We start from the raw sequence: 112,198 nt of genomic DNA, 5'->3' as shown, positions 1-112,198 counted from the left end.
GGCCGGTCAGCTGGTCCTTGTCGGAGAACGCGACGGCATGGACGACGAAATCCAGGCTGCCCCACATCTCCTTCACCCGATCGAACACCGCGTCGATCGACCCCGGATCGGTGACGTCGCAGTGGCCGACCACCGTGGCGCCGAGTTCCGCGGCCAGCGGCTCGACCCGCTTGCGCAGCGCGTCGCCCTGGTAGGTGAAGGCGAGCTCGCCACCATGGTCACTGACGGATTTCGCTATTCCCCAGGCCACCGACCGGTTGTTCGCGACACCCAGAATCAGGCCCCGTTTTCCCGCCATGATGCCGTGTGCGTCGACCATGATGTACGTACTGATCCAACTGTTGGAGATGCGGCCCGAGGGGCCGCATCGATATGGCACACGCTTTTCGGGGCATCAAGCCGCCTCGCCCCGCCCGCATCTTGTCCGGCCATCTCGACGGGCGCCCGAAGCCGTGGCAAGTGAGAGTCCATGTCCTCCAGAGCGCTTCCCACAGACGACCTCCTGCGCCGGTTCACCGACATCGTCGGCGACCGCTACGCGTTGTCCAGCCCCGCCGACCAGGAGCCGTACCTGAAGGAATGGCGGCACCTCTATCACGGCCGCACGCCGCTGGTGCTGCGGCCGGGCTCGGTGGAGGAAGTCAGCCGGATCCTGGCGCTCGCCAGCGAATCGGGCACCGCGATCATTCCCCAGAGCGGCAACACCGGCCTCGTCGGCGGCCAGGTGCCGGACGACAGCGGCGCCGAGATCGTGGTGTCGGTGTCGCGGCTCGACCGCATCCGCGACGTCGATCCGGAGGGCTTCACCATGACCGTGGAGGCCGGCGTCATCCTGGAGCGCATCCAGCAGGCGGCGGAAGCGGTCGACCGGCTGTTTCCGCTGACGCTCGCCTCCGAGGGCTCCTGCCAGATCGGCGGCAACATCTCGTCGAACGCCGGCGGCACCGGGGTGCTCGCCTACGGCAACACGCGCGACCTGGTGCTGGGGCTGGAGGTGGTGCTGCCGACCGGCGAGATCTGGAACGGCCTGCGCCGGCTGCGCAAGGACAACACCGGCTACGACCTGAAGCACCTGTTCATCGGCGCCGAAGGCACGCTGGGCATCGTCACCGCGGCGGTGCTGAAGCTGGTGCCGCGGCCGGTGGCGAGCGAGGTGGCGATCGCCGCCCTCGCCTCGCCCGAGGCCGCCGTCACGCTGTTCGAGCGCGTCCGCAAGGCGGCCGGATCGTCGGTCGTCGCCTTCGAGCTGATGGGCCGGCAGGGGCTGGAGTTCGTGCTCGCCCATGCCGAGGGGGTGCGCGAGCCGTTCACCGAGCCGCACCCCTGGTACGTGCTGACGGAGATCGCCTCAGGCCACGGCCGCGAGGAAGCCCGCGCGCTGCTGGAGGAGACGCTGGGCGCGGCGCTGGAGGCGGAGATCGTCGTCGACGCGGTGGTGGCGGAAAGCCTCGACCAGGCGGCCGGCTTCTGGCGGCTGCGCCACATGATGTCGGAGGTGCAGCTCTACGAGGGCGGCTCGATCAAGCACGACATCGCGGTGCCGATCGCGGCGATCCCGGCGTTCATCGCCGAAGCGACGCGGGCGGTCGCCGAGCTGATCCCGGGCATCCGGCCGGTGCCGTTCGGCCATCTGGGCGACGGCAACCTGCACTTCAACTTCAGCCAGCCGGTCGGCGCCGACAAGCAGGCGTACCTGGACCGCTGGAAAGAGGTGAACGCCGCCGTCCACGCGGTGGTGGTCGCCCATCACGGGTCGATCTCGGCCGAGCACGGCATCGGCCGGCTGAAGCGCGACCTCGTCGCGAGCGTGCGCAGCCCGCTGGAAATCGACATGATGCAGCGGATCAAGGCGTCCTTCGACCCGAAGGGCATCATGAATCCGGGGCGGGTTCTCTAACGCATACCGAAGCCGCTCCGGGACCGGGACGCCGCGCGCGCCCGGCCCAGGACGGCACTGGCCATTTTCCGGCCCGGGGGGCCGCTTGAGAGAGTGAAGACATGTCGAAGATCTGGGGCCGGAACACCTCCGCCAACGTGCAGAAGGTGATGTGGGCGCTGTTCGAGCTCGGGCTCCATTTCGAGCGGGTGGACGTCGGCGGGCCGTTCGGGCTGAACCGCGAGCCCGCCTACCTGGCGCTGAACCCGAACGGGCTGGTGCCGACGCTGGAGGAGGAGGACGACGGCTTCGTGCTGTGGGAATCGAACGCCATCGTCCGCTACCTGGCCGAGCGCTACCCCGGCCCGCTCGACCCGGGCGACGCCCGCGCCCGCGGCATCGCCGGGCAGTGGATGGACTGGGAGCTGTCGATCCTGTCGCCGACGATCCGGCCGCTGTTCTGGGGCCTGGTGCGCACCGCGCCGGAGGACCGCGACATGGCGGCCATCGACACCGCCCGCGCCAAGACCACCGACGCGTTCGCCATGGTCGACCGCTGGCTGGGGAGCTCGCGCTTCATCGCCGGCGAGGCGTTCAGCTACGGCGACATCCCGGTCGGCGTGATGGCGCGGCGGTTCCTGGAGCTGGTCGACGAGAGGCCGGACATGCCGCACCTGGAGCGCTGGTTCGCCGAGATCGCGGCGCGCGACGGCTTCCAGAGCCGGGTGGCGGCGGTGCCGCTGCAGTAGCGGAAGATTTTTCTTTAGCGCTCACGCCGCGCGCAAGGGCGCGGGGCTGCGCGGGCGCGGCCTGCGGCCGGCGCGCGGTCGCGCGCTGGGGAGATCTGTCTCCAAGGCCGTTCGAGGGAGAGACCGGGGTACCGGCCACCCGGTTCGTCCTCTAGCCGAACAGGTCGAACTGGGCCTTGTCCTTGGCTGGCTTGGCGGGCGCTTCCTCCGCCGGGGCGGGATCGATTTCGGCCGCCTCGCGCACGCCGGCGTCGTCGTTCTTCACCGCGTTGACGCGTTCCCCGACCGGCACCGCCTCGAAGGTGGCATCGGGCGCCGGCCGCAGCAGCTTCGCCGCATCGGCGGCGGTGACGGTGCGGGCGTCCAGCCACGCGGCGAAATCCTCCGGCGCGATGACGGCCGGCATCCGGTCGTGGATCGGCGCCAGCGCGGCGTTGGCGGCGGTGGTCAGGATCGTCGCCGTCTCGATGACGCCGCCGTCGGGGGCGGACCAGTCCTCCCACAGCCCGGCGAAGGCGACGAGCCCGCCGCCGGGCGGCTGCAGCAGGAACGGCTGCGACTTGCCGCCCTTGCGCTTCTGCCACTCGTAGAAACCGCTCGCCGGGATCAGGCAGCGCTTGTGGCGCATGGAGCCGCGGAAGGACGGCTTGACGACGGCGGTCTCCGAGCGCGCGTTGAACATCAGCGACACGGTCGCCGGATCCTTCACCCAGCCGGGGATCAGCCCCCAGCGCGCCAGCACCAGGCGGCGGACGCCCGGCTGGTCCTCGCGGGCGATCAGGATCGGCTGGGTGGGCGCGATGTTGTGGCGCGGCGGCGCCTCGTGGGCCTCACCGGCCCCGAAGAAGGCTTTGACCGCCTCGGGCGGGGCGGTCAGAGTGAAGCGTCCGCACATGGGCTGCCGGTGTCCGTCGGTGAAACGAGGGCCGCTGGCGGCGGCCGGGATGACCCCAATATCGGCATCGACCCGCCGCGTGTCCATGCGCCCCCTGCCCTTCCCGCCGATGGACCGCCATGCCCGAGCCGATCTTGCCCGCCGTCGACCTGCCCCGCCTGGGCGCCAGCATCGCCTGTTGGAAGGACGGCCGCGTGCTCCTGGTGCTGCGGGCCAAGGAGCCGCTGCCGAGGCTGTGGAGCCTGCCGGGCGGCAGCGTCGAGCACGGCGAGACGGTCCGCGAGACCGCGCTCCGGGAGCTCGCCGAGGAGACCGGCGTGCGCGCCGAGATCCGCGGGCTCGTCGACGTGCTCGACGTCATCCGGCGCGGCGAGGACGGGCGCGTGGCGCTGCATTTCCTGCTGACGATCTTCGCCGGGCGCTACCTGTCCGGCACGGCGGTGGCCGGCGACGACGCGGCGGCGGTGCGCTGGTGCACGCCGGACGAGATCGACGGGCTTGCCACCACCGACGGGCTGGCCGACATCGTCGCCCGCAGCCGGGCGCTGGTGGACTGAGGCGGCCGCGCCGCGGGCTTCGGCGAAGGGCCGGTCGCTAGAGAAGCCCGCCGTAGATCAGCCCGAGCCGGATCAGGATCACCAGCCCGAAGGTGATCAGCAGGCCGCCGGCGAACCAGTTCACCCGTTCCAGCCAGTGGTCGTCGAGATGGTCGCGCAGCTTGGCCACGAGCGAGGCGATCATCAGCCACCACAGGAAGCTGCCGCCGATGACGCCGAGGACGAGCTCGCCGGCGCCCAGCCAGTCGCCCGATTCCGGCGCCCAGTCGCCGAGCGCGCTGAACAGCGCGAGGAAGCCGAGCAGCGTGCCCGGATTGGTGATGGTGAGCGCGAAGGCGCCCGCCACGCCGGACAGGATGCCGCCCTTGCGCTCGGGATATTCCGGATTGAAGTGCGGGTGGCTGAGGACGATGCGCACCCCGAACAGGATCAGGAAGCAGCCGCCGACGATCTGGATGATCCGGGCGTGGCCCTCGAAGAAGTCGCCCACGGCGGAGAGGCCGAAGGCGGCCGCGGCGGCGAACATGGCGTCGGCGACCACCGACCCGAGCGCGGCGATGAGGCCGGCCAGGAAGCCGTGGCGGAACACCCGCTGCATGGTCATGACGTTGACCGGGCCGACGGGGGCCGCCGCGATGAACCCGATCGCGACGCCCAACAGAACCATGCCGAGCTCGCTCACGATGTCAGAAGCCCCTGCGGTCTGGGAGGGAGTTGCAGATTCATCACCGTGGCATAACGACCGGGGCGCGCCCGGGTTGCAATCGTGTTTGGGAGTAGCGGCTCATGACCTGCTACGCTAGCAGAAACCGGAACAGCGAAACGGGAGACGGACGGTGACCGGCAGTCGGATGGCAGGGCTAGCGATCATGGTCCTCACACTTTCCATCGCGGCGGCCTCCGCATTGCCGCTTGCGGATGCCACAGCATCCCCCAGCCAGGCGCCGGACGCAGTGCGTCCCGTCGCCGCCCCCATGCTCGAGCCGGAGGAGCCGGGAAAGCCGCTCCCCTCGCTCGAACCCTTCGCCCCGTTCAAGCAAGGTCCGGACCAGAACGGCGATTCCGAACCGTTTCCCGAGACCCCCGACGCGACCGCCCCGCCGCCCGAGCCGGGCCCGGACGTCCACTACGGATCGGCCGACCTGCCGCCGGCCGTGGCGCGGATGCGCGACGCGCTGATGGCCGCCGCCAGGTCCGGCGACATCGAGGAACTGCGGCCGGTCTTGGAGCAGAACGAGATGCCGCCGAGCCTCGGCGGCGACTTCGGCGGCGATCCGATCACCTTCCTGCGCGGCCAGTCGGGCGACCCGGAGGGGCGCGAGATCCTGGCGCTGCTGCTGGAGATCCTGGAGGCCGGCTGGGTGCACGTCGACGCAGGCGGCGCCCAGGAGATGTACATCTGGCCCTATTTCGACCAGTGGCCGCTGGACGGCCTGTCGCCGGCCCAGGAGGTGGAGCTCTACCGCATCCTCACCGCCGTCGACGTCGAGGAGATGCGCCGCTACGGCAAGTACATCTTCTACCGCGTCGGCATCGGCCCCGACGGCACCCTCCACTACTTCATGCCGAGCCCGTAGGGGGCGGGGGCGGACCGTTGGGGCGTGGGCTGATCATTGGGGAATGGCGCTACCGGGTGGATAGCGGTGGTGGGAGGATACGCCGGGAATGGCAGCAATGCGCCCATGTCGGTCGTTGATCTTGCAACGACCGCAGCCCGACAGCGGACATTAGCGAGGCACGCACTTCGGCACCTCTGCGCCAAGAGCGGATACTGGCTTTGTCCGGATAGCGAACGCTCCCTTCGCGCGAAAGCAGTCGCTTTTGGCCACCAATTGACACTCCGAAGCGGGCACATCGGTCTGGAACGCGAACGCCCGACCGCTCTGGCATCCGGAACAACGATCTGGCTGCAAAGCACCCTGTAATAGCTATCCTCGCTGTGCCCGGCATGAGGCGCCGCCAGCATCTCAGCGATCAGGGAACGCCGCTTGTCAGGTTTTGGGAGACCAAGCGCGCTCCGACAGCAGGTTCCCCGCGATCTCCATGGCCTCCTCGCGAGACGCGGCGAGCTTCAGCGGATAGCCCCAGAATTTGGCAAAGGCCACGCCAAAAGACTTGAATGCCAGACGCTTGGTGGCGCTCGCCTCAATCACGATCATCGCCAGCACGAGTGCCCGCAGTTCGGCCTTGTGCTTCTTCATCCACAGCGCGGTGCGCTTCTTTTCTTCGTGGCTGTGCTCGTGGTCTTCCGTCGGAGCGCTGTCGGTCAGAATCACGAACGGCGTGCCACGCTTAAAGCTCGCCTCCAATGCCGCGAAATCCTCGTCGTGGTCGTGATCGGGCGCTTCGTCATAGCTCATCCAGACGAAGGGGAAGTTCGTGTTGTCCAAAGGCATGGTCCGTCTCCTCGGAGTCTTTGCGGAATTCCGGACGATGAACGGGTGTCCACTTGGCCGGGAATTGCTCTAGCCGGGATTGGATGCGGTCAGTTCGCGCGGATATGCCGCCACGACATGATCAGCGCGACCGCGCCCGGGAGCGTGACGGCCAACAATTCCAGGCCAACGAGATGGCCCCCGTCGCGCACGCCATCCGCTCCGCCGGCGAGAGTGCTCATCAGGACGAGAAGACCGCCGAGGACGAGCATGGCCCAGTCGGTCGCGCGCGTTGCGGCGAGCGCAAGTAACGGCGGGACGACCCAGGCACCGTAGAAAAGAGAAACGCCCCACAACGCGCCGGCGTCGAGCGTCATGGCCTGCATGGTCCCGCCGCTCGCGACGTAGCCGTTCAGATAGGAGAAGCACTGGATCGTGACGAAGAGTGTGGCGCCGACCGCCGGGACGAGCCATGCGAGTGCGAGCTTGGTTGGGTTCTTGTCGATCACGTCACCACTCCTATCCGAATGAGCTCGATGGGGCAGTCGACGCCGCCCCTCTCGAAGAGGAGAGCGATCATGATCGGCCGCGTGTCCCTTCTGCCTGAAAGCACTAAGTCAGACGGCGAATGGCGTCATTGCGCAATCCTGCCATCATATGTTTCAATCCGGCCGAAATGGGAAATGCCGAGGCCTTTGATGTATCTGGACGTCCGCAGCGATTGGCTTTCCCACGTCGATGAGATTCCGCGCGCGCTCGTGGCGGCTAACGCCGTGGCCAGTCTGGAGACCCTGGAGCTATCGCCGCGGCACCAGCATCGGAAGGCACAGCTGCTTTTCACGGTCCGTGGCATCATCAACTGCGAAGTGGAAGATGCCGTCTGGATCGTGCCGCCGAAATGCGCCGTGTGGATTCCCGGCGGGCTGCCCCATACCGTTTTTGGCTCGGGCGAGGTGGAGTGCATCTCCCTCTTTATCGACCCTCCTGAAACGCCGGACCTGCCGAGCGGCTGCTGTACGGTCACCGTGTCGGGCTTTCTCCGTCACTTGCTGATGCGGGCCAACGCGATACCGGAGCTTTATGACGTCGACGGTCCGGACGGCCGCATCGTGTCCGTCATCTTCGACGAGCTGGCTGTGGCACCGGTCGAGGACCTCCGCCTCCCGATCCCCGGCGATCCGCGTCTGAAGAAGCTCACGGACCTGCTGATCGCGGCGCCCGCGGATCATGCGACCGTCGCGGAGTGGGCCTCCCGAATCGCGCTCAGCGAGCGCAGCCTGAGCCGTCTGCTGGCCGAAGAGCTGGGCATGAGTTTCGGCCGCTGGCGCCGGCAGTTGCATGTCGTGCTCGCCTTGCGGTACCTGAGCGCCGGCCAGACGGTCCAGGCCGTCGCGATGGATCTCGGCTATGAAAGCGCCAGCAGCTTCGTGACCATGTTTCGAAAGATGGTCGGCAAGCCGCCAAGCCGCTATCTGCTCGAGCGCCTCAGACCTATGGCTCGCCATGACGGCGAGGCATAGGAGAAGCGCGGCTTCAACTTCGTCGCGGCCGTCGGCATCGCAGCAACCTTCAGCGACCGGTTATCAGTCCACGCCCTGGGGCGTCGCGTCGGCGTGTGCATCGTGCTCCGCGCGGAGACGAACAAAGGTTCGAGCGGTATTCCCGCGCCGTCTGCAGTTTGGGGCGGATTACGCCCCGCCATTCCGCCCTACGCTTGCTGAAAGCGCCCGCCTGGAATGCTACTGCCGGGTCAGACGGGCGCACTTGGCCGAGGCGTCCTCGCCCATCTCGGTGTAGCAGAGGTCGAGCACGTCGGAGCCGACGAGCGAGCCGGTGAAGACGCCGTCGACGTCGACAACCACGACCACGCGCCCGTCCGGGGTCATGCTGCCGTATATGTCGTCGGTTTCGTAGGCGCCGGCGGTGCCATAGGACTTCTTGCCCGTGAACGCGGTCTCGCGCTGCTCGCCGACCTCCAGGATGAAGTCGTGCCGGTCCCACCCGTCCTGGGCGCCGACGCCGACCTCTTCGCCCTTCCAGGTGCCGATGAGCGAAACCGGATCGGCGGCGAGCACGGGGGCGGCGATGAAGAGGCCGATCGTCGCGATGGCTACTGTCTTCATGTCATGGACCTTGGATTTGAGCGGGGGATTTGCCGCCTTGGACGTGAGCTTCGAAGGCGCCGTCACAAAGCACGCCGCACGGGGCCCGCGCGTACCCGCACTATCCGCTTAAACGTCGATGTTGCCCAGTGGCCCGGCGACGCCGGCGAGGGCGAGAAGGGCTGCCCGCTCCTGCGGATCGGCGGCGATGACCTCGAGCGGCCAGCAGGTGCAGGTGAGCTACTGTCCGATCCCTGGACAGATTTGCGGGTGGTTCAAGCTGCTCTCCGTGCCCGAGACCGATGCCTGCCTTGGCCTGCGACCCGGTCTCCCATGCGTGCAGTCAGACGCATTCATACGGCATGGCCCAGCCACTCAGGCGGCCCACTGCGCGGGTCGCCCCGATCAGGCCGGGCGTTTCGGTTTGCGGGGCTTGTGTTTCGGCGGTTTGCCGCGATCGGCGGGCGGGGCCTGGTGCTTGTGGCCTGGCTTGTGGCTGGGCTTGCCGGCCGGCCTGAATTTCGGTTTCGCGGTCTTCGGCCTTGCGCCCGCCTCGCCCGCCGGCGCGATCAGGATGCCGCGCTCGAGGCCGCCGGGCTGCCTGAGCTTTTCCGCGAAAGCGGCGGCCTTGTCGGCGGAGATCTCGAACCGGGTTTCGGTGTCGTCGATCCGGATCGCGCCGACGTCGCGTTTCGTCACGCCGCCGGCGTTGCAGATCATCGGCAGCAGGAATTTCGGATCGGCGCGGTGCTTGCGCCCGAGCGAGATGGTGAACCAGACGCCGTTCTGCATGTCGGGCCCGCGCGGCTCGCGAGCCGACGCGGGGTTGTCGGCGAACCGGTTGTCGCGACCGGACGACCTATCCACGAGCGCTTCAGTGGGAAGCGGCAGCAGGTCCTCGGGCACGGGGTGGGCGGCCAGCTGCTGGCGCAGGAACGCCGCCGCGATACGCCGCGGCCCCACCCGGTCGAGGAGTTCGGCGACGAATTCCGCCTCGGCCTCGTCGGGCTCGGCGGCAGAGGCGGCGGCATCGGTGATCTGCCGGCGGTAGCGCGCCTCGATCTCGGCGATGCCGGGCGCGGCGCGGACGGTCGCCGTCAGCTTCGCCAGCGCAAGCACCTTGCGAACCGCGCCCCGCCGGTTTTCCGGAACGATGAGCACGCAGACGCCCTTTCGGCCGGCGCGGCCGGTCCGGCCAGACCGGTGCAGCAGCGTCTCCGGGTTGGTCGGCACGTCGGCGTGGACCACGAGGTCGAGGTTCGGGAGGTCGATGCCGCGCGCCGCGACATCGGTCGCCACGCAGACGCGCGATCGTCCGTCGCGCATGGACTGCAGCGCATTCGACCGCTCCGACTGGGCCATCTCGCCCGACAGCGACACCACCGCGAAGCCGCGATTGGCCAGCCGCGCGGTCAGATGGCGCACCGCTTCGCGCGTGTGGCAGAACACCAGGGCGCCCGAGCTGTCGGTATCGAGCAGCGTGTTGATGATGGCGTGTTCGCGCTCGTCGCGCCTGACCAGCATCAGCTGGTATTCGATGTCGGCATGCTGGTCGGTGGACGCGGTCGTCTCGATGCGCACCGCGTTCTTCTGGACGGTCCTGGCGAGCTCGGCGATGCCGCGCCGCACGGTCGCGGAGAACAGCAGCGTCCGGCGCTCCTCAGGCGCGGCGCCGAGGATGAATTCCAGGTCGTCGCGAAAGCCGAGGTCCAGCATCTCGTCGGCCTCGTCGAGAACCACCGCGCGCACGGCGCCGAGGTCCAGCGCGCCCCGCGTGATGTGATCGCGCAGGCGTCCGGGGGTGCCGACGACGAGATGGGCGCCCCGCTCGAGCGCGCGGCGTTCGGTGCGCATGTCCATGCCGCCCACGCAGGTCGCGATCCGGACCCCGGCTTCCGCGTAGAGCCAGTCGAGTTCCCGCTGGACCTGAATGGCAAGCTCGCGCGTCGGCGCGATGACCAGACCGAGCGGCGCGGCGGCATCGTCGAAACGCGCGGCGCCGCCAAGCAGCGTCGACGCGATCGCGATGCCGAAGGCGACCGTCTTTCCCGAGCCCGTCTGCGCCGAGACGAGCAGATCGGCCTCGCCGTGACCTCCGGTCGTCATCGCCAGCTGAACCGGCGTCAGCTCGCTGTAGCCTTTCGCCGCGAGGGCGGAGGCGAGCGCCGGATGGATGGCGGCGAGCGGGGATGCGGCGTTGGAATCGGGATTCGGCGTCATGATCACTACCTTTGCGAACCGCCAGATACCATCATGTGCGCGCTGTGGGCAGCGATAGTTCGCCGGAGTGCCCGCTCCTGGGATGCCGGGCCGACGACGACACCCGGCGAAACGCACCGGCGGGCGGAGCCGGGAGGCGATACGGTGAGCGATCCTTTTTGCGGCTATACCCGACGGCGGACCGCCAGCAGGCCGGCGCAGACGATGAGGGCGATGCCGACGGCGGCCTGGGCATCCGGCAGTTCGCCGAAGAAGATGGCGCCCCAGACGGCTGCGAAGCCGACATAGGCGAAGTCGTAGGAGGCGATGACCGACGGGCGGCCGAGCTGGTAGGCGATCGCCGCGCCGACGCTGCCGATGATGATCGCCGCCGTCAGGATCGCCATGGCGCCCCACTCCATGCCGCCCATGGGCGTCCAGGCGCCGGCGAGGTAGCCGTCGCCCTCCCCGCCCAGATATCCCCACAGGGTGCCCGCGACGCCGACGAGCACGAAGGTGACGTTGAGGGTCACCGACAGCGCGAGCGGATGCTCGTAGCGGCACTTCGTCCGCGTGAGGATCATCGCCAGCGCGTAGAGGATCGCCGAGACGAGCGGCAGCAGCACCCAGGCGTTGAAGTCGCCGGCGCTCGGGTCGAGGATCAGCACGACGCCGACGAAGCCGAGCGCGATGGCCGCCCAGCCGAGGCGGCCGACCCGTTCGCCGAGCAGCAGCGCCGAGAACAGGCAGATGAAGATCGGCAGTGTGTAGTACGCGGAAGCGGCGATCGACAGCTTCAGGTGCGGCAGGGCGGCGTAGTAGAGCACCCACATGGCCACCAGCAGCAGGCTGCGGACCACCGACCAGGCGGGGCTGCGCAGCCTGAGCGCCTTGAGGCCGGCGCGGCCGCGGCGGAGCGCGATCAGGACCAGCAGCGGGATCGCCAGCAGCGAGCGCAGCACGAAGATCTGCCAGAGCAGGAAATCCGTGCTGACCCGCTTGATGACCGCATCGCCGAACGACAGCGCCGCGACGGTGAACAGGATCGTCGCGATCGCGACCGCCGTGTTGTCGGCGGCCGGGGACCGCCGCCCGGCTGCCGTCATCCTGCCGGCTGCAGGGCTTCCACGAAGCCGATCGGCGCCCCCTGCCCCGGGCTCACCAGTTCGCCCTGCCACATCACCCGGATGCCGCGCACGATGGTGCCGACCGGCCAGCCGGTGACGGTGCGGCCGTCATAGGGCGTCCAGCCCGCCTTGGTGGCGATCCACTCGTTGGTGATGGTCTCGCGCCGCTTCAGGTCGACGACGGTGAAGTCGGCGTCGTAGCCGAGCGCGATGCGGCCCTTGCGGGAAATGCCGAAGATGCGCTGGGGCCCGGCGCTGGTGAGGTCCACGAACCGCTCCAGCGTCAGCCGGCCATTGGCGACGTGATCGAGCATGACCGGCACCAGCGTCTGCACGCCCGGCATGCCCGACGGCGAGGCCGGGTAGGACGCGGCCTTCTCCTCCAGCGTGTGGGGGGCGTGGTCGGAGCCGAGCACGTCCACCAGGCCGTCGCGGATGGCGGCCCAGATCCGCTCGCGGTGGGAGGCGTCGCGCACCGGCGGGTTCATCTGCATGAGCGAGCCGAGCCGGGCGCTGTCCTCGTCGACGGCGAGCGTCAGGTGGTTCGGGGTCACCTCGAGCGTCGCCACGTCCTTGTGGTCGACCAGGAAGTCCATCTCCTCCGCGGTGGAGATGTGGAGGACGTGCACGCGCCGGCCCGCCTTGCGCGCCGCGCCGACGAGGCGACGGGTGGCCATCAGGGCCGCCTCCGGATCGCGCCACACCGGGTGCGAGGTGGGATCGCCCTCGACGCGCAGGCCCTTCCGGTCGCGCAGGCGCGGCTCGTCCTCGGCGTGGACGGCACAGCGGCGCGAGATCGCGCGCATCACCTTGTCCAGCGTCGCATCGTCCTCGACCAGCAGCGTGCCGGTCGAGGAACCCATGAAGATCTTGATGCCGGCCGACCCGGGCAGCCGCTCGAGCGCCGGCAGCGCATCGATGTTCTCCGCCGTCGCGCCCACCCAGAACGCGAAGTCGCACGACATGCGGCCCGTGCCGCGACGGACCTTGTCGGCGAGCGTTTCGGCGGTGGTGGTGTTCGGCGCGGTGTTGGGCATCTCGAAGACGCCGGTGACGCCGCCGAGCACGGCCGCGCGAGCGCCGGATTCCAGGTCTTCCTTGTGCTCCAGGCCGGGCTCGCGGAAATGGACCTGGCTGTCGATGACGCCCGGCAGGATGTGGAGGCCCCGGCAGTCGATGGTTTCCGCCGCGACCGCGCCCGACAGCGCGCCGATGGCGGCGATGCGGCCGTCGATGACGCCGATGTCGGCTTCCTCGCGTCCGCTGGGGGTCACCACGATTCCGCCGCTGAAGACGGTGTCGAATGATCCGCTCATGGGGATGCCTGCCTTGCTCCGGTTCCGATTCCGCCGGGCTTATAGCATGATGGGGGGAAGGTTCACGTCCCGACGCATCGATTCGCTCACGGCGGCGTTTGCTTGCCATTCCCGGATGGCGGCCCAACTTACGCCCTTCGGGAAACCGGCCGCTCGCCGCGAAGAGATCTGGTCGAACGTGCCGCAACCGAGTTTGCGCCGCCTTGCCGGGCGGTGGTGTAAGTCGACCGCCGTCTGGCGCGACGGTCACGAGGGAGCATCCGATGTCGGGTCAATACATCTCGGAGCTCGACGATCGGGCGATCATCCGCGTCGCGGGACCTGACGCGCGCCAGTTTCTCCACAACCTTCTGACCAGCGATCTGGAAACGCTCGCCGACGGGCACGCGCGCTACGGCGCGCTGCTGACCCCGCAGGGCAAGGTGCTGGTCGACGGGTTCATCATGGCCCACCACGACGGCTTCCTGATCGACCTGCCGCGCGCCTCGGCCCCCGACTTCCTGAAGCGCCTGCAGGTCTACAAGCTGCGCTCCAAGGTGGAGCTGAGCGACGCGACGGCGGACTTCCGCGTCTACGTGCTGTGGGGGGTCGAAAGCGCCCCGATGCTGCCCGGCGCGGTGGTGCGCGATCCGCGGCTCGCGGCGCTGGGCTGGCGGGCGCTGGTGCCGCGCGCCACCACCATGGCCGGCGCCCACGTGTCCGGCTTCACCCGCACCAACGCGGGCGCCTATCACGCCCACCGCATCGCGCTCGGCATCCCGGAATCGGGGCGCGACTTCGTGCTCGGCGACACCTTCCCCCACGACGCCGACATGGACCAGCTTTCCGGCGTCGACTTCACCAAGGGCTGCTACGTCGGCCAGGAGGTCGTCTCGCGGATGCACCACCGCGGCACGGCGCGGCGCCGCATCGTCAAGGTGCAGGGCGTCGAGACGCTGCCGCCGCCCGGCGCGCAGATCATCGCCGGCGACCGGCCCATCGGCACGCTCGGGTCCACCGCCGGCCAGACCGGCCTGGCGCTGGTGCGGCTCGACCGGGCCAAGGCCGCCATGGATGCCGGCCAGGTGATTTCCGCCGATGGCCACCCGATCACCCTGTCGCTGCCCGACTGGGCCAGGTTCGGCTGGCCGGAAGCCGAGCCCAGCTCGGCGTGAGGCGGACCGCCCGACATGGTTGACGTGCCCGGCGCCCCGCCCCGGGCCTGGCAGCGGATGCTGTCCGGCCGGCGGCTCGACCTGCTCGATCCCTCGCCGCTCGACATCGAGATCGAGGACATCGCCCACGGGCTGGCCCGCGTCGCCCGGTGGAACGGCCAGACGGTGGGCGACCACCCCTACTCCGTCGCCCAGCACTCGCTGCTGGTGGAGCATCTCGCCGGCAAGCTCGATCCCCGCATCGGCGCCGAGGCGTGCATGTCGGTGCTGCTGCACGACGCGCCGGAATACGTGGTGGGCGACCTGATCTCGCCGTTCAAGGCGGTGCTGGGCGGCAACTACAAGGAGGTGGAGCACCGGCTGCTCGCCGCCATCCGGCTGCGCTACGCGCTGCCGCCGGTGCCGAGCGCGGCGGTGGCCGACCTCACCAAGCAGGCGGACCGGGTCGCGGCGCGCTACGAGGCGACGCGGCTGGCCGGGTTCGAGGAAACCGAGGCGCGGCGCTATTTCGGGCCGCTCGGCAAGCTGAAGCCGACGCGCGAGATCGAGGCGTTCCTGGTGCCCTGGCCGACGGGCGAGGCGCAGGCACGCTTCCGCGACCGCTTCCTGATGTACGAGCGGGCACGCCCGGCGCGGACCGGGTGACATATTGATTTCCCAATCGGCGTGTAGCTGTTTTCCACCGGAGCCCTGCCGGAAAGGTCGACCCGACCCGAACGGCAATCGCTCCCCGCGGGCCGGTTCCCCGACGGGCGGCCGGGTCGCCGGAGGGAGGCCAGCCCGCCGCCCGAACCAAGGACCGATCGACCGATGATCTACGTCACCTCGCTGGCGCGCCTGCATGAAACCGTCGAGCGGACCGGTGCCCGGCACGTCGTGACGCTGATCAACGACGGCACCGCGGTGGTGCGTCCGGACAGCGTGCCGGAGGAGAACCACCTGTTCCTCGGCTTCAACGACATCACCCAGGCGATGGACGGCATGACGCCGCCGGCGGCGCACCACATCGACCAGTACATCACCTTCCTGGAGAGCTGGGACCGCACGACGCCGCTGGTGGTGCACTGCTTCGCCGGCATCAGCCGGTCGACGGCGGCGGGCTTCATCGCGGCCTGCGCGCTGCAGCCGGAGCGCGACGAGCAGGAGATCGCCTGGGAGATCCGCAAGGCCTCGCCAAGCGCGACGCCGAACGCGCTGCTGGTGGCGCTGGCCGACGAACGGCTGGGGCGCGACGGCCGCATGAGCGCCGCCGCCAAGGCCATCGGCCGGGGCGCCGACGCCTACGCCGGCGAGCCCTTCCTGATCGCCATCGGCTGAGCGGCGGCCGGCTTCGCCTCGCACGGGCGTTCGGCGGCCTCGGCAAGGCCCGTCTCCAGCTCCTGCAGCAGCTCCCAGAGCTGGTTGCGGCGCTCGGTGCCGAGCGTCCGGCCGATGGCGCACTCCACCCGCTGCCAGGCCGGGATGGCGCGCTGGTAGGCGGTCTCGCCCGCCTCGGTCAGCACCAGGCGGCGCTCGCGCCGGTCGGCGGAATCGCAGTCGGACACCCAGCCGAGCGCCTGCATCCGGTCGATGGTGCGCGACAGCGTGGTGCGGTCGGTGGCCAGCAGATCGGCCAGCGTCGACAGGGTGCGGGCCGAGGAGCGGCTGAGCTCGGCCAGCACGGAGAACTGCACGATGGAGACGCCGCTCGCGTCGAGCGCCGTCTCGTAGGCCTGGGTCGCACGCCGCGCGGCCTTGCGCAGGCGGAACGCCGTGCACGCCAGTTGTCGATTGCCCTCGCTCAACGCTGCGAACTCCTCTGAGGCGGTCGATCGGGGCGGCGCACGACGCCATTGCGCGCGCCCGCCACTCCGTCAATATAGGTGCCGTAACAACTAATGTCCGGCTAACGCGATGACATCCAGGTATCCTGCGCCGTTCGCCACAGGCGGGGTCGGCGTCCTTCCCCTGGCCGAACTGCCGGCGCTGACCGGGCTGGAGCAGCTCCAGCGCATCGTCGACGGACGGTTTCCGGCGCCACCGATGGCCGCGCACCTGGACTTCCGGCTGGTCGAGGTGGCCGAGGGCCGGGCCCGGTTCGAGGGGACGCCGCGGGCCGACTTCTACAATCCCCTCGGCACCATCCATGGCGGCTGGGCGGCGACGCTCCTGGATTCCGCGCTCGCCTGCGCCGTGCACACGACGCTTGCCGCCGGCGAGGCCTACACGACGCTGGAGATCAAGGTGAACATGGTCCGGCCGATCTTCGACACGTCCGGGCCGCTGACCGCCGAGGGCACCGTCGTGCATCGCGGCCAGCGCACCGCCACGTCGGAGGCCCGCCTCGTCGACGCCTCCGGCCGCATCCACGCCCACGGCAGCACGACCTGCCTGATCGTGCCGATTGGGTGACGCGGACGGCTCAGCCGACCTCGACGATCAGCCGGCCGCGCACCCGCCCGGCGAGGATCTCCTCGGCGTTGGGGATGATCTCCTCGAAGCCGATGGTCGACGACAGGCGGGTCAGCCGGTCGCGGTCGAGGTCGCGCACCAGCCGCTCGTAGGCCTCGATGCGGAGGCGCTTCGGGGCCATCACGGAATCGATGCCGAGCAGCGACACGCCGCGCAGGATGAACGGCGCCACCGAGGCCGGCAGATCCATGCCGCCGGCAAGCCCGCAGGCGGCCACCGCGCCGCCGTAGCGGATCATCGACAGGGCGTTGGCGAGCGTCTCGGAGCCGACGGTGTCGACCGCGCCGGCCCAGCGCTCCTTGGCGATCGGCTTGCCCGGACCCTGCAGCTCGGCGCGGTCGATCACCTCGACGGCGCCGAGGTCCTTGAGGTAGCCCTCCTCCTCGCGGCGGCCGGTGGCGGCAACCACGTCGTAGCCGAGGCGCGCGAGCAGCGAGACGGCGACCGAGCCGACGCCGCCGGCGGCGCCGGTGACCAGTACCGGGCCGCGCTCCGGCACGATCCCGTGGCGCTCCAGCGCGATGACGCACAGCATGGCGGTGTAGCCGGCGGTGCCGATCGCCATCGCCTCGTGGCCGGTGAGATCGGCCGGGCGGTGGATCAGCCACTCGGAGCGCACGCGGGCCATGCCTGCGTAGCCGCCCATGTGGGTCTCGCCGACGCCGAAGCCGTTGAGCAGCACCTTGTCGCCGAGTTCGAAGTCGGCGCTGTCGGAGGCCGCCACCGTGCCGGTGAAGTCGATGCCGGGGATCATCGGGAAGCGCCGCACCACCGGGCTCTTGCCGGTGACGGCGAGGCCGTCCTTGTAGTTGACGGTGGTCTGCTCGACGCGGACGGTGACGTCGCCCTCCATGAGGTCGTCGACGCCGATCTCGCGGATCTCCGGCGGGTTCTGCCGCTTGGCGTCGGCGTCCTTGGTGATCCAGATCGCCTTGAAGCGTTCCATGCGCGTCTCCTCCAGGGGGCGTTTCGCTCTCCCCCGGTTTAGCGGCCCGGCACGACGACGCAAGGGGCGCCGCCCGACGGGCGACGCGGTTGCCTTCGGGGCAGCCGTCGCTCCGTGGAGGAGAGACGCGCTAGGCGGCCGGCTGGAGCCGGGGCGCCGGGGCGTCGCGGATCGGCAGGTGGACGAGGCCGGCGAACAGGCCGAGCGCGATCGAGATCCACCAGATGATGTCGTAGGAGCCGGTGCGGTCGTAGACCACGCCGCCGAGCCAGACGCCGAGGAACGAGCCCACCTGGTGGGAGAAGAACACGAAGCCGAACAGCGTCGCCATGTAGCGCGAGCCGAACATCACTGCCACGAGGCCGGAGGTGAGCGGCACCGTCGACAGCCAGAGCAGCCCCATTCCGGCGGCGAACAGCAGCACGCTCACGGGCGACACCGGGAACGAGATGAACGCCAGGATGACGGCCGCGCGGGCGACGTAGAGGATCGACAGCGCGTAGGCCTTGGAATAGCGCGCGCCGATGGCGCCGGCGCCGAGCGAGCCGACGATGTTGAACAGGCCGATCAGCGCCAGCGCCCAGCCGCCGAGCATCGGGCTCATGCCGAGGTCGGTCAGGTAGGCCGGCAGGTGGACGGCGATGAAGGTGACGTGGAAGCCGCAGACGAAGAAGCCGAACACCAGGAACACGTAGCTGCGGTAGCCGAACGCCTCGCCGAGCGCCTCGCGGAAGGTCTGCGGCGGGGCGCTGAGATCGACCGGCGCGCGGCCGCGCATGGCGTAGGCGAGCGGGATCATGCCGAGCACGATGACGGCGAGCACGACCAGTGCCTGCTGCCAGCCGACGCCGTCGATCAGCGCCTGGCTGAGCGGCCCGAAGAAGAACTGGCCGAACGAGCCGGCGGCGGTGCCGAGGCCGAAGGCGATCGAGCGCTTCGCCGGCGACACGGAGCGGCCGAAGGCGGCGAGCACGATGGTGAACGAGCCGGCGGCGAGACCGACGCCGATGAGGAGGCCCATGCCGAGCTGCAGCATCAGCGGCGACGCCGCGATGCTGGCGACGTAGAGGCCGGCCGCGTAGAATATGCCGCCCACCACCAGCACCCGGCCGGTGCCGTATCGGTCGGCGATGCCGCCCATGATCGGCTGCGCGATGCCCCAGACGAGCTGCTGCAGCGCCACCGACAGCGCGAACGTCTCGCGCGTCCAGCCGCGCGCCTCGGTCATCGGTCCGAGGAACAGGCCGAAGCCCGAGCGTTCGCCGAGCGACAGGGCGGCGATCAGGCAGCCGCTCACGATGATCAGGGGAAGCGGGACGGCCAGCTTCGGTGCGGTCGACGACGCGGTACTCACTGGCGGTTCCCCCGGCTTCTGCCCCGACACGCGCCCGTCCGGATCGTCCGATCCGAGCGGGACAGCGCCCGGCGCTCTTATTAGGCGCTATGACACCTATCTATACGCCCGATCGGGGGAACCGAGTCACGAAACTTTGTCATGGGTTTCATCGGAAACGTGCATGGGTCGGCGCCCGGCATCGGCCCCGCCCGTCGCTTCCCGAAGGCGGGACCTCAGGTCCAGTCGCCGCCGTAGGTCAGGTAGAAGACGTGCTGACCGATCCGCTCAACCCGCTTCATGGTCGGCGCCCAGGCCGGCCGCACGTAGGTCGCGTGGTAGTGGGTGGAGGCACCGATGTCCGGCAGCCACATCTTGCCGCTGGAGTAGCCCTCGGCGATTTCCATGGCCTGGGTCCACGAGGCCTGATCGGTGACGACATCGCGGATCCGGTCGCAGGCGAAGGAGAACTGGCAGCGGTTGAGCCAGCCCTTGTTCTGGTAGACGACGCCGCAGACGGTGTCCGGATAGGCCGGGTTCTTCACCCGGTTGACCACCACCTGCGCGACGGCCATCTGGCCCTCGCGCAGTTCGCTGCGCGCTTCGAAATAGACGGCCTCCGCAAGGCACTTCACCTGGCGGGCGTCGGTCATGTCCTTGGGCAGCGGCCGGTCGGACCACCAGTGGTCGAGCGGACCGGTCTGCCGGGCGGTGCCGGCGCTGCCGCCGAGCAGCGCCTCGAACGGGGCGTTGAGGTCGCCGCCGCCTTCCGGGGCATAGGCCGACGCCAGCGAGGCGCTGGTCGCGGCGGTCGCGGCGGCGAGAATGCGGGCGTCCTGGATTGCCTGATCGGCCTTGCCGGTGCCCGAGGCGAGCAGGCTGGTGGCGCCCGGCGCCTGGTCGAACGGCATCGGCCGCACGAAGGCGACGCGCGGGAAATCCTGGACGGTGCCGGGGGTGATCAGGTTGACGGCGGTCGCGACCGCGCCGGAGCCAAGGGCCCGCAGGTCGACGGAGGCGGTCATGGTGGTGAGGAGATTGCCCTTGGTGTCGGCGCGGCTGCGCACCGGCAGGTCGCCGGCCGCCACGGCCCCGCCCCCGTCGGCGAGCGCCAGCGTCTCGAAGCCGTCGATGCCGGCGACCGCCACCTGCGTTCCGCCACCGGGCCGCTCCTCGCCGCGCGCGAACGGCCGCGCATAGACGAAGGTCGGTTCGATCTGGGAGCCGTAGGGCGCCGCGACGACGCGCGCCAGATAGCGCGGCGCGTCCTGCTGGGCGAGCATGTAGGCGAGGATGTCGGCCTGTCCGACCTGCCCGCCGAGGGCGACGACGAGACCTGCGGCAAGACCGAAACGGCGGAGCGCAGGCCGGACCGACGCCCGACGGCGCCGCTTCTTCGCTGGGAAACGCAAAACGGATTCTCCCGCAGATACGGCCGGATAGTCACGGGAAACGGCACCTGCCGACCCGCGAATGACACACACATGGTGTGGTGTCAGGGTTGCCATCTGGTTAAGCGGAACCGTAATTTTTGATGGACCGTCCGGGAGCCGCGCCCGGAAACGGCCAATTCCCCGATCAGCCCCGACCGGAGAGCCGTGCCGACAGCATCAGGCTGGCGGCGGCGATCTGCGCGAACGGCGTGTCCGCAGCGTCCGCCCCGGCATTTGCCCGCCACGCCATCAGACCCTCCCGGCCGAAGCGATCGCGCAACACGTCGCGCACCCAGGCCTGCTCCTGGGCGTCCCGGCGCAGCACCAGCCGCCCGCCCTCGCCGAGCCAGGCCCGGTGCTCCTGAAGCGCGGCGGCGAGATCGTCGAAGCCCGACCGGTCGGCCGAGGAGATCATCAGCACCCGGGGGCGCCAGCCGTCGGTTTCGGCGGCCAGCGACAGCGCGCCTTCCACGTCGGCCCGCGCCCGGCGGGCGGCGACGCCGAGGTCCGACTTGGTCACCGCGATGACGTCGGGCAACTCCATCACCCCGGCCTTCATGAACTGGAGCGAATCGCCGGAGCCGGGCTGCACGCAGAGGAGCACGCTGTCGGCGACGAGCGCGATGTCGGCCTCCGACTGGCCGATGCCGACCGTCTCGACGATGGTGAGGTCGTAGACCGCGCGCATGACGACGGTCGCGGCGATCGCCGCGTCGGAGAGGCCGCCCAGCCGGTCGCGGGCGGCGAAGGAGCGGATGAAGATCCCCGCGTCCTCGGGATCGGTGCGCAGGCGCGTGCGGTCGCCCAGCAGCGCGCCTTGGGTCCGCCGCGAGGACGGATCGACGGCGATCACCGCGACGCTTTCGCCGCGGCCGCGCGCCTCTGAGATCAGGACGTTGGTGAGGGTCGACTTGCCGACGCCCGGCGGACCGGTGAGGCCGAGGACCCGGCCGCGCGGATCGGCCCGCGCGGCGTCGAGAAAGGCGGCATGGCGGACCGTGCCGTCTTTCGTCTCGATGGCGGCGAGCGCCCGGGCCACCGCCGGCTTGCCGCCGGTCCGGATTGCCTCGAGCGTCGGCGCGGGCGCCATCACCCTGCCCCGGCGGTCACGCCCGGAGGGAGCGACGACGCCATTCCGTCACCCCTTCTTGGCCGCCAGCGCCGCCTGGGCCGCCGCGAGCCGCGCGATCGGCACGCGGAACGGCGAACAGGAGACGTAGTCGAGCCCGACCGTCTCGCAGAACCGGATGGAGGCCGGGTCGCCGCCATGCTCGCCGCAGATGCCGAGCTTGATGTCCGGACGCGTCTGGCGGCCGCGCTCGACGCCGATCTTCATCAGCGCGCCGACGCCCTCCACGTCGATGGAGACGAAGGGATCGACCTCGAAGATGTTCTGCTGCTGGTAGGTGGGCAGGAAGGAGGCCGCGTCGTCACGCGAGATGCCGAACGTGGTCTGGGTCAGGTCGTTGGTGCCGAACGAGAAGAAGTGCGCCGTTTCGGCGATCTTATCGGCCGTCAGGCAGGCCCGCGGCAGTTCCACCATGGTGCCGACGTCGTAGGTCAGCTCGGCGCCGGTTTCCTCCGCCACGGTCTTGGCGACCGCATCGATCCGCGCCTTCACGATGTCGAGCTCGGCCTTCAGGCCGACCAGCGGCACCATGATCTCCGGACGCACCGGCGCGCCGGTGCGCTTGGCGGCTTCCACGGCCGCCTCGAAGATGGCGCGCGCCTGCATTTCCGCGATCTCCGGATAGGAGACGGCGAGACGGCAGCCGCGATGGCCGAGCATCGGGTTGAACTCGGCGAGCAGTTCCAGCCGGCGGCGCAGCTTCGTCGGCGACACGCCGATCGCCTGCGCGACCTCGCCGATTTCCTCCTCGGTCTTCGGCAGGAACTCGTGCAGCGGCGGGTCGAGCAGCCGGATCGTGACCGGCAGGCCGGCCATGATCTCGAACAGCTCGATGAAGTCGCTGCGCTGCATCGGCAGGATCTTGGCGAGCGCGGCGCGGCGCCCCTCCTCGGTGTCGGCCACGATCATCTCGCGCACGGCGGTGATGCGGTCGGCATCGAAGAACATGTGCTCGGTGCGGCAGAGACCGATGCCTTCGGCGGCGAACTCGCGGGCCGCGCGGGCGTCGGCCGGCGTTTCGGCGTTGGTGCGCACCTTCATGCGGCGCGCCTTGTCGGCCCACACCATGATCTGCGCGAAGTCGCCGGAGAGCTCGGGCTTCAGCATCGGAACCGAGCCGACCAGCACCTGGCCGTTGCCGCCGTCGATGGTGATCACGTCGCCGGCCTTGAGGGTCTGGCCCGCCGCCGTGAAGGTGCCGGCCTGGTAGTCGACGCGGATGGAGCCGGCGCCGGAGACGCACGGCTTGCCCATGCCGCGGGCCACCACCGCCGCGTGGCTGGTCATGCCGCCGCGGGTGGTGAGGATGCCCTGGGAGGCATGCATGCCGTGGATGTCCTCGGGGCTGGTCTCGATCCGAACCAGGATGACCGCCTTGCCCTGCCCGGCGAGGCGTTCGGCCTCGTCGGAGGAGAACACGACCTCGCCGCAGGCGGCGCCGGGCGAGGCCGGCAGGCCGGTGGCGAAGACGTTGCGCTCGGCCTTCGGATCGATGGTCGGGTGCAGGAGCTGGTCGAGCGAGGCGGGATCGACGCGCATCACCGCCTCGTCCGGCTTGATCAGCCCTTCCTCGACCATGTCGACGGCGATCTTCAGGGCGGCCTTGGCCGTCCGCTTGCCGCCGCGCGTCTGCAGCATCCACAGCTTGCCGCGCTCGATGGTGAACTCGACGTCCTGCATCTCGCGGTAGTGCTGTTCGAGGCGCTGACAGATGTCGCGGAACTCAGCGAAGGCCTCCGGAAGCGCGGTCTCCAGCGACGGCTTCTCCGGCGCGCTGGACTCCAGGCGCGCCTCCTCGGTGATCGCCTGGGGGGTGCGGATGCCGGCGACGACGTCCTCGCCCTGGGCGTTGACCAGGAACTCGCCGTAGAGCTTCTTTTCGCCGGTCGACGGGTTGCGGGTGAAGGCGACGCCGGTGGCGGAGGTGTCGCCCATGTTGCCGAACACCATCGCCTGGATGTTGACGGCGGTGCCCCAGCTCTCGGGGATCTGCTGCAGGCGGCGATAGGTGATCGCGCGGGCGTTCATCCACGAACCGAACACGGCGCCGATCGCGCCCCACAGCTGGTCGCGCGGGTCCTGCGGGAACGGCTTGCCGAGCTTCTCCTTCACCAGCGCCTTGTAGCGCTCGATGACCACCTGCCAGTCCTCGGCGGAGAGGTCGGTGTCGAGCTCGACGTTCTTGTCGTCCTTGAAGCCCTCAAGGATGCCCTCGAAGTCGTGGTGCTCGAGCCCCATCACCACGTCGCCGTACATCTGGATGAAGCGGCGGTACGAATCGTAGGCGAAGCGGGCGTCGCCCGCGTCCTCGGCGAGCGCGCCGACGGTTTCGTCGTTGAGGCCGAGGTTGAGGACGGTGTCCATCATGCCCGGCATCGAGACGCGCGCGCCGGAGCGCACCGACACGAGCAGCGGCTTGGCCATGTCGCCGAACACGCGGCCGGTGGCCTGACCGACCTTCTCCAGCGCGGCCTCGACCTGGGCGGCGAGTTCGTCCGGGTAGGTGCCGTTGGTCTTGGTGAAGTGGGTGCAGACCTCGGTGGTGATCGTGAAGCCTGGCGGAACGGGAACGCCGATGTTGGACATCTCGGCCAGGTTGGCGCCCTTGCCGCCGAGGAGATCGCGCATGCCGGCCTGGCCTTCTGCGGTGCCGTCCCCGAACGTGTAGACCCACTTGTTCATCATTCGTCCTTCTTACGACCGTTTGATCGTCGTGTGCGAAGCGGAGGATTGAGAGCGGCTTCGCATGGCAGTGCGGCATGGCCACACCAAATTCGCTAGAGAGCGAAAGCATGGAGCCCGATGCAAAGGCAAGTCCCGCGCACATGGTTCCTGCACGATCTGCCCGTTTTTGGCCGCTGCGACGCCGGCTCGCCTTGCACGGGCCATTGAAAAGCCCCATCGTCCGGTCACGCTCATCCCATGAGAACGAACGAGTCGACCGCGATGAATCTGCTGTCTTTCGCCAGCCGCGACACTTTGCCGGCCACGTTTCTGCGCTCCGCGCGAGTGCTCGCCGTGGCGCTCCTCGCCGTCGGGGCAGCCGGCGTCGACGCACGGGCCGAGGTCGCCGACAAGATCGACAGCTCGGGGCTGAACACGCTCGCCGGCAGCTATCTCGCGGCGCGGCATGCCGGCAACCTGAAGGACCTCGCCTCGGCCGCCGCCTTCTACAAGCGCGCGCTGGCCGCCGACCCGGAAAACGAGCTGCTGCTCGACCGCACGGTGATGCTGCTGGTGGCAAGCGGCGCGCTGCCGGAGGCGGTGGAGTTCGCCGACGACCTGGCCGCGAGCGACCCGACGAACCAGCTCGCCGCCCTCACCCTGTCCGTCGACGCGCTGTCGAACGGCGATCCCGAGGCCGCCCGCGCGGCGCTGGCGCCGCTTTCGACCGGCTCGCCGCTGCCGGAGCTGACCGCGGCGCTGCTCGCCGCCTGGAGCTACGCGGCGGAGGAGAACTCGGACAAGGCGCTCGCCACCCTCGACGACCTCGAGGGGCCGGACTGGTTCCGGACCTTCACCACGCTGCACGCCGGCCTGATCGCCGACATGGCGGGCATGCACGACGAGGCCGTGAAGCGGCTGAAGACCTCGCTCGACAACGATCCGCGCGCGCTGCGCGTCCTCGACGCCTACGCCCGGGCGCTCGCCCGCGACGGCCGCACCGCCGAGGCCGAGAAGGTCGTCGACGATTACATCGCGGCCGGCGGGGACCATCCGCTCGTGCAGGCGCTGAAGGCCGAGCTCGCGGCCGGCGACGTGGCGCCGCAGATCGAGAGCGCCGCCAGCGGCGCCTCCGAGGCGCTCTACGGCCTCGGCGTCGCGGTCGGCCAGGAAGGCGGCCAGGAATACGCCGCCGGCTACCTGCAGCTGGCGATCCACCTGGGGCCCGACACCGACCTGCCGGCGTTCTCGCTCGCCTCGCTCTACGAGAGCATGCAGCAGTACGACAACGCGGTCGGCATCTACCGCACCATTCCCGCCTCGTCGCCGCTCGCCGACGCCGCCGCGATCCAGATCGGCCTGAACCTGAACGCCGACGACGACTTCGACGGCGCCAAGGCGCAGCTCGAGCCGATCGTCGATGCCGATCCGAGCGACCTGAGCGCCGTCGTGGCGCTCGGCAACGTGCTGCGCAGCCACGAGGACTTCGCCGGCGCGCGGGAGGTCTACAGCCAGGGCATCGCCTCCATCGACGAGCCGACCCGCGACCACTGGACGCTCTATTATTTCCGCGGGATCTCCAACGAGCGCACCGACCACTGGGACGAGGCCGAGGCCGACTTCAAGCAGGCGCTGGAGCTCTACCCGGACCAGCCGCTGGTGCTGAACTACCTGGGCTACTCCTGGGTCGACAAGCACATGAACATCGACGAGGCGGTGGACATGATCCAGAAGGCGGTCAGCCAGCGCCCCGACGACGGCTACATCGTCGACAGCCTCGGCTGGGCCTACTACCGGCTCGGCCGCTACGACGAGGCGGTGGAGGAACTCGAGCGCGCCGTCGAGCTGCGCTCCGGCGACCCGGTCATCAACGACCATCTGGGCGACGCCTACTGGCAGGTCGGGCGGAAGCTCGAGGCGATGTTCCAGTGGAACCACGCGCTGGACCTGGATCCGACCGACAAGGACCGGCTGGCCATCGAGGCGAAGCTGAAGGACGGCCTGAGCGAGCCGAAGACCGACGCGGCCGCAGCGACCCCGGCCAAGACCGAGGAGTAGGCGCCGCGCGATGGATCCCTCCGGACCCGTCCGCGAGGCCGCCAGGGCGAAGGTGAACCTGGCGCTCCACATCGTGGGGCGCCGCGCCGACGGCTACCACCTGCTCGACAGCCTGGTCGTCTTTCCCACGATTTCCGATCACATCGAGATTGCCGCGCGCCCGGACGGGCACGTGACACTGAGCCTGTCCGGACCGTTCTCCGACGCCCTCACCGCCGGGCCGGACAACCTGGTCCTGAAGGCGGCGCAGGCACTTGCGGCCATCTGTTCACCTCACACACCCCGCGGCGCGATCATCGCGCTGGACAAGCACCTGCCGGTCGCCTCCGGGATCGGCGGCGGGTCGGCCGATGCGGCGGCGACGCTGCGCGCGCTCTGCCGCCTGTGGGGCCTGTCCCCCGGCACCGAGGCGCTGCGGCGCATCGCCGGGACGCTGGGCGCCGACGTGCCCATGTGCCTCGACCAGACGCCGGTGCGCGCGGAAGGGATCGGCGAGCGGCTCACGCCGCTGCCGGCGCTGCCCGCGGCCGGCCTGCTGCTGGTGAACCCCGGCGTCCCCGTCTCCACCCCCGCCGTGTTCGCCGCGCTCGCCGCGCGCGACAACGCCCCGCTGCCGCCGCTGCCCAATCGCTTCCAGGATCTGGAGGCGCTGGCGGGCTACCTCGGGACGACGCGCAACGACCTGCAGGCGCCCGCCACGGAGCTTGCGCCGCAGGTGGCCGAGGTGCTGGCTGCGCTCGGCGCCAGCGACGGCTGCCGGCTCGCCCGGATGTCGGGGTCGGGGGCGACGTGCTTCGGGCTCTATCCGGATGCGGCGCGGGCGCGCCATGCCGGGGCGGCGATCGCCCGCGCCCGGCCGGGTTGGTGGACGGCCGCCGGCGCGATCTGACGGCGGGTGCGCCGACCGGGAGCAGATCCCCGCCGGACGGGTTCGATGCGCCCTGCCCGGCTAAAAGAAACTCCTCAAGGCATTGATTGCGCGGCTATTTCCGGGCCCTCAGACGGGCGGAGAGGCCGCGTGCGGCGCTAGCGCGGCGGCCAGGCGATCGCTTCGCCGGCGCGCAGGACGGCGCGCGCGGCGGCGCTGTAGGCGCCGTCGCCGTCGTGCATGACGATCCCCGGCACGATCCGCATGGCGGCGCGCGACGCCTTCACCCCGCGCACCAGCACCCGGTCGGCAGCCATGCCGGCGCGCGGATGCACCGGCAGCACGTCGAGCGCGCCGAAGCGGCCGTCGACGCCGGCGATGACGTGCGGCAGCAGCTCGGTGGGCAGGATGAGGTTGAGGGTTCCGCCGGTGCGCAGCAGCGACGCGGCGCGCCGCAGCCACGGCGCCAGCCCGTCGGCGCCGAGCATGCGGGCGCGCGCCCGGTCGGGCGACGGGGCGGCCCGGTGCAGCCCGGGCCGGAAAAAGGGCGGGTTCGCGATAACGTGATCGACGCCGCCGGCGACCATCCCGGCCGCCTCGAACGCCGCGACCGGCCCGGCCACGTCGGCGAGGCAGAGCGCGATGCGATCCGCGAAGCCGGCGTTCTCCGGCAGCGCCAGGCTGTCGCGCGCGAACGCCAGCGCCTGGGCGTCCACATCGACGAGGCTGACGCGCGCCCCGGTGCGGCAGGCGACCGAGAAGCCGGCGGCGCCCGGCCCGGCACCGAGGTCGACCACATGGCCATGGCTGTCGGACGGCAGCATGGCCGCCAGCAGGATGGCATCGGAGCCGCACCGGTGGGCGCCGCGCGCCGCCTGGATGAGGGAGAACGCGCCGGAGAGGAAGCGGTCGACGGTCCGCTCCGCCGCCGTTTCAGCCGGTGCGGCCCCGCTCACGGCGTCAGCGCGCGGACGCTTCGGGCGGCAGGTCGTCGCCCGCGCCGGCGTCCTTCAGGAGCGTCCGCGCCTCGGCCAGCCGGTCCGAGGCGACCAGGACCCGGCGCGGCAGGATGCCGATCGAGCCTTCGATGACGCTCATGTTCTGGTCGAACACCTGATACGGGATCGCGGCCTCCTTCAGCAGCGATTCCACGAAGGCGATCAGCGTCATGTCGTTGGTTCTCAGAAGTTCGTCCAAAACGTCCTCGCCTGTCCTGTGCGTCCTGATGCCGGCACCCTCGGGAGAGCGAACCGGCCCGTATGAAATGGCTTCGCGCCAGAATCGTTGCCGCGTCCTTCCGCTTTTGCCGAAACCGGCCAGGCGGACAGCCTTTGCCCCGACCTCCCGCGCCCCGGGATGCGGGGAATCGGAGACGGCCCCGCGGGTCCGCCCTCTCCCGCACGATGCCCGCCACCGCAAGATGTGACAATCGGTATGGCTGCCTGCCGGCCCCGCGGGGTTGCGGGAGCTTTCGCGCCCTGCTTAATGTCCCGGCAGAGGCAATCAGAAGGATGGTGCCGCGTGTCGATTGGCAACGTTGCCGCTGACCTACGATCAGGCGAGAGCAGTGTAGAGCGCCTCGTGCAAGCCGTGTCGAGCGACATGGGACAGGTCAACGGCCTGATTCTGGATATGGCCGGCTCCAATGTCGAGCTCATTCCGGAAGTGGCGAACCATCTGGTGTCGTCGGGGGGCAAGCGGCTGCGGCCGATGCTGACGCTCGCGAGCGCCAAGCTGTTCGGCTACGACGGCGCGGACCACGTGAAGCTGGCGGCGAGCGTGGAGTTCATGCACACCGCGACGCTGCTGCACGACGACGTGGTCGACGACAGCGCGGTGCGCCGGGGCAAGCCGGCGGCGCGGGTGATCTGGGGCAACCAGGCGAGCGTGCTGGTCGGCGACTACCTGCTCGGCCAGGCCTTCAAGATGATGGTCGAGGCGGGCTCGCTGGAATGCCTGCGCATCCTCGCCAGCGCCTCCGCGGTCATCGCCGAGGGCGAGGTGCTGCAGCTTTCCGGCGCCAAGAGCCTCGCCAACGGCGAAGCCCACTACATGGCGGTGATCGAGGCGAAGACGGCAGCGCTGTTTTCCGCCGCGACCGAAGTGGGCCCGGTGATTGCCGGCCAGCCGGCTGCGATCCAGGAGGCGATGCGCCAGTACGGCCTCAACCTCGGCCTCGCCTTCCAGCTCGTCGACGACGTGCTCGACTATTCCGGCAACGCCGCCCTGCTCGGCAAGGACACCGGCGACGATTTCCGCGAAGGCAAGGCGACGCTTCCGGTGCTCTACGCCTACCAGCGCGGCAACGAGGCCGACCGGGCGTTCTGGAGCCGCTGCATCGAGGCGGGCGAGATCCGCGACGGCGACCTGGAGACGGCGATCGAGAAGGTCAACGCGTCCGGCGCGATCGACGACAGCATCAAGCAGGCCCGCGCCTTCGGGGCCAAGGCGATCGAGGCGGTGAAGCAGGTACCGCCCTCGCCGCTGCGCGACATCCTCGCCGACGTGGTGGAATTCTCGATCTCCCGCACCTACTGAGGCGACCCGCCGATCGGCCGGCGGCCGTCAGGCCCCGGAAATCCCCTCGATGCCCTGGAGCAGCGGCGCCGTCGCCCGGGCGGCCTCTTCCTCGAGTTCGCGGTAGTGAGCCACTACATTGCGGCCGGCGTCGGTCACGGCCGCCCCGCCGCCGCGCTTGCCGCCGAGCTGGGTCGTGACGAGCGGGCCGGCGAACATACCGTTGAGCTCCTCCACCAGCAGCCAGGCCCGCCGGTAGGACATCTCCATCGCCCGCGCCGCGGCCGAGATCGAGCCAACCTCGTCGATGGTCTCGAGCAGACGGATCTTGCCCGGACCGAGCGACGGCCGGTCGGGAAAGTCGATCCTGATCCGCAGCACGGCCTTCGCCGCCTCACCCCTTGGCACGGCTGATCACTCCGGTGGGCCCCCGCCCCGTTCCCGCGCAGCCGGTCACGGGCCGCATTGGATGACGCCCTCGATCTCCTCCTGCCCGCCGGCGCACCAGCGCTCGAGCGAGACGACGTAGGCGTCCGCGTTCACCCGGTCGCGCAGCGAGGCAAGGTCCTGCATGGCGGCGGCGTGGGTCGGATACTGCATGACGCCGCGGATGAAGCCGTTGCGCTTGTAGAGCCGCGCCACGTCGTTCTGATGGTCCCGCGTCGCCCGCTCCACCAGGCGCTCGGCGGCCGGCTGGGTGAGTTCCGCGCCGAAGACAATGCCCCAGCGCGGGGTCATCGCGGCGGCGCCGGCATCGCTCTCCGCGCCGCCATCCGTCTGCCCGGCCATCAGCGCCGCGACCGCTACCTCGTCGTCGGTGCCCGCCGCGCGCACGGCGACGTCCGCCTGGGACGCCGCGGCAAGCGCGGTGGCCTTCACGGCCTTCTGCACCTCCGCCGAGGCGGCGATCAGCGCGTCGTTCTCGCCGGTGACGGCCATCGCGCTGGCGGCCTCATCCTCTGACAGTCCGGCGGCCGCAATCACGTCCTCCATCTTCTCGTTGGTGGCGGCGAGCTGGCGCGTCAGCGCCTCGATGGCGGCATTGGCGTCGCGCAGGACGTCGTGGCTCGACTGCACCGTCTCCAGCACCTGCGTCTCCACCCGCGAGAAGCTGCGGTCGGGCGCCGGCGCCTCCATCTTCGGCTGCGGGAAATAGGACTGGAACACGACCGGCCGATAGACGGCGAACCACGCGGCCACCAGCACGACGATCGCCGCCGCGAGCTGAACCGCCCTGACCAAGATGCCCATGTTCGTGTTTCCCCGTCGCCGACCTGCCCGCCGCGATTAATAACACGGCCGGCGCGAGACGCATCAACCGCCTGTTGCGAATGCCGAATTGGTTCTCCGGTCGCGGCGGCGCGTCGCCACGAAAAAACCCCGCCGGCGCGGGGCCGGCGGGGCGTTTCAGGCGGTCGGTCGGGCGCCTGCCCGACCGGCGGGACGTCAGACGTGGATGACGCGATCGAAGGCGTCGAGGACGCTCTCGTGCATCGTCTCCGACAGGGTCGGGTGCGGGAACACGGTTTCGATCAGCTCTTCCTCGGTCGTCTCGCAGTTCATCGCGACCACGAAGCCCTGGATCAGCTCGGTCACCTCCGCGCCGACCAGATGGGCACCCAGCAGCTCTCCGGTCTTGGCGTCGAAGATGGTCTTCACCAGGCCCTCCGGCTCGCCGAGCGCGATCGCCTTGCCGTTGCCGATGAACGGGAAGCGGCCGACCTTGATCTCGCGGCCGGTCTCCTTGGCCTTCGCCTCGGTCAGGCCGACGGAGGCGACCTGCGGCTGGCAGTAGGTGCAGCCCGGGATCTTCAGCTTGTCCATGGCATGGGCGTCATGGCCGGCGATCTTCTCGACGCAGATGACGCCCTCGTGCTCGGCCTTGTGGGCGAGCATCGGCGGTCCGGCCACGTCGCCGATGGCGTAGACGCCCTTCACGTTGGTGCGCCCGAACTCGTCGATGACGACGCAGCCGCGCTCGGTCTTCACGCCGAGCTTCTCAAGGCCGAGATTCTCGATGTTGCCGACGACGCCGACGGCCGAGATCAGACGGTCGGCCTTGATGGTCTCGGTCTTGCCGCCCTTCATCTCCACCGTCGCGGTGACGCCGTCAGAGCCCTTGTCGACCTTGGTCACCTTGGCTTCGGTGTGGATCTTCATGCCCTGCTTCTCGAGACGCTTGCGCACGTGGGCGGCGATCTCGGCGTCCTCGACCGGCAGGATCTGTGGCAGCACCTCCACCACGGTGACCTCGGCGCCCATCTGGCGGTAGAACGACGCGAACTCGATGCCGATCGCGCCGGAGCCGACGACGATCAGCGACTTCGGCATGGTCGGCGGCACCATCGCCTCGAAGTAGGTCCAGATCAGCTTGCCGTCCGGCTCCAGGCCCGGCAGCACGCGCGGGCGGGCCCCGGTCGCGACGATGACGTGCTTGGCCGTGTAGGTGCCCTTGCCCAGCGTGCCCTTCGGCACCGGGGGCTGCGGCTCCATCGGCTTCTTCTTGATCTCCGACACCACGACCTCGCCGGGCTTGGAGATGGTCGCCTCGCCCCAGATCACGTCGATCTTGTTCTTCTTCATCAGGAAGCCGACGCCCTGGGCGAGCTGCACGGAGACGCCGCGCGAGCGCTTCACCACGGCGCCGATGTCGAAGCCGACCTTTTCGGCGGACAGGCCGAATTCCTTGGCGTGGTTGAAGTTGGTAAAGACCTCGGCGCTGCGCAGGAGCGCCTTCGTCGGAATGCAGCCCCAGTTGAGGCAGATCCCGCCGAGGTGCTCGCGCTCGACGATGGCCGTCTTCAGGCCGAGCTGTGCCGCCCGGATCGCGGTCACATAGCCGCCCGGCCCGCTTCCGATCACGATCACGTCATACCCGTCGGCCATCGAGCTCTCCTTGCTGCTTCGTCCCCGCCGGTCGTTCCGGCACCGGTTGCCTACCCTTTCAGCACCGTTCGGACCGGCTTGTCGAGCCCGTTGCGGCGATTTGGACCCGGCGCGGCGGCGGACCTGCCATGCACCGTGCAATCGATTCCAGCGGCGATCGCCCCTTGCCGCGCGACATCGCCGACCAAATAGCCCTACTCTCGGCTCCGGCTCAGGAAAGGCGCTCGCCCAGTGTCCCGTTCGCAGATCTACGAGGCCTATTCCGACCTGCCGCTGTTCTCCGACTTCGCCGCGGTGGCCGACACCGAGCGCTACGTGCCGCTGCCCGACGACTGGTTCGTGGCGGTGACCGACGTGGTGAAGTCGACCGATGCGATCCGCGACGGGCGCTACAAGGCCGTCAACATGGCGGGCGCGGCGGCGATCGCCGCCGTCATCAACGCGCTCGACGGGGACGCCTCCTTTCCCTTCATCTTCGGCGGCGACGGAACGGCGCTGGCGCTGCCGGAGGCCGCCCGCGCGACCGCCGAGGCCGCGCTCGCCGCCACGGCGCGCTGGGTGGAGGAGGACCTGGACCTGACGCTGCGGACCGCCACCGTCTCGATCGCCGAGATCCGCCGGGCCGGCCACGACGTGCGCGTCGCGCGGTTCGCCGCGTCGGACGCGATGACCTATGCGCTGTTTTCCGGCGGCGGCGTCTCCTGGGCGGAACGGGAGATGAAGGCGGGCCGCCTGCCCGCCCACCTGGCGCCCCCCGGGACGCGGCCGGACCTGGAGGGGCTCTCTTGCCGCTGGAAGGCGCTGGAGCCCCAACACGGCACCATCCTGACGATCCTGGCGGTGCCGCCGAGCGACGACGACAACGACCCGGCCTTCCGGGAGGTCGTCCACCGCCTCATCGAGGTGATCGAGGCGTCGGAGCGCGGCGGCAGGCCGGTCGCCGACGATGGCCCATCCTTCGCCTGGCCGCCGGAGGGGCTGGAGCTGGAGGCCCGGGCGACCCGCGGCACCCGCTCGCTGGCGCTGCAGAAGCTGAAGATCAGCGCCATCGCGCTGCTGGCGTTCGTGCTCGACCGGACGCGGCGCACACTCGGCCAGTTCGATCCGGCGGTCTACCGCAAGTACACGGCGCTAAACGCCGATTTCCGCAAGTACCAGGACGGCGTGCGGATGACCGTGGACTGCGCCCCGGAAACGGTCGAGCGCATCGAGGCGATCCTGAAGAGCGCCCGCGCGGCCGGCGTTCTCGATTACGGCCTGCTGCGGCAGCAGTCGGCGGTGATGACCTGCTTCGTGCCGTCGGTGATGACCAACACCCATTTCCACTTCGTAGACGGCGCAGAGGGCGGCTACGCGGCGGCCGCCGCCAGCCTCAAGGCCGACGCCTGAAGCGCGCCGCCAGACGATCGGTCAAGACCACATAAAGGCCCGTCTTGTCAGGGACTTGGATGGCTTCGTTCAGGCGGCCGGCACGGCGGCGCCGACGCGGCGCGCCATCAGCACCCAATCTCCGTCGCTCGGGCGCCGGCCCGGCATCGCCACCACCTTGCGCCGCTCGCGCTCGACGAACCCGTGGCGGGCATAGAGGCGCCAGGCGGCGGCGTTGACGCTGTTGACGACGAGGGTGACCGTGTCCGCGCCGACCCTGCCGGCCAGCCGGTTGGCAAGCGGCAGCAGCCGGCCGGCGAATCCCCTGCCGCGCGCCTCGGGCAGCGTCGCCAGCGCGTTGAGGTACCAGGTACCGACCGTGCGCGCCTCCAGCTCCAGCAGCGGCCGCACGAACGGCGGCAGCTCGTCCACCGGCACCCGCTCGTCGTGTTCGCTCTGCAGGTAGCCGAGCAGCATTGCGACGGGGGCGCCGTCGACGTCCACCACATGGGCGTTGCGGTAGGAGAAGCCGCCGGTCGGGCGCGCCGCCCGGGTCGCGCCCACGTCGAGCGGGGTCAGGCCGCCGGTGGCCGAGAACGTCCAGAAATAGCTGGGGATGCCCTCGCCAGCGATGTCGATCAGGCGGGCGAGCGCTGCGGCATCGGATGTCCGGGCGGGGCGGATGGACGGCATGGCCGCATCGGACCGATCGGCGAGCGGCGCGGAGGGTCCGCGCCGGCCGTCAGACGAGCATCGCCATCGGGTTTTCGATCAGCGGCTTGAACGCGGCGAGCAGTTCCGCGCCGAGCGCACCGTCGACGGCCCGGTGATCGACCGAGAGCGTCGCGCTCATGACGGTGGCGATGGCCAGCGCGCCGTCCTTCACCACCGGGCGCTTCTCGCCCTGCCCGACCGCCAGGATGGTGCTCTGGGGCGGGTTGATGACGGCGGCGAACTCGCGGATGCCGTACATGCCGAGGTTGGACACCGCGGTGGTGCCGCCCTGGTATTCCTCCGGCTTCAGCTTCTTGTCGCGGGCGCGCTTGGCGAAGTCCTTCATCTCGTTGGAGATGACCGACAGCGGCTTCACGTCGGCCTGGCGGATCACCGGGGTGATCAGGCCGTCCGGGATCGACACCGCGACGCCGACATCGGCGTGGGTGTGCAGCAGCCGCGCAGTGGAGGTGTAGGTGGCGTTCGCCATCGGCACAGCGACCAGCGCCTTGGCCAGCGCCTTGATGACGAAGTCGTTGACCGACAGCTTGTAGGCCGGGTTGCCGTCCTTGTCCTTCGGCGCGGCAGCGTTGAGCTCGCTCCGAAGCTTCAGGAGCGCGTCGAGCTCGACGTCGACGGTCAGGTAGAAGTGCGGAACGGTCTGCTTGGCCTCGGTCAGGCGGCGCGCGATGGTCTTGCGCATGCCGTCGTGGGGAAGCTCGGTGTAGCTGCCCTCCTCGTACATGGCGCGGACCTGGTCGTCGGTCATGCCGGCGCTCGGCGCCGGCGCGGCGGGCGCCTTCGCCCCATCTGCTGCCGGAGCGGCGCCGGCGGCCTTTTCCGGGGCCGACTTGGCGGCGGCGGCCGGAACGCCCTTCTCGATGGCTTCCTCCACGTCGCGCTTGACGATCCGGCCGTGCGGGCCGGAGCCGGAGAGCTGCGCGAGGTCGATCTTGTTCTCGTCAGCCAGCCGGCGGGCGAGCGGCGAGGAGAACACCCGGCCGTCGCCGTTGGCCTTCGGCGCGGCCGGCGGGATGGAGGGAGTGACGCCCTCGCCGGCGGCCGGCGCCTGGGCCTTGGCGGGAGCGTCGGGCGCGGCGGCCTTGGCCGGCGGCGCCGCTTCGGCGGGCTTCTCGGCCTTCGGCTCGTCGGCCTTCTTCTCGGCCTTCGGCGCGGAGGCGTCGGCGCCGTCGAGCGCGCTGGCGTCCTCGCCCTCTTCGAGCAGCATGGCGATCGGCTGGTTCACCGGCACGTCGGCGGTGCCCTCGGCGACGAGGAGCTTGCCGACGGTGCCTTCATCCACCGCCTCGACTTCCATGGTGGCCTTGTCGGTCTCGATCTCGGCGACGATGTCGCCGGCCGAGACGGTGTCGCCCTCCTTCACGTGCCACTTGGCAAGCGTCCCCGTCTCCATCGTCGGCGACAGGGCGGGCATCAGGATCGGTGTCGGCATGGCGCGTCGTCTCCCGGAACCTGGACTCAGGCCGTGTAGGTCACAGCTTTCACTGCCTCGATCACTTCCGCGACCGTCGGCAAGGCAAGCTTTTCGAGGTTGGCGGCGTAGGGCATCGGCACGTCCTTGCCGGTGATCCGGAGCACCGGCGCGTCGAGATGGTCGAAGGCCATCTCCATCAGCCGCGCCGAGATCTCAGACCCGATCGAGCAGACCGGCCAGCCCTCTTCCACCGTGACGCAGCGGTTGGTCTTCTTGACCGATTCCACCACCGTCTCGATGTCCATGGGACGGATCGTGCGCAGGTTCACCACCTCCGCCTCGATGCCTTCCTTGGCCAGTTCCTCGGCCGCCTGCATGGCGTAGGTCATGCCGATGCCGAACGACACGATGGTGACGTCGCTACCCTTGCGCTCGATCTTCGCCTTGCCGATCGGCACGACGAAGTCGTCCATGTCCGGCACCTCGAAGGTGTGGCCGTAGAGGATCTCGTTCTCCAGGAACACCACCGGGTTCGGATCGCGGATGGCGGCCTTCAGCAGGCCCTTCGCGTCCGCCGCCGAATAGGGCTGGATCACCCGGAGGCCGGGAACGTGGGCGTACCAGGAGGCGTAGTCCTGGGAATGCTGGGCGGCGACGCGGGCGGCCGCGCCGTTGGGCCCGCGGAACACGATCGAGCAGCCGATCAGGCCGCCGGACATGTAGTGGGTCTTGGCGGCGGAGTTGATGATCTGGTCCATCGCCTGCATGGCGAAGTTGAAGGTCATGAACTCGACGATCGGCTTCAGGCCGCCGAAGCCGGCGCCGACGCCGAGGCCGGCGAAGCCGTGCTCGGTGATCGGCGTGTCGACGACGCGGCGCGCGCCGAACTCTGCCAGCAGGCCCTGGGTGATCTTGTAGGCGCCCTGGTACTCGGCAACCTCCTCGCCCATGACGTAGACGGCCTCGTCGCGGCGCATTTCCTCGGCCATGGCGTCGCGGAGCGCCTCGCGCACCGTGATCGACACCATCTTGGTGCCTTCCGGGATCTCCGGATCGCCACCGGTCCAGGTCTTTTCGGCGGGCGCGGGCCCGACCGACGGAGCCGGCGGCACCTTGGTCGCCTTGGCGCCGAGGGCGCCTTCGCCGTCGTCCTTGTCGTCATCTTCTTTCTCGTCGGCCTCGGCCGCGGGAGCCGGCGCTTCGGCCTTCTCACCGTCGTCCGACTTCGACGCGGCACCGCCCTCGAGCGCGCTCTCGTCCTCGCCCTCGGCGAGCAGCAGCGCGATCGGCGTGTTGACCTTCACGCCCTCGGCCCCTTCCTCGACGAGGATCTTGCCGAGGGTGCCCTCGTCGACCGCCTCGACTTCCATCGTGGCCTTGTCGGTCTCGATCTCCGCGATCACGTCGCCAGCCGCAACGCTGTCGCCTTCCTTTTTCACCCACTTGGCGAGCTTGCCCTCTTCCATCGTGGGCGAGAGCGCCGGCATCAGGATTTCGGTCGGCATTAGAGGCTCCCGTCAGCAGGAATCGTCTGGGGTCGTGCGCTGTGGTCAGCGAAGGTACGGCGCGTGGTGCTCATCGGACGATGTCGGTCCACAGCTCCGACGGATCCGGCTCGGGATCCGACTGGGCGAACTCGGCGGCCTCGTTGACGATGTCGCGGACCTCCTTGTCGATCTTCTTGACGTCGTCCTCGGAGATCCCGTGTTCCTCGATGAGGCGCGCCCGCAGATGCTCGATCGGATCGTGCTCCGTCCGCATCTTGTTGACCTCGTCGCGGGTCCGGTACTTCGCCGGGTCCGACATCGAGTGGCCGCGATAGCGGTAGGTCAGCATTTCCAGGATGTACGGACCCTTGCCGTCACGGGCATGCGCGATGGCGCGCGCACCGGCGGCACGGACCGCATGAACCTCCATTCCGTCGACCTGCTCTCCGGGAATGTCGAAGGAGGCGCCGCGATGGGACAGGTTCGTCGTCGACGAGGCGCGCTCGATGGAGGTGCCCATGCCGTACTTGTTGTTCTCGATGACGTAGACCACCGGCAGGCTCCAGAGCTTCGCCATGTTGAAGCTCTCGTAGACCTGGCCCTGGTTGGCCGCGCCGTCGCCGAAATAGGTGATCGAGACGGCGCCGTTCTCGCGGTACTTGTTGGAGAAGGCGAGGCCGGTGCCGAGCGGCACCTGCGCGCCGACGATGCCGTGGCCGCCGTAGAAGTTCTTCTCCACGGAGAACATATGCATCGAACCGCCCTTGCCCTTGGAATAGCCCGAGCGGCGTCCGGTCAGCTCCGCCATCACGCCCTTGGCTTCCATGCCGCAGGCGATCATGTGGCCGTGGTCGCGGTAGCCGGTGATGATCTGGTCACCTTCCTTCAGCGCCATCTGCATGCCCACCACGACGGCCTCCTGGCCGATGTAGAGGTGGCAGAAGCCGCCGATCAGGCCCATGCCGTAGAGCTGGCCGGCCTTTTCCTCGAAGCGACGTACGAGGAGCATCTCCCGGTAGGCGTAGAGATCGTCGTCCTTGGTGAACCGCACCGTCTCGCCGGTGGCCGACTTGGCGGTGGCGGTCTTGGCACCGCCGGACTTGGCGGCGCTGGAGCGGGACGGCGTGGATTTCGTCGCGCGGGAGGTGGAGGATTTGGCGGCGCGAGACGCGGCCGGCTTGCGCGCGTCGTCGCTGCTGCCCGTCGATGCGCTCGTTCGCGAGGATCGCTTGCGGCTCGTGGTCGGTTTCTTCTCGGCCATCAGGGCTCTCTCCGGCGTTCGTTCGCGGCGGGTCGGACGGACATTAGCGAAGGGGCGGCTCGTGCGAAAGGCCGCACCGGTGGCGGGGATTCAATATTGCAGTGCAGCGTAAGCCAGAGCGACCAAATCCAACCCCGTCAAAGGGTTGGCGGCAACTCATGGCGCACACTAGCCACACGGGCGCGCGGATTTGGACTGCAGATTTCGGGAGGCTGCCCTGCCCGGTCCGCGGAGCGGTCTACTGGAGGGACAGACTTCCAGCCTGAGCGAGCGTCTCGGGGAGGCCCTGGCCGTACGAACCGCCGGAGCTGAGCGCCGGGGACGTGTAGATAATGATCTCGTCGGGCTGGGCGAGATTGAGATTGGCGCGGGCACGCTCGTCGAGCATGTCGGCATCGATCGCGGCGGATTGAAGCAGCGCCACCCGGCTCTCGAGTTCCTTGCGCCGCGCAACGATCGCGTCGCGCTGCTCGATGAGCCGCGCGATCTCGGTATCGAACTTCAGACGGGCCCGGATTCCGTATTCGCCGTGCACCCCGTGCCAGCCGAAATAGACGATCATCGCGATCATCAGGACGGGTGCCGGGAGACGGGACAGGAAGGTGGGGCGACGGTGGCGGGTAGCCATGTGGGGCCAATACTCGAAACGCAGGAACAGGAACCCGCGTCCTTTATGCCAGCTCCCTCTTAACGAGGGGTTGCTCTCGGGCCGCCCCTGTGGACAGCCGACGCTTTTCCGCCGCGCCCCGACCTTCCGACGCCGTCGCGCCCGGCCCTGAATCAACGGGGGCTTCGGGCCGAACCGACCCGAAGCCCCCTTGAAGATCACCCGTTCCGGGATCGCGCGGAGCGGACCGGCGCCCGCTCCCCGATTCCATCTCGGCGCCGGCCGGGATCGACCGTGGCGCCGCGCGACGGCGCGTTCTCAGCCGGCCTTCAGCGCCGAACGTCCCGGATAGACCGCCTGCGGACCAAGCTCCTCCTCGATGCGCAGGAGCTCGTTGTACTTGGCCAGCCGGTCGGAGCGGGCGAGCGACCCGGTCTTGATCTGGCCGCAGGACGTCGCCACCGCCAGATGGGCGATGGTGGTGTCCTCGGTTTCGCCGGAGCGGTGGGACATGACGGCCCGGTAGGCGGCCTTGTGGGCCATGGTGACCGCGTCGAGGGTCTCCGTCAGCGTGCCGATCTGGTTCACCTTGATGAGGATCGCGTTGGCGATGCCCTTCTCGATGCCGCTCGCCAGCCGCTCGGTGTTGGTGACGAACAGGTCGTCGCCGACGAGCTGGCAGCGATCGCCGAGGCGCTCGGTCAGCGCGGCCCAGCCCTCCCAGTCGTCCTCGCCCATGCCGTCCTCGATGGAGACGATCGGATAGGCGTCGGCGAGCTCGGCCAGGTAGTCGGCCAGGCCCGCGCCGTCGAGGCTGCGGTTCTCACCCTCGAGCGCGTACTTGCCGTCCTTGAAAAACTCGGTCGCCGCGCAGTCGAGCGCGAGGCAGATGTCCTCGCCCGGCTTGTAGCCGGCAGTCTCGATGGCCGACATGATGAAGTCCAGGGCTGCCTTGGCGGACGGCAGGTTCGGGGCGAAGCCGCCCTCGTCGCCGACGTTGGTGGAGTGACCGGCCTTCTTGAGCTGGCCCTTCAGCGTGTGGAACACCTCCGCGCCCGCCCGCAGCGCCTCCGAGAAGCTCGGCGCGCCGACCGGCATGATCATGAATTCCTGGAAGTCGATCGGATTGTCGGCGTGGGCGCCGCCGTTCATGATGTTCATCATCGGCACCGGCAGCTCGCGCGCAGACACCCCGCCGACGTAGCGGTAGAGCGGCAGGTTGGCGGCGATCGCGGCGGCCTTGGCGGTGGCCAGCGACACGCCGAGAATGGCGTTGGCGCCGAGGCGGCCCTTGTTGTCGGTGCCGTCGAGGGCGATCAGCATTTCGTCGATGTGGACCTGGTCCTCGGCCTCCAGGCCGCCGATCGCATCGAAGATCTCGCCGTTCACCGAGGCGACCGCCTCCTGCACGCCCTTGCCCTGGTAGCGGGACCCGCCGTCGCGCAGCTCGGCCGCCTCGTGGGCGCCGGTGGACGCGCCGGACGGAACCGCCGCACGGCCCATCGTGCCGTCTTCGAGATGGACATCGACTTCGACGGTCGGGTTGCCACGACTGTCGAGGATCTCGCGGCCGATGATGTCGATGATCGCGGTCATTGGGATCTCCGGAAACTGGGACGAAGGGGACGTGCGCGCGCCGCGAGCCCGCCCTGGGCAGCGGCAGCGTCGGCCCCGTCCATAGCCCAACCTTTGAGCGGCTTGAACCCTTAGATGACGATGTCACCGGGGCGAACGCACGAAATGTGATCGGAATGAGCGGGTTGGGCGCCGATGGGCCGCACCGAGCCAACGGTGAAGAAGTGGGCGGGAAGCAACCGAAACGGGCATCTGCCCGCGTCCTGGGCGCGAATTCCATGACAGGCGGCCCCTCCGTTTGCTAACACAACCGAACGAAAGGCGCCCGGTCGCATTTTCCGAACCCATGCCCGTTCATCGACCGATTACAGCGAGAGACGCAAAAATGGCCCCTGCCCCGATCCGCACCGCCGTGTTTCCCGTCGCCGGCCTCGGAACCCGGTTTCTGCCGGCGACGAAGGCCATGCCGAAGGAAATGCTCACCGTCGTGGACCGGCCGCTGATCCAGTACGTCTACGACGAGGCGAAGGCGGCGGGGATCGAGAAATTCATCTTCGTCACCGGGCGCGGCAAGGCGATCCTGGAGGACCACTTCGACATCGCCTACGAGCTCGAGCAGACGCTGCGCGAGCGCGACAAGCTCGACCGGCTGGAAGAGGTGAAGAGCGCCCAGCCGGAGGCCGGCACGGTGTCGTTCACCCGCCAGCAGGCGCCGCTGGGACTCGGCCATGCCGTCTGGTGCGCCCGCGATCTCGTCGGCGACGAGCCGTTCGCGCTGCTGCTTCCCGACGTGCTGGTGCACTCCGATCCGGGCTGCCTCGCCCAGATGATCGACGTCTACAACGACAAGGGCGGCGGCAACGTCATCGCCGTGGAAGAGGTCCCGGCCGAGCAGACCCACCAGTACGGCGTCGTCGAGATCGAGGGCAGCGGCGACGTGTTCAAGGTCACCGGCATGGTGGAGAAGCCGCCGAAGGGCACCGCGCCGTCGAACCTGATCATCACCGGCCGCTACATCCTGCAGCCGGAGATCTTCAAGCTGCTGGAGACCACGGAAAAGGGTGCCGGCGGCGAGATCCAGATCACCGACGCGATGCTGACGCTGATGGCCGAGCAGGCCTTCTACGGCCTGCGCTTCAAGGGCCACACCTACGACTGCGGCTCCAAGGTCGGCTTCCTCGCCGCCAACGTCGCCTACGCGCTCGACCGCGACGACCTGGCCGCCCCGTTCCACGCCGAGCTGAAGCGGCTTTTGGGGATCTGATTCCCGGCGCCGGCAGGCGATCCGGAGCCTCGACGGACCGATCGGTCGCATCGCCCGATCGGCAGAGGCTCTAGCGGGTGTAGAGCTCCTGGCTGCGCGCGACGCCGCGCAGCGGATGCGATCCGACCGAGGTGAGCGGCACGCCGCAGGCGGCGGCGAAGCTCTCGGAGACCAGCAGCTGGCGGCCGAGCGGCGTGCAAAGCGCCTCGATGCGGCTCGCCTCGTTGACCGCCGGCCCGATGACGGTGAAATCCAGGCGCCGCGACGAGCCGATGTTGCCGTACATCAGCTCGCCCAGATGCAGCGCGATGTCGACGACCAGCGGCGGCAGGCCCTGTTCGGCGCGCAGCCCGTTCAGCGCCGCGTTCGCGGCGATCATCGCCTCGGCGGCGGCCAGCGCCTCGGCGCAGACGCTCTCAGGGTCGCGGTCCTCCAGGCTGAAGATCGCCAGGAAGCCGTCGCCCATGAACTTCATCACCTCGCCCTGATGCGCCTCGACGAGGTCGCAGAGCTCGCCGAGCGCGGTGTTGAGCGAGGCCAGCACCTCCTCCCCGTCCGTCTCGTCTGCGAAACGGGTGAAGCCGCGCAGGTCGGCGACCATCACCACCGAATAGAGCCGCGTCGCCGCACCCCGCTCGATCTGGCCCGACAGCACTCGATGGCCGGCGTCGGTCCCGACGTAGGCGTCGAGAAGGTCTTCCGCCGCACGCTTCAGGGCGATCCGGTAGCAGGCGAGGCCGAGCCGCGGCACCAGCCGGTCCAGCGTCGCCACATCGGCGTCGCTGAAGCCGCCGGGCCGGTCCGACAGCCAGGACAGCAGCATACCGGGCAGGCCGGTGTCCGCCTCCTCCGCGCCGAAGCGGACCATGCGGCCGATCCAGTCGGTGCCGCCCTCCTCGCGAAAGTCTTCCAGGACGGGGAAGTCCAGCGTGCCGTTGCCGTCGAGCCGGAAGCGCATTTCCCGCACGCCGTCCTCCAGCATCACGCGCAGCGGGCTGGACCGCCACCCGATGCGCGGCAGCGAGGAGCGCTCGTATTCCTCCGCGACGAAGCCCCGGCCGCGCCACCAGTAGCCGCCATAGCCCTTCACGGTCGGATGGAGGGCGGCGATGGAGACGTGCATGCGCACGAGCGGGATCTCCAGCGCGGCGACGCCCTCGCAGAAGCCCTGGATGAGCACGTCGAGATTGTTGCGCGACAGGCCCTCCTCGACGATCCAGTCGCTGAGGTCCTGGATCGCCCGCGTCTCCGCGGCGCCCTCGGCCGGCGCGTCGGCAAATCGGCTGTGCTGCATGGTTATCGCCCCGTCCCCTCGTCTCATCGAAGATGGGGTCGGCGACGGCAATCGCCACCCCCCGCGGGCGCGGGCGGACCGGCTCAGGCGGCCGGCGCGTCGCCCCGCGCCCAGCCGGCCCGGATCTCGGCCGCCTCGTCCTCGAACCGGCCGGCTTCGATGGCCGTCCGGAGGCTCCGCATCACCTCCTGATAGTAGGCGATGTTGTTCCAGGTCAGCAGGATCGCGCCCAGCGCCTCGCCGGCGCGGATCAGGTGGTGCAGGTAGGCGCGGCTGTAGATGCGCGAGATCTCGGTCGGGCCATCGGGATCCAGCGGCGCCGGATCCTCTGCGTGGCGGGCGTTCTTGAGGTTCAGCTTGCCGAAGCGGGTGTAGGCGACGCCGTGGCGGCCGGCGCGAGTCGGCATCACGCAGTCGAACATGTCGACGCCGCGCGCCACCGAGCCGATGAGGTCGTCGGGAGTGCCCACCCCCATCAGGTAGCGCGGCTTGTCGGCCGGCAGGAAGGCGGTCGTCGCGGCGGTGATGTCGAACATCACCTCCTGGGGCTCGCCGACCGCCAGCCCGCCGATGGAGTAGCCCTCGAACGGCATCGCCGCGAGCGCGGTCGCCGACTGCTCGCGCAACCGCTTGTCGTCGCCGCCCTGGACGATGCCGAACAGCGCCTGGCCCTTGCCCGGTCCGCCGAGCCGCTCGAACTCGGCCCGCGAACGCGCCGCCCAGTCGAGGCTGAGGCGCATGCCGCGCTCGATCTCGTCGCGGGTCGCCGGCAGCCGCACGCACTCGTCGAGCTGCATCTGGATGTCGGAGCCGAGCAGCCCCTGGATTTCCACCGAGCGCTCGGGCGTCAGCCTGTGGGTGGATCCGTCGATGTGGCTCTTGAAGGTGACCCCGTCGGCGTCGAGCTTGCGGAGCGCGGCCAGCGACATGACCTGGAAGCCGCCGGAATCGGTGAGGATTGTGTGCGGCCAGTTCATGAACCGGTGCAGGCCGCCAAGCCGCGCCACCCGCTCCGCGCCGGGGCGCAGCATCAGGTGATAGACGTTGCCCAGAACCACGTCGGCGCCGGTCTCGCGCACGTGTTCCGGCAGCATCGTCTTGACGGTCGCCTGGGTGCCGACGGGCATGAAGGCGGGCGTCTCGACGAGGCCGTGGGCCGTGGCGATGCGGCCGCGCCGGGCCTTGCCGTCGGTGGCGAGTAGGGAGAAGGCGAAAGGGTCTGTCACCGGGTCCTGTCGGGAAAGAGAAGGCTGGCATCGCCGTAGGAATAGAAGCGGTAGCCGGTTTCCACCGCGTGGGCATAGGCCGCGCGCATCGCCTCCCGCCCCGCAAACGCCGAGACGAGCATGAACAGCGTCGACTTCGGCAGATGGAAGTTGGTCATGATCGCGTCCACCGCCCGGAAGCGATAGCCGGGGCGGATGAAGATCGACGTCTCGTCGGAGAACGCGCCGATCCGGCCATCCGGATCGGTCGCCGATTCCAGCAGCCGCAGGCTGGTGGTGCCTACCGACACGAGCCGGCCGCCGGCCGCTCGCGCCGCATTCAGCCGCTCCGCCGCCTTGGCCGTCACGGTGCCGAACTCGGCGTGCATCTTGTGGGCGGTCAGGTCCTCCGCCTTGACCGGCAGGAACGTCCCCGCCCCCACGTGCAGCGTCACGAATTCCGTGCCGATGCCGCGCGCGGCGAGCCGGGCCAGCAGGTCGTCGGTGAAATGCAGCCCCGCCGTGGGCGCCGCGACCGATCCCGGCAGGCGCGCATAGACGGTCTGGTAGTCCTCGCGGTCGGCATCGTCGTCGGGGCGGCGGCGCGCGATGTAGGGCGGCAGCGGCATGTGGCCGACGGCGGCCAGCCCCGCGTCGAGCCCGGCCGGGCCGGTGGCGAAGGCGAGCGTCGCCTCGCCCCCGTCGAGCGCCGTCACGGTCGCCTCGAGGGCGCCCGGCTGCGGCTCCGCGTCGGGTCCCGCGGCGAATTGAATGGTCTCGCCGACGGAAAGCCGCTTCGCCGGGCGCACGAACGCCCGCCAGCGGCCGTCGCCGAGGTCCTTGTGCAGCGTCGCGGAGATGCGCGCCGTCGCCTCGCCGCGCGTGCGCACGCCGAACAGCTGGGCGGGAATCACCCGGGTGTCGTTGAAGACGAGGACATCGCCGGGCGCCAGAAGGTCCGGCAGGTCGGAGACGATCCGGTCGCCGAGCAGCGGGTCTTCGCCGGGGCGGACCGTCAGCAGCCGCGCGGCGTCGCGCGGGCGGACCGGCCTGAGCGCGATCCGGTCGGCGGGCAGGTCGAAATCGTAGTCCGCCAGCGTGTCGCCGGCGGCGGAGGCGGCGCCGGGCGCCACCTCCTCCTCGGTGTGCGTCGCGGAGCTCACGCGGCGTCGGCGGCGATCCAGGCCTTCTCGATCCGGTCCGGATCGACGACCGGCTCGCCGCGCTTGATCTGGTCAACGGCGTCCATGCCGTCGGTCACCTGACCCCACACGGTGTACTGCTTGTCGAGGAACGGCGCCCGCTCGAAGCAGATGAAGAACTGGCTGTCACCGGAGTTCGGGTCCTGGGTGCGCGCCATCGACACGGTGCCGCGCTCATGCGGGGCATCGTTGAACTCCTGGTTCAGCTTCTTGCCCGAACCGCCGGTGCCGTTGCCCTTCGGGCAGCCGGTCTGGGCCATGAAGCCGTCGATCACCCGGTGGAAGACGATGCCGTTGTAGAAGCCCTCGCGGACGAGCTCCTTGATGCGGGCGACGTGGTTCGGCGCGACGTCGGGACGAAGCGCGATCGTCACCTGTCCGCGGGTGGTGTCCAGCACCAGGGTGTTCTCGGGATCGGTTGCCACAGGCTCTACTCCTTTTTCAGTATCGGTTCTGCGGTCGGACGGTGCGTCCGGCCTACTTGTCGCCCTTGATATAGGCTTTCACGATCTTGTCCGGGTTCGAGACCTGGCCATTGGCGCTCTGCGAGCCCTTCTTGATCGTATCGACCACGTCCATGCCGTCGATGACTTCGCCAAAGACGGTGTACTTGCCGTCGAGGCTGGGCACGCGGTTGAACATGATGAAGAACTGCGAGTTGGCGCTGTCGGGGCTCTGGGCCCGCGCCATGCCGACGGTGCCGCGCTGATACGGGGTCGAGGTGAACTCCGCCTTCAGGTCGGGCAGCTTCGAGCCGCCGCTTCCGGTGCCGGTCGGATCGCCGGTCTGGGCCATGAAGCCTTCGATGACGCGGTGGAAGACGACGCCATCATAGAAGCCTTCGCGCGCGAGGGTCTTGATGCGCTCGACATGCTCGGGCGCCAGATCCGGACGCAGCGCGATCTCGACGGCGCCCTTGTTGGTCTCGAGCACGAGGATGTTGTCGGGGCTGGCGGTGGTCTGCGCGGCTGCGGGCAGGACGGCCGCAATCGCGAAGGCAATCAGGACGGCAAGACGTGCGATCATGTGAGACCTCTTCGGCACTCCGCGCTACCGGCGCACGAGGCGCGGGTCGGGATGCGGTGGATCGGATGGGGGTCTGGCCCACGTCCCGTCGGTGGCAAGCCACCGGCCGGCAGCGGGCGTCAGTCTTTCTTGTCGGCCTTTTCGGCGAGGCGCCGGGCGACGTCGGCGGGCACGAACTCCGCGGTGCGCCCACCCATGCGGGCGATCTGACGCACAAGCGTGGCTGTGATGTGACGCACTTCGGGCGAGGCCGGCAGAAAAACGGTCTGCACCTGCGGGCGCAGGGTGCGGTTCATGCCCGCCATCTGCATCTCGTAGTCGAGGTCGGTGCCGTCGCGGAGGCCGCGGATCAGCAGCGTCGCGCCGTGGTCGACGGCGGCATCGATGACGAGATTGGTGAACGAGACGACCTGCAGCCGGTCCTGCTCGCCGGCGGGGAGGATCTCGCGCGCCACGTCGCGGAGCATCTCGACGCGCTCCTCGAAGCTGAACATCGGCGCCTTGCCCGGATGCACGCCGATGGCGACGACGACGCGGTCGGCGATGCCCAGCGCGTGGGAGAGAACGTCGAGGTGGCCGTTGGTCACCGGATCGAACGAGCCGGGATAAAGCGCAATTCGCATGGGTCCGCCGTCGTCCAGGAGCCGCATCCCGCCGGATGGGATCATCCGGCCTTTCAAGAGCGGTTCGATATCCGAGCTTCGGAGCCTTTTCTTTTCTGCCGCCCGATCGAGCCGATCGGAGCGAAACGGGAAGGCCCTGAAGCGACCGCACACCACCGGATACTGCGGCGTTTGCGCGATGGTCGGTTGGTCTAGCCGCCCGGCCGGACGACTGCAACCCCACCCTCTTTCTTCACTCTTTCTTCACACCCGTGGAACCGCCCCGCCAGATGTCGCGTTGTGTTGCCAGGAGGACAGCAACGATGCGCCACACGATGAAGTTCAACACCCGGATCGACGCTAACAGCTCTGCTTCGGCGGATGCGACGGACGCCCGGACTTCCCGGTCGAAAGTAAACAATGCGATGAACCGTGACGAGCATCACTCGCGTGCCGCTCAGTTCTCACCATCTCATCATCATCGAGGACGATTTGCTCACTCGACGTGGAACAAGGGGTCAGGGATGATGTTCGCCAAACGCTTTTCCGCTCGCATGATCGCCGCTTCCGGCATCGTTGCCTTCACCGCCATCGCCGTCACGGCGGGCGTGAACACCGTCGGATTTTCGTCGACGCCCAAGGCCGATCGGTTCGACACCGTCGCCGAGCGCCTGTGCGCCGACCAGAACTGGCCGAATATCTCGAACGCCTGCATCACCTGGGAATCGGCGTCCGCCGCGCCCAAGAAGGTGCGCTTCGTGACCGAGTCCCGGACGGATGAGGCCAACGCCGTGACCATCCTGGCGCGCAGCCCGGCCACTGTCGTGGCCCAGCGCTAAGTCCTACCAGGACCCAGGTTTCACTGACTGACCGAGACTGACTGGCCTGACTGACCACTGGCGCCTTCGGGCGTCCTCCAAGCCAACTTTTCGTCGGATCGGCTTACCCCCCTAAGCCGGTTCGACGTCAGCCCCGCAGCGGTCTCCGCTGCGGGGCTTTTTTCTGCGCGCAGCACGCAGAGGGCGACCCTGTGCTTGCCCTCCCCGTGGTGAACGGACGCCCGCAAGTCCTTGCAACAGAGATGAAAACGGACTCCGCAGGCAGTCGCGCGCGTCAGCGCCGGCTCGGAAGGTTCAGCCCGAGATCCACGGCGACGTCCGCAAGCCCCCTGCATTCCGTTTCGCGCTTGGCCGCGGCCATGAAATAGAGCTTGTCGACGGAGTCCCCCAGAAGCTCGCCGGCGTCATTCCAGGCGCGCTGACGATCGGCCACCGAGACATCCGCGAAGCGGGCCTGGAGGAATCCCTCCATCATAGCGACATCGGCTTCGCTGAAGATCGCCCCGAGGCTCTGACAGCCCCTCATGCCCCGATAGATCATCATAAAGCCCTGCAGTTCCCGCAATTCGTCGGCGGTTGCGTCCGCGATGGTGTGCACCGTCGCCTCGCCTGGCGAAAGCGCCGGCCCGGCGGCAACCGCGGGTATCGCAGTGGCCAGGACCCCGAACACGCCGGCCAGCACGCGCGCCATCCGCGCGAACCCGCCCGGTCGGCGTGACGCGTCGGGTCGCGACGGCGGACGGCAATCCTGTTCTCCCCTCACCTGGAAGGGCCCGAGGAAGGCGGCAGGGCTGCAAAAACGGGGCAAGGTGGCGATCTCCGACTGCGGCCGCGGTTCGGGGCGGCGCCTGTCGGGACGCGATGCCAGCGGAACGGCGGAGCTACGGAGCAAGTCTGCCGCGATCGCGTGGCGGACGGCATCCCCCGGATGGGGAATGCCCGTCAGGCGAGCACCGGCCGGCGCTGACGCCGGCCGGCACCGTGCCTACTCTTCGGGCTCGACGTCCGGGGCATCGCCCGCACCGTCGTCGGCCGGGCCTTCGCCAGCGCCGCCGTCCGTGCCGGCTACGCCGCCCCCGGCGCCGATTTCGCCGTCCTCGAACTCCTCCTCGTCATCGACTTCGGAGACGCGTTCGACCGAGACGACCTTCTCGCCTTCGGCCGTCGAGAACACGATGACGCCCTGGGTGTTGCGGCCAGCCTGACGGATGCCGTCGACGGGGCAGCGGATCAACTGGCCGCCGTTGGTGACCAGCATGATCTGGTCGGCGTCCTCGACCGGGAAGGTGGCGACGAGCTGGCCGTTGCGGTCGTTGACCGTCATGGCGACGATGCCTTTGCCGCCACGCCCGGTGACCCGGTACTCGTAGGCGGAGGTCCGCTTGCCGTAGCCGTTCTCGGAGATGGCGAGGATGACCTGCTCGGCCGCGCTCAGCTCCGCGTAGCGCTCCGAGCCCAGCTCGACGGCCATGCCTTCGTCGGCCTCGGCCTCGATCGGCGCATCGCCCTCGCCCGCCACCGCGCGCCGCATCTTGAGGTACGCGGTGCGTTCGGCCGGCGACGCATCCACATGGCGCAGGATCGACATGGAGATGATGCGGTCGTCTTCCGGCAGGGTGATGCCGCGCACGCCGGTCGAGTTGCGCCCGGCGAAGACGCGCACGTCGGTGACCGGGAAGCGGATCGCCTGCCCCGTCGCCGTGGTCAGCAGAACGTCGTCGTCCGGCGAGCAGATCTGCACGCCGACGATGCCGTCGCCCTCGTCGAGCTTCATGGCGATCTTGCCGGCGCGGTTCACCTGCACGAAGTCGGAGAGCTTGTTGCGCCGGACGGTGCCCTTGGTGGTCGCGAACATCACGTCCAGCTCGGCCCAGCTCGCCTCGTCGTCGGTGAGCGGCAGGATCGAGGTGATCGCCTCGCCCTGTTCCAGCGGAAGGATGTTGATCAGCGCCTTGCCGCGCGCCTGGGGAGCCGCCAGCGGCAGCCGCCAGACCTTCTCCTTGTAGACGATGCCGCGCGAGGAGAAGAACAGCACGGGAGTGTGGGTGTTGGCGACGAACAGCCGGGTGACGAAGTCCGCCTCGCGGGTCGACATGCCGGAGCGGCCCTTGCCGCCGCGGCGCTGGGCCCGGTAGGTGACCAGCGGCACGCGCTTCACGTAGCCGGCGTGGCTGACCGTGACGACCATGTCCTCGCGCTGGATGAGGTCCTCGTCCTCGAGATCGGCACCGCCCTCGACGATCTCGGTCTTGCGCGGCGTGGCGAACTCGTCGCGCACCGAGGTGAGCTCGTCCTTGATGATCTCGAACACCCGCTGTCGCGAGCGCAGGATCTCCAGGTAGTCCTTGATCTCGTCGGCGAGCTTGTTGAGCTCGTCGCCGATCTCGTCGCGGCCGAGCGCGGTGAGGCGCTGCAGGCGCAGGTCGAGGATGGCGCGGGCCTGTTCCTCGGAGAGCCGGCAGGTGCCGTCCTCGGCGACCGCGTGGCGCGGATCGTCGATCAGCTTGACCAGCGGGACCATGTCGCGCGCCGGCCAGTCGCGGCTCATGAGCTCGGCCCGCGCCGTCGCCGGATCGGGCGAGGTGCGGATCAGGCGGATGACTTCGTCGATGTTGGCGACCGCGATCGCCAGGCCGACAAGCACGTGGGCCCGGTCGCGGGCCTTGTTCAGCAGGAACTTGGTGCGGCGGTTGATGACCTCCTCGCGGAAGCCGATGAAGGCGGTCAGGAAGTCGCGAAGCTGCATCAGCTCCGGACGTCCGTAGTTGAGCGCCACCAGGTTGCAGCCGAACGTCGATTGCAGCGGCGAGAAGCGGTAGAGCTGGTTCAGCACCACCTCGGCCACTGCATCGCGCTTCAGCTCGATCACCACCCGCATGCCGTCGCGATCGGATTCGTCGCGCAGGTCCGAGATGCCCTCGACGCGCTTGTCGCGGACGAGTTCCGCGATCTTCTCGACCATCGAGGCCTTGTTCACCTGGTACGGGATTTCCTTGATGACCAAGGCTTCCCGGTCCTTGCCGGCGGCTTCGATGTCGACGCGGCCGCGCATCGTCACCGAGCCGCGGCCGGTGGAATAGGCCGAACGGATGCCGCCGCGGCCGAGGATGATGCCGCCGGTCGGGAAGTCGGGACCGGGGATGTACTCCCACAGGGCTTCGACCGACAGCGTCGGGTCGTCGATCATCGCGATGGTGGCGTCGATCACTTCGCCGAGGTTGTGCGGCGGGATGTTCGTCGCCATGCCGACCGCGATGCCGCCGGCACCGTTGACGAGCAGGTTCGGGAAGCGCGCCGGCAGCACGATCGGCTCGCGCTCGGAATTGTCGTAGTTGTCCTGGAAATCGACGGTCGCCTTGTCGATGTCCTCGAGCAGCGGGTTGGCGACCTTCTCCAGCCGCACCTCGGTGTAACGCATGGCGGCCGGGGGATCGCCGTCGACCGAGCCGAAGTTGCCCTGGCCGTCGATCAGCGGCAGGCGCATGGAGAAGTCCTGCGCCATGCGCACCAGCGCGTCGTAGATCGCCTGGTCGCCGTGCGGATGGTACTTACCCATCACGTCGCCGACGATGCGCGAGGACTTCTTGTACGGCTTGTTCCACTCGTAGCCGTTCTCGTGCATCGTGTAGAGGATGCGCCGATGAACCGGCTTCAGGCCATCCCTGACGTCGGGAAGCGCCCGGCTCACGATCACGCTCATGGCGTAATCGAGATAGGACCGCTCCATTTCGTCGGTGATGGAAATGCCGCGCACGCCCTTCGGCTCTTCGCCCGGCGGCGGAACTTGCTCGTCACTCACAGGGAATCACACTCGCGTCTTAGGTCGGTTGGATTGTCTATAGCCGATTCCCGTGCGCAGGGCCACTTCGCGGGGCGCGGCAACGAACCAGGTTTGCAAGAAAAATCAACCGCTTAGGTTTGAATATTCGAAGCTGAAAATTTGCGTGGGCCGTCGCCACGCCGATTCCGTCAAAATGGGGTGCCGCGGCCCCGGTATCAATGCGCTGCGTGCCCGCACACGGGGCGCCACGATCGGGGAACGCCGGCATGACCAACTATCTTCTGAATGCACTGACGACGCTGTTCGTGACGGTCGATCCGATCGGGCTGGCGCCGATCTTCCTGGCGCTGACGCCGGGGTGGTCGCGGGCGGCGCGGCGGGTGGTGGCGATCAAGGCGAGCGCGGTGGCGTTCGGCATCCTGCTGGCCTTCGCGCTGGTCGGCAACTCGCTGCTGGGCTTCCTCGGCATCTCGCTGTCGGCGTTCCGCGTGGCAGGCGGGCTGCTGCTGTTCTGGATCGCCGCGGAAATGGTGTTCGGCAAGCGCACCGAGCGCAAGGCGACGCTGGCCCAGGAGGCCACCCGCGAGGAGGCCGCCGACAGCGAGGGCGGCGGCGACCATGCGGCCGGATCCGGGGCCGCGGCGAGCGCGGCGGAGGACGAGCACGCCGACATCGCGGCGTTTCCGCTGGCGATCCCGCTGATCGCCGGTCCCGGCGCCATCTCCGCCGTCATCCTGCTGGCCGACCACGCGCCGTCGAACGCCGCCTTCGGCGCGATGATCGCGACGATCGCCCTGGTCCTCGCCAGCACGCTGGTGGTGTTCCTGGCCGCCCCGACGGTCGACCGCTTCCTGGGCGCCACCGGCCGCGCGGTGCTGACCCGGCTGCTCGGCGTGATCCTCGCCGCCCTCGCCGTCCAGTTCGTGGCCGACGGCATCATCACGCTGGCAAAGACGGTGTAGGCCGCGCGTCCTGCCCGGCACCTGGGCGCGCGTGACAGCCTAGCCGCGATCCATACGCACCAGCACCGCGGTCGCGTCGTCCGACTGTTTGAAGCGCGGAAAACTGCGGCATTCGGGATCCTCGACCTGCTCGAGCGCGCGCAGCTCCTCCGCCAGGAAGGCCAGCCCTTCGGCGCCGGCCGCCGCCAGCAGGCCCGGCGCGTCATAGAGGCGGTAGTCCTCCACCAGCGCCGCGAAGCCGTCGGTGGCGAGCAGCGCCTCGACCGGAGCATCGATCTCGAGCCGGCGCAGCCGCGCCCGGGCCGCCGCCTCGCGATCGAGACCCAGCACCCAGTAGCCCTCGGGCGTGTTGTGGCGGGAGCGTCCCTCGCGCATGCGCCGGCGCACCTCCGGCGTCTCGATGGTCGCGTTGTGGGCGATCATCCGGCGCGCCGCGTCCTGTTCGGCTGCCCGGCCCGCCCGGTCGCTGCCCACCGTGAGGACGGCGCCGTTGCCGGCGCGCGCGAACAGGCAGCAGTCGCCGAGTTCCGCGACATCGATGCCGCGCGGGTCGAAGCGGGCGATCAGTATGGAGGCCGTGGGGCGCTGGTAGCGGCCCTCCGGCGGGCGCACCTGTTCGGCCTCGAAGCGTCGGGCCAGGTCGTCGATGGTGGCCTCGAGCAGCGCCAGCAGATCGGTTTCGCCGCCGTCGATGCGTTCGGCCAGCAGCGCGCTCGCCGTCGCCGAGAGCCAGGCCGCATCGCTCGGCCCGCCGAGGCACTCGAAATCGCCGAGCCCGGTGGCCCCGTCAATCACCCAGGCGAACGCGCCGGCGGTGCCGAAGGCGTCCTCGTTGGGCCGCCGCGGGCTCCCGGGAAGCGAGATCCGATCGACGATGTCGACGCCAGTCATCGCCATCTCGTCTCCAGGGAATTCTTCGGTCCGGCGCGTCGACCGGACTTCGGCGACAGGCGGGTCAGACGGACGCGGTCGACCCCAGGCGATCGGCATCGGCCATCGACCGGTGCAGGCGTTCGGACTGGATCAGAACGGGATCTCGTCGTCGAGGTCGCGGCCATATCCGCCGCCACCCCCGCCACTGCTGCCGCCGCCGGTGTCCATCGGACCCGACTGGCCGAAGCCGCCCGAGCTGGCGCCACCGCCGCCGCCACCACCGTAGGAGCCGCCGCCGCCACCGCCGCCTTCGCTGCGGCCATCGAGCATCGTCAGCGCGGAGTTGAAGCCCTGCAGCACCACCTCGGTCGTGTAGCGCTTCTGGCCGGACTGGTCTTCCCACTCGCGGGTCTGCAGCTGGCCCTCGATATAGACCTTCGAGCCCTTGCGCAGATACTGCTCGGCGATCTTGCACAGGCCTTCGTTGAAGATCACGACCCGGTGCCACTCGGTGCGCTCGCGCCGCTCGCCGCTCGCCTTGTCGCGCCAGCTGTCGGAGGTCGCGATGCGCAGATTGCCGACCGGGCGGCCATCCTGGGTGCGGCGGATTTCCGGATCCGCGCCGAGATTTCCGACGAGGATCACTTTGTTGACGCTGCCGGCCATCTCGTTCTCCATTCCCAGACGTTCTTGATCCCCGCACCCATAGCGCGGCACGGGCGGCGCGTCTCCCCATCCGCCTCCCCCGTCCACAGATGCGGGGCCGGGATGGCTGCGAGGAACCCGACACAATCGTTCACGTTCGCATTGCATCGGGGCGTGCGCCGCAATATGATGTTCCTATATTGTTCTTTTCCGCTTATCAAGGCAACGATGATCGAGCTCGTCACCGAGAGGCTGTCCCTTCGGCCCTTTCGCGCCGCGGACCGGGCACAGCTGGCGGCCCTCGTGCGCGATCCGGACGTGTTCTTCTGGGAGAAGCAGCCGGTGTCCGACGCGGCCATCGACAGGATTCTGGATCTCACCCGGCGGCTGCAGGCGCGCGGCATGGGCTGGTTCGCGGCCTTCCGGCGCCAGCACCCGGGGGACTTCGTCGGCACGGTCGCGCTCAAGCCAACGATCCCCGGCGACCGCTCGGCCGAGCCCCGGGACCCGCCGGATCCCGGACCGGACGACGCGGAGATCAGCTGGCACCTGATGCCCCGCTACTGGGGCCACGGGTTTGCGACCGAGGGCGCCCGCGCCGTGCTGGACCACGCCATGCGCATCGTCCAGCCGGACAGGGTCGTGGCCTTCGCCCTCCCCGACAATATCCGCTCCCTCCGGGTTATCCGGCGGGTCGGCCTACCCTATATTGGCGATCGGCACCACGCCGGCAGCCCGCACGCCTTCTTCGCTCTCTCCCGGAAGGCCTACCTGACGGCCGCGCCGGCGACCCCTCCCAAGACCGGACGATCCAGCCCCCATGCATAAGACGATCTCCATCAAAGGTGCGCGCGAGCACAACCTGAAGAACGTGGATCTGGAGATCCCGCGGGATTCGCTCGTGGTGTTCACCGGCCTGTCGGGCTCCGGCAAGTCGTCGCTGGCCTTCGACACCATCTATGCCGAGGGACAGCGCCGCTACGTGGAGAGCCTTTCGGCCTACGCGCGCCAGTTCCTGGAGATGATGCAGAAGCCCGACGTCGACCAGATCGACGGGCTCTCGCCGGCGATCTCGATCGAGCAGAAGACGACGTCGCGCAATCCGCGCTCGACCGTCGGCACCGTGACCGAGATCTACGACTACATGCGCCTCCTGTGGGCGCGGGTGGGCGTGCCCTACTCGCCCGCCACGGGCCTTCCCATCGAGAGCCAGACCGTCAGCCAGATGGTGGACCGGGTGCTGGCGCTGCCGGAGAAGACGCGGCTCTACCTGCTGGCGCCGATCGTGCGCGGCCGCAAGGGCGAGTACCGCAAGGAGCTGGCCGAGCTGCAGAAGAAGGGCTTCCAGCGGGTCAAGATCGACGGCACCTTCCACGAGATCACCGAGGCTCCGGCCCTCGACAAGAAGATCAAGCACGACATCGAGGTGGTGGTCGACCGCCTGGTGGTGCGCGACGACATCGGTACGCGGCTGGCGGATTCGCTGGAGACCGCGCTGGGGCTGGCCGACGGCATTGCCTTCGCCGAGTTCGCCGACGAGACGGACGAGGCCGGCGCGCCGAAGCGCATGGTGTTTTCGGAGAAGTTCGCCTGCCCGGTCTCCGGGTTCACGATTCCCGAGATCGAACCGCGGCTGTTCTCGTTCAACAACCCGTTCGGCGCCTGCCCGACCTGCGACGGTCTCGGCACCATGCTGAGCTTCGAGGCCGACCTGGTCGTGCCCGACGACGGGCTTTCGCTGCGCAACGGCGCCATCCTGCCGTGGTCGCGCACCGGCAACACCTCGCCCTATTACACCCAGACGCTCGACGCGATCGCGGCGCACTACGACGTCGCCATGACGACGCCGTGGCGCGACCTGCCGGAGGTGGTGCGCAACACCATCCTGTTCGGCACGAAGGAGAAGATCGCCTTCCGCTACGACGACGGCCTTCGCAGCTACGAGACGAAGAAGACCTTCGAGGGCGTCGTCACCAACATCGAGCGGCGCTGGCGCGAGACGGATTCCCAGTGGGTCCGCGAGGAGCTGTCGCGCTACCAGTCCGACAAGCCTTGCGAGGCGTGCGGCGGCTACCGCCTGAAGCCCGAGGCGCTGGCGGTGAAGATCGCCGGCTTCCACGTGGGCCAGGCCTCGCAGCTGTCGATCCGCGAGGCCCATGCCTGGTTCGACGCCCTCGGCGCCCAGCTCACCGACAAGCAGAACGAGATCGCCTCCCGGATCCTCAAGGAGATCCGCGAGCGCCTGCGCTTCCTGGTCGACGTCGGCCTCGATTACCTGCAGCTGTCGCGCAACTCCGGGACCCTTTCGGGCGGCGAGAGCCAGCGGATCCGGCTTGCCTCGCAGATCGGCTCGGGCCTGACCGGCGTGCTCTACGTGCTCGACGAACCGTCGATCGGCCTGCACCAGCGCGACAACGCCCGCCTGCTGGAAACCCTCAAGCGGCTGCGCGACCTCGGCAACACCGTGATCGTCGTGGAGCACGACGAGGACGCCATCCTGGCGGCCGACTACGTCGTCGACGTGGGCCCCGGCGCCGGCGTCCACGGCGGCCAGATCGTGTCGCAGGGAACGCCGGACCAGATCGTCGCCGACCCGGCCTCGCTCACCGGCCAGTACCTTTCCGGCGTCCGCGAGATCCCGGTGCCGGCCCAGCGGCGCAAGGCGAAGAAGGGCCGCAGCATCAAGCTCACCGGCGCGCGCGGCAACAACCTCAAGAACGTCTCGTTCGAGCTGCCGCTTGGCACCTTCACCGCGGTCACCGGCGTTTCCGGCGGCGGCAAGTCGACGCTGCTCATCGACACCTTCTACAAGGCCGTCGCCCGGCGCCTGAACGGCGCGCGCGACGTGCCGGCGCCCCACGATTCCATCGAGGGGCTGGAGCAGATCGACAAGATCATCGACATCGACCAGTCGCCGATCGGACGGACCCCGCGCTCCAACCCGGCCACCTACACCGGCGCCTTCACGCCGATCCGCGAATGGTTCACCGGCCTGCCGGAATCCAAGGCGCGCGGCTACGGCCCGGGCCGCTTCTCCTTCAACGTGAAGGGCGGCCGCTGCGAGGCGTGCCAGGGCGACGGCGTCATCAAGATCGAAATGCACTTCCTGCCGGACGTCTACGTCACCTGCGACGTCTGCGACGGCAAGCGCTACAACCGCGAGACGCTGGAGATCACCTTCCGCGACAAGTCGATCTCCGACGTGCTGGACATGACCGTCGACGAAGGCTGCACCTTCTTCGAGGCCGTGCCGCAGGTGCGCGACAAGCTGGAGACGCTGAAGCAGGTCGGGCTCAGCTACATCAAGATCGGCCAGCAGGCGACGACGCTGTCCGGCGGCGAGGCCCAGCGCGTCAAGCTCGCCAAGGAGCTGTCGAAGCGCGCCACCGGCCGCACCCTCTACATCCTCGACGAGCCGACGACGGGCCTGCACTTCCACGACGTCGCCAAGCTGCTGGAGGTGCTCCAGCGACTGGTGGAGACCGGCAACACGGTGGTGGTGATCGAGCACAACCTGGAGGTCATCAAGACCGCCGACTGGGTCATCGATCTCGGCCCCGAGGGCGGCGACGGCGGCGGCAGGGTCGTGGCCATGGGCCGGCCGGAGGACATCGCGGCCGCGCCGGAGAGCCACACGGGGCAGTTCCTCGCGGAGCTGCTCTCGCGCCGGCCCAAGCAAAAGGCAGCTACTGCCGCCGAATGAGGCGGCCCGATTCGGCGCCGCACCATCGGCGGCGCGCGAGGCGGCAGAAGCACGCCGCGAAAGTCCGCCGCTGGCGTGCCCTGAAGCTGCCGCGAAGCTGCCTTTGTGCAATGCAGCTTACGCAGGCCTGACATGCTTTTTTATCTGATTACAAAGCAGTCACATTCGCCCATATACGGGGCAGTCGACGGACACGGCACGACCGCCCGCCGCTTTTTAAGCTCATCACCCCGGCGTGTTGGTTTGGCAACCTTCATTGCGTTTCTTGGAGTGCCGCCATGTTCGACATTTTCGTTCGGACGTTTCAGTCCTGGAAGGACAACCGCAATCTCGCTGAGATCCGTCGGCTTTCGCCGCGTCAGCAGCTTGATCTCGGGCTTACCTCGCTGGATATCGAGAAGCTCGTCGGCCGCTCCAGGGACTTCTCTCGCCCGTGAGTTTCCGGGCCGCACCGCCTCATAAAGGCGCCGGCCCCACCGACTGACCAGATCAGGCACTGCCGCGCAGCGCGGCCGATGCCAAGAGATACGAGCCGGGATGTGCCCCTCACATCCGTCCGGCTCGGTAGCCGCGGCCACCCCCTCCCCTTGGGCCGCGGTGATATGGAACGCCCGCCGGCTCCTCCCTCCGGCGGGCGTTTTCCGTTTCTGCGGCCGTTCCGGCACGCCCGTGTCGCGCCAAGGCGACATCGCTTCGCCCCCCGACATGATCGACGGCAAATTTCCGACGCGTGCGAGGCTCCCATCGGGCCGAAAATGATCTATGCAGGGCGCCAAGAAGTTTGAGAGTCCGCCCTTTGACACCCGACACGACCGCCAAGCCAGCATCCTTCGAAGCGGAGACCGTCCTGAAGAGCGACGTCTTCAGCCGGGTCACCCTCGGGCGCCTCGGCGGAACGGTCGTGGTGGAGCGCGACGTGGGGCCGACGCCGGTCTGGTCGAAGCCGCTGGCCTACGTGCTGTTCTGGCGCGAGCGCCGGGCGCTGCGCCGGCTTTCCGGCGTCCCGGGCGTCTCCGAGCTGGTCGCCACCGACCGCCGCCGCCTCTACCGCTCGTGGCTCTCCGGCGTGCCGCTGCACATCGCCGAGCCGCACGGCGACGAGGCGTTCTTCCGCGCCGCCAAGCAGAGCCTCTACGCGCTGCACCGGCGCGGCGTCGTCCACAACGATCTCGCCAAGCAGCAGAACTGGCTGCGGCTGACCGACGGCGGCCCGGCCCTCATCGATTTCCAGCTGGCGAGCGTGCATCCGCGCAAGGGCAAGCTCTACCGGATCCTCGCCTACGAGGACCTGCGCCATCTGCTGAAGCACAAGAAGCGCTACTGCGCGCACGCACTGACGGCGCGCGAGCGCAAGATCCTCGCCACCAAGAGCCTGCCGACGCGCCTGTGGATGGCGAGCGGCAAGCGCGTCTACAACACGGTGACGCGCGGCATCTTCTCCTGGTCCGACGGCGAAGGCGGCCACGACCGGCTGAAGCATTTCGGCGCCAAGGTGGAGGAGCGACTCGAAGCCCATCCGCAGGTGCGCCGCGCCGCGGTCGCGAGCTACCCCTATCCGCGCCACGGCGCCGGGCTCTACGCCTTCGTGGAGGCCGATGGACCGGTCGAGCCGGCGGCGCTGCAGGCCTGGTGCCGCGAGACGCTGGAGGGACCCGGCACGCCGGACCTGGTGCAGATCGTCGAGGCACTGCCCGCCGACCCCGCCGGCAAACCGCGCCGCGACCTGCTGACGCTGATTGCCCGCAACCTGCTCGACGATCTCGACGCGGCCGACAAGGATCCCGTCGCCGCCGACGCGGCCCGCACGATCGCCGCGCGCCGGCTCAACCTGTCGGACCGGACCTTCTCCGCGGGCTAGCTTGCGTCTCCGCAGGTCAGGATCTCTCGAACAGCGGATAGACGGCGAACCACTCGTCCAGGGGCATGACGTCCGGTCGCACGCCGTTGGCGTGCGGCCAGGAATCGATCGCGTACGGACGGCCGGTCTCAGTCTCGTTGACCACCGCGGTCGCGTGCGGGTAGCGCCCGTCGAGGAAGAAGCCGCGCGCCACCGGCCGCACCACGGTGTGGTGGGTCAGGAAGCCCTGCTTCTCGGCGAGCAAAAGGTAGCTCGTCGTGTTGGTCGATTCGTCGATGCAGTCCATCTGGCCGACGATGCCGGCGTTGCGCAGGTCGAGGCCGGCGACATCGTTGGCGGAGCCAACGGTCGGCGCGACGGTCTTTTCCATCCACGCGATCGCCTCGGCGATGGCCTTGCGCTCGGCCGCCGGCGAGGCCCGCCCGCGCGCCAGGATCGTCTTGTAGGTTCGCAGGTTCTTCGGGCTGAGGGTGACCGGCGTGCGGCGGACGCAGCCGAAGCCATGGCACACCACGACCCGGGTCGCCGTCGGCGGCACCGCCTGGTTGGCGGCGTACCACAGGCCCGGTTGCCCGACCTGCTGCTGCATGCACCCGGCCAGCATCAGGGCCGCGGCCAACACACCTGCAACGCGACTGACCACGCGGCTGATTCCTCGTTCCGTCATCGGTATCCGGTATCCTGTCACCGCGAGGATGACCAGCCCGTTTACGTGCTGCGCCGCGGGAGCGCCCGGCGATGCCGCTTCCCATCGCCGGCGGATCCGCCATACTCGATGCGTCCGCTGCCGCCGCACGGCCGCGCCGCATCGGACCGCTTTCGAGATACCGGCCCGGCGGCCCCGTTTCCGGCCCCTGCCCCGTCGGGACGGTTGACCGACGGGCCGCCCGCCCTTCATAGGATGCGCATGGAACCCGTACATGTCGTCGGAGCCGGCCTCGCGGGTAGCGAGGCCGCCTGGCAGCTTGCCGAGGCCGGTGTCCCGGTCATTCTTCACGAGATGCGCCCGGAGCGCGGCACGCCCGTCCACAAGACGGACGGCTTCGCCGAGCTCGTCTGCTCCAACTCGTTCCGCTCCGACGACGCGGAAACGAACGCCGTCGGGCTGCTCCACCACGAGATGCGGCGCGCCGGATCCCTCGTCATCGGCTCGGCCGACCGCCACCAGGTGCCGGCCGGCAGCGCGCTCGCCGTCGACCGCGACGGCTTCTCCGAGACCGTGACGAAGGCGCTGCATGACCACCCGCTCGTCACCATCGCGCGCGGTGAGATCGCCGGGCTGCCCCCGGAGGACTGGAGCTCGGTGATCGTCGCCACCGGTCCGCTCACCTCGCCGGCGCTCGCCAATGCCGTCCTGGAGCTCACCGGCGAGACGTCGCTCGCCTTCTTCGACGCCATCGCGCCGATCGTCCATCTCGACTCCGTCGACATGGACAAGGCGTGGTTCCAGTCGCGCTACGACAAGCCGGGCCCCGGCGGCACCGGCGCCGACTATCTCAACTGCGCGATGTCGAAGGAGGAATACGACGGCTTCATCGACGCCCTGATCGCGGCGGAGAAGACCGTCTTCCGCGAGTGGGAGCTCGACACCCCCTATTTCGACGGCTGCCTGCCCATCGAGGTGATGGCCGAGCGCGGCCGGGAAACCCTGCGCCACGGCCCGATGAAGCCGGTCGGCCTGACCAATGCCCACAACCCCACGGTCAAGGCCTACGCCATCGTCCAGCTCCGCCAGGACAATGCCCTGGGCACGCTGTTCAACATGGTCGGCTTCCAGACCAAGCTCACCTACGGCGAGCAGGTGCGCGTGTTCCGGATGATCCCGGGTCTGGAGAACGCCCAGTTCGCGCGGCTCGGCGGCCTTCACCGCAACACCTACCTGAACTCGCCGAAGCTTCTGGACGGCACGCTGCGCCTCAAGGCGGCGCCGCGCATGCGCTTCGCCGGCCAGATCACCGGCTGCGAGGGCTATGTGGAATCGGCCTCCATCGGGCTGCTCGCCGGCCGGTTCGCCGCCGCCGAACGGCTGGGCCGCCCGCTGGCGAGCCCGCCGGTGACGACCGCCATGGGCGCCCTGCTCGGCCACATCACCGGGGGCCACCTGGAGGGTGAGGACGTGGGCGGCGCGCGGTCGTTCCAGCCGATGAACGTGAACTTCGGCCTGTTCCCGCCGATGGAGGCGCCGAAGCACGACGCCGACGGCAAGCGCATCACCGGGTCGGCCAGGGGCATGGCGAAGAAGCGGGTGATGACGGCCCGCGGCCGCGCAGACTTCGAGGCCTGGCTGGCCGAGGCGCCGGCCGCCGCGGCCGAATAGACCCGGCAACCGCGACCTTGGGAGGTCAGCCCTTCAGCCAGGCCGACACGGGCACCATGCCGCGATCGCTCGCGGCGCGCATGCGACGCGCGGCGCGCCACAGCCGCCAGAGGCTGCGCAGCCGGGATCCCGACAGATCGCTCGCCGACGGTTCGTACCCGGCCGCCGCGGTGCCCTCCAGGACCGGCGGCACCAGCGCCAGCGTCAGGAACGCCGGGGATGTGGCCGCCGGCACCGTGTCGCCGTAGAGGCGGCAACGCCCGAGGTGATGAAGCCCGTGTTCGGCGAATTCGCGCACCGCGGCCCGCGTTGCCGGATCCCCCGGATTGGCGATCATCCGCTCGGCCGACGTGCCGTGACGCTCCAGCAGGTCGGCCGGCAGGAACACCTGCCCGCGCCGCAGGTGATGCGGCAGCGCCCTGAGCACGGCGGCGATCGTCTCCGCCACCCCGGCATGGCCGGCAAGGGTACCGGTTGCGGGATCGCGCCCGTCCGACAGCACCAGAGCCGCCAGCTGGAACAGCGCGCCATGGGTCTCGCCGGCGTAGCCCTCGAAGGTGTCCTGGTCCGGCATCGGGTCGTCGTAGAGATCAAAGATCCGCGCCTCGGTCATGGCGACCAGCGGCGCCCGCGGCAGACGGTAGCGATCGATGGTCTGCAGCAGCGCATCGGCCACCGGATGACCGCGCACGTCGCCATGGCCGGAGCCTTCCAGGAGATCGCGCCACCACTGCAGGCGGATCTCGCCGGGCAGCGGATCGCGGATGAGTTCGCGCACCCGGGCAAGCTCCAGGTGGAAGGCGTAGAGCGCCATGAGGCCCGGCCGATGCGCCTCGTCGGCGTAGAGCGCCGCCGCGAAGCGGTCCGGGTCGCCCTGGCGCAGGATCGCCTGACACTCTGAAAAGGAATCGTTCATGGCGAAAGGAGAGATAGGGCCTGGTTGGGATCCGTGCAGGGCAAGCGGCAGCGCCGACCCTATTCCTTGATGACGTGGGCCGGCGCAAGCGCGGCTCGGGTCACGCGACGACGATGAACCCGGCGGCCACCGGCCGCGACTCGCCCAGCAGGACGTTGAACGTCCTGACCGCGGGTCCGGTCGCCATCACCTCGAAGCGGATGCCGGCCTCGCGCAGCATGTCCTTCAGCGAGGCGGCCAGCGGCATGGGCAGCGTGCCCATGCCGAGAAGGAGCAGCTCGATGCCCTCCGCCTCGGCCACCACCCGCTCCAGTGCCGCGGCGTCGATCTCGCCGGGCGCTTCCGGCGCCCACGCATAGATCCCCGACGGCACGCACAGGATGGAGCCCTTGTGGGACATCTCGGCAAAGCGGAAGCCGCCGTTGCCATAGGCGTCCACCGGCGCCCGGCCGGGATAGTGGGCCTCTTTCAGGACGATGCCCCGAGGCGCGGCATCGCCGTCCCCGGGTTCCGTCATGTCAGGAGGCCGCCCCTTCGGCGACAGCCTTGTCGTCGGTGTCGGTGCCGGTCCCGTCGGCCGGACGCAGGTTGAACCAGATGAGCAGCGGCGCGGCCACGAAGATCGACGAGTACGTGCCGATCGCCACGCCCCAGATCATCGCGAAAGTGAACGACCGGATCACTTCGCCGCCGAAGATGAACAGCGCGATGAGCGCGATCAGCGTGGTGAGCGAGGTCATGACGGTGCGCGACAGCATCTGGTTGATCGACAGGTCGATCAGCTCCGACATCGGCATCTTCTTGTAGCGGCGCAGGTTCTCGCGCAGCCGGTCGTAGACCACGACGGTGTCGTTCAGCGAGTAGCCGACGATGGTCAGCACCGCCGCGATACTGGTCAGGTTGAACTCCATCTGCACCACCGCGAATATCCCGATGGTGAGCAGCACGTCGTGGACCGTGGTGATCACCGCGCCGAGGGCAAAGTGCCATTCGAAGCGGAGCCAGATGTAGACCATGATCGCCAGCAGCGCGGCGATGACCGCGAGGACGCCGGCCTGGGCCAGCTCGGCGGACACGCGCGGGCCGACCACCTCGACGCGGCGGAAGTCCACCGTGTCACCGAACATGTCGCGGATCAGCTGCACGGCGCGCTGCTGAGCCTCTTCACCACCCGGCTGGCGCACGACGCGGATCAGCACGTCGTCCGGCGCACCGAACTGCTGGATCTGCACATCGCCCAGATTGAGCTCGCCGATATCCGAGCGGATGGCCGCCATGTCGGCCGGCCCGTCCTTGGTCTGGATCTCGACGAGCGTGCCGCCCTGGAAGTCGATGCCGTAATTCATGCCCACGGAGAAGAACAGGATCACCGAGACGACCGACAGCACGGTCGAGATGGTGAATCCCAGCTTCCAGTATTTCATGAAGCTGAAGTTCGTGTCGCTGGGCAGTCTGATAAGTCGCATGAACGAGGCTCCGCCGTTCCCGCCCTAGAGCGGGACGGCTGATGGCCGCTTCCACTTCACCCACTGGGCGACGAGGAAACGGGTGAAGAGGAAGGCCGAGAACACCGTGGTGATGATACCGATGGCCAGCGTGACGGCGAACCCGCGAACGGGGCCGGAGCCAAGCTGGAACAGGATCACCGCGGCGATCAGGGTCGTGATGTTGGCGTCCAGGATCGTGCCGAGGGCGCGCGAGAAGCCGGCGTCGATCGCCGTGATCGCCGATCGGCCGGCACGGGCTTCCTCGCGTATGCGCTCGTAGATCAGCACGTTCGCGTCGACCGCCATGCCCATCGTCAGCACGATGCCCGCGATGCCGGGCAGCGTGAGCGTTGCCTGGAGCAGCGACAGCAGCGCCAGGATGAGCACGATGTTCACGACCAGCGCGATGTTGGCGAAGATGCCGAACAGCCCGTAGACCAGCAGCATCGACAGCGCGACGCCGATGGCCGCGATGATCGCCGCCGTCTCGCCGGCCTTGATGGAGTCCTCTCCGAGGCCCGGTCCGACCGTCCGCTCCTCGACGATGGTGAGCTTCGCCGGCAGCGCGCCGGCCCGGAGCAGGATCGCGAGATCGTTGGCGGTCTGGACGCTGAAGTTTCCGGAGATCTGCCCCCGTCCGCCGGTGATCGGCTCGCGGATGACCGGCGCCGAGATCACCTCGTCGTCGAGCACGATGGCGAACGGCTTGCCGACGTTCTGGGTGGTCACGTTGGCGAACTTGCGCGCGCCGCCCGTCGACAGGGTGAACGTCACCACCGGTTCGTTGGTCTGCTGCTGGAAGCTTGCCCGCGCGTCGACGAGATCCTCGCCCGACAGGAGCGGCGCCTCCTCCACCACGTAGGGCTGCGGCGGATCGTCCATCGAGTAGAGGATCATCTCGCCGGGCGGCGCGCGCGTCTCGAGCGCCTGCTGCGGATTGATGGTGGTGTTGACCAGATGGAAGGTGAGCTGCGCGGTCTGGCCGACGAGGCCCTTCAGGCGCTCCGGATCGTCGAGACCCGGCGCTTCGACCAGGATGCGGTCCTCGCCTTCGCGCTGGATGTTCGGCTCCGTCGTACCGAGTTCGTCGACGCGGCGACGGATCACCTCGATCGACTGCTGGACGATCGAGCGGACGCGCTGGGCGAGCCCGGCCTCGGTGAAGGTGAAGCGGATGAGACCGTCGTCGCCGGCGGCCATCTGGAACTCGTTGACCTCGCCCTGCCCGAACACGGTCGACTGCAGCGGATTGACGAGATCGCCCAGCCGCTCCTGCGCCATCTCGAAGTCGGCCTGGTCGCGGATGCGGACCTGGGCGCCGTTGTCGGACACGCCGAGGCCGGTGTAGCCGATCCGCGGCTCCTCGCGGAGCGCGCCCCGGATCTCGCCGACCAGGCTGGTCAGCCGCTTGTTGACGTAGTCCTCGCGGTCGACCTGATACAGCAGGTACGCGCCGCCCTGGAGATCGAGGCCGAGGACGATCTGGCGATGCGGAAGCCACGACGGCCAGGCATCGACGGTGGCCTTGGGAAACAGGTTCGGCAAGACCGCCAGAAACCCGAGCAGCACGGCTCCGAGTATCAGCGTGATCTTCCAGCGGGCGAAATACAGCATCTAGAGCCTATCGATCTTCACCGCGGCCGGGACGCGCCGAGCGTCCGGCTCGCGGTGATCATGCGGGCCGGGTCCGGCGCGGGACCGCCGCGAATGCCTCAGGCGTTGTCGTTGACCGGTTCGCCCTTGGAACGGACTTCGGTGATGGTCGTCCGCAGGAGACGGACCCTGACGCCATCGGCGATCTCGACCTGGACCTCGGTTTCGTCGATCACCTTGGTGATCTTGCCGATGAGGCCGCCCGCGGTCACCACGGTGTCGCCGCGACGCAGGGAAGAGACCATTTCCTGATGCGCCTTCATCCGCTGGCGCTGCGGACGCAGGACCAGAAAATACATGATGACGAAGATCAGGATGAACGGAAGTAGCGAAACGATAAGCTCGCTGCCGCCGCCGCCGCCAAATCCCTGGGCGTAGGCTGGTGTGACCAACATGAACCGCTCTTAGCTCCGTTTGTACGGTCCGCGACGGAGGAAATCTCCCCTCACCCCGGTCATCCGCTTTGATCCTGGAAAACGGCGCGGACTATAGCTGTCATGCGGGCCATTGCAAATGAAACCCGTGGCGGGTCCGGGCGGGGCCGGTCCGGCACCCGCGGCTGGCCCGAATCCACGGCTGGGCGCGAATCCGCCGCCGCCGCGCGGGTTCGCGCGACGTCGACCATTTGCCACGCCGCACCCGATCGCGGATCGCGGCCGCAACCCGGCGCGGTTCTGCCGCAGGCAAGCCGCGATCGCCAACGGAATCGGGCGCGCTTCCTCCAATCGGTGCGACATCGGATCGACAAGCGGGGGCTCGCGGGTCAATAGATCGGGACCAACAGATCGAACCAACCCCCGTGCCGGATCGACGCCATCCGGCCGGGACATGCGCCAGCAGGAGTCCGTCCTTGTCCAATCCGGAGTTCGCCGCCCTCGCCGCCCGGCTCGACAGCCTCATCGCCCTCGTCGAGCGCGCCGTGCCGCCGGTGGCGCAGGCGCCCGACTTCGAGGCCGCCGACGCCTTCGTCTGGCACCCGAGGCCGGGCCGGCTGGAGCCGGTGCCGCGCGTCAACCGCATCGAGATCGACCTGCTCAAGGGCGTCGACCGGATGCGCGACCAGCTCGTCGACAACACCGAGCGCTTCGCCAAGGGCCTGCCGGCCAACAACGTTCTCCTGTGGGGCGCGCGGGGCATGGGCAAATCGTCGCTGGTGAAGGCGGCGCACGCCGCCGTCAGCGCCGGCCGCGACATGCCGCTGAAGCTGATCGAGATCCACCGCGAGGACATCGAATCGCTGCCCGGCCTGATGTCGCTGCTGCGCGCCTCCGCGCACCGCTTCCTGGTGTTCTGCGACGACCTCTCCTTCGATGGCGGGGACGCGTCCTACAAGTCGCTGAAGGCGGTGCTGGAAGGCGGCATCGAGGGCCGGCCGGCCAACGTCCTGTTCTACGCGACCTCGAACCGCCGCCACCTCCTGCCGCGCGACATGATGGAGAACGAGCGGGCAACGGCCATCAATCCCGGCGAGGCGATCGAGGAAAAGGTGTCGCTGTCGGACCGTTTCGGCCTCTGGCTCGGCTTCCACAAATGCAGCCAGGACGAGTATCTCGCGATGGTCTCGGGCTACGCGGAGCACTTCGGGCTGGGAGTGTCGACCGACCAGCTGCGCGCCGAATCGCTGGAATGGGCGACCACCCGCGGCGCGCGCTCGGGCCGCGTCGCCTGGCAGTACATCCAGGATCTCGCCGGCCGCCTCGGCACGCCGCTCGACGTCTGAGCGAACCGCCGCTTCCAAGCGGTTCCAGCTCGAAGTCCGTGGCGAGCGTGCGGGTCCCCTGACCCGTGCATCTGCTGCGGCGCGCCCCGACCACGCCGGAAAGCGCCGTTCGCACCGCGGGACTCGAGCCGGACATGAAATGCTTCGGAGTGGGGTCGTTGCCGTCCGGGGTTCGCGCTCGACCGGAGCGGCCCTAGAGCAGCGCGTCGATCTCGCTGGCAGGCTGCGGATAGAAGAAATAGTGGCCCTGGGCGAGATCGCATCCGGCATCGCGGAGCCAGTCCAGCTGTGCCTCGGTCTCGATGCCTTCGGCCACCGTGGTCAGGCCGAAATCGGCGGCGAGGGTCACGATCGACCGGATGATCTTGCAGTTTTCCTGGCGCCCCGGCACGGCGGAGACGAACGAGCGGTCGATCTTCAGGCAGTCGAACGTGAGCTCCCGCAGGTGGCTCAGGTTGGCATAGCCGGTGCCGAAGTCGTCGAGGGCGAACCGGACCCCCTCCGCCTTCAGATGGCGGAGCGTGTTCGCCGTCCGCGCCCAGTCGAGCAGCGGCATCCCCTCGGTCACCTCGATTTCCAGCCGGTTGGCCGGAAAGCCGGTGCCGCGCAGCACCGAGAGGATCTTCGAGGCGAGGAACGGGTCGTGGAACTGCTGCGGCGAGACGTTGACCGCCACCTTCAGCCCGACCCAGCGGCGCGCGTCGATGCAGACCCGGCGCAGGATCTGGAAGAACAGGTCGCCGATGAAGCCGCCGGTCTCCGCCGTGCGGATGAACCGGTCGGGCCCGATGGCGCCGTCCGACGGATGGATCCAGCGCGCCAGCGCCTCGACGCCGACGATGTCGCCGGTGGTGATGTTCACGATGGGCTGGTAGTGCGGGATGAGCTTGTCGCGACGAACGGCCTCGCGGACCTGCCCGCTCCAGTCGAGCGGCAGATCGGGGGGAAGCACCTTTGAGGCCTGTGCCTGCGGGTTCTGCCCGTGCAGCGCACTATGCTTCGTCGAAGCCATGTTGCGTCGTCCGCCCTAGTTTTATGTTCTTACGGCAGGAAAGCGCATCCGGATCACGTCCTGGAAGCGAGGCAGCCGATGCCTGCGCGATTCCCGGCGGATCTTTCGAGCTGCTGCCCATCTTTCAGAAAGCCGGATTACCGCCCCCACGGCAAGTCCGGCCGATTACCTATTACCTGTCGTATCGACGGCGCGAACGACGCGTCGACGAGACGAACGGCAAGAAGTCACCCACTCGTCACAGTAGGATACTTCCAGACAACATGGCAACGCAGATGTTGGCCAGCGAAAAGCAGGCTGCCGCGAGAGGTCATCGGCGCAAGGGCCGATCTCGGGCGGGCGGTCACCGAACCGACACGCACGGACGGCCGGCGCCATCAACGGGTCGGCGCCCGAATCCATTCGAGCGCCCACCTGTCACAGGTGTCTTCGAAGGCGGTTCGCCGCGTCGGCGACCCGACGGGTGCACGCTTGATGGCGTGCGGACCGCGATCGTCGGAACGGGAAGTGAAAACAATGACGGAGAGGGGCAAACCCGGTTTCGAAGCGACCCGGGAAACGCTGTGCCCGCCGAGGGCGGGTTGGCTGGGGGACCAGGATTCGAACCTGGACCAACGGAGTCAGAGTCCGTTGTTCTACCGTTAAACTATCCCCCACCGGGAACACCCGCTGGTCCGAAGCACCGCCTCGGACGTTCGCGTCGCACGCCGGATGTAACGAGAGCGCGTTCCTAAAACAAGACCGGCCGGATGGAAACCGCCTGAGGCAAAAAATTTGTTCCGCGGTGTGGATCGATCTCCCTCACGCCTGGCCGGGCCGGTCGCGCGACAGGCCCTTTTGCTCGAGCTCGGCCAGGTAGGCGGCCCAGATCCGCTCGCGATCGGCGGCGAGCGTCTTCAGGTAGCGGTAGGTGAAGATGCCGGTCGAATGGCCGTCGTCGAAGGTCAGGCGCACCGCGTAGTTGCCCACAGGCTCCGCGCCGGAGAGCTTCACGTTGCGCTTGCCGCCGACCGTCTTGCGGTCGGCCTCGCCGTGGCCCTTCACCTCGGCCGAGGGCGATTCGACCCGCAGATACTCCGCCTCGAGTTCGCTCTCGGTGCCGTCGTCCCAGCTGATGGCGAGGACCTGCCGCCCGCTTTTCACGCGGATCTCGCGCGGCCATGGGGTCGTTGCTGTCGTGTCCGTGGTCATGCCTCGTCCATCTCTGCTGTCCCGTGCGCCGACGGCTTCGGGCTGGAGACCGCGCGCGAGCGTACCGTCGCGGGCGGTTCGCCACCGCCTGGGTTTGGAGGTCGCGGACCGCGGCTCAGTCCCGGCCCACGCGTCCATAGGTATGGGTCCCCTTGTCGGCGGCAACCCGGACCGTCATATTCGCTTGTATATGGCGGTGTCGACGGCGATCCGCGGCGCGGGCCCCTGACGGGCCGGGCGACGGGCATGTCCGGGACGCCGCTGAACCGAAATCGAGTGAGGAACGATCCCTGACATGGGCGATCTGAACATCCAGCACCCGACCGGCACGGCCCGCCCGCAGCTCGTCGACCCGTTCGGCCGCGAAATCACCTATCTGCGGATTTCGGTGACCGACCGCTGCGATTTCCGCTGCGTCTACTGCATGGCGGAGAACATGACGTTCCTGCCGAAGCGCGACCTGCTGACGCTCGAGGAACTCGACCGCCTGTGCTCGGCGTTCGTCTCGCGCGGCGTGCGCAAGCTGCGGCTGACCGGTGGCGAGCCGCTGGTCCGGCGCAACGTCCTCGACCTCTTCCGCTCGCTGTCGCGTCATCTCGACGATGGCAGCCTGGAGGAGGTGACGCTCACCACCAACGGTTCCCAGCTGTCGCGCTTCGCCGACGAACTGCGCGCCGCCGGCGTGCGCCGGGTCAACATCTCCCTCGACACGCTTGACCCGGCCCGCTTCAAGGCGATCACCCGCTGGGGCGATCTCGGCAAGGTGATGGACGGGCTGCGCGCGGCGGAGGAAGCCGGCCTGCACGTCAAGATCAACATGGTGGCGCTGCGCGACGTGAACGCCGACGAGATCGAGCCGATGATGCGCTTCTGCCACGAGCGCGGCCACGACCTCACGCTCATCGAGACGATGCCGCTGGGCGACATCGACGGCGACCGCACCGACCAGTTCCTGGCGCTCTCTGAGGTACGCAGGCGGCTGGAAGAGCGTTATACGCTGGAGCCCCTGCCCGACCGCACCGGCGGCCCGGCGCGCTACGTCCGTGTCCGCGAGACCGGTGGGCGCCTCGGCTTCATCACCCCGATGACCCACAATTTCTGCGAATCGTGCAATCGCGTCCGCCTCACCTGCACCGGCACGCTCTACATGTGCCTGGGCCAGGAAGACGCGGCCGATCTGCGCGGCCCGCTCAGGGCGTCGGAGGGCGACGAGCTTCTCCACGCCGAGATCGAGCGCGCCATCGCCCGCAAGCCGAAGGGCCACGATTTCGTGATCGACAGGCGCGGCCAAGCCCCGGCCCTCACCCGCCACATGTCGGTCACCGGCGGCTGACCACCCGCCTCACCGCCTGCTCCCCTCACCGGAACGACCGCGTCGCGCGCAACCCGTGCGGCTGCGTCAGGCACGGGTGGGCCCAGGCGGCCTGACGAACGACGTGCTACCGACAATTGTGCTTGCCTTAGCGGTCGTCGCGCTGCCAAAGCGATAGGATGATCCTTCGCAAGACAGCTTCCCTGAGATCGCGTCCGCCTGTTCTGATGGTGCTGGTTGCGGTGTCGATGCTGCAGCCCGTGGCCATCAACATGTACGTGCCGTCCCTGCCGGGGATGGAACGCGCCCTGTCGACCGACGCGACCAGCATCCAGCTCACCATCACGGTCTATCTGATCGCGACGGCGGTGGGTCAGATCATCATGGGGCCCCTCTCCGACAAGTTCGGGCGCCGTCCGGTCCTCCTGAGCGGGCTGTGCCTGTTCGTGCTCGGCAGCATCGCCTGCGCGGTCGCCACCTCGATCGGCACGCTGCTCTTGGCCCGCGTGCTGCAGGCTTTCGGCGCCTGCGCCGGGCTGTCGCTTGCCCGCGCCATCGTGCGCGACACCTCGGGCTCCCAGGCCTCCGCCGGTCGCATCGGCTACCTCAACATGGGAATGGCCATCGCGCCGGTCTTCGCGCCCGCCATCGGCGGCCTGCTCGACCAGGCCTACGGCTGGCGCGCGAGCTTCAACTTCATGACGGCCATGGGCTGCATCGTGCTCACCTACGCCTTCGTGGCGCTGGGGGAGACGCGCCCGGTCTCCGGCGTCGCGTCGTCGTTCCGCACGTGGCTGGCCAGCAGCGGGCGGCTCCTGAGCCTCCGCACGTTCTGGATCTTCGCAGGAACGCTGATGCTCCTGTCCACGATGTTCTTCGCGCTGATCTCCGGCGCGCCCTACGTCGCCATCAAGATCCTCGGCGTCAGCCCCGGGGCGTTCGGCTTCTATCTGATGCCGATGGTGCTCGGCTACATCTGCGGAAACTTCGTCACCGGCCGGTTCGGCGCCTCCATCGGCATCGGCCGGATGATCACCATCGGAAACACGCTGACGCTGCTCGGTCTGTTCGTCTCCATCGGCCTCTATCTGGCCGGGCTGGTCCATCCGCTGGCGCTGTTCGGACCGATGATCCTGACCGGTGTGGGCAACGGCTTCTCGCTGCCGAACGCCATCGCCGGCGCGGTCAGCGTCGAACCGGACCTGGCCGGCGCCGCCTCGGGCGTCGCCGGGGCGCTCCAGGTGGGCGGCGGCGCCATCGCCACCCTGATGGTCGGGCGGCTATTCGACACCGCGGCGCTGGCCGGCACCCCGTGGCCCATGTTCATCCCGATGATCATCGGCGGCGTGTCCGCCCTGGCGCTCGGCTTCTTCGCCAAAAGCCGGCTGCTCCAGTAGCCGGCCAGCCGGCGGTGCGCGCCGCCGCGCGATCTCAGTCCTCGATGACGATCTTCGGCTGCGGCCGGGCGCCCGCGGCCGCCTGACCGAGACCATCGATCACGCCCGCCGCCACGCGCAGGAAGGCCTGCGCCTGCGGGCTGTCGGGCTCGGCGACGACGATCGGCGTGCCGCCATCGGAATGCTCGCGGATCGACATGTGCAGGGGGATCTCACCCAGGAAGCGCACGCCAACGCGCTCCGCCTCGTGGCGCGCCCCGCCGGTGCCGAAGATGTCGGACCGCTCGCCGCAGTGCGGGCAGACGAAATGGCTCATGTTCTCCACGATGCCGAGGATCGGCACGTCCACCTTCTGGAACATGGCGAGCCCCTTGCGGGCATCGATCAGCGCCAAGTCCTGGGGCGTCGACACGATCACCGCTCCCGCCAGCGGCACGTTCTGGGCGAGCGTCAGCTGGGTGTCGCCGGTGCCGGGGGGCATGTCGACGATCAGCACGTCGAGCGCGCCCCATTCCACGTCGCGCAGCATCTGGGTGAGCGCCGAGACGACCATCGGGCCGCGCCAGATCATCGGCGCTTCCGGATCCACCAGGAAGCCGATGGACATCACCTTCACGCCGTGGGTCTCCAGCGGCTTCAGCTTGTTGCCGCCGACGGTCTCCGGCTTCTGGGTCAGTCCCAGCAGGCGCGGCATCGACGGCCCGTAGATGTCGGCGTCGAGGATGCCAACCGACATCCCCTGGGCGGAAAGCGCGAAGGCGAGGTTCGCCGCCGTGGTCGACTTGCCCACCCCCCCCTTGCCGGATGCGACCGCGACCACCGACCTGATGCCGGGAAGCGCGCCCGAGCGGGCAGTCTGGGGCGCAGCGGCCTTCGGACCACCCATGGTCGGCGCGGGGCGGCCGGGTGCCGGAGCCGGAGCGGCGGCCTGCCCCTGCCCCGCGGCCTTCTCGGCCGTAAGCGCGACCATCACCCGCTCCACGCCGGGCATCGCCCGCACGACCTCCTCCGCGCGCTTGCGCATCGGCTCCAGCGTGTGGGCCCGGTCGGCCGGTACGGTGATGGAAAAGGCCACCCGCCCATCCGACACGTAGATATCCGAGACGAGGTTCAGCGAAACGAGATCGCCCTGTCCGTCCGGGCCCGGTACGTGGGTGAGCTGCTCGCGCACCATCTCCTTCGTCGGCGTTGCCATTGTCGATGTCCTGATCTTGTCTGTGGCGTGGGTGCCGGTCTCGCCTGTCCGGGACACCCTTAGAGCATTTCCCGGCCGGATCGAACTGGTCTAAACAGGGCGCGCGGCCCCAAGCCATTGAAACTGATTATTCTTCGTGTGGCGCCTTGTTCCGCCCTGCCTGGAGACGTCAGTGGATGCGGCGGCCGCGGTCAATCCCAGCGGGTGGGGCATGGTGTCCCGGAACACGAATTGGATCCCCATGTCCCGATCCGACCGAAGCGCAATCCCGGCCGTCGTTCTCTGCGGAGGACGTGGGAGCCGGATTGGCGGAGACAAGGCCTTCCGGACGCTTTCCGGCCGCCCGCTGCTGGCCGTCGTGCTGGACCGGCTGACGCCTCAGGTCGGAGCGATCGCCATCAACGCGCCCGACGGCGACCGGCGGCTGTCGCGATTCCGGCTGCCGATCATCCCCGACAGCCGAATCGGCTGGCCCGGTCCGCTGGCCGGCATCGCCGCAGGTCTCGCCTGGGCGCGCGGACAGGGCGCCGCCCACGTCATCGTCGTGCCCGTCGACGTCCCCTTCCTGCCGGCGGATTTCACCGCCCGCCTCTCAGCCGAGCCCGATGCCCGGATCGCGGTGGCAAGCTCCGGCGACCGCGTGCATCCGGTGGCCGGCCGCTTTTCGGTCGAATTGCTGGAGGATGCGGCCGCCTTTCTTTCCGGCGAAGGCCCCCGCTCGATGATGGCCTGGATCGACCGCCACAAGGCGCGGATGGTGCCGTTCGGCCCCCAGTCCGTCGGCGGAAACCGCGTCGATCCGTTCTTCAACGTCAACACGCCGGAAGACCTCGCCGAAGCCGAGCGAATCATCGGCCCGCCCGCCGAAGGCTAATCGGAGCCTCACCGCGGCGCGCCGGCGGTCTCCGCCCGGATCCAGTCGAGAAACGGCCCCGAGCCGCCGCTGACGGGGACCGCCACCACGGCCGGCGTCTCGTAGGGATGCTCGGCGACGATGGCCGCGGTCACCGCCTCCACGAGGTCGGCTCGGGTCTTGGCGATCATCGACACCTCGCCGTCCTGCTCGATGCCGCCCTTCCACCGGTAGATGGAGATCATGCCAGGCAGGATGTTCACGCAGGCGACCAGCTCCTGGCGCACCAGCGAGGCGCCGATCGCCTCGGCGACGCCGATGTCCGGACAGGTCGCGTAGATCAGGGTGAGATCGCCGTCGCGCATGGCCGCATTCCCTCCGGGTTGTGGTGACGCCGGCATGGAAACCGGAACGGGCCGCGATTCCAACCCCCGGCACGGCCGGTGTCGCGGGGTGTGGCCCCCATGCACTGCCGTTGGCAGGCCGGATGGGGCATGCTAGATCAGTCACCCGCATCGCAGCGCTTGCTGCGGGGTGGAAAAGCTTCGATCTTTCAATCTGCTAGCGTGATCCTTTGAAACCACGCCGATGATCAGGTCGCCCATGCGGCCGGCGGCGCGCGGCCGGACCCAGCCCATGATCCCTTCCGCCCAGACCGCGATCGCGTTCGTCGCGAGCCCGTCCGACGAGGCCGAGGGGGCGCGCGACGAACTCGTTCGGCTGTACGGCGACATCGCGCCCGAAGAAGCCGACGTCATCGTCGCGCTCGGCGGCGACGGGCTGATGCTGGCGACGCTGCACCGCTTCATGAACACCGGCAAGCCGATCTACGGCATGAACCGGGGCTCGGTCGGCTTCCTGATGAACGAGTACGGCGTCGACGACCTGCCCGCGCGCATCGACCGGGCCGTCACCACCGCCATCCGGCCGCTGCTGATGACCGTCACCGACGCCCACGGCAGCGAGCACACGGCCCGCGCCATCAACGAGGTGTCGCTGCTGCGCCAGACGCACCAGGCCGCCAAGCTGAAGATCTCCATCGACAAGCGCGTGCGCCTGGACGAACTGATCTGCGACGGCGTGCTGGTCTCCACGCCGGCCGGCTCGACCGCCTACAACCTTTCGGCCCACGGCCCGATCCTGCCGATCTACGCGCCGCTGCTGGCGCTGACGCCGATCAGCGCGTTCCGGCCGCGCAACTGGCGTGGCGCGCTGCTGCCGAACCACGTCACCGTCCGCATCGACGTCTGCGACCACGCCAAGCGGCCGGTCGCGGCGGCCGCGGACCACGTCGAGATCCGCTCGGTCGTGCGGGTCGATGTGGCCGAGGACAAGCACTCGCGCAGCCTCGTGATGTTCGATCCGGACCACAGCTGGGACGAGCGGATCCTGACCGAGCAGTTCCGCTACTGACCGGCCGCCAGGGGGGACGACCGCCATGCGCTCCTGGTTGTTCGTACCCGGCGACAGCGAGCGGAAACTCGCGCGGGCGCTGATCGCCGGCGCCGACGCGCTGATCCTCGACCTGGAGGATTCGGTCGCCCCCGAGGCCAAGGACGCTGCGCGCGCGCGCGTCTGCGCGTTCCTGGACTCCAACTGCGCGAATTTGCGCGATTCGTGCGTTTTCGTGCGCGTTCGCGACCTGCGCGCGGACGGTGCGCGCGCGGATCTGGAGGCGGTGATGCGCGCGGCGCCCGACGGCATCGTCCTGCCGAAATCCGTCGACGGCCGCGACGTCGCCCGCCTCGATGCGATGCTCACCGTCTGCGAGGCCGAGCACGGCCTGCCGGACCTCGCCACCCGGATCGTCGCCATCGCCACCGAGAGCGCCGAGGCGCTGTTCGGGCTGGCGAGCTACCGGGGCGCCAGCCGGCGGCTGGCGGGCCTCGCCTGGGGCGGCGAGGACCTGTCGGCCGATCTCGGCTCGACGGCGACCCGCGACGCCGACGGCGCCCTCACCGATCCCTTCCGGATGGCCCGCTCGCTCTGCCTGGCGGGCGCGGTGGCGGCCGGGGTGCAGCCGATCGACACGGTCTTCACGGATTTCCGGGATCTTGATGGCCTCAGGCGGGAGGCGGAGATGGCCGCCCGGGACGGGTTCACCGGCAAGCTGGCGATCCACCCGGACCAGGTGCCGGTGATCAACGCCGCCTTCACGCCGTCCGACGCGGCGGTCGCCGAGGCGCGGCGGGTGGTGGAGGCGTTTGCCGCCGCGCCCGGCGCCGGCGTGGTCTCGCTGGACGGCCGGATGGTGGACCGGCCGCATCTCATCCGGGCAAGGCGGCTTCTGGAGCGGGCACGCCGCGCGGGGCTCGCGATCGACTAGGGCCCGATCTCCGGTCAGGCGCAAACGCCTGACCGCGATGTGATGGCATCGGCCGGCCCTGCGCCGGGCGTCAGCCCTTGGGCTTCCAGTGGTGCATGATGCCCTGCAGCGCCGGCCGCGGCCGGTCGATGGGGGCGCCGTCGGCGCGGCCGATGTGGATGAACCCGGCCACCTGCTCGGTCGTCTCCAGCCCGAGCAGCTTCAGCGCCTCGGGGTCGTAGGCGTACCATTCGGAAATCCACTGGGCGGCGAAGCCGTGGCCGTAGGCGGCGTGCACGAGGTTCATGCAGGCGGCGCCGGCCGACAGGATCTGCTCCCATTCCGGAATCTTCGGATGCGAGCCGGCGCAGCTGATCACGGCGACCACCAGCGGCGCGCGGTCGAAGCGGCGGCGCTCCAGTTCGAGCCGGTCCTCGCCCGCCTCCGGATCGCGGGCCTTCACCAGATCGGCCAGGAGCTCGCCGAATCGGGTGCGCGAATCGCCCTCGAAGACGATGAACCGCCAGGGCGCGAGCTTGCCGTGATCGGGAACGCGGGCGGCGATGGTGAGAATGTCGTGCAGCGTCGCCTCGTCCGGCCCGGGACCGGCCAGGCTGGCGGCGGGCACGGAACGACGGGTGCGCAGATGCTCGAGAAGATCCGTCATCGACTGCAAAATCCCTTGGAAATCGAAAGTAAGAGAGCGAGCCCCTTGGGCCGCGAAGGGGGCGAATGCGGGGCGAGAAAGCCTTGTGGCCACGATATCGACATCGTATTCAGCATCTAAAGGTATCCGGACGACGCGAAAAGGACCGGCGGCGCGAGCCGCGGACGGTCGTGACCAGCGAAGAGGATCAGGCGGGATGACGTTGACGGCGACCGGACGACTGATGGCGGTCGCGTCCCTGCTCATGGCGCTGGCCGCCCCGGCGATCGCGGCGGACGTGCCCGTGCCGCGCGCCAAGCCCGATCCGAACGCCGTCTCCGATCGCCAGATCCCGGACTTCTCCACCGTCTCGAATTTTCCGATCCTCAACAGCCCGGCGTTCACCTCGACGCTCTCCAATTACGCGTCTCCGTCGGAGATCGACACCGGCACGCCGTCGGACGTCGAGACCGCGCTCTACCTGGTCGCCAAGCTGACCGAGGACGGCCGGCCGCTCGACGCGGGCGTGCACTGGCGCGTGTTCGCGGTGATCCCCGAGCAGGACGGACGTCTGCCGCTGGTCGCCGAGCGCGAGGGCGGCGACGCGGAGTTCCGGCTCAAGCCGGGCCGCTATCTGGTGCACGCCTCGTTCGGACGGGCGACGTCCGCCAAGCGCATCGATCTCTTCCGCGACGTCCAGACGGAATCGTTCGTGCTGAACGCCGGCGGGCTGAAGCTCAACGCGGTCATCGGCGCCAACGACCAGGTGCCCAAGGAACCGCTGTCGTTCTCCATCTACGAATCCAACGACGGCTTCCCCGACGGCCGGCGGCTGATCGCCGACGCCTCGCCCAACGAGGTGGTGCCGCTGCCGGTGGGCACCTATCACGTGGTCAGCCACTACGGCTCGGTGAACGCCGTGCGGCGGGCCGACCTGGAGGTGAAGCCCGGCAAGGTGGTCGAGGCGACCATGCGCCACCGGGCGGCCACCGTGACGCTGAAGCTCGTCGGCGAAGCCGGCGGCGAGGCGCTGGCCGACACGGCGTGGACCGTCTACACGCCCGGCGGCGACATCGTGGTGGAAAGCGTCGGCGCCTTCCCGACCTTCGTGCTCGCCGACGGCGACTACTCGGTCGTGGCGAAGAACCGCGACCAGATCTACAGCCGGAACTTCAAGGTCGATGCGGGCGAGGACCGCGAGGTCGAGGTCGTCGCCAAGAACGCGGTCAACTAGCGCGCCCCGCGTCCCACTCGACGCGACCTGGCCGAACGAGCCGCCTCAAGCCCGTGATGCCGTAGATGGTCCGCACGCACAGGGCGGACGACGGACGCGCCTGCTTCGCTCAGCCGTTCCTGAGCTTCGCCACGTGAAGGGCGAGTTTCCCCAGCGTCTGCCCTCCGTACTCCACCGCGCCGAAGCCGATCGCCCATTCGCGCCGCTCCCGCGACGGATGCATCTGACGGAGCGTCAGAACGGTCTTGCCGTCGCTCTGCTCGTCGAAGGTGACGAGCATCCGGAAACGACCGGGGTCGTTGTCCTCATCGGAGCCATGCTCGACCTCGATGAGCGCGGGAGCCTCCATGCGGAGGAACACCATTCGGTTGGTGTACCGGGTGCCGTCCGCGGCGACCATGTCGAACCGCCAGACCCCGCCCGGTCGGAGGTCGATCTCCCGGGTTTCGATCGTCATGCCTTCGGGTCCGAACCACGCGCCGATCTGGTCCGGATCGGCCCAGGCCGCGTAGACGACGCTCCGGGGGGCATCGATCACACGGGCGAGGACGATTTCGCGGTCGAGAGGCCAGTCTCGCCAGGGGGAGCCGGAGGCGTTGGTCGGGTCATTCATGGTCCGGTTTCTTTCTCGTCATGCGCGCGATGTGGGCTTCCATGCGGTCGAGGCGGTCCTCCCAGGCAGAAACATGCTGGTGGATCCACGCCTCGGTCGCCCGCAGGGCGTGCGGCTCGATCCGGCAGGTGCGCACGCGCCCGGTCTTTTCAGAGGTGATCAGCCCGCTCTCCTCGAGCACACGCACGTGCTTGAGGAGCGACGGAAGCGCCAGCTCGAACGGCTCGGAAAGCTCGCTGACGGATTTCGGGCCATCGCACAAACGGCTGACGATCGCCCGCCTCGTCGGATCCCCGAGCGCGGAAAAAGCCCTGTCCAGATCAGTTGAAAACTTAGCCATATGGGAAGGTATCAGCGTCGGCATCGCGCGGGTCAAGGAAAACTTTCACGACTGGCTAAGTTTCAGATCCGGGGCGAACGTCCGCGCGCCGTCTGACGGTCGCGACGGCATCCGCCGATGCGCTCCGCTTCTGGCCCTTGCGGCCGGCGCTATTGCGGCTTGATCCGGTAGTGGTAGCGATAGGCCTCGGAGAAGCCCAGGCGGTCGTAGAGGCGCAGCGCGCCCTCGTTGGCCACCGCGACCTGCAGATAGGCGCTCGTGGCACCGAGGCCCCTGCCCCAGGCCAGCAGCGCCGTGATGAGGGCGCGGCCGAGCCCTCGCCGCCGGGCGCCTTCGGAGATCACCAGGTCGAACAGGCCCACGGCGCCCCGCTCGTGCACCGCGAGCCCGTAGCCGACGGGGCGGCCGTCCAGGAGCACCGTCGCGAAGCCCGCCGGCACGGCAATCGCCCGGACGATGGCCGCGTGGGCGGACGCGCTCGACGCCGAAAGCCCGGCCAGACCCGCGAAGCCCTCCATCCAGTCGTCGGACGGATGCGCAACGACCCGCACGGAGCAGGCCTCAGGCAGATCACAGACCGCATGGCCGGTGACCGGAGCCGTCAGAACCACCGTCGGGCTGGCGAACGCATAGCCGGCCTCGTGGAGCACCGCGTCGGCCTCCGGCGGCGCCAGCGGCGAGAGGCGGAAGACCGGCTGAAGGCCGCATGCCGGATAGAGCGTCTCCGCCGTCTCCAGCACCCCGGCAAAGGGCGGGTGCGCCACGCAGGCGTTCACCGAATTGGCGCGGTTGGTGTAGCCGTCGCCGAGGCGGTAGAGCCAGCCGTCGGCCATCACGGTCCGCCGCGACGGCCATGCATTGAAAGCCCGCTCCTCGAGCGCCTGGATGTCGGTGAGACTGATCATCCAATCGATCTATCCCGCGGCGCGGTCGGGCCGCAACGCCGTTGCGGACCCTCAGAACGCAGAAAGGCCGCGCCCCTCGCGAGGCGCGGCCTTTCCCGGATTACAGGTCGGCTGCTGATCAGGCGGCTTCGACAGCCGCCAGCGCCCGCTTCAGGTCCGGCGGGGTCGCCTCGGCCACCAGGCTGGTCACCGCCTCCTCGAGGCTCATGGAGGTCTGGTCGCGCGAGCCGAGGCGGCGGACGTTGACCGTGCCGCCCTCGGCCTCGCGCTGGCCCACCACGATGATGACCGGCACCTTGGCGTGGCTGTGCTCGCGGACCTTGTAGTTGATCTTCTCGTTGCGCAGGTCGGCGTTCACCTGCAGGCCGGCCGCCTTCAGCTTGCGCGTGACCTCGTTGGCATAGGCATCGGCATCGGAGGTGATGGTGGCGACCACCACCTGCACCGGTGCCAGCCACAGCGGCATGTGGCCGGAGTAGTTCTCGATCAGGATGCCGAGGAAGCGCTCCATCGAGCCGCAGATGGCGCGGTGGATCATCACCGGCTGGGTCTTCTCCGAGTTGCTGTCGATGTAGAAGGCCCCGAAGCGCTCCGGCAGGTTGAAGTCCACCTGGGTGGTGCCGCACTGCCACTCGCGGCCGATGGCGTCGCGTAGCGTGTACTCGAACTTCGGACCGTAGAAGGCGCCCTCGCCCGGCAGGATGCCGGTCTTGATGCGCCCGCCGGACTGGGCCTCGATCTGCTCCAGCACCCGCGCCATGATCTCCTCGGCGTGGTCCCAGTTCTCGTCGGAGCCGACGCGCTTTTCCGGCCGGGTCGACAGCTTCACCGTGATCTCGTCGAAGCCGAAGTCGGCGTAGGTCGACAGGATCAGGTCGTTGATCCGGAGACACTCGGCGGCGAGCTGCTCCTCGGTGCAGAAAACGTGGGCATCGTCCTGGGTGAAGCCGCGCACGCGCATCAGCCCGTGCAGCCCGCCCGAGGGCTCGTAGCGGTGCACGGTGCCGAACTCGGCGTAGCGGATCGGCAGGTCGCGGTAGCTCTTCAGGCCGTGCTTGAAGATCTGCACGTGGCCCGGACAGTTCATCGGCTTGATCGCGAACACGCGATGGTCGGCCTCTTCCTCGTCCGGGTGGGTGAAGGCGTAGGCCGACTTCACCGCGAACATGTTCTCCTGGTACCAGCCCCAGTGTCCCGAGGTCTCCCAGAGCGCCTTGTCGAGGATCTGCGGCGCGTTGACCTCGTCGTAGGTCCCCTCCAGGCGGCGGCGCATGTAGGAGACCACCGACTGGAACATGCGCCAGCCCTTGGCGTGCCAGAACACGACGCCGGGCCCCTCCTCCTGGAAATGGAACAGGTCCATCTCCCGGCCGAGGCGCCGGTGGTCACGCTTCTCCGCCTCCTCCAGCATGTGGAGATAGTCGGCGAGCTGCTGCTTGGAGGCCCACGCGGTGCCGTAGATGCGCGTCAGCATCGGGTTGTTGGAATCGCCGCGCCAGTAGGCGCCGGCCACCTTCATCAGCTTGAAGGCCTCGCCGACCTTGCCCGTCGACGGCATGTGCGGGCCGCGGCAGAGGTCGAACCAGTCGCCCTGTTTGTAGATCTTGACGTCCTGGTCTTCCGGGATCGCGTCGACGAGCTCGACCTTGTAGGCCTCGCCCTTCTCCGAGAAGACGCGCTTCGCCTCGTCGCGGCTCCACACTTCCTTGGTGAAGGCGGCGTCGCGGGCGATGATCTGGCGCATCTTCGCCTCGATGCCCTCCAGGTCGTCCGGCGTGAACGGCTCGTTGCGCGCGAAATCGTAATAGAAGCCGTTCTCGATCACCGGGCCGATGGTCACCTGGGTCCCGGGATAGAGCTCCTGCACCGCCTCGGCCATGACGTGCGCCGCGTCATGCCGGATGAGCTCCAGCGCGCGGTCGTCGTCACGGGTGACGATCTCGATCGCCGCATTGGCCCGGATCGGCTCGGAAAGGTCGGCGAGCTCGCCGTCGAGCGTGACGGCCACGGCCTTCTTGGAGAGCGACTTGGAGATCGAGGCGGCGACATCGAAGCCGGTCGTACCGTCCTCGAACGCGCGCACGGATCCATCGGGGAATGTCAGGTCGACCATAATGTTCTCCTTGCTCACTCACTGCCAACGATCGCAGGTAAGCTTGTTGGTTCAGGCGTTGGTCGCGCAGCCGGTCCCGGCGGGGATCGGCGGCGGCGACAGTCGGACGTCGAGCTTTTGGCGCCGCAGGGCCGCCCGGTCAACCTCGACGATCGGCCTTGCGCGAGCCTGCGGCAGATCGGCTCAGCGGTCGAGGCGGGTGTTCGGATCGATGTGGCGGCCGGTCCAGCGGCCGTAGGCCCAGGGCCGGTACCAGCGGCCGCCCGAATGCGCCGCGCGGTCCGGAACCGGATCGAATCCCGAGGCGCCGAACGGCTGGCAGCGGGCCATCCGCGCGAGCGTCATCCAGCCTCCCGCCCAGAAGCCGTAGCGGGCGATCGCCTCGTCGGCATACTGGGAGCACGTCGGCAGATAGCGGCAATGGCGACCCACGAACGGCGACAGCGTCAGCTGGTAGAGGCGGATCGCGCCGCGTCCGAGGAGGACGCCAGGGCCGCGGCGACGGCCGTGCGATGCGGGTGCAGACGCATGGTGGTGGCCGCAGCCGGCATGGTCGTGCACCGCGACCGGTTGGGCTGTCGGCGGCGCCGGATCGGCGGACATCGGCGTCCCCCTCAGGCGCTCGCGGCCTCTTCGGCGCGCGCCTCGATCTGGTCGAGCGCGTCGACCACCGCATCGAAGGTCAGCAGCGTCGAGGCGTGGCGCGCCTTGTGGGCGCGCACCGGCTCCAGGTAGCGCACGTCGGCCCAGCGGCCCTCCGGCGGCGGGCCGTTTTCCTTCAGCATCTTGCGGACGGTCTCGCGCACGGTGCGCAGCTCCTCCGGCGTCGAGCCGACGACGGTGCGGGCCATGATCGACGACGACGCCTGGCCCAGCGCGCAGGCCTTCACGTCGTGGGCGAAGTCGCTGACCACGCCGTCCTTCAGCTTGAGGTCGACGGTGACGGTCGATCCGCACAGGCGGGAATGGGCGGTGGCGGTGGCGTCGGGATGATCGAGACGGCCGAGGCGCGGGATGTTGCCGGCGAAGTCGAGGATCCTGGCGTTGTAGAGGTCGTCGAGCATGGCGGTGTCCATGAGTGCAGCGGGGGCGTGCCATGTCGCGGGGGAGCATGGCGAAGCGCGCGTTTTCCCTTATATGGCCCCTTGGGCGGATTCTCCAATGAAGGGGGTCGCGCTCCGGGCGCCGCCGGTCTACCTCTGGCGGTCCGGCCCTGCCCCCGGGCAGGCTCCGGCGCCGACGCATGCGAGAAGGTCTCGAGATGGATGCCATAGCCGACACGCCCGCCCGCACCGAGGACGCCAGCCGTCCCTCGCGCGCCGAGGCGGAGGCCGCCGTGAAGACGCTGATCGCCTGGGCCGGCGACGATCCGTCGCGCGAAGGCCTGCTGGAGACCCCCGCGCGGGTCGCCAAGGCGTACGCCGAGCTGTTTTCCGGCTACGACGCCGATCCGGCGCTGGTCCTCGACCGGGTGTTCGAGGACGTCGCAGGCTACGACGACCTGGTGCTGGTCAAGGACATCGCCTTCCACTCCCACTGCGAGCACCACATGCTGCCCTTCTTCGGCAAGGTGCACGTCGCCTACTATCCGGCGAACGGCGTCGTCGGGCTGTCCAAGATCGCCCGGCTGGTGGACATCTACGCCCGCCGCCTGCAGACCCAGGAGACGATGACCGCGCAGATCGTCGCCGCCATGGACGCGGCGCTGGAGACGCGCGGCGTCGCCGTGATGATCGAGGCGGAGCACCTGTGCATGTCGATGCGCGGCGTCGCCAAGGCGGGCGCGCTCACCATCACCACCCGGTTCTCCGGGCTGCTGCGCGACGATGCCGCCGAACAGGCGCGGTTCCTCCAGCTGGTGCGGGGCTGAGCATGTCGGGTACGGCCACGCCGTTCCAGCCGCCGCTCGCCAAGGCCGCTCAGGACGAGGCCGGCGAGCTGAGGCCGAAATTCGACGCCAGCGGGCTGGTGACCTGCGTCGTCACCGACGCCGACACCGGCCTGCCGCTGATGGTCGCCCACATGAACGCCGAGGCGCTGGAAAAGACCATCGAGACCGGCATCGCCCACTACTGGAGCCGCTCGCGCGGAAGCCTCTGGCGCAAGGGCGACACCTCCGGCTCGGTGCAGAGCGTCGCGGAGATGCGGGTGGACTGCGACCAGGACGCCGTGTGGATCCGGGTGCGCGTCGCCGGCGACGGCTCCAGCTGCCACACCGGCCGCACCTCGTGCTTCTATCGCCGCGTGCCGCTGGGCGAAGGCGGCGGCGGCGCGCTGGACTTCGTCGAAGACTGAGCGGGCGTGGCCCGCCGGCGCTCCCGCGCAGGGTTGCGCTTGCGGCCGGGCGCCGTCAGGGTCACTCGTCCCGCCCGAACCCGCCACGTGTGACCGCCGCCTCATGACCCTTCCCGCCCCCATCCCCGACCGCACCGTGGCTGCCGGCAACGAACCGGTCTGGTCGAAGGGCTTCAAGCCGCGCATCGGCCTGGCGCTCGGCGGCGGTGCGGCGCGCGGCTGGGCCCACATCGGCGCGATCCGCGTGCTGGAGGAAGCCGGCATCCGGCCGGACATCGTCACCGGCACCTCGATCGGCGCGGTGATCGGCGCCGCGTCGATCGCCGGCAAGCTCGACGCGCTGGAGGCGTTCGCGCGTTCCCTCACCCGCCGCAACGTGGTCGGGCTGATCGATCCGGTGTTCGGCAGCGGCGGGCTGATCGGCGGGCGGCGGCTGGTGCGGCTGCTCCAGCGCGACCTCGGCGACATCAGGATCGAGGAGCTGGAGCGGGCGTTCCTGTGCGTTTCCACCGAACTCGGCACCGGGCACGAGATCTGGCTGCGCTCGGGCGCGCTGGTGCCGGCGCTGAGGGCGTCGTTCGCGCTGCCCGGCGTGTTCCAGCCGGTTCAGCTGGGCGGCCGCTGGCTGGTCGACGGCGCGCTGGTCAACCCGGTGCCGGTGTCGGCCTGCCGGGCGCTGGGCGCGCGGGTGGTGATCGCCATCAACCTGCACTCCGACATCTTCGGGCGCGGCACCACGGTGGTGCACGCGATGCCGCCGGGGCCGGTCGACGCGCTGCCAGAAGCGGCGGAGGCGGCGGCCGCCGCCAAGGCGGCCGAGGACGAGGAGCACGGGCTGTTCCACTCCCTGCGCGAGCGCCTGCGGATGCGGCTGTTCGGCGACGACGACGCCCACCTGCCGGGCCTGATGGGCGTGATGATGGAGTCCTACAACATCATGCAGGACCGGCTGACCCGCTCGCGCATGGCCGGCGATCCGCCCGACTACGCGATCGGGCCGCGGCTGGGCGACATCGGGCTGTTCGATTTCCACCGGGCCGACGAGGCGATCGAGGTGGGCGCCGAGGCGACCCGGCGCGGCCTCGACGACATCCGCCACCTGATCGACACGCTGCAATAGGCCGGAGCCTTTGGCCGCGCTTGCGAGGCCAGCGCGCGACCGCGCGCCGGCCGGACAGGCCGCCCCCGCGGAGCTGTGCACGAAGCGCAGCAGCGTGAGCGGAAACACCGCAAATCCCGGACGGAAGCCCGCAAGAGCGCTTTTCCCGGGATTTGCAGGGGTCTTCAGGCCGTGGCGATGTAGCTGCGCATTTCCTCGGCCTCGCGCTCGGCCTGGGCGATCCGGTGCTTGACCACGTCGCCGATGGAGATGACGCCGGCGATGCGGCCGTTCTTCAGCACGGGCATGTGACGGAAGCGGCCGGCGGTCATGCGCTCCATCACCGTCGCGATGGTGTCGTCCGGGGTCACGGTGACCACCGAGCGCGTCATCAGGTCGGCGGCGGACCGCTCCAGCGCGGCCGGGCCGTGGCCGGCGCAGGCCTTCACGATGTCGCGCTCCGACAGGATGCCGACGATCGAGCCGTCGGGGCTGGTGATGAGGATCGCACCGATCTTGTGCTGGGTGAGCCGCCGGCAGATGTCGGCGATCGTCTCGGCTTCGGTCGCGGTGACGATGTCATGGCCCTTGTCGGCCAGAATGGATGCCACGGTCATAGTCGCCTCCCTGTTCGACGCGCCTTTTCGAATGCCGGCCCCGAGGAGGCCTGCCGCGATCGGACAGGGCTCGGGATCGGCAGCGACGCTGGCCTGAGTCGGCAGCAGCTGCCGATCAGAACCTGGAATGATGGCACGAAGATCACCGCGAACAAGACGGAAATGATCACAACGGCGAAACCGGCTCACCGGCCGGCCCGTAACGGCGATTGCCGGCAGACGCCGCCCGAGCGGATCGCGGCCCGACCGGGCGTCAGGCCCGCCAGCCGTCGTCGGCGCGGCGGAGCGGCAGCGGGCCGACGGGATCGAAGAAGCGGAACAGCAGCAGGCCGGCGAGGAAGCCGCCGATGTGGGCCTCCCAGGCGATCACCTCGCCGCCGCCGATGATCGACGCCGAGCCGAGCCCGACCAGCAGGTTGATGCCGAACCAGACGCCGACGAACATCATCGGCCGGGCGCTGCGCAGCGTCTGGACGAGCGTCAGCGCCGGAACCCTGTAGGCCCGGTCGTCGGGCACCCGGAAGGCGCCGAGCGGCGCGCCGCTCTGGAACACGAAGCGCGCGGCGGCTGCCATCTGCGCCGAGATCGCCGCCGACGCGCCGATCACCGGCACCATGTCGCCGAAGTGCAGCGCCAGGTGGATGGCGGCCCCCGCAACCGCGCCAACGGCGGAGAACGCCAGGAAGCGCACCGCCCCGAAGCGCCGCGCCAGCGCGCTGCCGAAGGCCACCAGCCACAGGCAGTTGACCAGCAGGTGGGTCACGTTGCCGTGCAGGAAGGCGTAGGTGAGGAACGACCAGATGGCGGCGCCCTGGTTCATCAGACCCCACCAGGACACGGGCCCCGTCGGCATGTAGGCGGAGAGGATGTCGCCAGCGTAGCGCGCCGGGATGAAGGCGAACAGCAGCAGCACGCCGACGTCCGCCTCGTAGGAGAGCAGCATCGTGCGGACCAGGTGGATGACCACCAGCACCGCCGTCAGCCAGACGACCGTCGACGGGATGGTGAACATGGGTTCGCCGCGCGGGCGGTCGGACAGGCTCATGAAACGATACGCTTTGCGAGCATGGTGGAAGGCCGGTCCTTCAGTCACGGGCGGCGCGGGCGCGCCGATGGCCAGTCCCGGTCAGGGCAAACACCGCTGCGTGGGACGGGATGGAACAAGGGGTCTGGAGCGATGTCCAGGAAAGCTGGCCCGACCATCTGATCGGAAATGGCGGGGATGACAACTCCGCCGGGGCGGCTCCCTCGGCCCGCGTCCGATCCGCCGCTCCCGAGGTGATAGGGCCGAGGTCGCATCCCGGCAAGATGAGCCACGGCGCGCAGCATCCTGACATCGTTACTTATTCGTGGACCGGCTCGTGTCGGTTCAATTCAATTGCAAGGCGTCCGTTTCATCGGGCGGCAAGTCGTGGCGTGGCAAGACTGTTTCCACAGTCGGTCGGTTGTCGCGGTTGCGACCTCCATAAAACTACTGCGGCGACCGACCGACTAACTCCGTCACCGGCATTCGAGCCGCGCGTCCAGTGGTCCAGGGTTCCAGCTTCATGAAGCCAATCAAACGGAATGCGCTGACCTGGCTCGCCGCCCCCTATCTGGCGTGCGCCCTCGCCGCCCCGACCCCGTCGCTCGCCGAAGCCAACCGGTTCATGCCGCTGGCCACCGAGACCGAAGCCCCGGACGGCTTCGTCGACTTCTGCACCCGCTTCCCCGTCGACTGCCAGGAAAGCGGCGAACCCGCCCGCGCCGTGGTGCTGACCAGGGATCGCTGGGTCGAGCTCGTTGAAACCAACCGCAGCGTCAACCGGACCGTCAGCCCCACCACCGACCAGGAATTCTACGGCCGCGAGGAATTCTGGACGTTCCCGCAGACGGCCGGCGACTGCGAGGACTACGTGCTCCTGAAGCGCCACAAGCTGATCGGCAAGGGCTGGCCCTCCAGCGTGCTGCTGATCACCGTCGTCCGCGACGAGAACGGCGAAGGCCATGCCGTGCTGACCGTCGGCACCGATCGCGGCGACCTGATCCTCGACAACCGGACCGACGTGATCCTGCCCTGGAACAACCGGCCGTACACCTACGTGAAGCGGCAGCGCATCCGCAATCCGCGGGCCTGGGTCCGGGTGCTGGATCCGCGTGCCACGCAGGCCGTCGGTTCGCTGCGCCCGCCCGCCGACGCGGTCCCCCACGCCCGGGACTGACGCCCCCGCGCGTTCGAGCGTCCCGGGAACGGCTTAGAATTCAATCCCTTGAGTCGATATCTTCAAACCGCGCCAGCCGCGATCCGGGCGCCGCGCGCCCGGGACCGCTGAGCCATCGCGTGCGGACGCATCAAAGCGGCTGGAGGCCCGCCGCGTAGCGCTTCCAGTTGGCCACGTAGTGGGCGGCGCTGGCGGTGAGCGCTTCGGCCGACGCCTCGTCGAGGGTCCGCACCACCTTGCCCGGCATGCCGACCACCAGCGAGTTGTCGGGGATCTCCTTGCCCTCGGCGATCAGGGCATTCGCCCCGATGATGCAGTTGCGGCCGATCCGGGCATGATTGAGCACGGTGGCGCCCATCCCGATCAGGGAATTGTCGCCGATGGTGCAGCCGTGCAGGATCGCCTTGTGGCCGACGGTGCAGTCCTTCCCGATGGTGAGCGGCGCGTCGAGATCGGTGTGGAAGACCGAGCCGTCCTGAACGTTGGAGCGTTCGCCGATCTCGATCCACTCGTTGTCGCCGCGCAGGACGGCGCCCCACCAGACGCTGGCATCGACGTGCAGCCGCACCTTGCCGATCAGCACCGCCGTCGGCGCGACCCAGAACGCCCCGTCGCCGGGAAGATCGGGGCCGACCCCGTCCAGCGCGTACAACGACATGGGTGCCTACTCCTCCAGGTCGAGTTCGAGGATCGCCATGGTGAAGTTCCAGGACAGGTCCTCGTCCTCGTCGTCACGGAACAGCACGCCGATGAACTCGTCGCCGAGATAGACCTCGGCGGAATCGGACTTCTTTGGCCGCGCACGCAGCGTCAGCGTCGGATTGCTGAATTTCCGCTGCATGTAGTTCTGAAGTTTAGCGATTTCCGCCTTGTCCAAGAAATCCTCCGGTCAGGGTACGAGGGTGATGGGTCGCACGACGGCAGCGATGCCGCCCCACATGAAAGACTGAATGCGCTCAGACGCGCGTGTCGAAATCGGCCAGAATCTGGTCCATCGACCGCGCCGGCTCGGCACACCCCGCCGTTCCAACCACACGAGCGGGCACACCCGCAACCGTGGAGTTCGGCGGAACCGCCTTCAGCACCACCGAACCGGCGGCGACGCGGGCGCAGCGGCCGACCTCGATGTTGCCAAGGATCGCCGCATGGGCCCCGATCAGCACGCCCTTGCGAATCTTCGGGTGCCGATCGCCGTCTTCCTTGCCGGTGCCGCCAAGCGTGACGCCCTGCAGGATGGAGACCTCGTCCTCGATGACGACCGTCTCGCCGACGACGACGCCGGTGGCGTGATCGATGAAGATGCCCCGCCCCATCGGCACGGCCGGATGGATATCGACCTGGAACTCCGCCGAGGCACGGCTCTGGACGTAGTAGGCGAAGTCGCGCCGTCCCTCGTGCCACAGCCAGTTGGCGAGCCGGTGGGTCTGGATCGCCTGGAAGCCCTTGAAGAAGAGCACCGGGTCGATCAGCCGGTGGCAGGCCGGATCGCGCTCGTAGACCGAGACGATGTCGACCCGCAGGATGTCGGCAAGGTCCGGACGCGCGGCGAAAGCCTGGTTGAAAGCGTGCCGGATATGGGTCGGGCCGACCGCCGCATCCCCGAGGCGATCGGCGATGCGCTGGCTGATGACGTCTTCCAGGCTCGGCTGGTCGAGAATGGTGGCGTGCATGAAGCCGGCAAGCGCCGGCTCGTTCTGGGCGATGCGCAGGGCATCCTCGCGAATCCGTTCCCAGACAGGATCGTGACTGGCCAGCGGCGCGACGTTGTCGCGCCCGGAGCTGTCGCGCTCGGAAATGGAAGCCATGGCCGCGTGTCCTTTCCTGGTGGGTCGCGATCCGAACACTCAAGATAGTGCTTCGGAGGTCCGAGGCAAAGCCACGCCCCGAACCGCGCCCCCCGATGCGGGGACATTGCCGAATTGGCGGCCAAGGTCAAACGCGGCGCGCCGGACGGCCGAGACCGCCGGCATCGCACCCGGCCCCGTCAGGGACGCTCGGCGAGGAACGCCAGGACGCCGTCCTTGTAGACCTTGTCGCCGACGGCGAGCATGTGGTCGCGGTCGGGAATGGCGCAGACCTTCGATCCCGGGATCAGCGCGGCGAGTTCCTCCGCGGAGCCCGCGATGTCGTCGGTGGTGCCCACGGCGATGAGCGCCGGCGGCTTCAGCCCGCCGATGTCGTCGGCCGAGATCTTGTTGTTGGAGGCGCTCATGCAGGCGGCGAGCGCCTTCAGGTCGCTTCCGGTCTGCTGGGCGAACTGGCGAAACTTGCGGCCGAGGGGCGTGGTGACCTCGGCGAGCGACGGCGCCTCGAGGGCCGAGACAATGATATCCTGGCCGCCGACGCCGCGGATCATGCCGATGCCGAGACCGCCGAAGACGACGCTGCGCACCTTCTCCGGGTGGGCGAGCGACAGGAACGCCGAGATCCGCGCGCCCATGGAGTAGCCCATGACGTCGACGCGCTCGAGGCCGAGGTGGTCGATCAGCCGGGCCGCATCGCCCGCCATCACGTTGGCCGGATAGGCGGCGCTGTCGTAGAGCTTCTCGCTCTCGCCGTGGCCGCGGTTGTCGAGGGCGATGACGCGGCGGCCGTCCTTGAGCAGCGTGTCGACCCAGCCGGGGGTCACCCAGTTCATGCTCTTCGACGACGCGAAGCCGTGGATCAGGAGAATCGGGTCGCCCTCGCCCACATCGAAATAGGCGATGGAGATGCCGTCGGACGAGAAGGTCTGGGTCGGATACGGAGAGGCCACGGTCACTCGCTGGGTCTTTTTCCGGGGACGCCGCGGACCTTAGATCCTTTTCAGCCCGGCTGGAAACACCCGGCCGCCGCGGACCGGCCGCGGCCCCGACATGCCTGATGCGCGGGGAAATGGTCTGGACCCCGGCTTCCGACCATGACAGAGCATGGAACACACGGCCCCGCCGCTTTGCATCGGGGCACGCGCGCGCTAACGTCCGCGCGAGATCACCGACGAGATTTGCGGAGCGCCGGCCATGTCGGACCATGTCATTCCCCATTTCCAGAACGATCCGGGCATCGACCGGATCAACATCGGCGCGAAGGAATTCATGTGCGTGGGGGCTCGGCCGCCCTTCGACCATCCCCACGTCTTCCTCGACATGGGCGATGAGGGCGAGATCGTCTGCCCCTATTGCTCGACCCATTATATCCTCGATGCCGGACTCGCACCCCACGACGCCAAGCCGTCGGAATGCGAGTTCAAGGACGAGGCGGCCTGAACGCACCTGAGGATTGATGAATGAGGACGCAGGCAGGATCGCCGTCGCGGGAGCGGGCATTGCCGGACTGACATGCGCGCTTCAGCTGGCGCGGCTCGGCCACGGCGTCGACCTGTACGAGCGGACTGCACGACTGAGCGAGGTGGGCGCGGGCATCCAGCTGTCGCCCAACGTCGCCGGGCCGCTGTCGATGCTCGGCCTGGACGAGGCCCTCGACGCGCGCGCCGTGCGACCCGAGGCCGTGCAGATGTGGTCGGGCCGCAACGGGCGGCCGATCGCGCGCGTTCCCCTCGGCGACGCCGCCCTTGAGCGCTACGGGTTTCCCTACCGCGTCATCCACCGCGCCGACCTGCAGCGGGTGCTGCTGGACGCCGCCATCGCGTCGCCGTCCATCCGGCTGCACCTGGGCGAGACGATCCTGAAGGCCTGGGAGCGGTCGAGCAGCGTGACCCTCGAGCTCGCGTCCGGCCAGCGCCAAGCCTGCCTGCTCGTCGCCGCCGACGGCGTCTGGTCCGCGCTGCGCGCCGTCGTCAACGGCGTGAAGGCCTGGAAGACCGGACAGACCGCCTGGCGGGCCGTGGTCGACCGGACACCGGCCGACGCGGCCATGCCGCCGGTAACCGACCTTTGGCTCGCCCCCGACGTGCACGTGGTCCGCTACCCGGTCGCCGGCGGCCGGCTCTCCAACCTCGTCGTGGTGATGGCCGACCAGGCCTGCGACGAGGCAAGCTGGCGGCTGACCGACGAGATGGCCCTGCCGGAGGCGCCGCTGGCCAGCCTGGATCCCGCCCTGAGCGGCCAGCTCCGCTCGGTGCCGGCGTGGACCCGCTGGCCGCTCTTCTCGGTGGACCCGAGCACCGAATGGACCCGCGGCCGCATCGCGCTGGTGGGCGACGCCGCCCATTCCATGCTGCCGTTCCTGGCCCAGGGCGGCGCCATGGCGATCGAGGATGCGACCGAGCTTGCCGCCAACGTGGGCTTCCACGGCGCCACCCAGGTGGCGCTGGCCGCCTACGAGCGCAGCCGCAGGCCCCGCGTCGTCCGGATCTGGCGGGAGGCCCAGCGGCTCGCCCGCGTCTACCATCTGCCCTATCCTGTCTCGATCGGCCGCGACATGACCCTGGCGGCGCTGGGGCCGCGGCGGCTGCTGGAGCGCATGGACCGCATCTACGGCTGGCGTCCCCCGACCCTGCCGTCTTGAGGTCCGCCCCGCCCCGGGGTAGACGAGCAGACCGAATTTCCTCCAGCCTGACAGCGACATCCGCCCATGACCGACGCCGACCTCCCCGAAGCCTCCTCAACCTGGTCGGTGACGGCCGGCATCGTCGTCATCGGTGACGAGATCCTCTCGGGGCGGACCAAGGACACCAACGTCGGCTTCATCACCGAATATCTCACCGAGATCGGCATCGAGGCGCGCGAAGTCCGGATCGTGCCGGACGTGACGTCGATGATCGTCGAGGCGGTGGACACGCTCCGCGCCCGCTATACCTACGTGTTCACCACCGGCGGCATCGGCCCCACCCACGACGACATCACCGCCGACGCGATCGCCACGGCGTTCGGCGTCGGGATCGAGATCGACCCGCGGGCGGTGGACGTGATGCGCCAGCGCTACCCCGACATGGAGCTGACGCCGGCCCGGCTGCGGATGGCGCGCATTCCCCACGGCGCCGAGCTGATCGAGAACCCCGTCTCCGGCGCCCCCGGCTTCCAGATCGGCAACGTGTTCGTGATGGCCGGCGTGCCGAGGATCATGCAGGGCATGCTGGAGCGCACCGGTCCGCGGCTGCGCACGGGACCGCGGATCCTGAGCGAGACGGTCGAGGCGCTGATGCCGGAGGGCCGCATCGCCGAGCCGCTGTCGGAGATCGCGCGCGCCTTCGCCGACGTCTCCATCGGCTCCTATCCCCACTTCGACGGCAAGCAGTACCGCACCCAGGTGGTCGTGCGCAGCCGCGACCCCGAGCGGGTCGCCGCGGCGCGCGCCGCCGTCGAGGCGGCGATCGCCACCCTCCAGACCGCCAGCTGACAAGGACCCCGGACATGGCGAACGAGCCGACCGCGTTGCCGGACAAGGCGTTTCCCGTGTCCTGGGACCAGTTTCACCGGGACGCCCGGGCGCTCGCCTGGCGGCTGGCCGGCCAGGGCGACTTCAGGGGCATCGCCTGCATCACCCGCGGCGGGCTGGTACCGGCGGCGATCGTCGCGCGCGAGCTGGGCATCCGCCTGATCGACACCGTCTGCGTCGCCTCCTACCACGAGTTCAAGCATCAGGGAGAGATGACGGTCCTGAAGGGCGTGAGCCCTGCCCTCACCGAGGTCGGCGGCGACCAGGGCGAGCACATCCTGATCGTCGACGACCTGGTGGATACCGGCGCGACGGCGCAGGTGGTCCGCGCCTTCCTGCCGAAGGCGCATTTCGCGACCGTCTACGCCAAGCCGAAGGGCCGTCCGCTGGTCGACACGTTCATCACGGAAGTCTCGCAGGACACCTGGATCTATTTCCCGTGGGACCTGGGCCTCAGCTTCCAGGCGCCGATCGCCGGCAAGAAATAGGGCGTTTTCCGGCCGGATCGGGACGGGCCTCCCGGGCGGCTCGGGACAGCCGGACTGGAATTGCGCCCGGCAAACGCCACATGCCATTCTTGGCCCGATGCTCCGGATCCCGAATCCGGAGCAGACAGTCGCGACGCGTGAGGACCAATGCCCATTCTCGAAGCCGTCTCGGACGACTTTCTCGGCCTCTCCGGCTTCCAGCAGGCGCTCGAGCCCGCCCAGATCGCCGCGCTCGGCGAGGACGCGCACGAACCGCTGGTCGACGCGCTGATCGCGGAAACGCTGGCCGACCGGCTCGGACCGCTGTCGGTGCGGCTGCGCGGCATCAACGAACGCCCCTTCGAAGCCCTCAACGTGCTCACCGTCTCCAGCCGTGCCGGGCAGCTGTCCCTGCACTGCCATTCGGACGACCGGCACGCCTCGGTGGTGCTGGAACTCGATTTCGCGAGCGGCAGCCTTCGCGCCGACTTCGCGCGCGGGCTCGAGCGGATCGACAGCGGAACCTTCCGCTCCGCCGCGCTGATGGCCGCGCGCAACCGCTTCGTCGGCAAACTGCTGGAAGGCGCCGTTCTGGAGGTCGTCGACGCCGACGAGCGGGTGCTGGGCCGGAGCGCTCCCCTCACATTCCATCACGTGGACCTTGCGCCGGCCTTGCGCAGCTACCGCGCCTTCGCCCGGTCCTGGGAGGCGATCGCCGCCAACCGTCTCCTGAAGAAGACCGAGCCGCGCGGCATCGAGCCCGTTGCGTGGCTTGGCTCGACCTTCCTCTCCCGGGTCGCGCAGCCGGCGTTCTGACGCCCGCGGCGCCGTGCGTCAGAGTTCCGGATCGACGGTGAAGAGCTCCTGCGGGCGCTCGACGCCGCGCAGCGCGTAGCGGCCGACCGACACGAAGCGCCGCCGGTCCTCCTCCGACGCCGCCGCGCAGAACGCCTCCGACATCAGAAGATCCCGCTCTGCCGACCGGCACATCACCGCGACCCGGCTCGCCTCGTTGACGGCGGGACCGACGACGGTGAAGTCGAGACGGTCCCGGCTGCCGACGTTGCCGTAGAATACCTCACCGATGTGCAGCCCGATGTAGGGGCTGGTGACCGGCAGGCCGGACGCCTCGTGCTCGGCGGCCAGGGCGGGAAGCCTGGCGCGCAGCGCCTTCTCCGCCGCCAGCGCCATGGCGCAGCCGCGCGCCGGATCGGCGGCGTCGAAGATCGCCAGCGTCCCGTCGCCGATGAGCTTCAGGACCTCGCCGCCGGCCTCGTGGATCGAGGAGATCACCGCGTCGGAATAGGAGTTGAGGAACGGGATGACGGCGGTGGGTTCGGCGGTCTCGGTGATCCGGGTAAAGCCGCGCAGGTCGCTGAACCAGAGCACGGCCTTGATCTTCTCGGTGACGCCGCGGGCGATGTTGCCGGCCAGCACGCGTCCGCCGGTGTTGCGCCCGAGATAGGTCTCCACCAGCGTGCGCGTGATGCGGGCGAGCGAGGCGGATTTCATAGCCACCGCGAGCGGCAGGATCAGCACCTGCATGCCCGACAGCGCGTCGTCGGAGAAGCCGTCCGCCCCATCAGTGAGCCAGGACGAATAGATGCAGTCCATCTCCCCGATGATGCCGTCGGCGGCGAACCGGTGGATCAGGGCGACGTAATCGGTCAGTCCGCGCGCGGCGAGTTCCCCCAGGACCGGAAACTCGGCCTCCCCGTCCGGCGACAGCCGGCGGCGGAGGTGCATCTCACCCGTCTGGACCAGATGGTAGAAGGGGCTCTGGGTCCACCGCTCGTCCTCCTCGCCGCCCGGCCCGCTGCGGCCGTACTCGATGATCGCCGGAACCTCCGGGTCGTCGCGCCGCCAGCGGAACACCCTGCCCTCGTAGACCGGGTGCAGCGTGTCGATGATGACGTTGACCTCCGACAGCGGAAACCCGGCGTTCACCGCGCGCTGGCAGAAGCCCTCCAGGAGGTCCGGCTCGCTGATGCCGTCGAGACCGGCGCGCATCAGCCATTCGGTGAGTTCGGCAAATGCCGTCGGATTCATCTGTACCCCTGGAACAAAGCCAACTGCCGTCGTCCCGACCGGAGCGACGGAAACGGGAACGCCGCCAGGCCGCGCCTCAGGGCGCGGTCGCGGGTTCCGTGCGCGTGCCCCAGTCGGCTTCCACATCCACCCAGCCCTGGACCACGCCGTGACACGCGACCTGGGCCCCCTCGTACGCGTAGAGCGGCGGGTCTTCGGCCACGCAGACGTCGCGGGCATAGGGGCAGCGCGGATGGAAGGCGCAGCCGGACGGCGGATTGATGGGCGACGGGATCTCTCCCGTCAACTTGATGTTCTGTCGCTTGCGGCGGGGATCGGCAACCGGCGTCGCGGAGAGCAGCGCGCGCGAATAGGGATGCAGCGGCCGCTCGAAGATCGCTTCCGACGTGGTGATCTCCACCGGCCGGCCGAGATAGAGCACCAGCACGTCGTCGGCCACGAAGCGGACCACCGAAAGGTCGTGGCTGATGAACAGGTAGGTGAGCCCGAACTCATCCTGCAGGTCGGCAAGCAGGTTCAGCACCTGCGCCTGGATCGACACGTCGAGCGCCGACACCGGCTCGTCGAGGACCAGGATCTTCGGGTCGAGCATGAGGGCGCGCGCGATGGCGATGCGCTGGCGCTGGCCACCGGAAAACATGTGCGGGTAGCGCGTGTAGTGTTCCGGCCGCAGACCGACCCGCTGCAGCATCGCCTGCGCCTTCTCCCGGCGTTCGGCGGCCGAGAGCTGCGTGTTGATGATCAGCGGCTCCTCCAGGATCGTGCCGATCTTCTGGCGCGGGTTGAGCGAGCCGTAGGGGTTCTGGAACACGATCTGGACGGTGCTGCGCAGCGTCGCCCGCTCCCGCCGCGTCGTCGGGGCCTCCTCGCCGATGACGTGACCGTCGATCACCAGCCGCCCGGTTGTCGGCGGTTCGATCATGGTGATCAGGCGGGCGAGCGTCGACTTGCCGGACCCCGATTCGCCCACCACCGCGAGCGTGGTGCCGGCCTTCACGGAGAAGGTCGCGCCGGCCACCGCGCGGACGACCGCCGTTCCGCCGAACAGGCCCCGTCCGATCTCGTAGAAACGCGTGACGTCGGTCGCTTCGATGATGTCGCTCATGCCGCGGCCTCGCCTGCGTGCCGGGGATAGTGACAGAGCGCCTCGCCGAGGCTTGGGGGCTGGCGCGGCGGCTCGACGGTGCGGCACCGGTCGTCGGCGAACTTGCAGCGCGGATTGAACAGGCAGCCGGTCGGGCGGTCGCCCTGCCCCGGCACGACGCCCGGGATAGCCGGCAGCCGGTCCCCGGTGGCGCGGTCGGGGAGCGCGTCGAGCAGCGCCGCCGTGTAGGGATGATGCGGCGTGTCGAACAGCCCGATCACGTCCTGCCGTTCGACCTGCTTGCCGGCGTACTGCACGACGACCCGCCGCGCGGTTTCCGCCACCACGCCCATGTCGTGGGTGATCAGCACCAGCGCCATCTCGGTCTCCTTCTGGAGATCGACCAGGAGATCGAGGATCTGCGCCTGGATGGTCACGTCGAGCGCGGTGGTGGGCTCGTCGGCGATCAGGAGCTTCGGTCGGCAGGAGATCGCCATCGCGATCATCACGCGCTGGCTCATGCCGCCCGACAGCTGGTGCGGGAACGCGGACAGGCGCTTCTCCGGCTCCGGAATGCCGACCAGCGACAGAAGCTCGATGGTGCGCTGCTTCCGTTCCGCCCGGCCCATGCCGAGATGGGTCTTCAGCGCCTCGCCGATCTGGTAGCCCACCGTGAAGCACGGGTTGAGGCTGGACATCGGCTCCTGGAAGATCATCGCCACGTCGCGGCCGATGAGCTGGCGCCGGCGCTTCGTCGAGAGCGTCTGCAGGTCGACGCCGTCGAACTCCATGTGGTCGGCGGTGACGGTGGCGCTCGGGGGCAGCAGCCCCATCACGGCGAGCATGGCCACCGACTTGCCGGATCCGGATTCGCCGACGATGGACAGCACCTCGCCGAGGTCGACGGCGATGTCGACGTCGTCGACCGCCCTGAACGGGCCGGAGGCGGTGGCGAAGGTGACCGAAAGGCCGCGGATGTCGAGAAGAGGCATCCTCAGCTCCGCTTCAGCTTGGGGTCGAGGGTGTCGCGCAGCCCGTCGCCGACGAGATTGATCGCCAGCACGGTGATGAGGATGGCCACGCCCGGGAAGGTGACGAGCCACGGGGCGCGGGTGATGAACTCGCGGCTGTCGGCGAGCATGGTGCCCCACTCCGGCGTCGGCGGCTGGGCGCCCATGCCGAGGAAGCCGAGGGCGGCCGCGTCGAGGATGGCGGTGGAGAAGGACAGCGTCGCCTGGACGATCAGCGGCGCCAGGCAGTTCGGCAGGATCGTCTTCAGCATCAGGCGGATGTTGCCCGCGCCGGCGACCCGGGCGGAGATCACGTATTCCTTGTTCCGTTCCGACAGCACCGCCGCCCGCGTCAGCCGGACGAAGTGGGGCTGCAGCACCAGGGCGATGGCGATCATCGCGTTCAGGAGGCCCGGACCGAGGATCGCCACCAGCACGAGGGCCAGCAGCAGCGACGGGAACGCCAGGATGACGTCCATCACCCGCATGATCACGGTGTCGATCCAGCCACGGAAGAAGCCGGCCAGCAGCCCCATCAGGATGCCGGTGAACAGCGCCAGCGTGACCACCACGACGCCGATGAACAGCGAGTAGCGCGAGCCGTAGATCAGCCGCGACAGGAGATCGCGGCCGACGGCGTCGGTGCCCAGCAGGTACGCGGCGCGCCCGTTCTCGGCCCAGACGGGCGGCACGAGGAGCGCATCGCGGAACTGGACGTCCGGCTGATAGGGGGCCAGCAGCGGCGCGAAGACGGCCACCAGGATCAGCGCCACGAAGACGACGAGGCCGGCGACGGCGCCCCGGTTTTCGGAGAAGTAGAACCAGAACTCCCGCAACATCGCGAGGCGCGGCGAAAGCGGGGCCTTGGCGGTCTCGGCGGGGTCGGCGGACACGTTGTCGGTCATCGCTTCACCCCTGCCGGATACGCGGATTGATGTAGCCGTAGAGCACATCGACGATGAGGTTGACGATCATCACGATGGCGGCGATCAGCAGGAGACCGCCCTGCACCACGGGATAGTCGCGCTTGAAGACGGAATCGACCATCCACTTGCCGATCCCCGGCCAGGAGAAGATCGTTTCGGTGAGGATCGCGCCGGCCATCATCACGCCGACCTGCAGGCCGATCACCGTGACGACCGGGATCAGGGCGTTGCGCAGCGCGTGCAGGCCGATGATGCGGCCGCTCGACAGCCCCTTGGCGCGCGCGGTCCGCACGTAGTCCTCGCCCAGCACCTCCAGCATGGCCGACCGGGTCTGGCGGGCGATGACGGCGAGCGGGATCGTGCCTAGCACGATCGTCGGCAGGATCAGGTGGCTGACGGCCGAGCCGAACGCCCCCTTCTGCCCGGAGAGCAGCGAGTCGATGAGCATGAAGCCGGTGACCTGCGGGAAATAGTACATGAGCGAGATGCGGCCGGAGACCGGCGTCCAGCCCAGCGTCACCGAGAACAGGATGATCAGCAGCAGGCCCCACCAAAAGATCGGCATCGAATAGCCGACCAGCGCCGTGGTCATGATCGACTGGTCGTAGACGGAGCCGCGCCGGACCGCGGCGATGACGCCGGCCGGGATGCCGAGCACCACCGCGAACAGCATGGCGCAGATCGACAGCTCGAGGGTCGCCGGGAAGCGCACCATGAACTCGTCCAGAACGGGCCGCTTGGTCACCAGCGACGTTCCGAAGTCGCCGTTGAGGATGCCCCAGAGATAGTCCCAGTACTGGACGATCAGCGGCCGGTCGAAGCCGAGCAGGTGTTCCAGCTGCGCGTAGCGCGCCGGATCGACGCTTCGCTCGCCGGCCAGAAGCAGGATCGGATCGCCGGGCAGCACCCGGATGAAGGCGAACGTGACGATCGACACCCCGATGAAGGTGGGGATCAGCACGCCGAAACGATTCAGGAAGAAGCGGAACATGGTCCCTCTGACGATCGCGCCGCGGACAGGAGACGGGCCGTCTCCTCCCGCGCGGCGGACGCATGCGGGGCGGCGGGGCCGCCCCTGGCCGTTTCGGTGCAGCCGCGGGAGCCCTCCCCGCCCGGACCTGACCGGTCCGGGCGGGGAGCAGCGGCCCCATGCGGCAGGAGCCGTTCGGACCGATCAGGCCGACGGGCCCGATCGGAGCCGGCTCATTCGGAGATGTCGACGCCGTAGAAGATGTGGCCGCCGAACGGGTCGATCTTGTAGTCCTGGACCTTGTCGGACATCGCCTGGTTCACGACCGAGTGGGCGATGGTGGCCCACGGCGCCTGCTCCTTGAAGACGACCTGCGCCTCCTCGTAGAGCTTGGTGCGCTCGTCCTGGTCGGAGACGACCTTGGCCTTCTGGATCAGGTCGTTGAACGGCTCGTGGCACCACTGGGCGCGGTTGGAGCCGCCGACCGCGTCGCAGCCGAGCAGCACGGCGAGGAAGTTGTCCGGGTCGCCGTTGTCGCCCGTCCAGCCGAGCAGCACCGCACCGTCGCGGTCCTCCGCCTTGGAGCGCTCCAGATACTCACCCCACTCGTAGGAGACGATCTCCGCGTTGACGCCGATCTTGGCGAGGTCCGCCTGCATCAGCTCCGCCATGCGGCGGGCGTTGGGGTTGTAGGGACGCTGCACCGGCATCGCCCAGATCTTCATGGAGAGATCCGTGACGCCGGCTTCCTCGAGCATCTTCTTGGCGGCTTCCGGATCGTAGGGATCGTCCTTGAGGTCGGTGTTGTACGACCACATGGTCGGCGGGATCGGCGCCACGGCGACCTTGCCGGAGCCCTGGAACACCGCGTCGAGGATGGCCTGCTTGTTGTAGGCCATGTTGAGGGCCTTGCGGACCTTCGGATTGTCGAACGGCGCGACCTTGGTGTTGTAGGCGAGGTAGCCGACGTTGAGGCCTTCCTGGCTCATCAGCTTGAGGCCATCCGTCGCCTCGACCTCCTGGAGATCCGCCGGGTTCGGATACGGATCGAGGTGGCACTCGCCGGCCTTCAGCTTCTGCAGGCGCACCGCCTGGTCGGTGGTGATGGCGAAGACGAGGTCGTCGATCGCCGCCTTGCCGGCCCAGTAGTCTGGGTTGGCCTTGTAGCGGATGACCGCGTCGGGCTGGTAGGCCACGAACTGGAACGGGCCGGTGCCGACCGGCTTCTGGTTCAGCTGCTGGACGTTGCCGTCCTTGGCGAGCTGATCGGCGTATTCCTTCGACTGGATCGAGGCGAAGTCCATCGCCAGGTTGGCGATCATCGGGGCTTCAGGCCGGTTGAGCACGAACTTGACCGTCATGTCGTCGACCTTCTCGATCGACTTGATCAGGTCCGGCATCGACATGCCGTTGAAGTACTCCCAGGACGCGCCTTCCACGTACTGGTGGTACGGGTTCTCCGGGTCGAGCTGGCGCTCGAACGAGAAGATCACGTCGTCGGCGTTCATGTCGCGGGTCGGGGTGAAGTAGTCGGTGGTATGGAACTTCATGCCCGGCCGCAGGTGGAAGGTGTACTCCAGCCCGTCGTCGGAGACGTCCCAGCTCTCGGCGGCGCCGGGGCCGGTCTTGGTCGTGCCGCGCTCGAACTCGACAAGCTTGTTGAAGACGGCGCGCGACGACGCATCGAAGGTGGTGCCGGAGGTGTAGAGCGCCGGGTCGAAGCCTTCCGGCGAGCCTTCCGAGCAGTAGACGAACGTTTTCGCCTGCGCCCCGCCGGCGAACGCCGCGAGGCCGGCAGCCAGCACGGCCGCCTTCATTCCATGTTGGAGCTTCATCTAATTCTCCCTCTGGTTGACGCGGGTCGTTGCCGCGCCCTGCCGGACAGCAAAATCCGAAAACGCCCGCAAAGCAATCCGCCCGACGGACTTTCGACCGGCCGGCCGGTCACGCTGTCGTGGCAACGGCTTAGGAGACGGGCGTTCAACTACACCGTACAGGAGGGGCGCGAACGCCCGCGCACCTGCGCAGTCCCTGAGAAAGCAGGGGCGCGGGGCATCTCCCTGGAGCGTGTGCGGTGCACACTCGAACGCTCCACAGGTTTCTGGGCGCGGGCAATCTGCCGGGCGAAAGGTGCACAGGCCCTGTGGCAAGGCGCGGTCCGTCATGACCCGGCGATTCCGCGCCTGGACAGGTAATCAGGCAGGGCCGACGGCGCTCGGGTGCTCCCGACCGCCCTGCCCGTACCGTCAGAACCGGAGCGTCAGCCTGCCCGTCGCGGCGTTGTCCTGGGCGTCGGCGCCGAACTGGCCGTCGTAGGAGACGCCCAGCGTGGTCGACGCGATGCCCATCGACTTGACCGGTCCGAGGTCGAACTCCAGCCCCGCGCCGATCACCGCCACGTCCTCGGCGATCGGCACGCCGGCCTCGGTGAACGCCGTGCCGCCGGCAAAGGCGTTGGTGGCCGTCGGATCGAGCGAGCCGAAGGCGTGGCGCCAGCCGAGAAGCCCCGTCGCCCGCGCCCGCACGAAGCCGAGCGGCAGGTCGGCGCCGGCGCGGAGGCCCAGCGTCGTGTAGGTCACCTCGGTGGTGTCGCTGTCGACGGTGAGCGCCGCCGCGCCGCCGCTCTCCGTGTAGCCGTCGGTCGACACCGAGACGTAGGCGAGGCCCGCGAACGGCTCGATCGCCAGCGCGCCGGTCGTCACCTCGTAGCCCGCCTCGCCGAACACCTGCGCCGTGCCGGCGTTGGTGGAGCCGGTGAGCGACTGCGAGAAGCCGGGGAACGACGCGATGCGCGACGTGTCCACGTCCGACCACGCGTAGGTGGCGCCGGCGCGGAGGTTCAGGCCGCGCCAGGCGGTGCCGCCGTAGAGGCCGAGCTGGTAGGTGTCGGCATCGGCCGACGACGACCGCCCGTCGGCGTCGTAGCTCGACGACTGATAGCCCGCCACGAAGCCGAGCCGGCCGGTGCCGCCGACGCCCGCGTCGCCGCCGACCAGGAAGCCCGCCGTGTCGCGGTCGAGCTTCGCCGCGTTGGACGTGCCGTCCGACGAGCCCCAGGAGCCGAACGCCTCGCCCCAGGCGGCGAAGGCGGGGGCCGCGAGGGCCGGCGCGGGCGCCGCCAGCGCGCCGTTGCCGGCGTAGGCGATGCCCTCCGCGCCGCGGCCGCCCAGCGACGAGAACGCCTGCTGGATGCGCGAGAGCACCGCCTCGCGGACGATCCGCGAGTCCTCCACCAGCCCCGTCTTCAGGCTGGCGTGGATCTCGCCCGACAGCGCATCGAACGCCGCCGGCGCGGCCGCGTCGTCGAGCGCCACCACCGCGTCGTAGACGGCGTTGCCCATCCCCAGGCTCTCGATGCCATTCGCCGCCGCCCGCTGGTTGGCCGTCTGGGCCAGTTCCGCGAAGTCGGTGTCGTTGCGCACGAGCTGCAGCGTCACGGCGTTCGCCCCGTAAAGCAGCGTCGGGTCGAGGAAGGCGAGCGTCGACGACACGCCGTCGAAGGTGCCGGCGATGCCGCCGTCCGCCGTCAGGATCGTGTAGGTGGAGGTCGGGGCGTAATTCCCGTCGAAGCCGATGTGCAGCACCCGGCCGGCGAGCGTCGCCGTGCCGGTGGCGTGGATCAGGTCGGCCGCCGTGCCGCCCGGCTGGGTCTCCACCTCGTAGGTCGAGCCGGCCAGGAAGGTCAGGTCGCCGGCGACAGTCACCGTGCCGATGGAGTTGCCCGGCGCGATGGTGCCGCCCGACTGCACCGTCGTCGCCCCCACCGTGCCGTTGCCGGCCAGCCGCCCCCCGGAGCCGAGCAAGAGCGTGCCGCCGAGGGTGTTGCCGCCGAGCGTCAGCGTGAAGTTCGACACCGTCGTCTCGCCCGCGTAGCCGGAGGTGTTGCCGGTCAGCGAAACCTGCCCGCCGCCGGTGTAGAGCACGTCGCCGGTGCCGGTCACCGCACCGCCATAATTTCCGTCGAAGGCCTGGTCGAAGGTGAGGTTGGTGCCGCCCGCCACCATCACGTCGCCGGTGAACAGCGCCGTCGTCGACACCACCGAGCCGGCGAGGATCGACCACGGCAGCGAACTCGCCCCCGTCAGCGTCAGCGTCCCTGCCCCGGACTTCACCATCTGGCCGTTGGTGCCGGAAAGCCCGCCGATGGTGCCGGCGAACGTGCCGGCCGAGACCTGCGCGAACTCCACCGTGCCGGCGTTGGCGATATTGCCCTTGATCGACCCGGTGTTGCCGACGAGCCGGCCGGCGGACACCTGCGTCCCGCCCGTGTAGGTGTTCGACCCCGTCAGCGTCAGCGTCCCGGACCCGGACTTGGCGAGCGTCGTCCCGGTGCCGTCGGCGATCGTCGAGCCGATCGTCGCCGTCACGCCGCCGTCGACGTTGAGCGTGCCGGCGGTTCCGCTCGCCGGCGACAGCGCCAGCGTGCCCCCGGTGAGCTGATAGCCGCTGGTCTTGAACTGGAGCGTGTCGAACGCCTGGGTGCCCGAGACCGTCACCGTGCCCGCCGTGCCGGAGAACACCCCGACCGACTTCGACCACGCGAAGTTCACCGACCCGCTGCTGGTGGTCCAGTTGGTGGTCGTCCCATCCCAGGTGCCCGAACCGCCGTCGACCGTCCCGTTCGGTGACGTGTTCGCCCCGTCCCAGAACTGGAGGGACTGGTTCGGATCAGCGACCTGCAGGTTCACCTCACCGGCCCGTGCCGTATCGACGGTCGATGTCGCGCCCGCGGCCCCGGTCACCGAGGTGGCGTCGAAGGCGCCCGACAGCGTGCCGCCATAGCCGAAGAGGTTGTAGTAGCCAGCCGAACCGACGGACGCCTGCAGCGTGCCGCCGAGTATCAGGTTGCCGCCGACGGAAACGAAGTCATTGGTGGCCCCGCCGGAGACGTTCGGCGTGTTCAGTTCGAACACCGACGTGGACCCGGCGGAGAGGGTCAGCGCACCGCCGATCGTCAGCGTGCCCGGGCTCGCCCCCGGCGACAGCGTGCCGCCGCTCTGCACCGTCACCGCACCCCCCACCGTGCCGGTGCCGCCGAGCGTCGCGCCGGAAGCGACGGTGAGCGTCGACGCTCCACTGCCCAGCACGTTGTTCACCAGCAGCGTGCCGCCCGACACCGTCGTCGCGCCGGCAAAGGTCGAGCTGCTGCCCGTCAGCGCCGTCGTCCCAGCCAGATGATTGATTGTGGCCGAAACGCCCGATCCGCCCGTGATCTGCGGAGCGAAGGTGTAGGCCGTGCCGGTGTGGTTGAAGACCAGCGTGCCGGCGCCCGATCCGAATTCCAGCGTCGCCGCCGAAAGCGTGCCGGGTGCCGCAGCCGGATCGCCGGAACCGGCACCGATGGTCAGGGTTCCGATGCCGTCGGTCTGGAAGCCCAGCGTCGCCGTTCCGGACCCGCTGCCGATCACCACGCTGCCCGCGTCAGCAATCGTCAAGGTGCCCGTTCCCGCGAAGCCGACGTACATTTGGTCGCTGCTCGTCCAGCTCGATCCCGAGCCGGTCACGGTCGCAATGCCGACCGCTCCCTCGCCTGCGCCCAGAAAGATCCTTGAGTTTGAAACCGTGCCGCCCGCCTCAATGCGCAGCGTGCCGCTACCACTGCTACCGATGGTGATGCCTGTGCTTGTCGTCCAACTCGATGCCGACCCGGTGACGGTTACCGTGCCCGCCGAGCCCACGTTCCCGCCCAGAGTTCCCGAATAGCTGGAGATGGTTCCGCCGGCTTCGATGGTCAGCGAACCCGTCGCGGACGACCCGATCACGAAATCAATGAGCAGCGGAAAAGTGCAGGAGCTGTCGAACGTGACACCCTCGGTCTCGATCGGATTTGGCGGACACCCGTTTGCCCGTGCTTCCCCGCCTGATCCAACGGCCCCAAATCCCAGCACGAGCGCCGCGGCGATCACCGGCCGGGCGAGGCGAACGCGTGTGCCGAGGAGGGAAGCAGGCTCGGATATCACCATTCTTGTTCCCCCTTATCGTGCGCCAAACCCTCGGACTGCGAAAACTCTAGAACTGCCAGGATGGAGCGGCCCGCCCGGTCGCCAGCGAACCGGCAACCAATCCATGGTGGATTACCCCGCTCCCGGCGGGCAAGAGGAGGGTGCATCTCTTGGGTGTGGATAGGAGTAAATCACACAATCTGTGATCTAAGCGCAACAGTTTCGGCCATGATGGCCCGCCCTGGCGCTCCACTAGACCACCTTTAGACAACAAATGTTAAAGTCTATCTGGGGAACGCAAAGCTTGGCGCCGACCTAGTTGCCGTAATTCGCCCCCCACTGATATCGCACGCTTCAGTCAAACGGACGGGATTGCGGGCCGACAGGCTACCCCGGATGCTGAAGCCGACGCTTTCGCTTCCCTGGTTTCGACGAGCCTCTGGAAAGCTACAGGGTGCCGGGACCCTGGAGAGGATCGAAGTCTTGGCGCGACGGAGCGAGTGCGTGCCGTCGTCATCCTTTCCGATGCCAATGCCGGTCACCCAGCAACCGAGGATCCGGGCGTGTGGGCGCGTGCTGGTACGGTCGGAATGAACGATGTCGCCCGGGAAGGGGATGTCGGCGTGCGATCGCTCCGGGGCGATCGGGCCATGCGAGAATGCGCGCGCCCGACGCGCGGCTTGAGCGCGGCCGCCCGCCCTGCTAGCAGGAACGGCAGTGCGGACGTGGTGGAACTGGTAGACACAAGGGACTTGATGCAACGTTGGGTGCGCCGGTGGAAACGCCGGACGTAGAACTGCTCAAACTCGGGGAACCCTGTCAGATGGCGATCCCGAGCCAAGCCCCTCTCGGGGAAGGTGTAGAGACTAGACGGGCAGCACCTAAGGCGCCTCCGCTAGGGTGAAGGTATAGTCCAGACCACAAACGCCGCGAGGCGGCGGCGAAAGCCGTAGCTGGTACGAAAATCCCTCGGCCTTTGGCTATGCGGGTTCGATCCCCGCCGTCCGCACCACACATCGGCGTTCCCCGGGCCCCAAGGGCGCCGCGCTTCCGAAAGCCCCGGAGCGGCGGCGCGATGCCGTGTTGGGCGGCGTCAGCGGGCACCGCACCTGCCCGCCCGGACCGCCGGGCGGCTACGCCGCGTAAACCGCCTTCTTCCGGCCGTCACCCTTGGCGCGGTAGAGCGCCGTGTCGGCGCGCTTGAACCAGTCGAGGTAGCTCTCGCCCGGACGCCTGACGGCGACGCCGAAGCTCGCGGCGATGGCCGGGGCATGATCGGGGAGCCCGAAATCCGCCTCCTCGATCGCCCGCTGCAGCCGGCTGACGGCCGTGCGCGCGCTGGCCTCGCTGCCGTCGGGCAGCAGCACGGCGAATTCCTCGCCGCCGATGCGTCCGATGATCTCGGCGGGGTGAACGGTCGCGCTGAGCAGTGCGCCGAGTGCCCGCAGCACGTCGTCGCCGGACGTGTGGCCGAACGTGTCGTTCACGCGCTTGAAGTGATCGATGTCGAGCAGGATGAGGGCGAAATCCCGCCGCGGCCCCTGCGCGAGGATCGCCTCTGCCTTGTCCTCGAAACCGCGGCGGTTGAGGATGCCGGTCAGCCGGTCGACGTCGCGCTCGAGCCGAAGACGGGCGATCATCTCCGACAGCTCGGCCACGAGGAACGCCAGCAGCAGGGCTGTTCCGAGGAGCGCGTTGGTCAACTGGAGAAGCTGCCAGAAGACGGATTGCCCGAACGCGGTCATGTCCGGATCGGAGGTTCCGGCGATCGTCAGCATCGTGCGCGGAAAGAACTGCACGGAGAAGAGGATCAGCAGCCAGAACACGGCCCGTTCGGAATATCCGGCCCTTGCCAGCCGATGCAGGCGCAGGGCCGTGAGGAGGAAGATCGTTCCCGGCACGAAGTTCTGGACGTAGACGCGCGCCACGAAATTCGGCTCGACCGACACGAAGAACAGCGTCAGGCCGACCGAGGCCGCGAGGATGGTCAGATCGGCCGCGAAGCCGATCCGGTGGCCGTAGCGACGCAGGATGCCCTCGCACCCGGCAAGCGTGGCGCCGACGTAGAACGTCTGTGAAATGACGACGTTGAAGGCGACGTCCGACGGCCCGCCGACGATGATGCGGAAGGCGGCGCCGGCCACCGACAACAGACAGCAAGCAGCGATCAGAAGCAGATAATGCCGTCGGCTCGAGATCACCCAGGCCCAGATGTACGCAACGGCAAAGACGAGGAACGTGCCCGGACCGATGAGATCCAGTGTCAGGCTCTGAGATATCCCGTCCATCGTTGCGTTCTGCCCCGCACAGCAGCACCGCGCCGCCACGTCTCCCCACGCCATCCGAATCGGACGCGCGTCGCGGTCCCCCCGCGCGGATAAGACACCGGTGCGGCCCAGAGTGCCACGAGATTTCCCGCCCGGACCCCGGCGGGACGCCCGATTATAGCCGATCCCCGGGCAGAAGCCGACGGCCGGATGGCGTGCGGGATTCGGGCGTTCCGGCGCCGACGGACGCGGCGCGGTCGCGACCTTCCGCCAAGGAGGTGTGGCGCCGGGAGACGCCCCGGCCCCGGGAAGGCGCCATCGTCTCCCGGCACTCCCTGCCCTGGTTCCGGCGCGCAAAACCGTTGCGGCCAAGGTAATCGCGCCAGCGGGATTCGCATCTCCAAGTATGCGGCGCAGCATGTTCTGTATTGCGTGGCATGCGAAATGCACCCTAGTCTGTCCGGATACCGCGGAGGGCGGATGCGATGGAGTTTGCCCGGGATCTCCAACCGATCGCCGAACGGGCGCTTCGCGCGTCCGGGATGCAGTCGGTCGGGCTCTACACCTTCGACGAGGAACGGCGCTTCGAGCGCGGCATCATCCTGGGGATGCCCGACGCCTTCGTGCGCGCCTACGAGGTCAGCGGCATCCCGATCGATCCGGTGCTGGCGCGGGTGCGCACCAGCGGCACGCCCTGCTCCACCGTCACCTGTCTCGGCGAGCGCTGGACCGACAGCGAACTCTACCGGCGCGTGTCCGGACGGTTCGGCCTGACCGGCTTCGCCACGCTGCCGCTCTACCGGGGCACCGTGCTTGCCGGCGTGCTCTATCTCGGCGCGATGACCCGCGAGGGGCTGGCGCGCCTGGAGACCGGCGGGCTGTGCGAGATGACCGTGCATGCGACCAGCGTCTCGACCGAGCTGATGAGCCTGCCCCGGCGCCATCCGCGCCTGAGCCCGCGACAGAACGACGTGGCGCGGCTGGCGGCGCGGGGCCTCGCCAACCGCGAGATCGCCGAGGAGCTCAATACCGGCGAGGCGGCCGTGCGCAAGCACCTCAAGGCGCTGAACCTGACGTTCGGGACATCGAACCGGACCGCCATGGCGGCAGCCTGGCGCGCCGGCCTCGCCTGAGGCACTTGCCCCCGCAGTTTTCCCCGACAGGGGTCCCCGAACGGGGACTGTTCGACGCCGCGCCCCCGGCCCTAGCCTCTGCGATCATCACGCGAGGAGAGATCCCATGGTCAAGGTCGCCGCCGTACAAGCCGCCCCCGTCTGGATGGATGCCCAGGGCACGCTCGACAAGACGGTCTCGCTGATCGCCGACGCGGGCCGCCAGGACATCGAGCTCGTCGCCTTCGGCGAGGTCTGGCTGCCGGGTTACCCGTTCACCATCTGGCTGACGCCGCCGATGGCGGCCATGGACGTGGTGATGGCGCACCGCATGAACGCCATCACTCTCGACGGCCCCGAGATGCGCGCCATCGGCGCGGCCGCCGCCAAGGCCGGGACCTGGGTCGTGATGGGCTTCGCCGAGCGCGATCGCGGCAGCATCTACTGCAGCCAGGTGCTGATCGACGACCGCGGCAAGGTCGTCATGAGCCGCCGCAAGCTGCGCCCCACCCACATGGAGCGCACCGTGTGGGGCGAAGGCCCGGTCACCGACATCACCGTGGCCGACACGCCGCTCGGCAGGATCGGGGCGCTGTGCTGCTGGGAGAACATCCAGCCCATCAACCGGCAGGGAATGTACCAGCTCGGCGAGCAGATCCACGTGGCGTCCTGGCCGAGCTTCGGCATGTTCAAGGGCGTGCGCCAGGCGTACGCGCTGTCGGCCGAGGCGAACCTGGTGGAAAGCCAGAGCTACGCCCTGCAGGGAGGCTGCTTCGTGCTCGCCGCCAACTCCATCATCACCGAGGAAAGCCTCGATGCGATCACGCTGGGCGACGAACGCATCCGGCAGCTGGTGAGCGCCGGCGGCGGCGCGGCGGCGGTGTTCGGCCCGGACGGCTACCGCCTGACCGATCCGATCGACGAGTTCACCGACGGGTTCGCCGTGGCCGACATCGACCTGGCGATGATCGAGGGCGCCAAGGTGTTCGCCGACCCGGCCGGCCACTACTACCGCCCCGACGTCGCCCGCCACGTGCTGGAGGGGTTCGCCGGCCCGGTCGACGCGAACCCGAAAAGGGGCAAGCCGGCCGCCGTCGCGACCGAGGAGGCGGCGGAATGACCCTCGACCCCGACGCGTTCTACACGCCCGCGCAGCGGAAGATGCAGGCGGCCCAGGGAACCCAACGGCTCGCCGGGACCGTCTTCGACGCCATCGTCTGGGATGCGATCGACGCGCAGACGGCGGCGTTCATCGAAAGCCGCGACTACTTCTTCCTGGCCACCGTCGACCGCGAGGG

General features: G+C 69.2%; 107 protein-coding genes and 1 tRNA gene (2 of these 108 cut by a window edge). 40 read left to right on the top strand and 68 right to left on the bottom strand.

Going from position 1 to position 112,198, the window contains the following annotated elements; genetic code table 11:
• Positions 1-319 carry the beginning of an enoyl-ACP reductase FabI gene (gene fabI / locus AB7M35_RS01815; RefSeq protein WP_453956757.1) on the bottom strand. Its footprint begins 494 nt before the window's first position, so 319 of the gene's 813 nt are visible here — the first part of the coding sequence; its start codon is at positions 317-319; its stop codon lies off the left edge, out of view.
• Between the two features lie 150 nt (positions 320-469).
• Between fabI and AB7M35_RS01810 the strand changes: the two genes are divergently transcribed.
• On the top strand, positions 470-1,897 hold the full coding sequence (locus AB7M35_RS01810) for an FAD-binding oxidoreductase (RefSeq protein WP_453956755.1): 1,428 nt from the start codon (positions 470-472) through the stop codon (positions 1,895-1,897).
• Between the two features lie 101 nt (positions 1,898-1,998).
• Complete coding sequence (locus tag AB7M35_RS01805) at positions 1,999-2,625, top strand: glutathione S-transferase family protein (protein ID WP_453956753.1); 627 nt, start codon at positions 1,999-2,001, stop codon at positions 2,623-2,625.
• Between the two features lie 151 nt (positions 2,626-2,776).
• Here AB7M35_RS01805 and AB7M35_RS01800 read toward each other — a convergent pair whose 3' ends face one another.
• On the bottom strand, positions 2,777-3,520 hold the full coding sequence (locus AB7M35_RS01800; RefSeq protein WP_453960557.1) for an SOS response-associated peptidase: 744 nt from the start codon (positions 3,518-3,520) through the stop codon (positions 2,777-2,779).
• Between the two features lie 119 nt (positions 3,521-3,639).
• Between AB7M35_RS01800 and AB7M35_RS01795 the strand changes: the two genes are divergently transcribed.
• A complete protein-coding gene (locus AB7M35_RS01795; protein WP_453956751.1) occupies positions 3,640-4,077 on the top strand; it encodes an NUDIX hydrolase in 438 nt (145 codons plus the stop codon).
• A gap of 37 nt (positions 4,078-4,114) precedes the next feature.
• Here AB7M35_RS01795 and AB7M35_RS01790 read toward each other — a convergent pair whose 3' ends face one another.
• Complete coding sequence (locus tag AB7M35_RS01790; RefSeq protein WP_453956749.1) at positions 4,115-4,744, bottom strand: LysE family translocator; 630 nt, start codon at positions 4,742-4,744, stop codon at positions 4,115-4,117.
• A gap of 202 nt (positions 4,745-4,946) precedes the next feature.
• Here AB7M35_RS01790 and AB7M35_RS01785 point away from each other — a divergent pair, with 202 nt between their 5' ends.
• Complete coding sequence (locus tag AB7M35_RS01785) at positions 4,947-5,654, top strand: hypothetical protein (protein ID WP_453956747.1); 708 nt, start codon at positions 4,947-4,949, stop codon at positions 5,652-5,654.
• Positions 5,655-6,068: 414 nt separating this feature from the next.
• Here AB7M35_RS01785 and AB7M35_RS01780 read toward each other — a convergent pair whose 3' ends face one another.
• Positions 6,069-6,473: a hypothetical protein gene (locus tag AB7M35_RS01780; RefSeq protein ID WP_453956746.1), complete on the bottom strand. Its 405-nt coding sequence runs from the start codon at positions 6,471-6,473 to the stop codon at positions 6,069-6,071.
• An 89-nt stretch (positions 6,474-6,562) separates the two neighbouring features.
• Entirely contained in the window at positions 6,563-6,961 is a 399-nt protein-coding gene (locus AB7M35_RS01775) for a hypothetical protein (protein WP_453956745.1), read from the bottom strand.
• 69 nt (positions 6,962-7,030) lie between these two features.
• Between AB7M35_RS01775 and AB7M35_RS01770 the strand changes: the two genes are divergently transcribed.
• Positions 7,031-7,972 carry an AraC family transcriptional regulator gene (locus AB7M35_RS01770; protein ID WP_453956743.1) on the top strand — a complete coding sequence of 314 codons (942 nt, stop codon included), beginning with the start codon at positions 7,031-7,033 and terminating at the stop codon, positions 7,970-7,972.
• A 219-nt stretch (positions 7,973-8,191) separates the two neighbouring features.
• On the opposite strand, the gene AB7M35_RS01765 is transcribed toward AB7M35_RS01770, so the two are convergent.
• From AB7M35_RS01765 to AB7M35_RS01750, 4 genes are all read right to left on the bottom strand, one after another.
• Positions 8,192-8,575 (bottom strand): hypothetical protein, encoded by a 384-nt coding sequence (locus tag AB7M35_RS01765; RefSeq protein WP_453956741.1) that lies wholly within the window; start codon positions 8,573-8,575, stop codon positions 8,192-8,194.
• A 384-nt stretch (positions 8,576-8,959) separates the two neighbouring features.
• Entirely contained in the window at positions 8,960-10,774 is a 1,815-nt protein-coding gene (locus tag AB7M35_RS01760; RefSeq protein ID WP_453956740.1) for a DEAD/DEAH box helicase, read from the bottom strand.
• 164 nt (positions 10,775-10,938) lie between these two features.
• Positions 10,939-11,859: a DMT family transporter gene (locus AB7M35_RS01755; RefSeq protein ID WP_453956738.1), complete on the bottom strand. Its 921-nt coding sequence runs from the start codon at positions 11,857-11,859 to the stop codon at positions 10,939-10,941.
• Complete coding sequence (locus tag AB7M35_RS01750; protein WP_453956737.1) at positions 11,856-13,196, bottom strand: dihydroorotase; 1,341 nt, start codon at positions 13,194-13,196, stop codon at positions 11,856-11,858. Before AB7M35_RS01750 ends, AB7M35_RS01755 begins: the two co-directional genes overlap by 4 nt.
• Positions 13,197-13,459: 263 nt before the next feature.
• Between AB7M35_RS01750 and ygfZ the strand changes: the two genes are divergently transcribed.
• From ygfZ to AB7M35_RS01735, 3 genes are all read left to right on the top strand, one after another.
• On the top strand, positions 13,460-14,350 hold the full coding sequence (gene ygfZ / locus AB7M35_RS01745) for a CAF17-like 4Fe-4S cluster assembly/insertion protein YgfZ (protein ID WP_453956736.1): 891 nt from the start codon (positions 13,460-13,462) through the stop codon (positions 14,348-14,350).
• Between the two features lie 15 nt (positions 14,351-14,365).
• Positions 14,366-14,995, top strand: a complete 630-nt coding sequence (locus AB7M35_RS01740) for an HD domain-containing protein (protein WP_453956734.1) — start codon at positions 14,366-14,368, stop codon at positions 14,993-14,995.
• Positions 14,996-15,160: 165 nt separating this feature from the next.
• On the top strand, positions 15,161-15,667 hold the full coding sequence (locus tag AB7M35_RS01735) for a tyrosine phosphatase family protein (RefSeq protein WP_453956732.1): 507 nt from the start codon (positions 15,161-15,163) through the stop codon (positions 15,665-15,667).
• On the opposite strand, the gene AB7M35_RS01730 is transcribed toward AB7M35_RS01735, so the two are convergent.
• Positions 15,631-16,134: a MarR family winged helix-turn-helix transcriptional regulator gene (locus AB7M35_RS01730; protein WP_453956731.1), complete on the bottom strand. Its 504-nt coding sequence runs from the start codon at positions 16,132-16,134 to the stop codon at positions 15,631-15,633. The two genes, AB7M35_RS01735 and AB7M35_RS01730, sit on opposite strands and share 37 nt — an antisense overlap.
• 109 nt (positions 16,135-16,243) lie before the next feature.
• On the opposite strand from AB7M35_RS01730, the gene AB7M35_RS01725 reads away from it, so the two are divergent.
• Positions 16,244-16,741: a PaaI family thioesterase gene (locus tag AB7M35_RS01725; RefSeq protein ID WP_453956730.1), complete on the top strand. Its 498-nt coding sequence runs from the start codon at positions 16,244-16,246 to the stop codon at positions 16,739-16,741.
• Between the two features lie 10 nt (positions 16,742-16,751).
• Here the strand turns inward: AB7M35_RS01725 and acuI are convergent, their stop codons facing one another.
• The 5 genes from acuI to ppdK all read right to left on the bottom strand — a co-directional run bounded on the left by acuI (position 16,752) and on the right by ppdK (position 24,324).
• The gene (gene acuI, locus AB7M35_RS01720; protein WP_453956728.1) at positions 16,752-17,747 is read right to left on the bottom strand and encodes an acrylyl-CoA reductase (NADPH); all 996 of its coding nucleotides are present in this window, start codon (positions 17,745-17,747) and stop codon (positions 16,752-16,754) included.
• Positions 17,748-17,877: 130 nt separating this feature from the next.
• The gene (locus AB7M35_RS01715; protein ID WP_453956726.1) at positions 17,878-19,101 is read right to left on the bottom strand and encodes an MFS transporter; all 1,224 of its coding nucleotides are present in this window, start codon (positions 19,099-19,101) and stop codon (positions 17,878-17,880) included.
• Between the two features lie 215 nt (positions 19,102-19,316).
• Complete coding sequence (locus AB7M35_RS01710; protein WP_453956724.1) at positions 19,317-20,492, bottom strand: cell wall hydrolase; 1,176 nt, start codon at positions 20,490-20,492, stop codon at positions 19,317-19,319.
• A gap of 166 nt (positions 20,493-20,658) precedes the next feature.
• On the bottom strand, positions 20,659-21,603 hold the full coding sequence (locus AB7M35_RS01705; protein ID WP_453956722.1) for an ArgK/MeaB family GTPase: 945 nt from the start codon (positions 21,601-21,603) through the stop codon (positions 20,659-20,661).
• Between the two features lie 48 nt (positions 21,604-21,651).
• On the bottom strand, positions 21,652-24,324 hold the full coding sequence (gene ppdK / locus AB7M35_RS01700) for a pyruvate, phosphate dikinase (RefSeq protein ID WP_453956720.1): 2,673 nt from the start codon (positions 24,322-24,324) through the stop codon (positions 21,652-21,654).
• Between the two features lie 264 nt (positions 24,325-24,588).
• Here ppdK and AB7M35_RS01695 point away from each other — a divergent pair, with 264 nt between their 5' ends.
• Positions 24,589-26,364: a tetratricopeptide repeat protein gene (locus tag AB7M35_RS01695; protein ID WP_453956718.1), complete on the top strand. Its 1,776-nt coding sequence runs from the start codon at positions 24,589-24,591 to the stop codon at positions 26,362-26,364.
• 10 nt (positions 26,365-26,374) lie between these two features.
• Complete coding sequence (locus tag AB7M35_RS01690) at positions 26,375-27,253, top strand: 4-(cytidine 5'-diphospho)-2-C-methyl-D-erythritol kinase (protein WP_453956716.1); 879 nt, start codon at positions 26,375-26,377, stop codon at positions 27,251-27,253.
• Between the two features lie 137 nt (positions 27,254-27,390).
• Here AB7M35_RS01690 and AB7M35_RS01685 read toward each other — a convergent pair whose 3' ends face one another.
• Both AB7M35_RS01685 and AB7M35_RS01680 read right to left on the bottom strand, forming a co-directional pair.
• Complete coding sequence (locus tag AB7M35_RS01685) at positions 27,391-28,188, bottom strand: tRNA1(Val) (adenine(37)-N6)-methyltransferase (RefSeq protein ID WP_453956714.1); 798 nt, start codon at positions 28,186-28,188, stop codon at positions 27,391-27,393.
• Positions 28,189-28,192: 4 nt separating this feature from the next.
• Entirely contained in the window at positions 28,193-28,429 is a 237-nt protein-coding gene (locus AB7M35_RS01680) for a putative signal transducing protein (RefSeq protein ID WP_453956712.1), read from the bottom strand.
• A gap of 405 nt (positions 28,430-28,834) precedes the next feature.
• Here AB7M35_RS01680 and AB7M35_RS01675 point away from each other — a divergent pair, with 405 nt between their 5' ends.
• Positions 28,835-29,770, top strand: coding sequence for a polyprenyl synthetase family protein (locus AB7M35_RS01675; protein ID WP_453956710.1), 936 nt, complete (start codon positions 28,835-28,837; stop codon positions 29,768-29,770).
• Positions 29,771-29,797: 27 nt separating this feature from the next.
• Here AB7M35_RS01675 and AB7M35_RS01670 read toward each other — a convergent pair whose 3' ends face one another.
• The 3 genes from AB7M35_RS01670 to lpdA all read right to left on the bottom strand — a co-directional run bounded on the left by AB7M35_RS01670 (position 29,798) and on the right by lpdA (position 32,635).
• On the bottom strand, positions 29,798-30,157 hold the full coding sequence (locus AB7M35_RS01670; protein WP_453956708.1) for a winged helix-turn-helix domain-containing protein: 360 nt from the start codon (positions 30,155-30,157) through the stop codon (positions 29,798-29,800).
• Positions 30,158-30,202: 45 nt separating this feature from the next.
• Positions 30,203-31,000: a hypothetical protein gene (locus AB7M35_RS01665; RefSeq protein ID WP_453956706.1), complete on the bottom strand. Its 798-nt coding sequence runs from the start codon at positions 30,998-31,000 to the stop codon at positions 30,203-30,205.
• Between the two features lie 195 nt (positions 31,001-31,195).
• A complete protein-coding gene (gene lpdA / locus AB7M35_RS01660; RefSeq protein WP_453956704.1) occupies positions 31,196-32,635 on the bottom strand; it encodes a dihydrolipoyl dehydrogenase in 1,440 nt (479 codons plus the stop codon).
• 231 nt (positions 32,636-32,866) lie between these two features.
• Here lpdA and AB7M35_RS01655 point away from each other — a divergent pair, with 231 nt between their 5' ends.
• Complete coding sequence (locus AB7M35_RS01655; RefSeq protein WP_453956703.1) at positions 32,867-34,024, top strand: DUF3095 family protein; 1,158 nt, start codon at positions 32,867-32,869, stop codon at positions 34,022-34,024.
• Between the two features lie 69 nt (positions 34,025-34,093).
• Here the strand turns inward: AB7M35_RS01655 and AB7M35_RS01650 are convergent, their stop codons facing one another.
• From AB7M35_RS01650 to eno, 6 genes are all read right to left on the bottom strand, one after another.
• Positions 34,094-34,696: a GNAT family N-acetyltransferase gene (locus AB7M35_RS01650; RefSeq protein WP_453956701.1), complete on the bottom strand. Its 603-nt coding sequence runs from the start codon at positions 34,694-34,696 to the stop codon at positions 34,094-34,096.
• Positions 34,697-34,745: 49 nt separating this feature from the next.
• Positions 34,746-36,170: a pyruvate dehydrogenase complex dihydrolipoamide acetyltransferase gene (locus AB7M35_RS01645; protein WP_453956699.1), complete on the bottom strand. Its 1,425-nt coding sequence runs from the start codon at positions 36,168-36,170 to the stop codon at positions 34,746-34,748.
• 26 nt (positions 36,171-36,196) lie between these two features.
• Positions 36,197-37,657: a pyruvate dehydrogenase complex E1 component subunit beta gene (locus AB7M35_RS01640; RefSeq protein WP_453956698.1), complete on the bottom strand. Its 1,461-nt coding sequence runs from the start codon at positions 37,655-37,657 to the stop codon at positions 36,197-36,199.
• A 70-nt stretch (positions 37,658-37,727) separates the two neighbouring features.
• On the bottom strand, positions 37,728-38,900 hold the full coding sequence (gene pdhA / locus AB7M35_RS01635) for a pyruvate dehydrogenase (acetyl-transferring) E1 component subunit alpha (protein ID WP_453956696.1): 1,173 nt from the start codon (positions 38,898-38,900) through the stop codon (positions 37,728-37,730).
• Between the two features lie 238 nt (positions 38,901-39,138).
• Positions 39,139-39,471 carry an FtsB family cell division protein gene (locus AB7M35_RS01630; RefSeq protein ID WP_453956694.1) on the bottom strand — a complete coding sequence of 111 codons (333 nt, stop codon included), beginning with the start codon at positions 39,469-39,471 and terminating at the stop codon, positions 39,139-39,141.
• 354 nt (positions 39,472-39,825) lie between these two features.
• Positions 39,826-41,103: a phosphopyruvate hydratase gene (gene eno / locus AB7M35_RS01625; RefSeq protein WP_453956693.1), complete on the bottom strand. Its 1,278-nt coding sequence runs from the start codon at positions 41,101-41,103 to the stop codon at positions 39,826-39,828.
• A 364-nt stretch (positions 41,104-41,467) separates the two neighbouring features.
• Between eno and galU the strand changes: the two genes are divergently transcribed.
• Positions 41,468-42,346, top strand: a complete 879-nt coding sequence (galU, locus tag AB7M35_RS01620; RefSeq protein WP_453956691.1) for a UTP--glucose-1-phosphate uridylyltransferase GalU — start codon at positions 41,468-41,470, stop codon at positions 42,344-42,346.
• A 70-nt stretch (positions 42,347-42,416) separates the two neighbouring features.
• On the opposite strand, the gene AB7M35_RS01615 is transcribed toward galU, so the two are convergent.
• The 6 genes from AB7M35_RS01615 to coaD form a co-directional block, all read right to left on the bottom strand.
• The gene (locus AB7M35_RS01615; protein ID WP_453956689.1) at positions 42,417-43,640 is read right to left on the bottom strand and encodes an adenylate/guanylate cyclase domain-containing protein; all 1,224 of its coding nucleotides are present in this window, start codon (positions 43,638-43,640) and stop codon (positions 42,417-42,419) included.
• 83 nt (positions 43,641-43,723) lie between these two features.
• A complete protein-coding gene (gene tgt / locus AB7M35_RS01610) occupies positions 43,724-44,866 on the bottom strand; it encodes a tRNA guanosine(34) transglycosylase Tgt (protein ID WP_453956687.1) in 1,143 nt (380 codons plus the stop codon).
• Positions 44,863-45,942: a tRNA preQ1(34) S-adenosylmethionine ribosyltransferase-isomerase QueA gene (queA, locus tag AB7M35_RS01605; RefSeq protein WP_453960556.1), complete on the bottom strand. Its 1,080-nt coding sequence runs from the start codon at positions 45,940-45,942 to the stop codon at positions 44,863-44,865. Before queA ends, tgt begins: the two co-directional genes overlap by 4 nt.
• A 62-nt stretch (positions 45,943-46,004) precedes the next feature.
• A complete protein-coding gene (locus AB7M35_RS01600; protein WP_453956685.1) occupies positions 46,005-46,472 on the bottom strand; it encodes a peptidylprolyl isomerase in 468 nt (155 codons plus the stop codon).
• Positions 46,473-46,524: 52 nt separating this feature from the next.
• Positions 46,525-47,073 (bottom strand): peptidylprolyl isomerase, encoded by a 549-nt coding sequence (locus tag AB7M35_RS01595; RefSeq protein ID WP_453956684.1) that lies wholly within the window; start codon positions 47,071-47,073, stop codon positions 46,525-46,527.
• A gap of 119 nt (positions 47,074-47,192) precedes the next feature.
• Positions 47,193-47,696: a pantetheine-phosphate adenylyltransferase gene (gene coaD / locus AB7M35_RS01590; protein ID WP_453956682.1), complete on the bottom strand. Its 504-nt coding sequence runs from the start codon at positions 47,694-47,696 to the stop codon at positions 47,193-47,195.
• Positions 47,697-47,998: 302 nt separating this feature from the next.
• Between coaD and AB7M35_RS01585 the strand changes: the two genes are divergently transcribed.
• The gene (locus AB7M35_RS01585) at positions 47,999-48,514 is read left to right on the top strand and encodes a hypothetical protein (protein WP_453956680.1); all 516 of its coding nucleotides are present in this window, start codon (positions 47,999-48,001) and stop codon (positions 48,512-48,514) included.
• A gap of 274 nt (positions 48,515-48,788) precedes the next feature.
• On the opposite strand, the gene AB7M35_RS01580 is transcribed toward AB7M35_RS01585, so the two are convergent.
• Together AB7M35_RS01580 and gyrA are read right to left on the bottom strand one after the other, a co-directional pair.
• The gene (locus AB7M35_RS01580) at positions 48,789-49,205 is read right to left on the bottom strand and encodes a hypothetical protein (protein WP_453956678.1); all 417 of its coding nucleotides are present in this window, start codon (positions 49,203-49,205) and stop codon (positions 48,789-48,791) included.
• 294 nt (positions 49,206-49,499) lie between these two features.
• On the bottom strand, positions 49,500-52,241 hold the full coding sequence (gyrA, locus tag AB7M35_RS01575; RefSeq protein ID WP_453960554.1) for a DNA gyrase subunit A: 2,742 nt from the start codon (positions 52,239-52,241) through the stop codon (positions 49,500-49,502).
• Between the two features lie 320 nt (positions 52,242-52,561).
• Between gyrA and AB7M35_RS01570 the strand changes: the two genes are divergently transcribed.
• Positions 52,562-53,257 carry a MarC family protein gene (locus tag AB7M35_RS01570; RefSeq protein WP_453956677.1) on the top strand — a complete coding sequence of 232 codons (696 nt, stop codon included), beginning with the start codon at positions 52,562-52,564 and terminating at the stop codon, positions 53,255-53,257.
• 39 nt (positions 53,258-53,296) lie between these two features.
• Here the strand turns inward: AB7M35_RS01570 and AB7M35_RS01565 are convergent, their stop codons facing one another.
• Together AB7M35_RS01565 and AB7M35_RS01560 are read right to left on the bottom strand one after the other, a co-directional pair.
• On the bottom strand, positions 53,297-54,154 hold the full coding sequence (locus tag AB7M35_RS01565; RefSeq protein ID WP_453956676.1) for a protein phosphatase 2C domain-containing protein: 858 nt from the start codon (positions 54,152-54,154) through the stop codon (positions 53,297-53,299).
• Between the two features lie 126 nt (positions 54,155-54,280).
• A complete protein-coding gene (locus AB7M35_RS01560; RefSeq protein WP_453956674.1) occupies positions 54,281-54,796 on the bottom strand; it encodes a single-stranded DNA-binding protein in 516 nt (171 codons plus the stop codon).
• A 102-nt stretch (positions 54,797-54,898) separates the two neighbouring features.
• Between AB7M35_RS01560 and AB7M35_RS01555 the strand changes: the two genes are divergently transcribed.
• From AB7M35_RS01555 to AB7M35_RS01540, 4 genes are all read left to right on the top strand, one after another.
• The gene (locus tag AB7M35_RS01555) at positions 54,899-55,603 is read left to right on the top strand and encodes a GNAT family N-acetyltransferase (protein ID WP_453956672.1); all 705 of its coding nucleotides are present in this window, start codon (positions 54,899-54,901) and stop codon (positions 55,601-55,603) included.
• Positions 55,596-58,478: an excinuclease ABC subunit UvrA gene (uvrA, locus tag AB7M35_RS01550; RefSeq protein WP_453956670.1), complete on the top strand. Its 2,883-nt coding sequence runs from the start codon at positions 55,596-55,598 to the stop codon at positions 58,476-58,478. The genes AB7M35_RS01555 and uvrA overlap by 8 nt, the downstream gene beginning before the upstream one ends.
• Positions 58,479-58,756: 278 nt before the next feature.
• A complete protein-coding gene (locus AB7M35_RS01545) occupies positions 58,757-58,915 on the top strand; it encodes a hypothetical protein (protein WP_453956668.1) in 159 nt (52 codons plus the stop codon).
• A 359-nt stretch (positions 58,916-59,274) separates the two neighbouring features.
• Positions 59,275-60,336, top strand: a complete 1,062-nt coding sequence (locus AB7M35_RS01540; RefSeq protein ID WP_453956667.1) for an AMP-binding enzyme — start codon at positions 59,275-59,277, stop codon at positions 60,334-60,336.
• Positions 60,337-60,352: 16 nt separating this feature from the next.
• On the opposite strand, the gene AB7M35_RS01535 is transcribed toward AB7M35_RS01540, so the two are convergent.
• On the bottom strand, positions 60,353-61,003 hold the full coding sequence (locus AB7M35_RS01535; protein WP_453956666.1) for a hypothetical protein: 651 nt from the start codon (positions 61,001-61,003) through the stop codon (positions 60,353-60,355).
• Positions 61,004-61,243: 240 nt separating this feature from the next.
• On the opposite strand from AB7M35_RS01535, the gene trmFO reads away from it, so the two are divergent.
• Entirely contained in the window at positions 61,244-62,653 is a 1,410-nt protein-coding gene (gene trmFO, locus AB7M35_RS01530; protein ID WP_453956664.1) for a methylenetetrahydrofolate--tRNA-(uracil(54)-C(5))-methyltransferase (FADH(2)-oxidizing) TrmFO, read from the top strand.
• Between the two features lie 25 nt (positions 62,654-62,678).
• On the opposite strand, the gene AB7M35_RS01525 is transcribed toward trmFO, so the two are convergent.
• The 5 genes from AB7M35_RS01525 to yajC form a co-directional block, all read right to left on the bottom strand.
• Positions 62,679-63,569: a phytoene/squalene synthase family protein gene (locus AB7M35_RS01525; RefSeq protein ID WP_453956663.1), complete on the bottom strand. Its 891-nt coding sequence runs from the start codon at positions 63,567-63,569 to the stop codon at positions 62,679-62,681.
• Positions 63,570-63,669: 100 nt separating this feature from the next.
• On the bottom strand, positions 63,670-64,086 hold the full coding sequence (locus AB7M35_RS01520; RefSeq protein WP_453956662.1) for an Mth938-like domain-containing protein: 417 nt from the start codon (positions 64,084-64,086) through the stop codon (positions 63,670-63,672).
• 1 nt (position 64,087) lies between these two features.
• Positions 64,088-65,035 carry a protein translocase subunit SecF gene (gene secF / locus AB7M35_RS01515; RefSeq protein ID WP_453956661.1) on the bottom strand — a complete coding sequence of 316 codons (948 nt, stop codon included), beginning with the start codon at positions 65,033-65,035 and terminating at the stop codon, positions 64,088-64,090.
• 24 nt (positions 65,036-65,059) lie between these two features.
• Positions 65,060-66,670 (bottom strand): protein translocase subunit SecD, encoded by a 1,611-nt coding sequence (gene secD, locus AB7M35_RS01510; protein ID WP_453956660.1) that lies wholly within the window; start codon positions 66,668-66,670, stop codon positions 65,060-65,062.
• A 98-nt stretch (positions 66,671-66,768) separates the two neighbouring features.
• Complete coding sequence (gene yajC, locus AB7M35_RS01505; protein WP_453956659.1) at positions 66,769-67,104, bottom strand: preprotein translocase subunit YajC; 336 nt, start codon at positions 67,102-67,104, stop codon at positions 66,769-66,771.
• Between the two features lie 455 nt (positions 67,105-67,559).
• Here yajC and AB7M35_RS01500 point away from each other — a divergent pair, with 455 nt between their 5' ends.
• On the top strand, positions 67,560-68,429 hold the full coding sequence (locus AB7M35_RS01500) for an ATP-binding protein (protein ID WP_453956657.1): 870 nt from the start codon (positions 67,560-67,562) through the stop codon (positions 68,427-68,429).
• Between the two features lie 193 nt (positions 68,430-68,622).
• On the opposite strand, the gene AB7M35_RS01495 is transcribed toward AB7M35_RS01500, so the two are convergent.
• The 3 genes from AB7M35_RS01495 to AB7M35_RS01485 all read right to left on the bottom strand — a co-directional run bounded on the left by AB7M35_RS01495 (position 68,623) and on the right by AB7M35_RS01485 (position 70,632).
• Positions 68,623-69,441 carry a putative bifunctional diguanylate cyclase/phosphodiesterase gene (locus AB7M35_RS01495; protein WP_453956656.1) on the bottom strand — a complete coding sequence of 273 codons (819 nt, stop codon included), beginning with the start codon at positions 69,439-69,441 and terminating at the stop codon, positions 68,623-68,625.
• A gap of 582 nt (positions 69,442-70,023) precedes the next feature.
• Positions 70,024-70,097, bottom strand: a tRNA-Gln gene (locus AB7M35_RS01490).
• A 145-nt stretch (positions 70,098-70,242) separates the two neighbouring features.
• On the bottom strand, positions 70,243-70,632 hold the full coding sequence (locus AB7M35_RS01485) for a gamma-butyrobetaine hydroxylase-like domain-containing protein (protein WP_453956655.1): 390 nt from the start codon (positions 70,630-70,632) through the stop codon (positions 70,243-70,245).
• Positions 70,633-70,927: 295 nt separating this feature from the next.
• Here AB7M35_RS01485 and moaA point away from each other — a divergent pair, with 295 nt between their 5' ends.
• On the top strand, positions 70,928-71,965 hold the full coding sequence (moaA, locus tag AB7M35_RS01480; RefSeq protein WP_453956654.1) for a GTP 3',8-cyclase MoaA: 1,038 nt from the start codon (positions 70,928-70,930) through the stop codon (positions 71,963-71,965).
• 158 nt (positions 71,966-72,123) lie between these two features.
• On the top strand, positions 72,124-73,341 hold the full coding sequence (locus AB7M35_RS01475; RefSeq protein WP_453956652.1) for a multidrug effflux MFS transporter: 1,218 nt from the start codon (positions 72,124-72,126) through the stop codon (positions 73,339-73,341).
• A gap of 34 nt (positions 73,342-73,375) precedes the next feature.
• Here the strand turns inward: AB7M35_RS01475 and apbC are convergent, their stop codons facing one another.
• Positions 73,376-74,536, bottom strand: coding sequence for an iron-sulfur cluster carrier protein ApbC (gene apbC, locus AB7M35_RS01470; RefSeq protein WP_453956650.1), 1,161 nt, complete (start codon positions 74,534-74,536; stop codon positions 73,376-73,378).
• Between the two features lie 241 nt (positions 74,537-74,777).
• Between apbC and mobA the strand changes: the two genes are divergently transcribed.
• Entirely contained in the window at positions 74,778-75,410 is a 633-nt protein-coding gene (gene mobA / locus AB7M35_RS01465; protein WP_453956648.1) for a molybdenum cofactor guanylyltransferase MobA, read from the top strand.
• Positions 75,411-75,418: 8 nt separating this feature from the next.
• On the opposite strand, the gene cutA is transcribed toward mobA, so the two are convergent.
• The gene (gene cutA / locus AB7M35_RS01460) at positions 75,419-75,754 is read right to left on the bottom strand and encodes a divalent-cation tolerance protein CutA (protein WP_453956646.1); all 336 of its coding nucleotides are present in this window, start codon (positions 75,752-75,754) and stop codon (positions 75,419-75,421) included.
• A gap of 271 nt (positions 75,755-76,025) precedes the next feature.
• On the opposite strand from cutA, the gene AB7M35_RS01455 reads away from it, so the two are divergent.
• Together AB7M35_RS01455 and AB7M35_RS01450 are read left to right on the top strand one after the other, a co-directional pair.
• Complete coding sequence (locus AB7M35_RS01455) at positions 76,026-76,802, top strand: NAD kinase (RefSeq protein WP_453956645.1); 777 nt, start codon at positions 76,026-76,028, stop codon at positions 76,800-76,802.
• Between the two features lie 25 nt (positions 76,803-76,827).
• The gene (locus AB7M35_RS01450; RefSeq protein WP_453956643.1) at positions 76,828-77,715 is read left to right on the top strand and encodes an HpcH/HpaI aldolase/citrate lyase family protein; all 888 of its coding nucleotides are present in this window, start codon (positions 76,828-76,830) and stop codon (positions 77,713-77,715) included.
• Between the two features lie 70 nt (positions 77,716-77,785).
• On the opposite strand, the gene AB7M35_RS01445 is transcribed toward AB7M35_RS01450, so the two are convergent.
• The gene (locus AB7M35_RS01445) at positions 77,786-78,361 is read right to left on the bottom strand and encodes a nitroreductase family protein (RefSeq protein ID WP_453956642.1); all 576 of its coding nucleotides are present in this window, start codon (positions 78,359-78,361) and stop codon (positions 77,786-77,788) included.
• Positions 78,362-78,557: 196 nt separating this feature from the next.
• On the opposite strand from AB7M35_RS01445, the gene AB7M35_RS01440 reads away from it, so the two are divergent.
• Complete coding sequence (locus AB7M35_RS01440) at positions 78,558-79,574, top strand: hypothetical protein (protein WP_453956640.1); 1,017 nt, start codon at positions 78,558-78,560, stop codon at positions 79,572-79,574.
• 109 nt (positions 79,575-79,683) lie between these two features.
• Here the strand turns inward: AB7M35_RS01440 and AB7M35_RS01435 are convergent, their stop codons facing one another.
• The 6 genes from AB7M35_RS01435 to AB7M35_RS01410 form a co-directional block, all read right to left on the bottom strand.
• A complete protein-coding gene (locus AB7M35_RS01435; protein ID WP_453956638.1) occupies positions 79,684-80,187 on the bottom strand; it encodes an SRPBCC family protein in 504 nt (167 codons plus the stop codon).
• On the bottom strand, positions 80,180-80,563 hold the full coding sequence (locus AB7M35_RS01430) for an ArsR/SmtB family transcription factor (RefSeq protein WP_453956636.1): 384 nt from the start codon (positions 80,561-80,563) through the stop codon (positions 80,180-80,182). The genes AB7M35_RS01435 and AB7M35_RS01430 overlap by 8 nt, the downstream gene beginning before the upstream one ends.
• A 113-nt stretch (positions 80,564-80,676) precedes the next feature.
• Positions 80,677-81,432, bottom strand: coding sequence for a GNAT family N-acetyltransferase (locus AB7M35_RS01425; protein ID WP_453956634.1), 756 nt, complete (start codon positions 81,430-81,432; stop codon positions 80,677-80,679).
• Positions 81,433-81,550: 118 nt separating this feature from the next.
• On the bottom strand, positions 81,551-83,545 hold the full coding sequence (thrS, locus tag AB7M35_RS01420) for a threonine--tRNA ligase (protein ID WP_453956632.1): 1,995 nt from the start codon (positions 83,543-83,545) through the stop codon (positions 81,551-81,553).
• Positions 83,546-83,728: 183 nt separating this feature from the next.
• Complete coding sequence (yidD, locus tag AB7M35_RS01415; protein ID WP_453956630.1) at positions 83,729-84,148, bottom strand: membrane protein insertion efficiency factor YidD; 420 nt, start codon at positions 84,146-84,148, stop codon at positions 83,729-83,731.
• A gap of 11 nt (positions 84,149-84,159) precedes the next feature.
• The gene (locus AB7M35_RS01410) at positions 84,160-84,609 is read right to left on the bottom strand and encodes an iron-sulfur cluster assembly scaffold protein (protein WP_453956628.1); all 450 of its coding nucleotides are present in this window, start codon (positions 84,607-84,609) and stop codon (positions 84,160-84,162) included.
• A 197-nt stretch (positions 84,610-84,806) separates the two neighbouring features.
• Here AB7M35_RS01410 and folE point away from each other — a divergent pair, with 197 nt between their 5' ends.
• The 3 genes from folE to AB7M35_RS01395 all read left to right on the top strand — a co-directional run bounded on the left by folE (position 84,807) and on the right by AB7M35_RS01395 (position 86,960).
• On the top strand, positions 84,807-85,415 hold the full coding sequence (gene folE, locus AB7M35_RS01405) for a GTP cyclohydrolase I FolE (protein ID WP_453956626.1): 609 nt from the start codon (positions 84,807-84,809) through the stop codon (positions 85,413-85,415).
• A 2-nt stretch (positions 85,416-85,417) separates the two neighbouring features.
• A complete protein-coding gene (hisI, locus tag AB7M35_RS01400) occupies positions 85,418-85,840 on the top strand; it encodes a phosphoribosyl-AMP cyclohydrolase (RefSeq protein ID WP_453956624.1) in 423 nt (140 codons plus the stop codon).
• A gap of 103 nt (positions 85,841-85,943) precedes the next feature.
• Positions 85,944-86,960: a patatin-like phospholipase family protein gene (locus tag AB7M35_RS01395; RefSeq protein WP_453956622.1), complete on the top strand. Its 1,017-nt coding sequence runs from the start codon at positions 85,944-85,946 to the stop codon at positions 86,958-86,960.
• A 164-nt stretch (positions 86,961-87,124) separates the two neighbouring features.
• On the opposite strand, the gene AB7M35_RS01390 is transcribed toward AB7M35_RS01395, so the two are convergent.
• Both AB7M35_RS01390 and AB7M35_RS01385 read right to left on the bottom strand, forming a co-directional pair.
• On the bottom strand, positions 87,125-87,556 hold the full coding sequence (locus tag AB7M35_RS01390) for a CBS domain-containing protein (protein WP_453956620.1): 432 nt from the start codon (positions 87,554-87,556) through the stop codon (positions 87,125-87,127).
• A 253-nt stretch (positions 87,557-87,809) separates the two neighbouring features.
• A complete protein-coding gene (locus tag AB7M35_RS01385; protein WP_453956618.1) occupies positions 87,810-88,601 on the bottom strand; it encodes a rhomboid family intramembrane serine protease in 792 nt (263 codons plus the stop codon).
• Between the two features lie 502 nt (positions 88,602-89,103).
• On the opposite strand from AB7M35_RS01385, the gene AB7M35_RS01380 reads away from it, so the two are divergent.
• A complete protein-coding gene (locus AB7M35_RS01380) occupies positions 89,104-89,757 on the top strand; it encodes a transglutaminase-like cysteine peptidase (protein WP_453956617.1) in 654 nt (217 codons plus the stop codon).
• A 130-nt stretch (positions 89,758-89,887) separates the two neighbouring features.
• On the opposite strand, the gene AB7M35_RS01375 is transcribed toward AB7M35_RS01380, so the two are convergent.
• From AB7M35_RS01375 to AB7M35_RS01360, 4 genes are all read right to left on the bottom strand, one after another.
• Positions 89,888-90,415 carry a gamma carbonic anhydrase family protein gene (locus AB7M35_RS01375; protein WP_453956615.1) on the bottom strand — a complete coding sequence of 176 codons (528 nt, stop codon included), beginning with the start codon at positions 90,413-90,415 and terminating at the stop codon, positions 89,888-89,890.
• A gap of 6 nt (positions 90,416-90,421) precedes the next feature.
• Positions 90,422-90,634, bottom strand: a complete 213-nt coding sequence (locus tag AB7M35_RS01370) for a DUF3126 family protein (protein WP_453956613.1) — start codon at positions 90,632-90,634, stop codon at positions 90,422-90,424.
• A gap of 79 nt (positions 90,635-90,713) precedes the next feature.
• Positions 90,714-91,562: a serine O-acetyltransferase gene (gene cysE, locus AB7M35_RS01365; RefSeq protein WP_453956611.1), complete on the bottom strand. Its 849-nt coding sequence runs from the start codon at positions 91,560-91,562 to the stop codon at positions 90,714-90,716.
• Between the two features lie 179 nt (positions 91,563-91,741).
• The gene (locus AB7M35_RS01360; protein ID WP_453956609.1) at positions 91,742-92,518 is read right to left on the bottom strand and encodes an alpha/beta fold hydrolase; all 777 of its coding nucleotides are present in this window, start codon (positions 92,516-92,518) and stop codon (positions 91,742-91,744) included.
• A 238-nt stretch (positions 92,519-92,756) separates the two neighbouring features.
• On the opposite strand from AB7M35_RS01360, the gene AB7M35_RS01355 reads away from it, so the two are divergent.
• From AB7M35_RS01355 to AB7M35_RS01335, 5 genes are all read left to right on the top strand, one after another.
• On the top strand, positions 92,757-93,002 hold the full coding sequence (locus AB7M35_RS01355; protein ID WP_453956608.1) for a zinc-finger domain-containing protein: 246 nt from the start codon (positions 92,757-92,759) through the stop codon (positions 93,000-93,002).
• Positions 93,003-93,018: 16 nt separating this feature from the next.
• A complete protein-coding gene (locus AB7M35_RS01350; protein WP_453956606.1) occupies positions 93,019-94,203 on the top strand; it encodes an FAD-dependent monooxygenase in 1,185 nt (394 codons plus the stop codon).
• 66 nt (positions 94,204-94,269) lie between these two features.
• Positions 94,270-95,034 (top strand): competence/damage-inducible protein A, encoded by a 765-nt coding sequence (locus AB7M35_RS01345; RefSeq protein WP_453956604.1) that lies wholly within the window; start codon positions 94,270-94,272, stop codon positions 95,032-95,034.
• A 14-nt stretch (positions 95,035-95,048) separates the two neighbouring features.
• A complete protein-coding gene (gene gpt, locus AB7M35_RS01340; protein WP_453956603.1) occupies positions 95,049-95,561 on the top strand; it encodes a xanthine phosphoribosyltransferase in 513 nt (170 codons plus the stop codon).
• Positions 95,562-95,708: 147 nt separating this feature from the next.
• Complete coding sequence (locus AB7M35_RS01335; protein ID WP_453956602.1) at positions 95,709-96,356, top strand: hypothetical protein; 648 nt, start codon at positions 95,709-95,711, stop codon at positions 96,354-96,356.
• Between the two features lie 18 nt (positions 96,357-96,374).
• Here AB7M35_RS01335 and AB7M35_RS01330 read toward each other — a convergent pair whose 3' ends face one another.
• From AB7M35_RS01330 to AB7M35_RS01295, 8 genes are all read right to left on the bottom strand, one after another.
• Positions 96,375-97,589, bottom strand: coding sequence for an adenylate/guanylate cyclase domain-containing protein (locus AB7M35_RS01330; RefSeq protein ID WP_453956601.1), 1,215 nt, complete (start codon positions 97,587-97,589; stop codon positions 96,375-96,377).
• Between the two features lie 76 nt (positions 97,590-97,665).
• Complete coding sequence (locus AB7M35_RS01325) at positions 97,666-98,694, bottom strand: dipeptide ABC transporter ATP-binding protein (protein WP_453956600.1); 1,029 nt, start codon at positions 98,692-98,694, stop codon at positions 97,666-97,668.
• Entirely contained in the window at positions 98,691-99,665 is a 975-nt protein-coding gene (locus AB7M35_RS01320) for an ABC transporter ATP-binding protein (protein WP_453956599.1), read from the bottom strand. Before AB7M35_RS01320 ends, AB7M35_RS01325 begins: the two co-directional genes overlap by 4 nt.
• A gap of 2 nt (positions 99,666-99,667) precedes the next feature.
• Positions 99,668-100,588, bottom strand: coding sequence for an ABC transporter permease subunit (locus AB7M35_RS01315; RefSeq protein WP_453956597.1), 921 nt, complete (start codon positions 100,586-100,588; stop codon positions 99,668-99,670).
• Positions 100,589-100,592: 4 nt separating this feature from the next.
• Positions 100,593-101,600: an ABC transporter permease subunit gene (locus AB7M35_RS01310; RefSeq protein WP_453956595.1), complete on the bottom strand. Its 1,008-nt coding sequence runs from the start codon at positions 101,598-101,600 to the stop codon at positions 100,593-100,595.
• Positions 101,601-101,812: 212 nt separating this feature from the next.
• A complete protein-coding gene (locus AB7M35_RS01305) occupies positions 101,813-103,414 on the bottom strand; it encodes an ABC transporter substrate-binding protein (protein ID WP_453956593.1) in 1,602 nt (533 codons plus the stop codon).
• Between the two features lie 411 nt (positions 103,415-103,825).
• Positions 103,826-107,542 (bottom strand): autotransporter domain-containing protein, encoded by a 3,717-nt coding sequence (locus tag AB7M35_RS01300; protein ID WP_453956591.1) that lies wholly within the window; start codon positions 107,540-107,542, stop codon positions 103,826-103,828.
• Positions 107,543-108,654: 1,112 nt separating this feature from the next.
• Positions 108,655-109,809 (bottom strand): GGDEF domain-containing protein, encoded by a 1,155-nt coding sequence (locus AB7M35_RS01295; RefSeq protein WP_453956589.1) that lies wholly within the window; start codon positions 109,807-109,809, stop codon positions 108,655-108,657.
• A 464-nt stretch (positions 109,810-110,273) separates the two neighbouring features.
• On the opposite strand from AB7M35_RS01295, the gene AB7M35_RS01290 reads away from it, so the two are divergent.
• The 3 genes from AB7M35_RS01290 to AB7M35_RS01280 all read left to right on the top strand — a co-directional run.
• Positions 110,274-110,921, top strand: a complete 648-nt coding sequence (locus tag AB7M35_RS01290; protein ID WP_453956588.1) for a response regulator transcription factor — start codon at positions 110,274-110,276, stop codon at positions 110,919-110,921.
• 106 nt (positions 110,922-111,027) lie between these two features.
• Positions 111,028-112,020 carry a carbon-nitrogen hydrolase family protein gene (locus AB7M35_RS01285; RefSeq protein ID WP_453956587.1) on the top strand — a complete coding sequence of 331 codons (993 nt, stop codon included), beginning with the start codon at positions 111,028-111,030 and terminating at the stop codon, positions 112,018-112,020.
• Positions 112,017-112,198: the start of a pyridoxamine 5'-phosphate oxidase family protein gene (locus tag AB7M35_RS01280; protein ID WP_453956585.1), read on the top strand. The gene runs 487 nt beyond the window's last position; the window shows 182 of its 669 coding nt (coding positions 1-182); its start codon is at positions 112,017-112,019; its stop codon lies off the right edge, out of view. Before AB7M35_RS01285 ends, AB7M35_RS01280 begins: the two co-directional genes overlap by 4 nt.

The sequence above is a fragment of the Amorphus suaedae genome (assembly GCF_053629675.1).
This window is presented reverse-complemented; position numbering and strand designations above follow the sequence as displayed.

Coding starts and splice junctions, on each gene's coding strand:
- AB7M35_RS01320 (WP_453956599.1), bottom strand. CDS start 99,665: ATGCCTCTTCTCGACATCCGCGGCCTTTCGGTCACCTTCGCCACCGCC.
- AB7M35_RS01585 (WP_453956680.1), top strand. CDS start 47,999: ATGCGCCACACGATGAAGTTCAACACCCGGATCGACGCTAACAGCTCT.
- eno (WP_453956693.1), bottom strand. CDS start 41,103: ATGACCGCGATCATCGACATCATCGGCCGCGAGATCCTCGACAGTCGT.
- AB7M35_RS01425 (WP_453956634.1), bottom strand. CDS start 81,432: ATGATCAGTCTCACCGACATCCAGGCGCTCGAGGAGCGGGCTTTCAAT.
- AB7M35_RS01765 (WP_453956741.1), bottom strand. CDS start 8,575: ATGAAGACAGTAGCCATCGCGACGATCGGCCTCTTCATCGCCGCCCCC.
- AB7M35_RS01350 (WP_453956606.1), top strand. CDS start 93,019: ATGAATGAGGACGCAGGCAGGATCGCCGTCGCGGGAGCGGGCATTGCC.
- AB7M35_RS01435 (WP_453956638.1), bottom strand. CDS start 80,187: ATGAATGACCCGACCAACGCCTCCGGCTCCCCCTGGCGAGACTGGCCT.
- AB7M35_RS01390 (WP_453956620.1), bottom strand. CDS start 87,556: ATGACCGTGGCATCCATTCTGGCCGACAAGGGCCATGACATCGTCACC.
- AB7M35_RS01385 (WP_453956618.1), bottom strand. CDS start 88,601: ATGAGCCTGTCCGACCGCCCGCGCGGCGAACCCATGTTCACCATCCCG.
- AB7M35_RS01760 (WP_453956740.1), bottom strand. CDS start 10,774: ATGACGCCGAATCCCGATTCCAACGCCGCATCCCCGCTCGCCGCCATC.
- AB7M35_RS01325 (WP_453956600.1), bottom strand. CDS start 98,694: ATGAGCGACATCATCGAAGCGACCGACGTCACGCGTTTCTACGAGATC.
- AB7M35_RS01735 (WP_453956732.1), top strand. CDS start 15,161: ATGATCTACGTCACCTCGCTGGCGCGCCTGCATGAAACCGTCGAGCGG.
- AB7M35_RS01380 (WP_453956617.1), top strand. CDS start 89,104: ATGAAGCCAATCAAACGGAATGCGCTGACCTGGCTCGCCGCCCCCTAT.
- AB7M35_RS01705 (WP_453956722.1), bottom strand. CDS start 21,603: ATGGCGCCCGCGCCGACGCTCGAGGCAATCCGGACCGGCGGCAAGCCG.
- galU (WP_453956691.1), top strand. CDS start 41,468: ATGGCCCCTGCCCCGATCCGCACCGCCGTGTTTCCCGTCGCCGGCCTC.
- AB7M35_RS01560 (WP_453956674.1), bottom strand. CDS start 54,796: ATGGCCGGCAGCGTCAACAAAGTGATCCTCGTCGGAAATCTCGGCGCG.
- AB7M35_RS01395 (WP_453956622.1), top strand. CDS start 85,944: ATGACCCTTCCCGCCCCCATCCCCGACCGCACCGTGGCTGCCGGCAAC.
- AB7M35_RS01665 (WP_453956706.1), bottom strand. CDS start 31,000: ATGGGCATCTTGGTCAGGGCGGTTCAGCTCGCGGCGGCGATCGTCGTG.
- AB7M35_RS01375 (WP_453956615.1), bottom strand. CDS start 90,415: ATGTCGTTGTACGCGCTGGACGGGGTCGGCCCCGATCTTCCCGGCGAC.
- lpdA (WP_453956704.1), bottom strand. CDS start 32,635: ATGGCCGACGGGTATGACGTGATCGTGATCGGAAGCGGGCCGGGCGGC.
- gpt (WP_453956603.1), top strand. CDS start 95,049: ATGGCGAACGAGCCGACCGCGTTGCCGGACAAGGCGTTTCCCGTGTCC.
- AB7M35_RS01675 (WP_453956710.1), top strand. CDS start 28,835: ATGGGACAGGTCAACGGCCTGATTCTGGATATGGCCGGCTCCAATGTC.
- secF (WP_453956661.1), bottom strand. CDS start 65,035: ATGCGACTTATCAGACTGCCCAGCGACACGAACTTCAGCTTCATGAAA.
- gyrA (WP_453960554.1), bottom strand. CDS start 52,241: ATGGAGCGGTCCTATCTCGATTACGCCATGAGCGTGATCGTGAGCCGG.
- AB7M35_RS01295 (WP_453956589.1), bottom strand. CDS start 109,809: ATGGACGGGATATCTCAGAGCCTGACACTGGATCTCATCGGTCCGGGC.
- AB7M35_RS01750 (WP_453956737.1), bottom strand. CDS start 13,196: ATGAGCGGATCATTCGACACCGTCTTCAGCGGCGGAATCGTGGTGACC.
- AB7M35_RS01330 (WP_453956601.1), bottom strand. CDS start 97,589: ATGAATCCGACGGCATTTGCCGAACTCACCGAATGGCTGATGCGCGCC.
- AB7M35_RS01555 (WP_453956672.1), top strand. CDS start 54,899: ATGGCTGCGAGGAACCCGACACAATCGTTCACGTTCGCATTGCATCGG.
- yajC (WP_453956659.1), bottom strand. CDS start 67,104: ATGTTGGTCACACCAGCCTACGCCCAGGGATTTGGCGGCGGCGGCGGC.
- secD (WP_453956660.1), bottom strand. CDS start 66,670: ATGCTGTATTTCGCCCGCTGGAAGATCACGCTGATACTCGGAGCCGTG.
- moaA (WP_453956654.1), top strand. CDS start 70,928: ATGGGCGATCTGAACATCCAGCACCCGACCGGCACGGCCCGCCCGCAG.
- cutA (WP_453956646.1), bottom strand. CDS start 75,754: ATGCGCGACGGCGATCTCACCCTGATCTACGCGACCTGTCCGGACATC.
- AB7M35_RS01755 (WP_453956738.1), bottom strand. CDS start 11,859: ATGACGGCAGCCGGGCGGCGGTCCCCGGCCGCCGACAACACGGCGGTC.
- AB7M35_RS01805 (WP_453956753.1), top strand. CDS start 1,999: ATGTCGAAGATCTGGGGCCGGAACACCTCCGCCAACGTGCAGAAGGTG.
- AB7M35_RS01495 (WP_453956656.1), bottom strand. CDS start 69,441: ATGGCTTCGACGAAGCATAGTGCGCTGCACGGGCAGAACCCGCAGGCA.
- AB7M35_RS01630 (WP_453956694.1), bottom strand. CDS start 39,471: ATGATCGCGATGATCGTCTATTTCGGCTGGCACGGGGTGCACGGCGAA.
- coaD (WP_453956682.1), bottom strand. CDS start 47,696: ATGCGAATTGCGCTTTATCCCGGCTCGTTCGATCCGGTGACCAACGGC.
- AB7M35_RS01810 (WP_453956755.1), top strand. CDS start 470: ATGTCCTCCAGAGCGCTTCCCACAGACGACCTCCTGCGCCGGTTCACC.
- pdhA (WP_453956696.1), bottom strand. CDS start 38,900: ATGGCCGAGAAGAAACCGACCACGAGCCGCAAGCGATCCTCGCGAACG.
- AB7M35_RS01535 (WP_453956666.1), bottom strand. CDS start 61,003: ATGACGGAACGAGGAATCAGCCGCGTGGTCAGTCGCGTTGCAGGTGTG.
- uvrA (WP_453956670.1), top strand. CDS start 55,596: ATGCATAAGACGATCTCCATCAAAGGTGCGCGCGAGCACAACCTGAAG.
- AB7M35_RS01595 (WP_453956684.1), bottom strand. CDS start 47,073: ATGATCGCACGTCTTGCCGTCCTGATTGCCTTCGCGATTGCGGCCGTC.
- ppdK (WP_453956720.1), bottom strand. CDS start 24,324: ATGAACAAGTGGGTCTACACGTTCGGGGACGGCACCGCAGAAGGCCAG.
- AB7M35_RS01290 (WP_453956588.1), top strand. CDS start 110,274: ATGGAGTTTGCCCGGGATCTCCAACCGATCGCCGAACGGGCGCTTCGC.
- AB7M35_RS01485 (WP_453956655.1), bottom strand. CDS start 70,632: ATGACCACGGACACGACAGCAACGACCCCATGGCCGCGCGAGATCCGC.
- trmFO (WP_453956664.1), top strand. CDS start 61,244: ATGGAACCCGTACATGTCGTCGGAGCCGGCCTCGCGGGTAGCGAGGCC.
- AB7M35_RS01355 (WP_453956608.1), top strand. CDS start 92,757: ATGTCGGACCATGTCATTCCCCATTTCCAGAACGATCCGGGCATCGAC.
- AB7M35_RS01345 (WP_453956604.1), top strand. CDS start 94,270: ATGACCGACGCCGACCTCCCCGAAGCCTCCTCAACCTGGTCGGTGACG.
- AB7M35_RS01580 (WP_453956678.1), bottom strand. CDS start 49,205: ATGGCGCGCGTGCTGGCCGGCGTGTTCGGGGTCCTGGCCACTGCGATA.
- AB7M35_RS01475 (WP_453956652.1), top strand. CDS start 72,124: ATGATCCTTCGCAAGACAGCTTCCCTGAGATCGCGTCCGCCTGTTCTG.
- thrS (WP_453956632.1), bottom strand. CDS start 83,545: ATGGTCGACCTGACATTCCCCGATGGATCCGTGCGCGCGTTCGAGGAC.
- AB7M35_RS01725 (WP_453956730.1), top strand. CDS start 16,244: ATGACATCCAGGTATCCTGCGCCGTTCGCCACAGGCGGGGTCGGCGTC.
- AB7M35_RS01310 (WP_453956595.1), bottom strand. CDS start 101,600: ATGTTCCGCTTCTTCCTGAATCGTTTCGGCGTGCTGATCCCCACCTTC.
- AB7M35_RS01315 (WP_453956597.1), bottom strand. CDS start 100,588: ATGACCGACAACGTGTCCGCCGACCCCGCCGAGACCGCCAAGGCCCCG.
- acuI (WP_453956728.1), bottom strand. CDS start 17,747: ATGGAACGCTTCAAGGCGATCTGGATCACCAAGGACGCCGACGCCAAG.
- apbC (WP_453956650.1), bottom strand. CDS start 74,536: ATGGCAACGCCGACGAAGGAGATGGTGCGCGAGCAGCTCACCCACGTA.
- yidD (WP_453956630.1), bottom strand. CDS start 84,148: ATGTCCGCCGATCCGGCGCCGCCGACAGCCCAACCGGTCGCGGTGCAC.
- AB7M35_RS01450 (WP_453956643.1), top strand. CDS start 76,828: ATGCGCTCCTGGTTGTTCGTACCCGGCGACAGCGAGCGGAAACTCGCG.
- AB7M35_RS01525 (WP_453956663.1), bottom strand. CDS start 63,569: ATGAACGATTCCTTTTCAGAGTGTCAGGCGATCCTGCGCCAGGGCGAC.
- AB7M35_RS01545 (WP_453956668.1), top strand. CDS start 58,757: ATGTTCGACATTTTCGTTCGGACGTTTCAGTCCTGGAAGGACAACCGC.
- AB7M35_RS01800 (WP_453960557.1), bottom strand. CDS start 3,520: ATGTGCGGACGCTTCACTCTGACCGCCCCGCCCGAGGCGGTCAAAGCC.
- AB7M35_RS01740 (WP_453956734.1), top strand. CDS start 14,366: ATGGTTGACGTGCCCGGCGCCCCGCCCCGGGCCTGGCAGCGGATGCTG.
- AB7M35_RS01455 (WP_453956645.1), top strand. CDS start 76,026: ATGATCCCTTCCGCCCAGACCGCGATCGCGTTCGTCGCGAGCCCGTCC.
- AB7M35_RS01520 (WP_453956662.1), bottom strand. CDS start 64,086: ATGACGGAACCCGGGGACGGCGATGCCGCGCCTCGGGGCATCGTCCTG.
- AB7M35_RS01645 (WP_453956699.1), bottom strand. CDS start 36,170: ATGCCGACACCGATCCTGATGCCCGCCCTGTCGCCGACGATGGAGACG.
- AB7M35_RS01780 (WP_453956746.1), bottom strand. CDS start 6,473: ATGCCTTTGGACAACACGAACTTCCCCTTCGTCTGGATGAGCTATGAC.
- AB7M35_RS01335 (WP_453956602.1), top strand. CDS start 95,709: ATGCCCATTCTCGAAGCCGTCTCGGACGACTTTCTCGGCCTCTCCGGC.
- ygfZ (WP_453956736.1), top strand. CDS start 13,460: ATGTCGGGTCAATACATCTCGGAGCTCGACGATCGGGCGATCATCCGC.
- AB7M35_RS01285 (WP_453956587.1), top strand. CDS start 111,028: ATGGTCAAGGTCGCCGCCGTACAAGCCGCCCCCGTCTGGATGGATGCC.
- AB7M35_RS01445 (WP_453956642.1), bottom strand. CDS start 78,361: ATGACGGATCTTCTCGAGCATCTGCGCACCCGTCGTTCCGTGCCCGCC.
- AB7M35_RS01795 (WP_453956751.1), top strand. CDS start 3,640: ATGCCCGAGCCGATCTTGCCCGCCGTCGACCTGCCCCGCCTGGGCGCC.
- AB7M35_RS01565 (WP_453956676.1), bottom strand. CDS start 54,154: ATGGCGATGACTGGCGTCGACATCGTCGATCGGATCTCGCTTCCCGGG.
- AB7M35_RS01650 (WP_453956701.1), bottom strand. CDS start 34,696: ATGCCGTCCATCCGCCCCGCCCGGACATCCGATGCCGCAGCGCTCGCC.
- AB7M35_RS01690 (WP_453956716.1), top strand. CDS start 26,375: ATGGATCCCTCCGGACCCGTCCGCGAGGCCGCCAGGGCGAAGGTGAAC.
- hisI (WP_453956624.1), top strand. CDS start 85,418: ATGTCGGGTACGGCCACGCCGTTCCAGCCGCCGCTCGCCAAGGCCGCT.
- AB7M35_RS01300 (WP_453956591.1), bottom strand. CDS start 107,542: ATGGTGATATCCGAGCCTGCTTCCCTCCTCGGCACACGCGTTCGCCTC.
- AB7M35_RS01440 (WP_453956640.1), top strand. CDS start 78,558: ATGACGTTGACGGCGACCGGACGACTGATGGCGGTCGCGTCCCTGCTC.
- AB7M35_RS01570 (WP_453956677.1), top strand. CDS start 52,562: ATGACCAACTATCTTCTGAATGCACTGACGACGCTGTTCGTGACGGTC.
- folE (WP_453956626.1), top strand. CDS start 84,807: ATGGATGCCATAGCCGACACGCCCGCCCGCACCGAGGACGCCAGCCGT.
- AB7M35_RS01305 (WP_453956593.1), bottom strand. CDS start 103,414: ATGAAGCTCCAACATGGAATGAAGGCGGCCGTGCTGGCTGCCGGCCTC.
- cysE (WP_453956611.1), bottom strand. CDS start 91,562: ATGGCTTCCATTTCCGAGCGCGACAGCTCCGGGCGCGACAACGTCGCG.
- mobA (WP_453956648.1), top strand. CDS start 74,778: ATGTCCCGATCCGACCGAAGCGCAATCCCGGCCGTCGTTCTCTGCGGA.
- AB7M35_RS01640 (WP_453956698.1), bottom strand. CDS start 37,657: ATGCCGACCGAAATCCTGATGCCGGCGCTCTCGCCCACGATGGAAGAG.
- AB7M35_RS01615 (WP_453956689.1), bottom strand. CDS start 43,640: ATGCAGCACAGCCGATTTGCCGACGCGCCGGCCGAGGGCGCCGCGGAG.
- AB7M35_RS01785 (WP_453956747.1), top strand. CDS start 4,947: ATGGTCCTCACACTTTCCATCGCGGCGGCCTCCGCATTGCCGCTTGCG.
- AB7M35_RS01410 (WP_453956628.1), bottom strand. CDS start 84,609: ATGCTCGACGACCTCTACAACGCCAGGATCCTCGACTTCGCCGGCAAC.
- AB7M35_RS01790 (WP_453956749.1), bottom strand. CDS start 4,744: ATGGTTCTGTTGGGCGTCGCGATCGGGTTCATCGCGGCGGCCCCCGTC.
- AB7M35_RS01695 (WP_453956718.1), top strand. CDS start 24,589: ATGAATCTGCTGTCTTTCGCCAGCCGCGACACTTTGCCGGCCACGTTT.
- AB7M35_RS01770 (WP_453956743.1), top strand. CDS start 7,031: ATGATCGGCCGCGTGTCCCTTCTGCCTGAAAGCACTAAGTCAGACGGC.